Origin of the sequence: Pseudomonas sp. JR33AA (assembly GCF_021378985.1) — a bacterium.
Taxonomy (GTDB): domain Bacteria; phylum Pseudomonadota; class Gammaproteobacteria; order Pseudomonadales; family Pseudomonadaceae; genus Aquipseudomonas; species Aquipseudomonas alloputida.
The window spans coordinates 1-82,466 of sequence record NZ_JAJSAW010000019.1; the positions used below are offsets into that span (position 1 = coordinate 1).

The 82,466-nt window shown below is 60.1% G+C and carries 69 protein-coding genes, 1 tRNA gene and 1 pseudogene; 47 read left to right on the forward strand and 24 right to left on the reverse strand.

Going from position 1 to position 82,466, the window contains the following annotated elements; all coding sequences use genetic code 11:
• The 3 genes from LVS58_RS21865 to LVS58_RS21875 form a co-directional block, all read left to right on the forward strand.
• Positions 1–1,023 (forward strand): AAA family ATPase (locus LVS58_RS21865; RefSeq protein ID WP_233692779.1); only part of this gene is annotated, 1,023 nt, incomplete at its 5' end.
• 370 nt (positions 1,024–1,393) lie between these two features.
• Positions 1,394–5,461, forward strand: a complete 4,068-nt coding sequence (locus LVS58_RS21870) for an ATP-binding protein (protein ID WP_233692780.1) — start codon at positions 1,394–1,396, stop codon at positions 5,459–5,461.
• Between the two features lie 590 nt (positions 5,462–6,051).
• Positions 6,052–6,546 carry a hypothetical protein gene (locus LVS58_RS21875; RefSeq protein ID WP_233692781.1) on the forward strand — a complete coding sequence of 165 codons (495 nt, stop codon included), beginning with the start codon at positions 6,052–6,054 and terminating at the stop codon, positions 6,544–6,546.
• A 444-nt stretch (positions 6,547–6,990) separates the two neighbouring features.
• Here the strand turns inward: LVS58_RS21875 and LVS58_RS21880 are convergent, their stop codons facing one another.
• The 3 genes from LVS58_RS21880 to LVS58_RS21890 all read right to left on the reverse strand — a co-directional run bounded on the left by LVS58_RS21880 (position 6,991) and on the right by LVS58_RS21890 (position 13,712).
• The gene (locus LVS58_RS21880; protein ID WP_158091475.1) at positions 6,991–7,950 is read right to left on the reverse strand and encodes a DUF4365 domain-containing protein; all 960 of its coding nucleotides are present in this window, start codon (positions 7,948–7,950) and stop codon (positions 6,991–6,993) included.
• Between the two features lie 811 nt (positions 7,951–8,761).
• Entirely contained in the window at positions 8,762–12,262 is a 3,501-nt protein-coding gene (locus LVS58_RS21885) for a transporter substrate-binding domain-containing protein (RefSeq protein ID WP_233692782.1), read from the reverse strand.
• 256 nt (positions 12,263–12,518) lie between these two features.
• Complete coding sequence (locus LVS58_RS21890; protein WP_233692783.1) at positions 12,519–13,712, reverse strand: EAL domain-containing response regulator; 1,194 nt, start codon at positions 13,710–13,712, stop codon at positions 12,519–12,521.
• Between the two features lie 183 nt (positions 13,713–13,895).
• Between LVS58_RS21890 and LVS58_RS21895 the strand changes: the two genes are divergently transcribed.
• The 10 genes from LVS58_RS21895 (at position 13,896) to LVS58_RS25385 (ending at position 22,137) form a co-directional block, all read left to right on the forward strand.
• A complete protein-coding gene (locus tag LVS58_RS21895; RefSeq protein ID WP_176685564.1) occupies positions 13,896–14,522 on the forward strand; it encodes a response regulator transcription factor in 627 nt (208 codons plus the stop codon).
• Positions 14,523–14,726: 204 nt separating this feature from the next.
• The gene (locus tag LVS58_RS21900; protein WP_442796506.1) at positions 14,727–15,236 is read left to right on the forward strand and encodes a fimbrial protein; all 510 of its coding nucleotides are present in this window, start codon (positions 14,727–14,729) and stop codon (positions 15,234–15,236) included.
• Positions 15,237–15,307: 71 nt separating this feature from the next.
• Entirely contained in the window at positions 15,308–15,835 is a 528-nt protein-coding gene (locus LVS58_RS21905; RefSeq protein ID WP_233692785.1) for a fimbrial protein, read from the forward strand.
• A 41-nt stretch (positions 15,836–15,876) separates the two neighbouring features.
• Entirely contained in the window at positions 15,877–18,366 is a 2,490-nt protein-coding gene (locus LVS58_RS21910) for an outer membrane usher protein (protein ID WP_233692786.1), read from the forward strand.
• 22 nt (positions 18,367–18,388) lie between these two features.
• On the forward strand, positions 18,389–19,147 hold the full coding sequence (locus LVS58_RS21915; protein WP_233692787.1) for a fimbria/pilus periplasmic chaperone: 759 nt from the start codon (positions 18,389–18,391) through the stop codon (positions 19,145–19,147).
• Between the two features lie 35 nt (positions 19,148–19,182).
• Positions 19,183–19,758, forward strand: coding sequence for a fimbrial protein (locus tag LVS58_RS21920; protein ID WP_233692788.1), 576 nt, complete (start codon positions 19,183–19,185; stop codon positions 19,756–19,758).
• 10 nt (positions 19,759–19,768) lie between these two features.
• The gene (locus LVS58_RS21925) at positions 19,769–20,248 is read left to right on the forward strand and encodes a fimbrial protein (protein ID WP_233692789.1); all 480 of its coding nucleotides are present in this window, start codon (positions 19,769–19,771) and stop codon (positions 20,246–20,248) included.
• Positions 20,245–20,748 carry a fimbrial protein gene (locus tag LVS58_RS21930; RefSeq protein ID WP_233692790.1) on the forward strand — a complete coding sequence of 168 codons (504 nt, stop codon included), beginning with the start codon at positions 20,245–20,247 and terminating at the stop codon, positions 20,746–20,748. Before LVS58_RS21925 ends, LVS58_RS21930 begins: the two co-directional genes overlap by 4 nt.
• Before the next feature lie 8 nt (positions 20,749–20,756).
• Positions 20,757–21,290 carry a fimbrial protein gene (locus tag LVS58_RS21935; RefSeq protein ID WP_233692791.1) on the forward strand — a complete coding sequence of 178 codons (534 nt, stop codon included), beginning with the start codon at positions 20,757–20,759 and terminating at the stop codon, positions 21,288–21,290.
• A gap of 13 nt (positions 21,291–21,303) precedes the next feature.
• Positions 21,304–22,137, forward strand: a complete 834-nt coding sequence (locus LVS58_RS25385) for an MrpH family fimbial adhesin (RefSeq protein WP_442796507.1) — start codon at positions 21,304–21,306, stop codon at positions 22,135–22,137.
• A gap of 175 nt (positions 22,138–22,312) precedes the next feature.
• On the opposite strand, the pseudogene LVS58_RS21940 reads toward LVS58_RS25385, so the two are convergent.
• A pseudogene (locus tag LVS58_RS21940) lies at positions 22,313–22,530 on the reverse strand (IS66 family transposase); the annotation flags it as partial.
• 418 nt (positions 22,531–22,948) lie between these two features.
• Here LVS58_RS21940 and LVS58_RS21945 point away from each other — a divergent pair.
• From LVS58_RS21945 to LVS58_RS21955, 3 genes are all read left to right on the forward strand, one after another.
• Complete coding sequence (locus LVS58_RS21945; protein WP_233692825.1) at positions 22,949–24,265, forward strand: type II toxin-antitoxin system HipA family toxin; 1,317 nt, start codon at positions 22,949–22,951, stop codon at positions 24,263–24,265.
• Entirely contained in the window at positions 24,262–24,732 is a 471-nt protein-coding gene (locus LVS58_RS21950) for a helix-turn-helix domain-containing protein (protein WP_233692792.1), read from the forward strand. The genes LVS58_RS21945 and LVS58_RS21950 overlap by 4 nt, the downstream gene beginning before the upstream one ends.
• 1,073 nt (positions 24,733–25,805) lie before the next feature.
• On the forward strand, positions 25,806–26,735 hold the full coding sequence (locus tag LVS58_RS21955) for a malate dehydrogenase (protein WP_233692793.1): 930 nt from the start codon (positions 25,806–25,808) through the stop codon (positions 26,733–26,735).
• Between the two features lie 106 nt (positions 26,736–26,841).
• Here the strand turns inward: LVS58_RS21955 and LVS58_RS21960 are convergent, their stop codons facing one another.
• Both LVS58_RS21960 and LVS58_RS21965 read right to left on the reverse strand, forming a co-directional pair.
• Complete coding sequence (locus LVS58_RS21960; RefSeq protein ID WP_233692794.1) at positions 26,842–27,663, reverse strand: amino acid ABC transporter permease; 822 nt, start codon at positions 27,661–27,663, stop codon at positions 26,842–26,844.
• Positions 27,660–28,481 (reverse strand): ABC transporter substrate-binding protein, encoded by an 822-nt coding sequence (locus LVS58_RS21965; protein WP_233692795.1) that lies wholly within the window; start codon positions 28,479–28,481, stop codon positions 27,660–27,662. The genes LVS58_RS21960 and LVS58_RS21965 overlap by 4 nt, the downstream gene beginning before the upstream one ends.
• A 119-nt stretch (positions 28,482–28,600) precedes the next feature.
• Here LVS58_RS21965 and LVS58_RS21970 point away from each other — a divergent pair, with 119 nt between their 5' ends.
• The 9 genes from LVS58_RS21970 to LVS58_RS22010 all read left to right on the forward strand — a co-directional run bounded on the left by LVS58_RS21970 (position 28,601) and on the right by LVS58_RS22010 (position 38,314).
• The gene (locus tag LVS58_RS21970) at positions 28,601–29,485 is read left to right on the forward strand and encodes a homocysteine S-methyltransferase family protein (protein WP_233692796.1); all 885 of its coding nucleotides are present in this window, start codon (positions 28,601–28,603) and stop codon (positions 29,483–29,485) included.
• A gap of 167 nt (positions 29,486–29,652) precedes the next feature.
• Positions 29,653–30,918 carry a cystathionine gamma-synthase family protein gene (locus LVS58_RS21975; RefSeq protein ID WP_233692797.1) on the forward strand — a complete coding sequence of 422 codons (1,266 nt, stop codon included), beginning with the start codon at positions 29,653–29,655 and terminating at the stop codon, positions 30,916–30,918.
• A 142-nt stretch (positions 30,919–31,060) separates the two neighbouring features.
• Positions 31,061–32,500: an amino acid permease gene (locus LVS58_RS21980; protein WP_014755278.1), complete on the forward strand. Its 1,440-nt coding sequence runs from the start codon at positions 31,061–31,063 to the stop codon at positions 32,498–32,500.
• Between the two features lie 45 nt (positions 32,501–32,545).
• Positions 32,546–33,430 carry a LysR substrate-binding domain-containing protein gene (locus LVS58_RS21985; RefSeq protein WP_233692798.1) on the forward strand — a complete coding sequence of 295 codons (885 nt, stop codon included), beginning with the start codon at positions 32,546–32,548 and terminating at the stop codon, positions 33,428–33,430.
• 24 nt (positions 33,431–33,454) lie between these two features.
• Positions 33,455–34,843: a threonine synthase gene (locus LVS58_RS21990; protein WP_233692799.1), complete on the forward strand. Its 1,389-nt coding sequence runs from the start codon at positions 33,455–33,457 to the stop codon at positions 34,841–34,843.
• Positions 34,840–35,277, forward strand: coding sequence for an Lrp/AsnC family transcriptional regulator (locus LVS58_RS21995; RefSeq protein ID WP_233692800.1), 438 nt, complete (start codon positions 34,840–34,842; stop codon positions 35,275–35,277). The genes LVS58_RS21990 and LVS58_RS21995 overlap by 4 nt, the downstream gene beginning before the upstream one ends.
• 198 nt (positions 35,278–35,475) lie before the next feature.
• The gene (locus tag LVS58_RS22000) at positions 35,476–36,519 is read left to right on the forward strand and encodes a homoserine dehydrogenase (protein ID WP_233692801.1); all 1,044 of its coding nucleotides are present in this window, start codon (positions 35,476–35,478) and stop codon (positions 36,517–36,519) included.
• A 12-nt stretch (positions 36,520–36,531) separates the two neighbouring features.
• Positions 36,532–37,950 (forward strand): aldehyde dehydrogenase family protein, encoded by a 1,419-nt coding sequence (locus LVS58_RS22005; RefSeq protein WP_233692802.1) that lies wholly within the window; start codon positions 36,532–36,534, stop codon positions 37,948–37,950.
• A 16-nt stretch (positions 37,951–37,966) separates the two neighbouring features.
• Entirely contained in the window at positions 37,967–38,314 is a 348-nt protein-coding gene (locus tag LVS58_RS22010) for a RidA family protein (RefSeq protein WP_267954611.1), read from the forward strand.
• Between the two features lie 28 nt (positions 38,315–38,342).
• Here the strand turns inward: LVS58_RS22010 and LVS58_RS22015 are convergent, their stop codons facing one another.
• The 3 genes from LVS58_RS22015 to LVS58_RS22025 all read right to left on the reverse strand — a co-directional run bounded on the left by LVS58_RS22015 (position 38,343) and on the right by LVS58_RS22025 (position 44,752).
• A complete protein-coding gene (locus tag LVS58_RS22015; RefSeq protein WP_233692803.1) occupies positions 38,343–39,296 on the reverse strand; it encodes an arsenic resistance protein in 954 nt (317 codons plus the stop codon).
• Positions 39,297–39,417: 121 nt separating this feature from the next.
• The gene (glyA, locus tag LVS58_RS22020) at positions 39,418–40,671 is read right to left on the reverse strand and encodes a serine hydroxymethyltransferase (RefSeq protein WP_003247505.1); all 1,254 of its coding nucleotides are present in this window, start codon (positions 40,669–40,671) and stop codon (positions 39,418–39,420) included.
• 250 nt (positions 40,672–40,921) lie between these two features.
• Positions 40,922–44,752 carry a sensor domain-containing protein gene (locus tag LVS58_RS22025; RefSeq protein ID WP_233692804.1) on the reverse strand — a complete coding sequence of 1,277 codons (3,831 nt, stop codon included), beginning with the start codon at positions 44,750–44,752 and terminating at the stop codon, positions 40,922–40,924.
• Positions 44,753–45,000: 248 nt separating this feature from the next.
• On the opposite strand from LVS58_RS22025, the gene LVS58_RS22030 reads away from it, so the two are divergent.
• The 3 genes from LVS58_RS22030 to gdhA all read left to right on the forward strand — a co-directional run bounded on the left by LVS58_RS22030 (position 45,001) and on the right by gdhA (position 48,940).
• Entirely contained in the window at positions 45,001–45,405 is a 405-nt protein-coding gene (locus tag LVS58_RS22030) for a hypothetical protein (protein ID WP_233692805.1), read from the forward strand.
• A 304-nt stretch (positions 45,406–45,709) separates the two neighbouring features.
• Positions 45,710–47,377 (forward strand): energy-dependent translational throttle protein EttA, encoded by a 1,668-nt coding sequence (gene ettA, locus LVS58_RS22035; protein ID WP_233692806.1) that lies wholly within the window; start codon positions 45,710–45,712, stop codon positions 47,375–47,377.
• Between the two features lie 222 nt (positions 47,378–47,599).
• A complete protein-coding gene (gene gdhA / locus LVS58_RS22040) occupies positions 47,600–48,940 on the forward strand; it encodes an NADP-specific glutamate dehydrogenase (protein WP_233692807.1) in 1,341 nt (446 codons plus the stop codon).
• 127 nt (positions 48,941–49,067) lie between these two features.
• Here gdhA and LVS58_RS22045 read toward each other — a convergent pair whose 3' ends face one another.
• The 4 genes from LVS58_RS22045 to LVS58_RS22060 form a co-directional block, all read right to left on the reverse strand.
• The gene (locus LVS58_RS22045; protein WP_233692808.1) at positions 49,068–49,565 is read right to left on the reverse strand and encodes a GreA/GreB family elongation factor; all 498 of its coding nucleotides are present in this window, start codon (positions 49,563–49,565) and stop codon (positions 49,068–49,070) included.
• Between the two features lie 67 nt (positions 49,566–49,632).
• Positions 49,633–49,989: a hypothetical protein gene (locus tag LVS58_RS22050; protein ID WP_233692827.1), complete on the reverse strand. Its 357-nt coding sequence runs from the start codon at positions 49,987–49,989 to the stop codon at positions 49,633–49,635.
• A gap of 101 nt (positions 49,990–50,090) precedes the next feature.
• Positions 50,091–51,944, reverse strand: coding sequence for an Lnb N-terminal periplasmic domain-containing protein (locus LVS58_RS22055; protein WP_233692809.1), 1,854 nt, complete (start codon positions 51,942–51,944; stop codon positions 50,091–50,093).
• Between the two features lie 71 nt (positions 51,945–52,015).
• Positions 52,016–52,504, reverse strand: coding sequence for a DUF3015 domain-containing protein (locus LVS58_RS22060; RefSeq protein ID WP_003247492.1), 489 nt, complete (start codon positions 52,502–52,504; stop codon positions 52,016–52,018).
• A gap of 250 nt (positions 52,505–52,754) precedes the next feature.
• Here LVS58_RS22060 and LVS58_RS22065 point away from each other — a divergent pair, with 250 nt between their 5' ends.
• The 5 genes from LVS58_RS22065 to LVS58_RS22085 all read left to right on the forward strand — a co-directional run bounded on the left by LVS58_RS22065 (position 52,755) and on the right by LVS58_RS22085 (position 57,508).
• Positions 52,755–55,193, forward strand: a complete 2,439-nt coding sequence (locus tag LVS58_RS22065; protein WP_004575710.1) for a Lon protease family protein — start codon at positions 52,755–52,757, stop codon at positions 55,191–55,193.
• 162 nt (positions 55,194–55,355) lie between these two features.
• Positions 55,356–55,694: a PA4575 family protein gene (locus LVS58_RS22070; RefSeq protein ID WP_233692810.1), complete on the forward strand. Its 339-nt coding sequence runs from the start codon at positions 55,356–55,358 to the stop codon at positions 55,692–55,694.
• A 188-nt stretch (positions 55,695–55,882) separates the two neighbouring features.
• Positions 55,883–56,371: a TIGR00645 family protein gene (locus LVS58_RS22075; protein WP_003247486.1), complete on the forward strand. Its 489-nt coding sequence runs from the start codon at positions 55,883–55,885 to the stop codon at positions 56,369–56,371.
• A 128-nt stretch (positions 56,372–56,499) separates the two neighbouring features.
• Entirely contained in the window at positions 56,500–56,805 is a 306-nt protein-coding gene (locus LVS58_RS22080; protein ID WP_143999544.1) for a DUF6482 family protein, read from the forward strand.
• An 85-nt stretch (positions 56,806–56,890) separates the two neighbouring features.
• Positions 56,891–57,508, forward strand: coding sequence for an FKBP-type peptidyl-prolyl cis-trans isomerase (locus LVS58_RS22085; protein WP_003247482.1), 618 nt, complete (start codon positions 56,891–56,893; stop codon positions 57,506–57,508).
• 144 nt (positions 57,509–57,652) lie between these two features.
• Here the strand turns inward: LVS58_RS22085 and LVS58_RS22090 are convergent, their stop codons facing one another.
• The 3 genes from LVS58_RS22090 to LVS58_RS22100 all read right to left on the reverse strand — a co-directional run bounded on the left by LVS58_RS22090 (position 57,653) and on the right by LVS58_RS22100 (position 59,479).
• The gene (locus LVS58_RS22090; protein ID WP_233692811.1) at positions 57,653–57,898 is read right to left on the reverse strand and encodes a PA4570 family protein; all 246 of its coding nucleotides are present in this window, start codon (positions 57,896–57,898) and stop codon (positions 57,653–57,655) included.
• Between the two features lie 84 nt (positions 57,899–57,982).
• A complete protein-coding gene (locus tag LVS58_RS22095; protein WP_009686103.1) occupies positions 57,983–58,324 on the reverse strand; it encodes a zinc ribbon domain-containing protein YjdM in 342 nt (113 codons plus the stop codon).
• Between the two features lie 186 nt (positions 58,325–58,510).
• Entirely contained in the window at positions 58,511–59,479 is a 969-nt protein-coding gene (locus LVS58_RS22100) for a polyprenyl synthetase family protein (protein ID WP_003247469.1), read from the reverse strand.
• Between the two features lie 244 nt (positions 59,480–59,723).
• Between LVS58_RS22100 and rplU the strand changes: the two genes are divergently transcribed.
• The 5 genes from rplU to LVS58_RS22125 all read left to right on the forward strand — a co-directional run bounded on the left by rplU (position 59,724) and on the right by LVS58_RS22125 (position 63,411).
• Positions 59,724–60,038 (forward strand): 50S ribosomal protein L21, encoded by a 315-nt coding sequence (gene rplU / locus LVS58_RS22105; protein WP_003247466.1) that lies wholly within the window; start codon positions 59,724–59,726, stop codon positions 60,036–60,038.
• A 38-nt stretch (positions 60,039–60,076) separates the two neighbouring features.
• Positions 60,077–60,334 (forward strand): 50S ribosomal protein L27, encoded by a 258-nt coding sequence (gene rpmA, locus LVS58_RS22110; RefSeq protein WP_003247464.1) that lies wholly within the window; start codon positions 60,077–60,079, stop codon positions 60,332–60,334.
• Positions 60,335–60,522: 188 nt separating this feature from the next.
• The gene (gene cgtA / locus LVS58_RS22115) at positions 60,523–61,749 is read left to right on the forward strand and encodes an Obg family GTPase CgtA (protein ID WP_003247460.1); all 1,227 of its coding nucleotides are present in this window, start codon (positions 60,523–60,525) and stop codon (positions 61,747–61,749) included.
• 85 nt (positions 61,750–61,834) lie between these two features.
• Positions 61,835–62,953, forward strand: a complete 1,119-nt coding sequence (gene proB / locus LVS58_RS22120) for a glutamate 5-kinase (protein ID WP_003247458.1) — start codon at positions 61,835–61,837, stop codon at positions 62,951–62,953.
• The gene (locus LVS58_RS22125) at positions 62,950–63,411 is read left to right on the forward strand and encodes a CreA family protein (protein WP_233692812.1); all 462 of its coding nucleotides are present in this window, start codon (positions 62,950–62,952) and stop codon (positions 63,409–63,411) included. The genes proB and LVS58_RS22125 overlap by 4 nt, the downstream gene beginning before the upstream one ends.
• 384 nt (positions 63,412–63,795) lie before the next feature.
• On the opposite strand, the gene mksF is transcribed toward LVS58_RS22125, so the two are convergent.
• From mksF to mksB, 3 genes are read right to left on the reverse strand one after another with little or no spacing between them, the layout of a single operon-like run.
• Positions 63,796–66,627 (reverse strand): Mks condensin complex protein MksF, encoded by a 2,832-nt coding sequence (gene mksF, locus LVS58_RS22130; RefSeq protein WP_104960757.1) that lies wholly within the window; start codon positions 66,625–66,627, stop codon positions 63,796–63,798.
• Positions 66,624–67,331 carry an Mks condensin complex protein MksE gene (mksE, locus tag LVS58_RS22135; RefSeq protein ID WP_003247452.1) on the reverse strand — a complete coding sequence of 236 codons (708 nt, stop codon included), beginning with the start codon at positions 67,329–67,331 and terminating at the stop codon, positions 66,624–66,626. The genes mksF and mksE overlap by 4 nt, the downstream gene beginning before the upstream one ends.
• A complete protein-coding gene (gene mksB / locus LVS58_RS22140) occupies positions 67,321–68,610 on the reverse strand; it encodes an Mks condensin complex protein MksB (protein ID WP_003247449.1) in 1,290 nt (429 codons plus the stop codon). The genes mksE and mksB overlap by 11 nt, the downstream gene beginning before the upstream one ends.
• A 208-nt stretch (positions 68,611–68,818) precedes the next feature.
• On the opposite strand from mksB, the gene LVS58_RS22145 reads away from it, so the two are divergent.
• Genes LVS58_RS22145 through LVS58_RS22155 form a run of 3 tightly spaced genes read left to right on the forward strand, consistent with a single transcriptional unit; the run spans position 68,819 to position 70,688 of the window.
• On the forward strand, positions 68,819–69,604 hold the full coding sequence (locus LVS58_RS22145) for an energy transducer TonB (protein ID WP_233692813.1): 786 nt from the start codon (positions 68,819–68,821) through the stop codon (positions 69,602–69,604).
• Complete coding sequence (rimI, locus tag LVS58_RS22150; RefSeq protein ID WP_233692814.1) at positions 69,601–70,056, forward strand: ribosomal protein S18-alanine N-acetyltransferase; 456 nt, start codon at positions 69,601–69,603, stop codon at positions 70,054–70,056. Before LVS58_RS22145 ends, rimI begins: the two co-directional genes overlap by 4 nt.
• A 56-nt stretch (positions 70,057–70,112) precedes the next feature.
• A complete protein-coding gene (locus LVS58_RS22155) occupies positions 70,113–70,688 on the forward strand; it encodes a D-Ala-D-Ala carboxypeptidase family metallohydrolase (RefSeq protein ID WP_233692815.1) in 576 nt (191 codons plus the stop codon).
• Here LVS58_RS22155 and LVS58_RS22160 read toward each other — a convergent pair.
• Positions 70,628–71,545: a LysR substrate-binding domain-containing protein gene (locus LVS58_RS22160; protein ID WP_233692816.1), complete on the reverse strand. Its 918-nt coding sequence runs from the start codon at positions 71,543–71,545 to the stop codon at positions 70,628–70,630. The genes LVS58_RS22155 and LVS58_RS22160 overlap by 61 nt on opposite strands.
• A gap of 228 nt (positions 71,546–71,773) precedes the next feature.
• On the opposite strand from LVS58_RS22160, the gene LVS58_RS22165 reads away from it, so the two are divergent.
• Positions 71,774–72,388, forward strand: a complete 615-nt coding sequence (locus tag LVS58_RS22165) for a LysE family translocator (RefSeq protein WP_233692817.1) — start codon at positions 71,774–71,776, stop codon at positions 72,386–72,388.
• Positions 72,389–72,519: 131 nt separating this feature from the next.
• Here LVS58_RS22165 and LVS58_RS22170 read toward each other — a convergent pair.
• A tRNA-Met gene (locus tag LVS58_RS22170) sits at positions 72,520–72,596 on the reverse strand.
• Positions 72,597–72,691: 95 nt separating this feature from the next.
• Positions 72,692–73,615, reverse strand: coding sequence for a FecR family protein (locus tag LVS58_RS22175; RefSeq protein WP_233692828.1), 924 nt, complete (start codon positions 73,613–73,615; stop codon positions 72,692–72,694).
• A 192-nt stretch (positions 73,616–73,807) separates the two neighbouring features.
• Between LVS58_RS22175 and LVS58_RS22180 the strand changes: the two genes are divergently transcribed.
• Together LVS58_RS22180 and LVS58_RS22185 are read left to right on the forward strand one after the other, a co-directional pair.
• Complete coding sequence (locus LVS58_RS22180) at positions 73,808–75,022, forward strand: MFS transporter (protein WP_233692818.1); 1,215 nt, start codon at positions 73,808–73,810, stop codon at positions 75,020–75,022.
• Positions 75,023–75,346: 324 nt separating this feature from the next.
• Positions 75,347–76,504 (forward strand): MFS transporter, encoded by a 1,158-nt coding sequence (locus LVS58_RS22185; RefSeq protein WP_233692819.1) that lies wholly within the window; start codon positions 75,347–75,349, stop codon positions 76,502–76,504.
• Between the two features lie 7 nt (positions 76,505–76,511).
• Here the strand turns inward: LVS58_RS22185 and LVS58_RS22190 are convergent, their stop codons facing one another.
• Together LVS58_RS22190 and LVS58_RS22195 are read right to left on the reverse strand one after the other, a co-directional pair.
• Positions 76,512–77,468: a FecR domain-containing protein gene (locus LVS58_RS22190; RefSeq protein ID WP_233692820.1), complete on the reverse strand. Its 957-nt coding sequence runs from the start codon at positions 77,466–77,468 to the stop codon at positions 76,512–76,514.
• Complete coding sequence (locus tag LVS58_RS22195; protein WP_233692821.1) at positions 77,455–77,970, reverse strand: sigma-70 family RNA polymerase sigma factor; 516 nt, start codon at positions 77,968–77,970, stop codon at positions 77,455–77,457. Before LVS58_RS22195 ends, LVS58_RS22190 begins: the two co-directional genes overlap by 14 nt.
• 171 nt (positions 77,971–78,141) lie before the next feature.
• Between LVS58_RS22195 and LVS58_RS22200 the strand changes: the two genes are divergently transcribed.
• From LVS58_RS22200 to LVS58_RS22210, 3 genes are read left to right on the forward strand one after another with little or no spacing between them, the layout of a single operon-like run.
• Positions 78,142–78,768 (forward strand): DNA-3-methyladenine glycosylase family protein, encoded by a 627-nt coding sequence (locus LVS58_RS22200; RefSeq protein ID WP_233692822.1) that lies wholly within the window; start codon positions 78,142–78,144, stop codon positions 78,766–78,768.
• 47 nt (positions 78,769–78,815) lie between these two features.
• Positions 78,816–79,868 carry a bifunctional DNA-binding transcriptional regulator/O6-methylguanine-DNA methyltransferase Ada gene (gene ada, locus LVS58_RS22205; protein ID WP_233692823.1) on the forward strand — a complete coding sequence of 351 codons (1,053 nt, stop codon included), beginning with the start codon at positions 78,816–78,818 and terminating at the stop codon, positions 79,866–79,868.
• A 56-nt stretch (positions 79,869–79,924) separates the two neighbouring features.
• Positions 79,925–82,336: a DUF3772 domain-containing protein gene (locus LVS58_RS22210; protein ID WP_233692824.1), complete on the forward strand. Its 2,412-nt coding sequence runs from the start codon at positions 79,925–79,927 to the stop codon at positions 82,334–82,336.
• Positions 82,337–82,466 lie beyond the last annotated feature (130 nt).

An 82,466-nucleotide genomic window follows, 5' to 3' on the forward strand; every position in this document is an offset into this window, starting at 1 on the left:
GCACGAGTAAGGTTGGGCGAGGTTAAGGACGCTGTACTGGAGGCAATTGCTAAGCATGAGGCGTGTAGCAAACTTCAGGCATGCATTGAGGGTTTAGACGCACGCGCTATCTCCAGAAAATCTACCGACCTCTCGCGTACTACGGCTAGCCAGGAACTTGCGGACGCTCTGAACGAAGAGCTCAAGCGCCTTAAGGTGCATCAGCTTCAAGTCGTGATGAAGCCTGAGTCCCCTGGAGGCAAGACCCAGTTCAAGCTGATTTTGCAACTACCTGGAGGGGCTACCCCGGCAGCCATTCTTAGCGAGGGAGAGCAGCGCGCTATTGCCATTGCCTCTTTCCTTGCGGAGATCAGGCTTGGTAAGGGACGTGGTGGAATTGTGCTGGATGATCCGGTTTCATCGTTAGATCACCGTCGTCGTTGGGAGGTGGCGGAGCGTTTAGCTATTGAGTCGCTGACTCGACAAGTAATCGTCTTCACCCACGACATCTACTTCCTGTGCATTCTTGAGCAGAAGGTTGAGGAGTTTGGTGCTGCTCTGACTAAGAACTACATTCGTCGAACCGCGCAAGGTTATGGGGTGCACTCGCAGGACCTGCCGTTCGATGTGGTGGGTACCAAGGACCGCCTGGCCAGACTGCGGCAAGCGTTGGTTGATGTTCGCAGAGCACAGAAAGATGGGAACGACGATGAGCATCGTCGCCTGACCGCTGCAAGCTATGGTCGACTGCGCCTCGCTTGGGAGCGGTGTGTCGAGGAAGTTCTGTTGAACGGAGCTGTTCAGCGGTTCGGCGAGGGTGTATCAACGCAGCGTCTCAAGTCTGTTGTTGTGACCGACGAAGATTACCAAGAGATCAATATCGGCATGAGCAAATGCTCCAAGTTCGAGCATGACGCGGCAACGGCCGTCGGAAGGCTTCCGACACCAGAACCTGATGAACTAGAACAGGACATCGAAAGATTGGGGTCATGGAGAACTGCTTTAGAAAAACGCTTGAAAGATACAGCCAAAGCGAGGGGGTGAACTCAACCCTCTTCGAATGACCGTGGACAAATGACAGCTTTGGCCGATATCTGTCCTTCACCAATGGCTGTTTTGGGTGGAAAGCAGCCTTGTGCGAGTGACCGCTTTCGATCCAAAGCGGACCCTCGTCAGGGGCTGCATACGGCCAGAAGCTGCCCTTCGGAAGGAGGGCGGGGAGATTTAGTGTAGGGATCTCGAAGGACAAGAAACTTAGAATTGCTTGGTCATCAGGCACCTCTATATAGCTAAAATTCACGCCCCATTGGTGGTCGGCTTCGTTTAACCGCTACAATAAAATCCTTCAGAAGCATTGCTGAGAAAATTAGGGCAATGCACGATAACCCTATATAGATGGACCTCTCCGGCGAAAATGGACAAAGAGCAGCTATTCACCGCAGGCAGTGATGGACTCATCCCGCAGGCTGACACCGCCCGTCAAGCCGTGGACTCGCTACGAGGGTACGCCTATCAGGTGACTGCAGCGGCATTAGCATGGCTGGATGTTAGTGAGCAAGCTCGGATTTTTCTCGAGGTTGCAGAGGACTACGCTACTATGGCTAATAATGTTCTCAAAGCCGTGCAGGTTAAAGACACTCGCGCATCAACTACCGTAACTCTAAACACTAAGAGTGTCCGCGATGCGATTGCTAACTTTGTTCGGTTGAGTCATGAAAATCCTGCAATCGAAGTTCATCTCGAGTATTTCACGACTTCCGATATTGGCAAGGAGTCGGCTGGCTCTACTGTGTTTCCGTTAGGGGGGCGTGGATTAGTTTACTGGCGTTCAATCGCAAAAAGCGGAGACGTGACGTCACTGCGTAGCTTTCTTGAAAGCGAATCTCTCGCTGAGCAGGTTAGAGTGTTCGTGCGGGCGCGAGACGATGAGCAACTGAGAAATGATTTGCTGCGGAGGATTCACTGGAACTGCGGCCAGCCAGATCTTGCAGCATTGCGCAGAGAGTTCACACAGCGTCTTGTGGTAGTGGCAAGAGAGCGATTCCAGCTATCGGCTTCAGAAAGTGAAGGTATTGCAGACGGACTACTTTACCGTGTACTTGAAAAGAGTGTTGGGAAAGTCGCTTCAGAGCGCACGTTGACACGTGCTGACTTGATTGCAGCTATAGATGCATTTACTCGAATCTCGATTTCTAGGAAAGTGTTCGATAGACTAACAGCGCTGAATGGCGGACTCGGCAGCCTTGGAGGAGTTGGTACCCAATCAAGTGTTGTAACACTGACATTGCGATGGCTCATCGACGGTCGAGCACTTCCCAAACCCCGGGGATTTCTATCACGTCCGCTTGTGGAGAAAGGCATAGAGGGGGCCTTGAACGAGGCGGGTGCCTGTTTTATTACTGGCACTAGCGGAGTGGGGAAAACTCATGTAGTCCGAGCTGTTGCAGAGAAGATAAGTGACCGCTTTTTCTTGGTTGACTTTCGCGATGCAGATGCGGAGGAAGCAACGAACCGGCTCGATGTATTGCTTTCTCGCCTGGGCGGGCTACAAGCACAGCTCATCCTCTTAGAGGACCTGAACTGCTATGAAAATCCCCAGGTGGAATTGCTGCTAAGTCAAGTTCTTCAAGCTCTAGGGCGACGCGACGTAGGGGTAATGATTACCTGCTATAAAAAGCCTACTGGCCGGGAGCTCGCTAATCTTGGACTGACGCTCCACTGCGCTCGTGAATGTTTGTATTTCACAACAGAGGAGGTGGAGCAGTTAGTGCTGATCCACGGGGGTAATCCAACTGCCTGGGGGAAATTAGCTCATATCACAGGCGCTTTTGGACACCCTCAGTTGGTACATGCGTTCGTTGCAGGAATGGCAGCTAGAGACTGGCCGAGTTCTGAGTTATTTCAGCTACTATCGGCCGGCTTGTCATCTGGGGATATCGAAGAGGAGAGAAATAGTGCTCGCCGGAAAATTGTGGCCGCGCTTCCAGAACCAACAAGAGATCTCCTGTATCGCCTAAGTCTTTTGATTGGACACTTCAACCGGAATCTAGCTCTTACCGTCGCTGAAATACCTCCACCCGGGAGCACTCCGGGCGAAAATCTTGATGCGCTGATTGGCCCATGGGTGGAGACCATTGGAAGGGATAAATACCGTATCTCACCATTGGCGGCACGGTTTGGCAAAGAGATGCTTTCTCCCTCTCTTCAAACTCGCATACATAACAGAATCGCAGGGTATTTAATTTCCTCTTCAAACATAAATGCCGAAGATATTGACAGAATTATCACTCACGCCCTGACTGGTAAAAGCACCGGTACTTTGGCCGTGATGGCTGCGAAGCTATTGACCGTAGATGAATCTATCATTGTATACCTTAGCGAAAATTTTTCGTTGTTCCACGTATTTGAAACAAATTGTCTGATTTACCCACAAGACACACATGTTTCAGTAATGCTTCGTATGGTTCAGTTCAAAGTGCTCGCAACGGCTAAGTCAAAGCAGACGATACCCGCATGTGTAGAGGCATTGCGCAGAGAGATTTCGCGACTTCCAGTGGGGCCTGAGAGAGATGCGATTTACGTATCCGGCTTGCTCGTCGTATTAAACTTTTTAGGTGTCGCTAACTACCTAAGTGACTGGTTTTCGATTCTGCAGGAATATCAAAAATTCATACAAAGTAACTCTTTAGGGCTTGACCTGAATTCCGAAGCTATAGAGCAGAATATCGGTTCCCACGGCGGAGTTTCAGGGCTCTTCGCGGTCGGGGTCTCCGGGCTGGAAAGTGTTGCCGTGCTGGAGAATATTTTCAGTCAGTTGAACGTGCTTGAACCGAGTGACAGGGAAACGTACCTAGAATTTATTCAGGATGCAACGCCAGACTTCTCCGTTTTGGTAAATGGCCCTTGGGTCTCCCAGGATCGAACGATCTTGGATTATAAAGATGCGGCAGCGCGTTATTCTCGCATGGCAAACTACACACAGCATTGGGGTGTTCCTTCTCTCACCATTCAGTGTTGGATTGCTAGAGCAGTTATGTTCGATGAGCATGCAAATGATCAGCAAGCAGCTCTTGGCATACTCGATGAAGCAGTAGCTAGATGTGGTAATGATGTATTGTTAGCACGCGCACGCGCTAAAATCTACTGGCGCGCGCAGAAACATCCTGAGGCATTATTAATCCTGCGTGATATCGCTGATATTATTGGTAAGGATAACTTTATAGAGCGGGCTTTCGCTCTACGAGAGGCTGCCATCAGTGCAGCTAAGACCAACGATTGGCCCCAGGCGGAGCACTGGTTTCTGGAAGCCAGGGATTCGGCATCTAGTGTGGACCTCCATGACATGAAAGTTATGGGTATTGGACTCGGTGCTGACGCTGCCGTAGCAGCCTTCGAATCAGGAAGTGTGCAAAGATCGCTGATCTTGATTGGGCAAGCCCTGACAGAGCTAGAGAGTATCGACCCCCGAACCTCTTTGCGATCTATCTACTGCCACAATGTCGTCCGTCACACTTTACTCTGGCTTATGTCACGTATAGAAGATATACCCGTGGAAGTCGCGGGCAAACCTATACTGTTGGTCCCGGGCTGCTGCAGTAATCCTGAACCACCAGAAGCCATTGCGACGCATCCAATTGCTGCAATGGACATAGCCTGGTATATGCTCGCAAAATTAGACGTTTTGGCTCGTACTAATATTGGCTATGCGGCTCAAATCCGTGAAAGAATGGGTAAAAACGTCATACTCAGTTTAGAGTTTATTCTGCGCATGAGAGAGCTTGTAGTTAATATGGAAGACCTAAATCATGAGGAGTTCCCCGAGTGCGCTAAGCGCTTCGCAGAAAGTGCGTCTATTGTAGCTAGTCAAGGATCTCTATCTAATTTAGATATGCTAGACCCTGCTCGCGAACCTATTCCTACATTAAATCTCGCAGAGTTTGACGGTCGCTCTAACGGCTTCTTTATAGAGGCAATATTTTCATACGTAATTAAGTGCGCGAGCAAACATCGTTACGAATTAACCCAAAATCTCAAAAATGCTATGGTTTCCCAATTCGGTACAGAGGTAGTGGAGAATACTGTTTTTTCACGGATGGGGGGTGACGAAAGGTCTAATCCGCCGAAGAATTTTGAAGAAATATTTATCGATAGCTTATCAGTATTTCGCTCCACCGTTCACCCAAAACCTATAGACTATGCCTTAGCGGGCATTAGATCGTTGCAACTAGTCGCGCACTCGTTTCTTAAAAGTGATTTGATACCCTTGATTGCAATTTGGCAGCGCTCTGCTTGGGTAAGGATTTCTTCCACCGAAGTATTTAAACTTTATAACCCCGTGGATACGGTTCCTCCTTTGATAACAGCCTTAAAAAACTCCGTAAATGACGAAGGCTTTCTATGTCGACTGATGTTGTTAGCGGCAGATGCGACTAGATTGGATCTCGGAACAGACCTGCGAGCTGACTTTTTGTCGAAATCTTGAGAGTGACCTAGGGTCTGTGTGAAAAGTCTTGAGACGAAGGTCAGGCAAGGCGAAAACAGCCGAGGAAGCGGAGTTTACGGGTTGTAAATGAGCATTCCGAGGCTGTTTTCAACGCAGCATCACCGAGTATCCAGGCTTTTCACACAGACTCTAGCAATGGTAGTTTTCTTTTATGTCCTGCTAGCTTGGGATGTAGCGCTCGACTTAGCAGCAGACTGGTGCAGAGGCCGAAATTAATGCATAAAGTTACTTCAGGTCGACATATATTCGTTAAAAATTCGCCCAATCTCTACAGTCTATCAACAATAACGACATTAAGTGCCCGTCCAAAAATCTGCCACCAAGAAGGTATCAGTCCTCTTGAACTGCAAGATGTAACGTATGTGCCGGAGTGTCCCCTGATGCTTCTGCTTTGTCCCCAGAGTACGACGGCTCGGCTGAGCGCCGGCGTGCTCAATTTCCCGACTGGCCAATAGCGATCATCCGCGAAAGGCTGCTTGGGGTCGGCTGCAGCCTAGATCTTTCATTTGCGATCGGCCAAGAGCGGCCATTTTGCATTGAATCACCATAATTGCACAGTTGAGAGAAACATGAATTCCGCTGCTTTGAAATTAGTCGATGAAGCACTTCTAAACTTCCCAGTAATTACTCTGGGTGCAGGCCAGGTTCTCTATCATGGGGCGCGCTCAAGGCAAGCAATATCCAATATGAGGCCGAACGCAATGTTCACCTCAAGCTTATATTATGCAGCTGACTATGCCTTTATTAGAGATCAACACAAAACAAGCGAAGACGAGCCTGACCTATATAGGGCGTTATTCTGCTGCACGCTACAAAAGGATATAGACATAATCAAGATTACAGGCGTTGACTGGCCTGCTCTGTGCATGGAGATAAGCAAAGCAGATAACTCTATGCCGAAATACGATGGCTGGCTCCAACAGCACCTTACAAGTTACATAGCCATGAGATATGGCAGCAATACTGAAGGCGCGAAGCTTCTTTCTAGCTCTAATGGCTCTCTAGATGAATACATATTCAGGAATGCAAGCTCGATATTTTCAACGCACCGTAGAATTGACTAGTCTAGATGCTTAAAACTGCGGATATTTAACTCTGGGGGAATAGTAAACTTCTCCGTAATACCAATCAGCCGAATTTATTGTGGCTATGGGGGGGCTCCGGAAATGGAACCGGCCGGGCGTTTCTAGCATTATCGCGGGCGTTGGCTCCGAGTCATTCCTCTGGCAGTTTCCTCTAAGCTGCCGCTCGCGAATTGCAGCTATTAGCCGTTATTGCCTGTTGCCACTGGCAGCTATGGGTCGATAGCGGCCAGTCATGAACAGCCGCAATCGACCCAAGGCTGCCGGTCAGCACCGACAGGCATGGACCAGAAGCGGACTTTTATCTCACCTCGATTTTGAGGGGTAGGGGGCGTCCACGAAACCTGGGGCGATTCACGGGCGATGGTGTACGCGGCTGACACCTAACTCTCGGCACGGCGGCCGTAGGTCCGTTGCTGCCACTTGTTAGACGCATGGATCTACGTCTCCAGACCATTTTATATTTCGCTCAATTTCACCAACACGACAATAATTCGCGTCACTCCATTCGTACTCGAAAGTATCAATGAGGCAGTTATCTTTGCCTACTTCATTAAGCTCCAGACTCCTTTTCCTGAGTAGGAAGGGAACAAATTGAACTGTTAGCCCGCTTAGTTTGATTGGTTCAGGTATTTTTTCTAGGTGATGAAGTGTCTCAGAAATAAATGCTAGAAAAAAATTCTTGTACCCGTAGACCCTGCAGTTACTCTCGGCGTATTTCATCATTCCTTCAATTTCTTCAAGCGGGAATCCGTCCACATCCGCTGTTAAGTAATCAATCATGATGAAATCAGTGCCTGTTTGAGCTAGCATTGAAAGCCAGTGATAGTCTCTTGGTATCGAGAGATCACTAGCAAACTGAATCTTGTGTTGAAATCGCCATCCAAACCAATCTCTCAGTAGCAGTTCTATTAAGTCGCCCTTTCTGTATAGATTTGAAATACTAGTTAATAATTTTATTGATTGCCTTGAAAGAGGTTGAGATTTTGGAATCTTAATGCTCCAACCTTTTTCATGAAAATTTATATTTTGCATGTCAACATGCTGCCACCAGCAACACCCCAATTCGGGATCGCATAGTACTATAAGTACTGGTTCTGAGAGCTCAGTCCAATACCTGAGATGCTTGTAATTCCCTCTGTATATAAAGTGTTCTTCAGATTCTTCTTTTAAATAGCTTGGCCCGCATTTGATCTGTAATGATAGTCTTTTGCCGTGACTGGAGTTATCATCTAGCCTGGCTTCTATCTCACCATCTATTCCTAAGTCTGTAGACGAGAGCTCCCTAAATATCCACCTGAGATCTTGATGAACTTTCATGCCAACAAGATGGACACCTGTGCGCCCCATGATTTCTTCGTCTGGTGCAACTGGCCAATCTGACATCGACATTCCTTTCTCGTAATAAACCAGCTACCTAGCTAAAAGTAGACGGCGCAAGCGGGGAAACACTTCTTACCAATGTTGCCTGATAATGTCCCTGGTCCATGGGTAGCTCGTTCAGCCGCTTGCTCAGAGCGGTGGAAACGCGACATGAGGTGGTAAGAAAAAGCAACATGGCCTGCGCGGAGATTACGAAACCGCTAGCAGCGTGTCCATGGCCTGGTTTGGCCAGCTACTACTGTTGCTCGTAAGAAGTCATTAACCAGCATCCCCGAGGGACTGCTTTTGGTCGATAGCAGACATCTGAAAATGGCCGTAATGGGTCGTTTTCGCCGTTCCTCACGTAGCGTTTGAAGCGGGTGGGCGTAGCTCTCACTGGACCTCCGCAACTCCCGATTCGATTCCACTAAAAGCCATAACTAGCTGATCTGTTTATAGATACGCTATGAGGTACGACAAAAAATCCACAAAATTCCAGCCCCGCGAAAACCGTACCCTCACGGCCAACAACCGTCCGTCTGTCTCCGCACCAGAATCAGTTGGCCTATGGCGATTTCTCGCTACCTGGCACTAGAAGCCCGCCTTGTGCGGGCTTTTTTGTTCCCGCTTTTTTCCCACGAATCTGCGTGTTTCTGACTTTGTGGTTCGCAGTTTTCCACTTCGGGTTGCACGTATTTTTAGATAGTGGTTAGCTGTTGATCAGGTTTTGACCAGTGTTTACGGCGTGAGAACCGAAATTTTTCTAGATAATGGTTTTTCCGTTTAGAGATAATTTTGAGATGCCCCAGTTTTCCCATAGCCTGTGAGCGGCCCCTTATTCGACTGTTTCAAGGGCGCGCTCCAGGTCGTTTATGGCCTCCTCCACCTCCTGCACCGCCTGGTCCAGTTGGTCTGAAGACGTTAGTGGGGCAGTACAGGCAATTTCGAATCGCCGGCAGGCTTCGACCAGTTGCTCGCCTTTCACCACACGCGCGGCGCCTTTGATTCTATGAATCAGTTCACTTAACTTATCGGTCTCGCCTTCATCCAGCAGTGTCCTGAGTAACTGGCAATCCCTTCTGTTGTTGCGGATCAATTCGTCGAGGATCTTGCGAAACTTCATCGGGTCATTGTTAAGCAGCAACTTCAGCGGCCCGAGGTCAATCAGCTGCAGCGAGGCCGGTTCTGCGGGCACAGTCACCCGCGGGCACTCGCTGTCTGCTTCGTCATTGTGGGCCAGTGCCAGCAACCTCGCGTCCAGCTCGTCGAGGCTGATCGGCTTGATCAAACAATCGTTCATGCCGGCATTGATGCATTGTTCAACTTCTTCCGGCTGCGCGTCGGCGGTAAGGCCAATCAGCACTGTCGGTTCCAGTGCCTCCTCTCGTTCATGCCGGCGTATCGCACGTGCCAGGTCGACTCCATTCATCACTGGCATGTGGCAATCGGTGATGACGACATCGACGGGCTGTTCGCGCCAACGCTCAAAGGCACGTTGGCCGTCTTCAGCTTCGTAGACGTCATGCCCCAGGAATTTCAGCTGTTGATGCAATACCTGGCGATTGACCTGGTGATCATCCACCACCAGTACCTGTAAACAGTAACGCTGCTTGGAGGACGGCAGGACAGGTACTTGAGGGATGTAGACGCGGTCCAGTACTTGAAGGTGCAGCTCGACATCGATCAAGGTTCCACGGCCCACCGCGCTGCTCATGGTCACCTGGCCCCCCATCATTTCGCACAGCGAACGGCAGATCACAAGGCCCAGCCCTGTACCTTCGGTTCGCTGCTGGTTGCGCTGCACCTGCGCGAAGGGACGGAACAAGTGCTGCTGGTCGGCGGGGCTCATACCAACACCGGTGTCTTTCACGCTGAGGTGAACATTGAGCACACTGTTTTCGACCAGATGCCCGGAAATACTCACGGTTATCGAGCCTTCTTCCGTGAACTTGATGGCATTGCTGACCAGGTTGGACAAAATTTGCTTGAAGCGCAGCGCATCAACCAACACATCGCAGTTGATGCTCGAATCTATGTCCAGAATCAGACTCAGGCGTTTTTGCCTGGCCAACCCCTCGAACACCCTGGCCACCGATTCAACCAGCTCTCGTAGGTTTGCACGTTTGGGCGACAAACTTAAACGCCCGGACTCGATTCGTGCGATGTCCAGGATATCGCCAATCAGTTCCAGCAGGCTTCTTGCCGAGTTATGCGCAATCTCGATGCTCGAGCGATCAATCGGCTGGTTTTGCGCTCGTTTCAGTGCAAGTTCCAGGATGCCGATAACCGCATTCATAGGCGTGCGAATTTCGTGGCTCATGGTGGCCAGGAAGCTGGTTTTGGCCCGGCTGGCATCGTCAGCGCGTTTTTTCGCCTCTTGCAGTTGCTCCACCAGCTGGCGGTGGTCGGTGATATCCAGCCAGCCGCAAATGACCCCCTTGGTCTTGCCCGTGGAGTCCTGAAAAGGCTGCACCCAGTGGTTGATCCATGCCGCTTGGCCTTGCAGGGTAACGGCGTGGACCGATTCGATGGTCTGGCCGTCGCTCATGGCCTGTAGATAGTTTTGATGAAAGTCCGGCAGGCTCTCGAAGTTTTCTTTGGGTAACTCATGCACGGTTTTGTTCAGCACCTCTTCGGCGCTCAGGCCGACGCTTCTCAGGTAGCTGCGGTTGCACGACAGCATGCGGCCTTCAAGGTCCCGTACATACAGGGGGGGCGGCATGCTATCAGTCAACGTTTTTACAAACTGCAACTGGTCATTGAGCATGCGCTCGGCTTTGAGACGGGCCTTGACCTGCCGGCGTAGATAAACCACCCAGGCCAGGACGAACAACACCAGCAGCGAAGCACCCGAAATGATTTGGCTGATCATGCGTTCATAATCGATCCAGGTTTGGCCGCTCATGCCCGGGGGCGAGCGCCAACGGTTGGAGATTTCATTGAGCTCATTCGGTGCAGTGTTCTGCAGCATCGTGTCGATAATCGACTGCAGCTCGACGTCGCTGCGGCGCATGGCGAAATTGAGCGTTGCCGGCCCGACATCCAGCATCTGGTTGATAACCAGCTTTTCGCGAAACAGCCGTTCAATGTAGTAACGCGCGGCAGGCAAAGCCACCATAGCTGCCTCGGCCTTGCCCTGATACACCAGGTTCATTGCATCCAGCGAACTGCCGGCTTCGATGATGCTGGCTTTGAGATACTGCTTGCGCAATTGCTTGATTGCCACGTGGCCAGTAGGCACGGCAATACGCTTGTCGGCCAGATCACCTAGTTGGCCTTGTTGCTCGACGCTACTGAGCAACACGAACGGGCTATTGATTAATGGTCGGGTAAAGCGCAAGTATTCTTCCCGTTCGGGGCTTGCGGTCATCAGTGCCAGGTCCGCCTTTCCCTTTTGTACGGCTTCGATGATCTGTGGGAAGCCGCCGGGGCGCGAAATCACTTCGAAATGCAGGCCGGTACTGAGGGTGATCACTTCGAGGATGTCGGCAATCGCGCCGGAAAATGTGCCGTTCGAGTCGAAATAAGCGCCAGGTGCCAGGTCATCATTGATCACTAGCCGTGCCACCGGGTGCCGCTCGATCCAACGCTTTTGCTCAACGCTAAGGCCGATGGGGGCTTCACTGGGGATGAAACTGTTACCCACCCAGCGTTTGGCCAGATTGCGTAATTGATCTTCGCCAATGGCTTTGATAGCGGCGTTGACGAGCCGCTGCAATCGCGTATTGTCGGGCTGCATGGCATAGCTGTAGTCCTTCCCCCGCACCTTGGCGAAACGTTCAAAACGCACAAGGCTGTAAAATGAGCGGTTGATCAGGTAATAGGCGGTGTAGAGGTCGTCCAGGTACACATCAGCCTGGCCGAACGCGGCAGCAGCAATCGCCTTGTCATGGTCGGGGTAAACTTGCAGCATTGCGCGTGGATAATGTTGCTTGAGTTCGGCGCTGTGCTCCGCAGTGATTGCGACGCGCAGGCCTGCAAGGTCGCTAGGCGAATGTCGGCGTTCAGCGCTGCGCTTGAACACCGCCAGCCGGTCCGTGGCGTACGGCATACTCAGCAACAGGTCTGGCGTCAATGCGCTGCGGCGGTGGGTGCTGATCATGTCAACGCTACCTGCCTGCAAAGCCTTGCGGGCGTCCTGCTCACTGGCGAAAATCTCGACCTTAGCTTGCAAGCCCAGCAGTTGGGCAACCAAGGCGGTCACGTCTGCACTTATGCCTTCGTACTGGTAGCCTTCTGGAGTGACAGAGAAGGGCGCTGACTCACCGGCCGATACACCCACCCTGAGTTCGCCTTTATGTCGCAGCCAATGCCAATCCTCGGTAGAAATCGTCATGTCGTGACGATCGATATGCAATGGGCTGGACAGCACTTGCGGGGCCAGAGGTAACGATGCTGCTCCTACCGAAGTGCAACAGAAAATCAGCCCGACGAACAGGCAGAAAGGACGTAGAAACATGCGAGATAAAAGACCGAGTGTGCTTGAAGTACGGGAGTCCGTTAACTGACGGTTGTTCTTCAAGAGCCAGGGTGCCAGTAGAGCCGTCAGGGCTGGAGTGATGATAGTACAAAGTCGTGTCTGCCGTTGATGTTCACTTTCCCCGACCTTCTTGCGCTGCGAAGAAGTCGATAAAGTGAGCTTCTGGCATGGGCCGGGCAAAAAGAAAACCCTGTGCCAGGGTGACACCCAACTCGATCAAGCGAGCCTGTTGTTCAGTGGTTTCCACGCCTTCCACCACCAGCGAAACGCTCAGTGCCTGAGCCAGAGCAACCGAACAGCTGATGATTGCCGCGCTTTTGGGCTGGCTTTGCATCTTGTGGACGAACACCCGATCAAGTTTTATCTGGCTGAAAGGCAGTTCACTGAGGCGAGCCAGCGATGAATAGCCGGCACCGAAGTCATCCATGGCCAGGCCACATCCCAGCATCCGCAGTCGCACAAGGTTTTCCAGGCTGCTGGCCGGGGCACTGATAACCCCGCTTTCGGTGACTTCGAACGTTACGCTGGCCGCGGGTATCTGCGAACGCTTGAGCAGGGTGCTGATTTGCGCCGTCAGTTCGGCGCCGGCCAGTTGGGTGGGGTGCAGGTTGAACGCCAGGTTGATGGACCGGCCTGTTGCGGCCAGCCGTTGTTGTAGGGCCAGGCCTTGATCGAACAGCTGCCAGAACATTCTATCGATCAGGTCATGCGCCTCCATCACTGGCAAAAAATGCCCAGGTGGCAACACCCCCAACTGCGGATGTACCCAGCGCGCCAGTACCTCTGCTCCTGCTAGCTGTTGCCCGTCAAGCGTGATCTTGGGTTGGTAGTAAGCTTCGAACTCACCGTTGTCCAGGCCGCGCTGCATATCGCTCAGTGTCGGTAGCTCTGCCGGCGACAACCGCTTGGGCGTTGCGCTGCGGTGCTCTTGGTAGCGTTTGACCAGTTGGCGAAACCCGTCCAGTTTGAATGGCTTGCCCAAGTCGCCCAGAAACGTCAGCCCCAGGCATTGAATCATCGCCACGGTAGCGTGGCGCAGCAGCGGATCAAGCTCGCTGCACAGCACCACGGCACCGACTTTGCCACTGCCGCTGGCCTGGCGCAGGAACGCCAGGCCATCCATGCCGGCCATTTTCAGGTCGCAGAGCACGATGTCCACGGCATCACTGCTAGCCAGCACTGCAATGGCTTCTTCTCCGTCCGCCGCTTGCAGGATGGGGCTCGAAAGCGCTTTCTCCAACGCGGTCACAGTGACAAGGCGCTGAAAGGGCTCATCTTCCAGAACCAGAACAGTCAAGTCTTGCATTGCAGGTATTCACGCACGCAGTTAAAGGGTGGCCAGTCTGCAAGGGGGAATTCCTGTACATCCATCAGAGGTTTCTGATCGTGCCTAGGAAATTTCCCACAGTGGCATTACGCTATGCCTGTCGGGATAGCCAATAGTGCTAATCTGCCTCGTAATAAACGCTTTTCAAGGTAAAAACCCGTTATGCATAGCGTTCTGATTGTTGACGATCATCCGGTCATTCGACTCGCGGTCAGAGTCCTGCTGGAAAAGCACGGCATGCGCGTGGTGGGTGAAGCAGACAATGGGGTCGACGCTGTCCAGCTCGTACGCGAGCTGATGCCGCAAGTGGTTGTTCTCGATATTGGCATTCCTAAGATGGATGGCTACACGGTTATTTCCAGAATCAAAAGCCTGAAAGTACGCAGCGAGATTCTGATCCTGACGTCGCACCCGGCAGACTCTGTGTGCCGACGCTGTATCCAGCTGGGGGCTCGTGGCTTCGTCAACAAAGAAGAAGACCTGGGCAGCCTGGTTACCGCCATCAAGGCGGTCGATGCCGGTTATACCTTCTTTCCGCGCTTGGCTTTTGATAGTGTCAACTCGGCAGATCAACTGACGGAGCGGGAACAAATAAACTCTCTTACCGATCGTGAGTTGACAGTGTTGGGCTATTTAAGCCAAGGCTACTCAAACAAGCAGATTGGTGAAATGCTGTTACTCAGCAACAAGACGGTCAGCACCTACAAGACGCGCCTGCTGCAAAAGCTGGGTGCTGCTTCACTGGTCGATCTGGCGGAAATCGCCAAGCGAAATGCACTTATCTCCTAAGTATTTCAGAAAAGTCCTGTAGGAAATTTCCTAGGCCTGCGTCGGCAACGTCCTACTCATTTCTTCTCTACGCACTCCTACAATGGCTCTAGCTCAAGGGTACGGCGATACCCCGGCTAAGGCAGTTCAATTGTAATCCTCTTCTGGACTTCAAAATAAACGTAGGAGTGTCAAATGAAATTGAGTACGTTGGCTGGCGCAGTAATGGCCGTTACTTTGGCGGCAACTTCGGCTGCTAGCTTTGCCAAGGACCAAGGGCACGGTGTTATTACCTTCAAAGGTTCTATTATTGATGCGCCATGCTCCATTGCTCAAGAATCTCAGTACCAGACAGTCGACATGGATCAGATTGCCAACGTTGCCCTGAAAAACGGCGGCAAGTCCTACCCGACCAAGTTCAAGATCGAACTTCGCGGCTGTGAGATGGGTGCCCTGAAATCGGCTACTGCTACCTTCACCGGTTCCCCTGCCTCCAACCCAGACCTGCTGGCGCTCAAGGGGACTGCCAAAGGCGCTAGCCTGGCCATTGCAGACCACAAGGGCGATCTGATCAAGCTGGGCACTGCATCCCCAGCGCAGACCCTGTCCGATGGCGACACCTACCTGCAGTTCAGTGCATACCTGCAGGGCGACAGCGCGGCTGGTGGTGCTGCAACCGAAATCGAGCCGGGTGACTTCGAGACCTTCGCCAACTTCACCCTCGCGTATCAGTAACGTCATTCGTCACTGAGCTTCCCTACAGCGCATTTGGACTATGCGCTGTAGGGAAACCTGCGGAGGTTTGGATGATTCGCTCAAGCGCATTGCTGTTCCTGGTCCTTGGCCCTTTGGCAGTTCCCTGGTGTGCTGCCGATGCACTCAAAGGGCGTGTGCAATTGACCGGGAGCATCGTCGATAGTGGCTGTAACATTCGCGTCGGTAATAACAATCAGATAGTTTCCTTCAAGCCTCTGGCGGTGAGTGGTTTGTTAAGTGGTGACCCGTCCGTCCGGCAGGCCCTGACTATTTATATAAGCGATTGCATTACGCCAGAAAAAAACAGAAGCGGCCCTCCTGTTCAGGGTTTCATGTTGAAATTTGAAGGTCAGCGGCATGATGAAAATTTCGGTCTTCAGGGCGATGCAAAAGGGATCGCGTTGCAGATAAAGGACAGTCAAGGAAAATTGATCTCTCCCGGTATGACGCTTGAATACGGAGCACTCTCTACCGAGCGTTTGCTGCTCAACTATTCGCTGACGCTCGTCGGTAGCGGGCGTGTACTGGAGGCTGGCGATTATCACGCCACGATCAAGCTGAATATTCAGCACTTCTGAACTGCAGGCGTTACTGCAGCTTCGTTCAAGGATTTAGTCACGTGGATCATCGTAAAGTACTGGCTACTATGGCGTTGTGTTGTGTCGCGACGTTGGCAAGTGCAGCCGAGGAACTCCAATTCAACACTGACGTACTCGACGTCAAGGACCGTGAGAACCTTGATCTTGGGGTATTTGCGTCCGCGAACTTCATCATGCCCGGCCAATACAGCCTGATGGTGCACGTGAACAACGAGGCGTTGGCGGAATTTGCCGTCGATTATGTTCTGGCCGATGATGATCCAAAAAACAGCGTTGCCTGCCTTTCGCCGGCGTTAGTCAATGAGTTGGGTTTGAAAGAGCGGGTTGCCAAGGCGTTGGTCTGGTGGCACGACGGCGTTTGCCTGGATTTAAGCAGCGTTTCGGGTATGCAGGCACGGGGCAACCTCGCCACCGCGGCGCTCTACGTGAGTATCCCCCAGGACCAGCTGGAATATACCGCCGCGAACTGGGACCCGCCGTCCCGTTGGGATGAGGGTATTTCCGGGGTGCTGTTCGATTACAACCTCAACGTTCAATCTACCGAGCGCAAGCGCGGCCGGGGTCGTAATGACCACCTCAGTGGCAACGGTACTACCGGGGTAAACCTGGGGGCCTGGCGCTTGCGTGGAGATTGGCAGGCGCAAATGCAACACGACGCTGGCCAGCCCTCGAACAACCAGTTCGAATGGAGCCGTTTCTATGTGCTGCGGGCTGTGCCCTCGCTGCGTTCGAGCCTGATTGTCGGGGAAGACTACCTGGACTCGAACATGTTCGGCAGTTTCCGCTATACCGGTATTAACCTGAGCAGCAATGACAACATGCTGCCGCCCAATCTCCGAGGCTATGCCCCGGAAGTCACTGGTGTGGCCCGGACCAACGCGCGGGTAATCATTCGCCAGCAAGGCCGGGTGCTATACGAAACCCAGGTACCACAAGGTGCGTTCCGCATCCAGGACCTCAACGATGCAGTTTCTGGCCAACTCGATGTGCGCGTCGAGGAACAGGATGGCAGCGTTCAGGAGTTTCAGATAGACACCGCCAGCATCCCTTACCTCACCCGCCCGGGTGCAGTGCGCTACAAGCTGGCAACCGGCAAACCCTCCGATTGGGAGCACAAACTCGACGGCCCGGCGTTCGCTACCGGTGAGTTCTCCTGGGGTGTGAGCAACGGCTGGTCGCTGTATGGCGGCAGCCTGGGTGCTAAGGACTATGGCGCTTTAGCCGTGGGTGTGGGGCGAGACCTGATGGCGTTCGGTGCATTGTCGTTTGACGTCACTCAATCGCGGGCCACCGTGCCGCAGCGCGACACCTTGAGCGGCAAGTCCTACCGTGCCAGCTATTCCAAGCGATTCGATGAGCTCGACAGCCAGGTTACTTTCGCCGGTTACCGGTTCTCCGAGAAGAACTACCTGAGCATGAACGAATTCGTTGAAATCCAGCGCGGCGGCCAGCCGCTGAACCAGAGCAAGGAGCTGTATACCGCAACAGTGAGCAAACAGTTTCGCGATTCTTCGCTCAGCATGTACCTCAACTACAACCACCAGACATACTGGAACAGCCGGTCGAGCGACCGCTACAGCCTGTCGTTGTCGCGCTATTTCGACGTCGGTGGCTTGAGGAACCTCAGTTTGTCGCTGACGGCCTATCAGAACAAGGGTAATGGCACTACCGATGATGGCGCCTACCTGTCACTCAATATCCCTTGGGACAGCACCGGTTCGTTCAGCTACAGCTCGTCGGTCAACCGCGGCGACACCTCCCACAGCCTGAGCTATTACGACCGTATCGACGAGCGTAGCCACTACATGCTCAGCGCCGGCAAGGCTTCACGCGGGGAGAGCGTCAGCGGCTTCCTGTCCCATGACGGGGACCAGGCCCAGGTCGTGGCCACCGCCAGCTACCAGGCGGGTGAGTACACCTCGGCCGGCCTGAACGTGCAGGGCGGTGCCACCCTTACAGGGCAAGGCGCAGCACTGCACCGCAGCGGCGTCATGGGGGGCACGCGGCTGCTGCTTGATACACAAGGCGTCGCGGATGTTCCCGTGCGTGGCAACGGTGGGGTAACCCGTACCAACCGCTTCGGCAAGGCTGTGGTGTCTGACGTAAACAGCTATTACCGCAACCAGGCCAGCGTTGTTCTGGACCAGCTACCCGACGATATCGAAGCCACTCAGTCCGTCATCCAGGCCACCCTGACTGAAGGTGCAATCGGTTACCGCAGTTTCGATGTGATCGGTGGCCACAAGGCCATGGTCGTCATCCGCATGGCCAGCCGCAGCGCACCGCCGTTCGGTGCCACTGCCAAGAACGGCCGCGGCCAGGAGACCGGTATTGTCGGTGAAGAAGGGCTGACATACCTGAGCGGCATGAAGCCGGGTGAGACCATGTCGCTGCACTGGGATGGCCAGGCACGTTGCCACTTCACCTTGCCCGACCAGGTGGTCTCGCCGGAACGGCACCTAGAGATGGTGTGCCAGCCCGACAGCGATGTGGACGACGCCACCGCTTAACCTATCCGCAACAGGTACTTTTATGAATATTAGTTTCAAACGCAGCACGCTGACGCTGCTCACTCTGATCGGCACTTGTGTGGCACAAACCAGTCTGGCCGCGATTTCGCTGGACCGTACCCGGGTAATCTTTGTTGGCAGCGAGAAATCAATCAGTCTCAATGTCAGCAACCAGAACACCCAGTTGCCTTACCTGGCCCAGGCCTGGATTGAAAATGAACAGTCCGAGAAAATCACCAGCCCTATGGCAGTGGTGCCGCCCATTCAGCGCCTGGAGGCCGGGACCAACAGCCAGGTAAAGATTCAGGCCCTGCCTGAGCTGAGCAAACTGCCTCAGGACCGTGAGTCGCTGTTCTATTTCAACCTGCGTGAAATTCCGCCACGCAGCGATAAAGCCAATACCTTGCAGATTGCCCTGCAAACGCGGGTGAAGCTGTTCTATCGCCCTGCGTCGATTGCCGCTCGGGCCGGTATCAACACAGCCCCCTGGCAAGAAAAGCTGACTTTGACCCGCCAGGGTGACCGTTATTTGGTGAACAACCCGACCCCTTACTACGTCACGCTGATCGATGCCATGCCCAACCTCAAGGCTGAGGGTGCAACCGACTTTAAGCCGCTGATGATCGAACCCATGGGCCAACTCGACTTGGGCGTAACGAGCAAAGTGTTGGGCGACAAGCCGGTACTTACCTACGTCAATGACTATGGTGGCCGCCCGCAACTGCAGTTCAGCTGTGCAGCAACCACCTGCACCGCCAGCCCTGTTGCCAGCCAGCGCTGACGCTGGGCCATGATCCATTCACGTGAGGGCAATTGATGATGCCTGGACTCCGAGTCTGTTTCGCCGCCGTGCTCTGCAGTGCCACTGTTTCAATGGTGTCCCATGCCGCCGGCAACCCCCAGGTAGCTGAGTTTCAGGTGAGCGGGACGCTGCTTGAAAGCGCCTGCTTCCTGGACCCGAGCTCGGTTTATCAAAGCTTGTCGATGGGCGACCTGAGTACCGCCCAACTGGCACGAATGGGCGATCAGGGCGCCCCCTTGGCACTGCAGCTCAAGCTGCAGGGGTGTATACGCACCAGCGGTGGCCGCCAGGATGAGCAGCAAGGCACCTTGTTCTGGAGCGCCATCGAGCCGGTGGCTGCGCTGACCTTTACCGCCCTCGCCGATGCAGATACGCCGGAGCTGATCAAGGTGGTCGGTGCCGAGGGCTTCGGCTTGCGCCTACTGGATGTCCAGAGTAACGACGTGCGTCTGGGGCGTGCTGCATCAGCCTGGTTCGTCACGCCCGGCAACAACCAGCTGACCTATTACGTCCGCCCCGAGCGCACGGCTGCCCCGCTGCGCCCGGGCGCCTTCCGCGCCAGCATCAATGTGAACCTGGCGTATGACTGAGGCATCCGCAATGACCTTCGTACGTCCTGCACTGCTGACCATGCTATTTGGTTATGCATCCATGTCCCATGCTATCGACCAGGTGGTAAGGATCGAAGGCACCGTCTATGCGGCTATTCCGTGCGATATCAACAACGGGCAACCGATCATGGGACGCTTTGACGAGGTGCAGACCGCCCGCATCGATGGCAGCTACAAGACCATCGACCTGACCTACCAACTGGACTGCCGGCGTGCGACCACCAATGAGTTGCGCCTGCAGGTCCAGGCCGAACCTGCGTTCGACGCCACGCTGCTGAAGGTGCCTGGGCAGGACAACCTGGGTATTGCCATCAAAAAGGACGGCGCTCGCCTGCCAGTCAATAGCTGGGTCGATTTCAATAGTGGCAAGACTCCCAAGCTGCAAGCGGTGCTGGTCAAGCGAGCGAACAGCGAAATCAAGGCAGGCCCATTCAGGGCCGGCGCAACGCTGGTGGTGGATTATCGATGAACAGTCTGCACCGTAGCATGGCCATACTGGCGCTCGCAGCCTTGTCCCTGCCATCCGTTGGCGCGGAAAACATGCTGTTCACTGGCCAGCTGCTGGCGCCGCCCAGTTGTACCGTCAGCGACAAGGGGGGGCGTATCGACGTGCGCTTCGAGCGCAACATTGCGGTCAACCGTATCGATGGCGAGCGTTACCGCCAGACAATCCCCTACCAGATCGACTGCCCGGGGGCGAACGAGAGCGGTTTCACCTGGCACATGCGACTCACGCTCAAGGGCACCGACGCAGGTTTCGACCCTGCCGCGCTGCACACCTCGGAGAAAAACCTGGGCATCAAGGTACTGCTCGGTGGTACCCCATTGATCCCCAACAAGCCTCGCGAGATCAGTATCTACGAGGCGGCATTGCCGGTAATGGAAGCCGTCCCGGTAAAACTGGCCGGCGCGAAATTACCCAGCACGCAATTCACCGCTTCTGCGCTACTGATGGCTGAAATCTACTAGGAGGATGTATGGGCAAGTGGGCAATGACCCTGAACGCCTGGTTGGCCGCCAGCCTTTGGTTACCGGTAGTACATGCGGCAGAAGACAACCTGTACTTCTCCGGCACCTTGGTGAACGAGCCATGCGTGCTGGCCGAGGAAGACCAACTGGTCGAACTGGACTTTAAAACCGTGGTGGACAAAGACCTCTATCTAAACGGCAGAACCGTAGGCCGACCGATCGAACTGCACTTGCAGAACTGCGACCTGGGTACTGGCCAGCGTTCAGTCAGCATCACGTTCAACGGCAACGAAAGTAGTGATCCGGCAGGGCTTTTGCTGGTTCAAAGCGCCACGGTGAAAGGCCTGATGGTCGGGTTGGAAACACCTGCTGGCAAGGCTTTGCCATTGAACAAGACTCACCGTATGGGCGATCTGAGCAGTGGCAGTTACCAGATCAGTTTCAATGCCTACCTGCAAGGCAAAGCCGAGGTGCTCGCCAACCGCGCGCTCGGCCAGGGCGACTTTGACGCATCCCTGACGTTTGCCCTCACATATGAGTAACGTAATTATGAATATGTCGTATGCGGTTGTACTACGCAGCGTATTGCTATTGCTTTCGGGCGGCTTGGCAGCGCAAGTACAGGCCGTACCTTCGATTACCAGCACGTCAAGTCGTTATGAGGGCAGCGGGGTACGTTATTATTTTGTAGTCAATAACTGGACGGTCGATTCCAGGGACCCGAACCCGTGTGTAAGTACCGATCGAGCTGTCTCAACCTGTAACTTTTACTTGGTGATAAGAGATTCGAATTCCTGGGGTACATGGTCATATGGTAGATGGGAGATACCTATTCGCCGTACCTCCTACGGCTCGGGCGAACTGCTCTCGGACCTTCAAAAGCAGGGGGTCACCGTGCCCCTGAGCGGATCGATTCTAGTGCCGGCAGAGTATCCCTCTAGTCAGTTATGCTTCCGTTTTAACTGGTCCCACACCGGCCCTAACCTTGGGGGAGCGGTCAACGATTGGGGTTATTATTGTAACCGTGTCGTTGCGCCGCCGCTTTCCTGCTCTATCACGGGTAACTCCATCATTACTCACACGCCGGTATCTGACCGGGAAATCAACATGTCAACGGCTTCGACCGTGCTCAAAGTGCAGTGCTCTGGGCCATCTAGCGTCACGGTTACAGCATCCAGACCAGACTCTCGGGGAGTGCCACTCAGAGATAATGGCAGCTTGTTTTCAAGCATTACAGTCAATGGCGAGGACGCTACCTCGGGTGTCAATGTAAGGCTTCCTGACGGCCGAAATGGCTCGCTGAATATTCGTTCGAGACTGAGTAGCATTGGGACTGTCAAACCGGGTCCGTTCTCCGGCTCAACGGTGATTACAGTATCACCCCCTTAACGAACACGGGGGCGAAAGGTCACTACGGACCTGCGACGGGGCAAGCCCTGGTACTGAGACCATTCCACAAGCCCAGGGCCCCGAAAAAAGTAAGCGATCCATGAACCCCACCTAGCGCAAGGTGAGGCCATCGTTTACCGTGGCATTTCTAATGAACAGTTCCACGGCAACAGCGCTTCATAACTTGGACGCGGGTTTCATCGCAATGGATGACCGGGCTTTCCAGCAACCGGTCGCGCATCAGACTCAGCAGTGGTTGCAGGTGCTCACCACACTGAATCACCCAGCGCGCCAAGGTCTGACGCGGCGGCTCAGCACCGTTTCAAAACGGTGCAGCGGCAAGCCATCGACTTACTTGGTGGTCAACAGCATTGCCAGCACGCTCGGGCTCGCTGATTAAGCCAGGTCGATCAGCAAGGGCAGAGGTCAGAAAAAATGGGCACTCGAAGCACGTTAAGTAAGTGCTATTGGGGTCTGTCCCCCTTTTTTATTTTCGGGAGTGAACAAAAAGGGGGAGGACTCTAGTTCCCAAACCGCTAGGTCGTGCCTAGTCCTAGATCCGCGTTGCTCGTAGGAATCGTCTCGTTAGGCAAATAAACATGGTTCTATAACCCAAGGGCCGAATCACAGGCAGTGCCTGCTTCCCCAGGCGCAGCAACTATCTCTAGCACCATCCCGTGCGCTGTGGATACATAATCGGTAGTGTGGTACCGGTTTCTCTATTCTGAAGCATTTAATCGGCAAAATATTGCCGATTTAGGCTGTGCGCACTATATTAGTCAGCATTCAAATGCTGATTAATGGTGTCGTGATGCCGCTCAGACTAACGATCCAGGCTTTCTCCGATGGTGCATGGAGCGATGCAGCGACACTCACGGTTGAGAACCCCGAGCGTGTTGCTGATGGAAGGTGCCTTGTCGCATACGACGGCGACTACATCATCGCGAACGTTGATCGAATGGAAGATCGTTGCGAACTCGCCCTAAGCGTTAACCTTCCGTTGAACTGGGACCACCATGACGTCAAAGGGTATCCAGCATTCCTCTACGACATCATTCCCTCTGGTGCTGCCAAGGACTCTCTTCAATCCCGCTACGGGCGTCTCAAGCCCGAAGGTGTGGAAATGGGGCTGTACCTTCTGGAACGCTTCACGCCGGCGCCTATTGGGCACCTGCGCATCAAGGAATCGGTGGAAGGCCTTCAGGCGGATCGGAACGAGGCTTTTGAGCGTGCTGAGGTCGTGGACAGGACGAACGAATTTCTTGAGTACGCCTATGAAACCGGCGCGGCGTTGGGCGGTGCTACCGGTGCCAACGGGCAAGCCCCCAAGCTGGTCATGACCGAAGCCCACAACGGTGCTTTGTACGCTGATGCGATGCTCCCCGATGACCAGGCGTGCCGTCACTGGCTGATCAAATTCGCGCGTAATCGGGGCGGCGAGCGCGACCAAGACATCCTGCGAACAGAGTTTCATTACTACAAGGCGGTTGCTGCCCTCGGCCTTGATACGGTTCCCTCTGATGGTTTGTCGCTTGAAGAAGCAGTGAAGCCAAGTCTCTGGATGCCACGATTTGATCGCGGAGTAGTGGATGGCGTGGTGGAGCGGATACCGCTGGAGTCGGTGTACTCGATCTGCGGTATTACCGGGTACGCGCATCCGATGGCGCATGCCGAAGTGGTTCACCGACTGGTAGGTCTATGGATCGATAACGGCCAGCAGGATGAAGTGGACGACCTGGTGTTCGAGTACGTGCGGCGCGATCTGCTGAACCGCATTCTAGGGAACACCGATAACCACGGCCGCAACACCTCCATCATGCGTGTGGGTGGGAGGTTTCGTTTGGCGCCAATCTATGACCTCGCGCCAATGATCCTGGATGAAGAGGGCATCACACGGACGACGAAGTGGGCGGCGGAGCGCAAGGGGTCTTCTAATTGGCGCGACAACTGCGCTGAACTTGTTGGTTACACTGATCCCGATGTACTGCTGCAACGGTTGATGCATGCGGCTGAGGCATTCAGGGCGTTGCCCGATCTGCTGACCGATGCGCCTGAATCGATGCGCAATGCAGCCTCGCTACCCGTGAATAACCTGGATAAACGACTGGTGGAGTGGGGACTGCGATGAAAAAGCTACAGCCTGAAGAGCGCGCCCAGCTTGTAGAGGATATCGTCAAGCGCAACGCGGCGGGGCTCGATCCAATTGGCACGTCCATCCGCCGTCTGCGGCTTGAAGTCACCGGGCTTGACCAAGAGACCTTCGCGGCCATGTGCAAGATATCCACGAAAAGCCTGTACGAACTGGAAAGCGGGAAGTCGAATCCGAAGCTCAGCACTTTGGAGGCGGTGCTGCGTCTCTTTGGCGTACGGATGGGGATGGTGATGACTGCCAAAGATAAGCCCACTGCAACGCTGGTCGGCAACACTGTTGGTCAGTTGAAGGCTGGTGGGCCAGTCTCTGTGGCCGCGCCGCTGGCCAGTTCCAACGTGGTGGCCGGACCGAAACGAGGTAAAAGCCCTGCGGCAGCCAAAGCGAAGAAGGCACTGTCGAGGCCGGTATCGCCACGGATACGGAAAATCGGTCAGGAAAAGTGAGAGTGATGTGGGATGCAAATAAAGTCTCATCCCATCGTTCCTCTTGCTGATTGGTTGCGGCATTAAGTCTGGTAGCAGTTGATGAGCGGTGGGCCAAATGTCGGGGTTGCAGCTGGCTCCTTCTGTTGAAGGCCGATGCTGGGTGATTCCTGTCAGGCCGGGGTATGGGGCTGCTGCGCAGCCCATCGCAGGCAAGCCAGCTCCTACACGGACCGCACAAGGCCTGGCGTGTGTGCGTTACTTGTGGCGAGCAATTTCCTACGAAACGCGCAGTTCATTCGTACTCTCGAAAACTTGCGAAAACAGCCACCTAGGAATAAAGTCCCTCAGTCGCCGAAGCATCGGCGACGCGACCTTGGCCGGTCGGAATCGAAAGGCGCATCAGCGCCCAGTCTTCATCGCAGGCGCTTTTTTTGTGCCCGCGATGTCGTGTTATGGCGGTGGTGCGCGGGACACCTTCGGGTGTGCCGGGCTCCTTTCGTCCCGGTCGGCCAACCCGCGTACTGCTGCCACCTTAACTTGCTTGGAACACAACCCGCGTCTGAGTTTTCGCAACACGGCCGGTTCCATCAGGCGATCCGGATCATCAGCCGGTTGGCCAGTGAGCAGTGTGGGAAGGTAATGGAACGAAGCGAGCAGGGTCTGGAGCGTTAGGCCAGATCGTTGATCAAGGGTGGGGCCAGGTAGCAACAGCGGGGCTGGCCCTCAACTAACAGCCATCTAGTGCTTTTTGCCTGTGAAGCTGGCTGCGTGGTGGATGGCAAGGGCTTTGCCCGTGTTCGCGGGGCAAGGCCGCCGTCCCCACGGTGATGTCGCTAGCTTTTGAACTTTGTGCATGACAGTTGCTCCCGCAAGGCCGCTGGCAAATCCTGGTACTGAGACCATCCCACAAGCCCCGGGCCCCGGAAAAACACGGGGCTGGAATCTTTCCAGGCCGGCGCTAGCCTCAGAAGCCCCAGCGTCCTCTCAGCTACCAGCCATCAGCCTTCGGGTGGCCTTTTCGCAGTGGCGGTCAATACTTCTCTCTATACGCAGGCGTGTTCCTGGTGGCGCGCGCCGCTGGGAGGTGTCTGGTGAACAAATTAACGATTGTGGGTGCCGGCCTGGTCGGCGAGGCGGCGGCGCAGATCATCGCCCGGGACGAGTTGTGCCGTGAGCTGGTGTTGATGGACGTGCAGGGTGAACTGGCGCAGGGCAAGGCGCTGGACGTTTGGCAGGCCGCTGTAGATTCAGGTTCCGATACCCATGTTCATGGCGGGGCCAAAGCCGAGATGCTGGAGGGTTCCGAGCTGGTGGTGATCACGGCGGGCGTGCCGCGCAAGCCCGGCCAGTCGCGTCAGGATGTATTGAGCACCAACCTGCCAATCCTCGACAGCATCATGGCGGATATCAAGCACCACGCGCCGACAGCGACGGTGCTGGTGGTGTCCAACCCGGTCGATGTGCTCACCTACCGCGCCTGGAGCGTGAGCGGGCAGGGGCGCGACAAGGTGTTCGGGCAGGCGGGGGTGCTGGATACCGCGCGCATGAAGTGTTTCATCGCCGAGCAAACCGGGTTTTCTGCACGGGATATCACGGCGCTGGTGCTGGGCGGGCATGGCGACAGCATGGTGCCGTTGATGCGCTACTGCCAGATCGGCTCGGTGCCGCTGTCGCACTTCCTGTCCGATGAGCAGATCGAGCAGATTGTCGAGCGCACCCGTAAGGGCGGCGGCGAGATTCTGGGGTTGAAAAAGATGGGGAGCGCCTGCGATGCACCGGGCGTGGCCATTGCGCAGATGGTCGATGCGATCGCCAAGGGGCGGAACCGTATCTTGCCGGCGGTGGCGATTCTCGAGGGCGAATATGGGCGAACGGATATCGCCATGGGGGTACCCTGTGTACTGGCAGACAACGGGCTTGCGCGGATTATCGAGTTGCCGCTGGATGCGCAGGAACAGGCGATGTTCGACCACTCGGCAGACCAGGTGGCTCGGGATATTGCTGAAATGAAGGCGCTGTGACGTTGTGGGCGCTTTAGCCGCGAAGAATCCAACGCGGTGCATGGCACCGGCTGCGCCGGTGTTCGCGGCTAAAGCCGCTCCCACAGTGCCCCTGCCAGTTCAGCCCTCAGCGCTGATAAGCCTTGCCAAAATGCCGCTCCAGGCGCGCCTGCAGCAGCTCCAGCAGTATCGACAGCACCCAGTAGATCACCGCAGCGGTGGTGAGCATTTCCAGGTAGCGATAGCTCGAACGCCCATACGACTGCGCCAGAAACATCACCTCCCATACCCCCATCACGGATATCAGCGACGAGTCCTTGAGCATCGAGATGAACTGGTTGGCGGTGGGCGGAATGATCACCCGCATGGCCTGGGGCAGGATGACGTGGCAGAAGATCTGCGGCGTGCGCATGCCCAGCGCCAATGCTGCTTCACGTTGCCCACGGGCCACGCCGAGGATGCCGGCGCGGAAGATCTCGCTCAGGTAGGCCCCGTAGTTCAGCGACAAGGCAATGATGCCGGCGCTGATGGCGCCGGGTACCAGGCCCACCTGCGGTAGCCCCAGGTAGATCAGCAGAATCTGGATCAGCAGCGGCGTGCCACGGAAGAACGAGGTGTAGAAGCTGGCGACCCCCACCAGCACCGCGCTGGTGGATAACCGTGCCAGCGCGGCGGCAAAGCCGAGCAGCACGGATACCACCATCGAGCACAGGCACAGGAACAGGGTCAGTGCGGCGCCTTGCAGAAAACCATTGGGCCCCAGCTTGAAGCCGGCCAGGTTGGGAAACTTCTCCAGAATGATGGCGAACTTCAGGTCAAAGCTGAGGAAGAAGGCGACAAACAGCCCGAAAAGCGCCAGCCAGGTCAGCAGTAACCGGCTGCGAAAGCCGAACAGGCCGGCGCCCGCAGGCTTTGCCACGGGCTTGGGGGAGGGGGGGAAGGTGCTCATTTGCTGATGTCGGCGCCAATCCATTTCTGCGACAGCTTGGCCAGGGTGCCATCAGCCTTCAGCTCGGCGAACACCTGGCGTACCTTGGCATCCCACTCAGGGTCGCCTTTTTCGATGGCCACCGCGTTGGGCTCTTCATACAGCGGCGCGCCGGCCAGCTTGAAGCGCTTGTCCTGTTGCAGGCGCGGCTGCGCGGTCACCAGGTTGGTAATGATGGCGTCCAGGCGCACGCCAGTGCCCAGGCCCAGGTCCTGGAAGGCAACGTTTTCAGTGTCGTAGGGCGCAGCCTGTACGAAGTCGAACGGGTAATCGATCTTCTGCTCTTCCTTGCCTTCAATGACCAGGTTCTTGTTCAGGTAGCTTTCGTAGCTCGATGCGCTGATCGAACCCACTTTGCGGCCTTCCAGGTCTTTGGCGCCATGGATGCGCTCATCCGAGGCATTGACCACGATCACGGCGGGCGATGCGTAGTACTCCACGGGGAAGTCGAACACCTCGGCGCGTGCCTTGCTGGGGGTCATCGAGCAAATGCAGATGTCGTAGCGACCGCTCCAGCGGCCAGCGGCGATCACGTCCCAGGACGGTGTTTCCAGGCGCAGTTTGACGCCGAGCTTGTCGGCCACTGCCTTGGCCACGTCCACGTCGTAACCGTCGAGCTGGTTATGGTCATTGAGGAAGGAAAACGGCGGGTAGCTTTCCATCAGCACATTGACCATTTCCTTGCGCGATTCAACCCGCTCCAATGTGGCGCCGGCAAAGGCTTGGGTGGCAGTTGCGAGCAGTACAAGGCCCGCACCCAGCAGAGAAGAAAATCGCATGTACATACCTGATATGTTGGGCAAATGGGTGATAGGGTATTTAATAGTTATAACCGCCAATCCCCATAATGAATTTTATTCATAAGAACCTTCAGAGAAGTTATATGGCAGAGCGAACGATGGTAATTCTGGACGGCGGCATGGGCCGAGAGCTGCAGCGCAGTGGCGCACCGTTTCGCCAGCCCGAGTGGTCGGCGCTGGCGCTGAGCGAGGCGCCGGAGGCGGTCGTGGGCGTGCATGCAGCCTTCATCGAGGCGGGTGCGCAGGTCATCACCAGCAACAGCTATGCGGTAGTGCCGTTCCACATCGGTGAAGAACGCTTTGCCGCCGAGGGGCGACAGCTGGCCCATATCGCAGGCCAGCTTGCGCGGCACGCGGCCGATGCCGGCGCGCACCCGGTCAGGGTGGCCGGTTCGCTGCCGCCGCTGTTCGGCTCCTACCGCCCCGACCTGTTCCAGCCCGAGCGTGTGGCCGAGGTGTTGACCCCGCTGCTTCAGGGCCTGGCCCCGCATGTTGACCTGTGGCTGGCCGAAACCCAGAGTTCCGTGGCCGAAGTGCGGGCCATTCATAGCCATTTGCCGACAGACGGCAGGCCGTTTTGGGTGTCATTCACCCTGCAGGACGAGGACGTCGACGACGTTGCGCGCCTGCGTTCCGGTGAACCGGTGGCCGAAGCCATCGAAGCCGCAGTCAGCCTGGGGGTGGCGGCGGTGTTGTTCAACTGCAGCCAGCCTGAGGTGATCGGCGCCGCCATTGATACCGCGCGCGCGGTCATCGAGCGACACAACGCCGAGATCGCCATTGGTGCCTATGCCAACGCCTTCCCACCGCAGCCCAAAGAAGCCACTGCCAACGATGGCCTGGACGAACTGCGCGAAGACCTCGACCCGCCCGGTTACCTGGCATGGGCCAAGGACTGGCGTGCGCGGGGTGCCAGCATGGTCGGCGGTTGCTGTGGCATTGGCCCGGAGCATATCGCCGAGCTCAAGCGCAACCTGGCCTAAGCGCCCACGTGGCCGGGTGGCTTTTGCAGCGCCCGGCCCGCAGCCATTAAAAAAAACGCCAGTCAGACCCGGATTCCATCGTTTTTCAGGCCCCCGCCATCTCCCTATAGTCCGCTGAAGGCCGATGCTGCATCGGTGTACACAACTCAGCTGGGCGGGAACCGGATATGAACAACAACGAAAAATTCGAGGGTATTGCTGCGGCCGGTGTGGGTACGCGGGTAGTGTGGAGCGGGGAACAGGTACAGCACCCGTACAACGCCACGCAGACCCCGATCGTGGTCAGCGCCGCTTATGGCTACAACGATATCGATGCCTGGTACGACGTGGCGCAGGGCAAGCAGCCGGGCTTCATCTACAGCCGCATGAGCAACCCCACGGTCGCCACGCTGGAAGCAAAACTGGCCGAGCTGGAGCAAGCCGAGTCGGCAGTCGCGTTCAGCAGCGGCATGGCGGCCATCAGTGCCGTGCTGCATACCTTCCTGTCTAACGGCAAACGCGTGGTGTCGACCCGCGACAGCTATGGCGGCACCAACAAGATCTTCGAAGAGTTCCTGCCGCGCATGGGCGTGCAAGTGTGCCTGTGCGATACCTTGGACACCGAAGCGCTGGAGCGCGAGATTGCCACCGGTTGCGACCTGCTGTACCTGGAAACCCCCACCAACCCGACGCTGAAGGTGCTGGACATTCGTCGGCTGAGCGCCGCTGCGCACAAGGTGGGGGCGCTGGTGGTGGCCGACAACACCTTTGCCACGCCATTGAACCAGAACCCGCTGGCGCTGGGCGTGGATGTGGTGGTGCACAGCGCAACCAAGTTTCTGTCCGGGCATGGTGACGTGCTGGGTGGGGTGGTGTGCGGCGCGGAGGCGTTGATGGCCCAGGTGCGACACTACCGGGAAATCAACGGTGCGGCGCTGGACCCGTTCTCGGCCTACCTGATCATCCGTGGCATCAAGACCCTGGCAGTGCGCCTGCGCCAGCAGCAAGCCAGTGCCATGGCACTGGCCCGGTACCTGAGCACCGAGCCGCTGGTCGAGGCGGTGAACTACCCAGGTTTGCCGGAGCATGCCGGGCATGCCATTGCCAAGGCGCAAATGCGCGGTTTTGGCGCCATTGTCAGCTTTGTGCTGAAAGGCGGCATGCCGACCGTGGCCCGTTTGCTGCCGCGGCTGAAGTACGCCCACCGGGCCGGCAACCTCGGCGCGGTCGAAACCATCTATGGCCCGGCACGCACCACCAGCCATGTCGAGAACACCTTGGAAGAACGCCTGGCGCTGGGCATTTCCGAAGGGCTGGTGCGCATTTCAGTGGGCATCGAGGAAACCGATGACCTGCTGGCGGACCTGGCACAGGCCTGTGCATCGGTGCGTGAGGAACTGGCCGCAGCAAAGGAATTGCACGCAGACGCAGACGCCTGCCAGGTCCAGGCCTGAGGCAGGCGCGTAGCACTCACCCGTGCGGTGGGTGCCACTTCATGAAGTCGAACAAAAACAATATGCAAGGCAACTCGATTCGCTCTGCCAAGACGAGGTCGTTGCTACGTCCTTGCCCGCCAACTTTCATGAGTAACCCACAATGTCCGTGCAGACAACCACAACTAGAAATGCCTCGGCGCATACCTTCAAGCAGGATATGCAAACCCGCCACATCGTCATGCTGGCACTGGGCGGTGTGATAGGCACCGGCCTGTTTCTCACATCGGGCTACACCGTTAACCAGGCCGGCCCGTTGGGCGCGGTCATCGCTTACATACTCGGCGCAATCATGGTGTACCTGGTGATGATGTGCCTGGGCGAGCTGGCGGTACACATGCCGGAAGTCGGCTCGTTCAGCAGTTATGCCACGCGTTACCTCGGCCCGGGCACCGGTTACATGGTGGCCTGGATGTACTGGCTGACCTGGACGGTGGCCATCGGCTCCGAATTCACCGCCGCGGGCATCCTGATGGTGCGCTGGTTCCCCGACACGCCGGTATGGATGTGGAGTGCGCTGTTCGGCGCCGCGGTGTTCATCAGCAACATCATTTCGGTGCGGTCGTTCGCCGAAACCGAATTCTGGTTGTCACTGGTCAAGGTGTTGGCCGTCATCGCCTTTCTGGTGGTGGGCGGCGGGGCCATTCTGGGTGGCTTCGAGATCCAGCAGGCGCACAGTGCAGGGCTGGGCAATTTCACCCGTGAAGGCTTGTTCCCCACCGGCTTCTGGTCAATTGCCATGACCCTGCTGGCAGTGGCCTTCGCGTTCTCGGGCACCGAGCTGATCGGCATCGCGGCCGGCGAAACCAAAGACCCGGAAAAGAACGTCCCCAAAGCCATTCGCACCACGGTCCTGCGCCTGGCGCTGTTCTTCATCGGCACCATCTTTGTACTGGCCACCTTGCTGCCGCGTGAACAGGCTGGGGTTATTGAAAGCCCGTTCGTGATGGTCTTTGCGATGATTGGTATCCCGTATGCGGCCGATATCATGAACTTCGTCATCATCACCGCGCTGCTGTCTGCCGCAAACTCCGGCCTCTACGCCGCTTCGCGCATGCTCTGGACCCTCAGCGACCAAGGCAACATGCCCCGCCGTTACGCCACGCTGTCGCGCCGGGGCACACCGTTCAATGCGATCGTGCTGAGCATGGCTGGTGGCATGGCTTCGCTGTTGAGCAGTGTGTTTGCCCCCGACACCATCTACCTGGCGCTGGTGTCGATTTCAGGGTTGGCCGTGGTGGTGGTGTGGATCAGCATCGCGGCCAGCCAAATCGCATTCCGCCGTCATTACATCGCCAGCGGCGGCAAGCTCGAGGACCTCAAGTTCCGGGTGCGTGGCTACCCGTTCGTACCACTGGGGGCCATTTTCTGCTGCGTACTGGCCTGCGTCGGCATTGCCTTCGACCCAGCTCAGCGCGTTGCCTTGTACTTCGGCTTGCCCTTCATTGCCTGGTGCTACCTGGCCTATTGGCTGACGTGCAAGTACCGCAGCCGCCGTACGGGCCCGCTGGAAATCGTCGCCCCAGGTTCCGAGGCCGCCTGAGCAGGTGATACTAGGCCACCGGAACCTAGCCACGAGAAGCCGCCGATGACTCAGAAAACCTTGCCCCCCCTGAACTGGCTGAGAGCCTTCGAAGTGTCGGCGCGTTACTTGAACTTCACCCATGCGGCAGAAGAGCTGCACCTTACCCAAGGGGCCGTGAGCCAGCAGATTCGTCACCTGGAAAGCCAGTTGGGTGTGGCGCTGTTCAAGCGCCTGCCGCGTGGGTTGGGGCTGACCGAAGAAGGGCAGTCCTACCTGCCGGTGGTGCAGGACGCCATCAGCCGCCTTGCCGTCGGCACCAATGAAATCTTCGGGCAACGCCAGCGTCGGCCCCTGAAGGTAAGGGGCAGCCTGTCGTTCCTGCACTTCTGGCTGGCCCCGCGGCTAGCCGACTTTCGGCGTTCGCACCCGCAGGTGGATATCCGCTACATCAGCAACCTGTGGGTCAAGGAGCTGGATGCCGAAGATGATCTGGAAATCCGCTGGGGCAGCGGGCAGTGGGCCGGCGTTGAGGCGCAGCGCCTGACCCGCGATGTGCTGGTGCCGGTGTGCGCACCCGCGCTGCTGGCCGGTTGCCCGCTGCGCGATCCGCGCGACCTGGCCCGTGTGCCGTTGCTGCATGTGCTGGGTTACGAGGAGGGGTGGGGCTACTGGCTGGAGCGGGTCGGCGCCGATCAGGTCGATTCTTCCAGCGGCCTGCAGTTCGACACGCTGGTGTCGACCCTGCGCATGGCGGAGCTGGGGCTGGGCGTGGCGCTGGCACGCTCGTCGCTGGTCGAGGATCTGCTGCAGGAGGGGCGGCTGGTCGCTCCCTTTGCCCAGCGTATCGAGGCAAGCGAGTCGTTTTTCCTGGTACGCGGCCTGGGTGAAGCATTGTCCCCCGATGCCCAGGCGTTCAGCCATTGGCTGGTGGCCATGGCGCATCGTTAATTTACGTAGCTATCTGGAGCACCGATGCAGTACACATCCACGCGCGGCAACGAGACACGGGTCGATTTCCGCACGGCATTGCTTTCTGGCCTGGCCGACGATGGCGGGCTTTATGTGCCCATCTCGGTACCGGTGTTCAGCCCACAGGAAATTGCCAGCTGGTCGTGGTTGCCCTTCGACGAACTGGCCTGGCGGGTAATGGCGCCGTTTGTTGGCGATACCCTCGACGAGCCTACCCTCAGGGCGCTGGTCAGCGACAGCTATCGCGGGTTCCGCCACCGCGGCATTGCGCCGTTGCAGCAGCTTGGCCATAACGAATGGATCCTGCAGCTTTTCCATGGGCCTACCCGGTCCTCCAAGGACTTTGCCGCGCAGTTGCAGGCGCGCTTTGTCCGGCATTTTCTGGGGGCGGAGTGCGAGCGGGTCATGCTGGTCGGTGCCAGCAACGGCGATACCGCAGTAGCGGCTATCGAAGCGCTGCGGCATTGCCCTGCAGCAGGCTTGCTGGCGCTATACCCCAGCGCAGGCACACCCGCTGACCGCGCGGCAGTGATGCGCAGTGCCGCGTCCGACAGCGTAAGTTGCGTGGCTGTGGATGGCAGCTTTGACGATTGCCAGTCGCTGGTGTCGGCGCTGCTGCGCGACTGGCCCTGCCCCGGGCTGATTCCGGTCAGCTTCAACTCCACCAACTGGGTTGGTGTGCTGGCGCAGATCGTGTTCTATTTCCATGCCGCGCTGCAGCTCGGTGGCGGGATACGCCCGGTCGGGTTCAGTATCCCCACGGCCAGCTTTGCCGAGATCTACGCGGGGTTCATTGCCCAGAAAATGGGCCTGCCGATCAACCAGATCATCGTCTCCACCAACCGCAACGATGCCTTGCACCGGTTCATTCACTGCAACCGCTACAGCCGTGGCTCCACCAGCCAGACCTTGTCACCGGTCATGGACTTTTCGCTGTTCTCCAACCTGGAGCGCTTCGTCTGGGAACTGTATGACCGCGATGGCGGGGCAACCCGGGCACTGATGGAGCACTTTGAGGCGTGTGGCGAGCTGAGCATCGGCAACCGCCAGTGGTTGCATGCGCGCATGCTGTTCGACTCCTATGCCGTGGACGACGCGCTGATTCGCGACGAAATTGTCACGCTGTTCCACGAAACGGGCAGCGCAGTAGACCCTCATGCCGCGACAGGGGTATTCGCCGGGCGCCTGCACCGGCGCAACATCGGTGCGCCCATCGTCACGCTGGGGCAGTTTGCCCCCGAAAAGTCTGCCGGGCTGCTGGCGGAGCTGGGGGCCTGGCACGGTGAGGTGCCCGCCGGCGCGGTCGGCACAGCGGGCGATGGGCCGCTGTTGGCACCTGACGACCTGGCCGGTGTTCATGCCCTGTTGGCCCGGTTGCAGGCTGGGCGATGAAGCGCATCCTCGACCCCCTGGACGAGCGCATTCTCGCCGAGCTCACCGCCAATGCGCGTATCGCCCACGCCGAGCTGGGGTTGAAGGTGAACCTGTCGCGCAATGCGGTACGCCAGCGCATCGAGCGCCTGGAGCGCGACGGCGCCATTCAGGGCTACACCCTGCGCATCGGTGAGGGCAGGCGGCCGGCGTCGTTGATCAACGCGGTGATCTTCGTCTACCGCTATGACCGCATGCGCGGTGAGGCGGTACTCGATGCGCTGCGCCAGATCCCCGAGGTGATCCAGTGCGAAGTGCTCAGCGGCGAGTTCGACCTGATGGTGCGCGTCGAGGCCTCCAGCCCGGAGCGGGTGCACCATGTGTGGAAGGAAATCGCGGCCATGCCTGGGGTGGAGAACACGGTGACATCGTTCGTCCTGGCCGCGGTGGTCTGAACCACGTCTTCACACTGGCTACCGCAACGCCGCCTGGGTTCGCGCCCTGGCGGCGTTTTGCGTATTGCCCAGGCGCAGGCGTGCGCTTTGCACTGGCCAGATTGGCCAATAAATACAGCGGATTGCCATATTCAACTGGCAGTGCACGGCTCTTACGCTTGTCCTCATCGACCCACTGCCTGGACAGGACAGCAAACCATGACCGAATACAAAATTGCACTCGTTGGCTTTGGTGGCGTTAACCGCGCGCTTGCCCAACTGATCGCCGAACGCAATGCGCGCTGGCAGCAAGAGCTGGGCTTTGGCCTGAAAATCGTTGGTGTCACCGACTTGTTCCTGGGGTCGGTGATCGACCGCGACGGCCTGGATGCCGCCATGCTGGCCGCGCTGCCGGCCCAGAAGGGCGCGCTGGCGCAAATCCCTCAAGGTTCGGCCGAGGCGTTCAATGAGGCGGTGATCAAGCAATCAGGCGCCGACATCATCGCCGAGGCCACATTCACCAACCCCAAGGACGGTGAGCCGGCGGCAACCTTCTGCCGCTGGGCGCTGGAGGCGGGCAAGCACGTGGTCACTACCAACAAGGGGCCGATTGCCTTGCATGCCCAGGCGCTCAAGGCCTTGGCCAAGGCCAACAATGTGTCGTTCGAATACGAAGGCGCCGTGATGAGCGGCACACCGGTGCTGCGCATGGCGCGCCAGACCCTGGCCGGCGCGGGCCTGGTGGGTTTCGAGGGCATTCTCAACGGTACTTCGAACTATGTGCTCACGCGCATGGAGGAAGGGCTTGGTTTCAACGAGGCGGTGGCCCAGGCACAGGCGCTTGGCTTTGCCGAGGCTGACCCGACCGCCGATGTGGAAGGCCATGACGTACGCCTGAAGGTGGTGATCCTCGCCAATGAGTTGCTGGGCGCCTGTCTGCAGGTGGGGGATGTGGCCTGTAGCGGTATCAGTGCCATCGACAGTGCGGCTATCGAGCGGGCACAGGCGGCGGGCGAGCGCTGGAAGCTGATCGGCAGTGCCCGCCGTGAAGCCGATGGCTCGGTGCGAGCCAGCGTCCAGGCGAAGCTGTTGCCTGGCCATCACCCCTTGGCGGGTATTTCAGGCGCCACCAATGCGCTGGCGTTCGACACCGAGTTGCTGGGGGCTGTAACCGTGTCCGGCCCGGGGGCGGGGCGTATTGAAACGGCTTTTGCCCTGCTGTCGGACATTGTCGCCATTCACACGGCCGGCCATTCGGCCTGAGGAGCAACGTTCATGAGCCTGACTTCCATTTCCCGGGCGCTTGTTCAGCAACCCGCCTTGATCGATGTGTACAACCCCTTCGATGGCAGCCTGGTTGGCAGCGTCGATAACCTCGGTGCAGAAGCGGTGCCTGCCTTGCTCGCCCGCGCCCGTCAGGGTGTGCGTGAAAGTGCAGCGCTGCCCCGGCACCGCCGGGCCCGAATTCTGGAACACGCCGCTCAGCTCATTGAACGGGATGCGGCAGACTTTGCCGGCCTGATCGTGGATGAAGCGGGCAAGACTCTGCGCCAGGCCGAAAAAGAGGTCAAACGCTGCATCAACACGCTCAAGTTGTCTGCGGAAGAGGCGCGGCGCAACGCCGGTGAGGTGGTGCCTTTCGATGCCTATGAAGGCTCCGAATCGCGTCAGGGCTGGTTCACCCGCGAGCCGTTGGGGTTGATCCTGGCCATTACCCCGTACAACGACCCGCTCAACCTGGTGGCGCACAAGCTGGGGCCAGCCATTGCAGGGGGCAATGCGGTCATTCTGAAACCCTCGGAGCTGGCCCCGCTTTCTGCCCTGAAACTGGTGCAGTACCTGGTGGATGCAGGGTTGCCGGAGGCCGTCGTCACCGTAGCCACAGGGGGCGCCGAACTCGGCAAGGCGCTGGTGGCTGTGCGTGAGGTGCGCATGGTTTCCTTCACGGGCGGTTTCGCGACGGGCGAACAGATTGCGCACGGGGCTGGCTTGAAAAAGCTTGCCATGGACCTTGGCGGCAACGCCCCGGTGCTGGTGCTCAAGGACTGCGATTTGGAAGCCACTGTCGAGTCGTGTGTGTCGGGCGCGTTCTGGGCGGCCGGGCAGAACTGCATCGGCACCCAGCGCATTCTCGTAGATGCCTCGATCTACGAGGCGTTTCGTGCACGCTTCGTGGCATTGACCCAGGCGATGGTCTGGGGCGACCCGGGCCGGCGCGAAACCGATATGGGGCCGATGATCACCGAAGCGGCTGCACGGCAGATAGAAGAGCGCGTCAACCAGGCGCTTGAGGGCGGTGCCCGCCTGCTCTGCGGCCACCAGCGTCAGGGGGCGGTCTATGCGCCGACAGTGCTCGAAAGCGTTGACCACGTCAGCCGGCTGTGGCTTGAGGAGGTTTTTGCGCCGGTGGTGATGCTGGCGCCCTTCGAGACTGTCGAGCAGGCGATAGCGCTGGCCAATGCCCCGGAGTACAGCTTGCATGCCGGTGTGTTCACCCGCGACCTGTCGCTGGCGCTGAGCCTGGCCCGGCGTATCGAGGCCGGCGGTGTAATGATCAACGACTCTTCCGACTACCGCTTCGATGCCATGCCATTTGGTGGTGCCAAGTATGGGAGTCTTGGGCGTGAGGGGGTGCGGTTCGCCTACGAGGACATGACCCAACCCAAAGTCGTCTGCTTCAACCAGATGGGTTGAGGGGGAGGGCACCTCGATGATCACTCGCTACGGATCAAGCGCGCGGATGTCCCTGGCGGTCAGCTACAGGGGTCTGTTCGAAACGGCAGGCATCGTGGCCGATGACCTGCAACAGGATGTGCAGGGGCAGTTGCGTCAGGCGCTGAGCGTGATCGACGGCCTGATGGTGCAAGCCAACGTCGGCAAGGCGCAGCTGACGCGGGTTCAGTTGTGGCTTGCCGACTACCGCCACTTCGACCTGGTCAACGAAGTGTACGACGCCTGGTTGCAAGGCTGTGCAAAACCGGTGCGGGCCTGCGTGGGCGCTGACCTGGGGGATGGCTACCTGGTAGAGGTGCAGGTATTCGCCGTGTGCCCCGAATAGTCCTTTTCTCTATGACGAGTACCACGGGTCAACGCACAAACCGTGGTATCGCCCGTACATAGACCAGTTCACTCACCAGCTCTACCAAGGTTTGTGTGATCACCGCCGCTGCCGCCAACCCGCGCATCTCTTCTGGCAACGCCAGCGCCAGCGGCAGTACCACCAGTGAGTTGCGCGTGGCTGCGCTGAAGGTTACCGAGCGTGCCTCGCTGGCCGGCAGGCGCAGCAGGCGCGCACAGATGAAGCCAAGCACCGGCGCCAGCAGCATGAAGCCGATGTACACCGGAATGACCGGAAGCAAACGGTCGAAATCACGCAGTACCACGGCAATCTGCGATGCGATCACAACCATCAGCACCAACGCCATCGCCGGCACCGGCAACCACGCCCAGGCGTCGTTCCAGGTCGCGACGGCGCGCGAGCGTCGGGCACCGGCGCTGGTGAGTACCGCGAGGGCCATCGGCACCACGATCAACAGCACGAAGGCTTCCACGAACGGGGTGATGGAGATGGCCACCTGGCTGCTGCCACCCAGCATCAGGGCCAGATACACCGGCAGCAGCACCAGTTGCGCCAGCAATAACACGGGGGTTGCGGCCAGGGTCAGGCGTGAGTCGCCTTTGCCAATGTGGGTGAACACCACCACGTAGTCGATGCAGGGCGTAAGCAGCACCAGCAAGGCACCGACGAGGATCGCCGGGTGTTCCACCAGCCCACGGGTGATGGCCCAGACAAGCAGCGGAACGAGCATGAAGTTGGCCAGTAGCAGGGCCGTGATGAAGCGGCGGTTACCCAGGCCCTGGCGCAGGTCGAGGAAGGGTATTTGCAGGAACATCGCGTACATCAGCGCGGCGATGGCGGGGGTGATCAGGGCTTCAAGTTGGCGCGCAGCGTCGCTGGCCAGCAGGCCGAAGACGATAGCGGCCAGTACGGCGGCGAAGTAGATGGGGATCTGCCGGGTTTCGAGTTGCTCTCTGGTCAAGGTGCGGCCTTGTGCAAAGTGGAGGTATTGGGGCGCAGTCTTTGTGCGGGTGGCGGTGCGTCTTTATTAAACGAAAAAGCCCGGCACTGGGCCGGGCTCTTTCACTTCAGGCAAGCGCCAATCAGTTGCCGTAAACCGGCAGCTTCTTGCAGATGGCCTTGACCTTCTCACGCACGGCGTCGATTACCGCTTCGTTGTTCAGGTCGGCCAGGATGTCGCAGATCCAGCCGGCCAGTTCCTTGCACTCGGCTTCCTTGAAACCACGGGTGGTAACGGCAGGGGTGCCGAAACGCAGGCCCGAGGTGACGAACGGCGAACGTGGGTCGTTCGGTACCGAGTTCTTGTTGACGGTGATGAAAGCTTTGCCCAGGGCGGCGTCAGCGTCCTTGCCGGAGATTTCCTGCTTGATCAGCGACAGCAGGAACAGGTGGTTCTGGGTGCCACCGGAAACCACGTCGAAACCGCGCTCGATGAACACGCTGGCCATGGCCTGGGCGTTCTTCACGACCTGCTGCTGGTAAGCCTTGAACTCTGGCTGCAGGGCTTCCTTGAAGCAGATGGCCTTGGCCGCGATGACGTGCTCCAGCGGGCCGCCCTGGGCGCCCGGGAAGACGGCGGAGTTCAGCTTCTTCTCGATGTCGGCGTTGGCACGGGCCAGGATCAGGCCGCCGCGCGGGCCGCGCAGGGTCTTGTGGGTGGTGGTGGTGACCACGTCGGCGAACGGAACAGGGTTCGGGTACACGCCAGCGGCAACCAGGCCGGCAACGTGGGCCATGTCGACGAACAGGTAGGCACCGACCTTGTCGGCGATGGCGCGGAAGCGGGCGAAGTCCAGAACCTGCGAGTAGGCCGAGAAGCCGGCAACGATCATCTTGGGCTTGTGCTCGACAGCCAGGCGCTCGACTTCGTCGTAGTCGATCAGGCCATTGCCGTCGATGCCGTACTGGATGGCGTTGTACAGCTTGCCCGAGGAGCTTACCGAAGCACCGTGGGTCAGGTGGCCACCGTGGGCCAGGCTCATGCCCAGGATGGTGTCACCGGCCGACAGCAGGGCCAGGTAGACGGCAGCGTTGGCCTGGGAGCCAGCGTGCGGCTGTACGTTGGCGTAGTCGGCGCCGAACAGCTCCTTGGCACGGTCGATGGCCAGTTGCTCGACGACGTCGACGTACTCGCAACCGCCGTAGTAGCGCTTGCCTGGGTAGCCTTCGGCGTACTTGTTGGTCAGGACCGAGCCCTGGGCTTCCATGACTGCCGGGCTGGTGTAGTTTTCCGAAGCGATCAGCTCGATATGCTCTTCCTGGCGCAGAGCTTCTTGCTGCATGGCTTCGAAGAGCTCGGCGTCGTACTTGGCAATGGTCAAATCACGGCTGAACATGGCGGTCCTCAAGGATCGGGGTAATTTGGGTGTGCATTCTAACCGATTGATTCGCGGCTGGCATATGAAGTGGCGTCAAGTCGCAGACCAATGGGCTTCATCTTGCATCCCGCGCCGTTTCTGGGCTGGGCGGGGGCGGGAGTTGACCTGGAAGTCCGCTTTTTTATGCAGGAATGCGGGGCGGTGGATGGCACCGGCTTGGCCGGTATTCGCGGGTAAACCCGCTCCTACGGGGGCCTTGTGTGCGGGGTCACTGGAACATGAACAAGGTCTCGTTGGAGAATTGCGCCTCGAACTGATGCGCCGGCATCGGCCGCCCGAACAGATAGCCCTGCACCTCGTCGCAACCATGCTCGCGCAGGAACTCCAGCTGTTCGTGGGTTTCCACGCCCTCGGCGATCACTGCCAGGTTGAGGCTGTGGGCCATGGCGATGATCGCCCGGGCAATCTGCGCGTCCTGCTCGCCTTCGGGCAGGCCATCGACGAAGGTACGGTCGATCTTCAGTACATCGATGGGGAACTGCTTGAGGTAGTTGAGCGACGAGTAGCCGGTGCCGAAGTCGTCTACCGCAATGCTCAGGCCGAGGTTCTTCAGGCTGGCAAGAATCTGCAGCGCCTCGTTCACCTCACGCATCAGGATACTTTCGGTCAACTCCAGTTCCAGGCATGCCGGCGGCAGGCCGCTTTCTTCCAGGATGTTGGCAATCCGCGTGCCCAGCTGGCCGTCGGAGAACTGCCGCGCCGAAATATTCACTGACACTTTCGGCACCCGCACCTTGGCCTTGTGCCAGGCCTTGAGCTGGCGGCTGGCCTCGCGCAGCACCCAGTCGCCCACGTCCACCACCAGGCCCAGTTCTTCGATCACCGGGATGAAGTCGCCCGGCGGCACCAGGCCACGGGTCGGGTGACGCCAGCGCAGCAGCGCTTCGGCGCCCGTCAGGCGCTTGCCGTCGCCGCTGAATTGCGGCTGGTAGTAGAGGATGAACTCGTTCTGCTCCATGGCATGGCGCAGGTCGCTTTCCAGCTCCAGGCGCTCCAGGGCGCTGGCGTTCATTTCGGCCTGATAGAACTGGAAGTTGTTCTTGCCGCGCTCCTTGGCGTGGTACATGGCGGTGTCGGCGTTCTTCATCAGTTGGCTGAGCTCACTGCCATCCTGAGGGCTGAGGGCGATGCCGATGCTGGCGGTGACGAAGAATTCGCGGTTTTCCAGCACGAACGGCCGCACCAGGCTGCCAAGGATGTTTTCGGCTACGTGGATGGCGCGGTTCAGGGCCATTTCGCGGGTGGGGCGCGGCTGCAGCAGCAGGGTGAACTCATCGCCGCCCATGCGGGCCACCGTGTCATCGTCATCCACGCAGGCCAGCAGGCGCAGGGCCATGTCCTTGAGCATGCGGTCGCCGGCCGCATGGCCGAGGGAGTCGTTGATCGGTTTGAAGCGGTCGAGGTCGAGGAACATCAGCACCACCCAGGCCTTCTGCCGCTCGGCCTGTTGCAGGGCATTGTACAAACGGTCCTGGAACAGTGTGCGGTTGGGCAGGTGGGTCAGGGCGTCGTAGTAGGCCAGGCGGTGGATGCGCTGTTCGCTGGCCTTGCGTTCGCTGATGTCGGTGAAGAAGCACACGTAGCTGGCCAGGTCACCTTCGTCGTCCAGTACCGCGGTGATGCCGACCCAGGCCGGGTAATGGTCGCCGTCACGGCGCTTGAGCCACACCTCGCCTTCCCAGCTGCCGCGCTGGTGCAGTTGCTTGACCACATAGCGCAGGTGGCCTTCCTGCTGTTCGTCGACAGTGAGCATGCCCGGCAGTTGGTCGAGCACTTCACTGACGGCGTAACCGCTGACGCGGCTGAACGCTTCGTTGGCCTGAACGATATAGCCGGCCGGGTCGGTGATGAGGATCGCCGAGGTGGAGTGTTCGAATACGGTCGCGGCCATGCGCAGGTCTTTTTCGGCACGGCGTTGCTGGCTGATGTCGCGGCCCACCCCGAGTACGCCTTCGAAGCGCTGGTCATCGTCCCACACCAGCACCAGGCGCAGCTCGATCGGGATCTTGCGGCCATCGGCCCGCAGGCAGTCGAACAGGAACAGTTGGGTGGGTAACTGGCTGCACAGTTGCGCCATCTGCGCCGGATCGCCCATGGCCTTGCTGACACGTTCCATCAGGCTGTAGATGCCGGTGAGCTGGGCCGGGTTGGCGACGATCGACTGCCAGCCGTTGGCGAAGATCCAGTCGGCCTGGTAACCCAGCACGTTCTGTACCGAAGGGCTGACATAATTGAGCTTGAGCTGGTTGTCGGTGGAGAAGATCACGTCGCTGATGCTTTCGGCGAGCATGCGGTAGCGTTGCTCGCTGTCACGTAGCGACTGGCTGGCCTCGATCTGAACGGTTACATCCTTGCCCACACCGATGATGCGCGTCACCAGGCCTTCGGCGTTGCGGGTCAGCACCTGCTCGCGGATGTCGTAGCAGCGCCAGCTTCCGTCGCGGTGGCGGAAGCGCAGCTGGCAGTGCAGCGGTTGGTCATGACCACTGTCGCGCTGTTGCTGGCGCAGTGCCTGGTAATGGGCGGCGTCCTCGGGGTGCAGCAGCAGCTCCCAGAAGCGGTCGCCCATCTGTGCCAGCTCGGTGCGGTCGTAGCCCAGGGTCTGGCCGAGGTGACGGTTGCTGAAGATCATCCGCTGGCTGGGCACATCCTGCACGTACAACTGGTCGGGTACGGTGCGTACCACGTCCGACCAGAAGCTTTCGCGTTCCAGTAGCGACAGCTCCACCTGTTTGCGGCTGGTGATATCGCTGATGCTGAGGATCACCGCCTGATAATCACGGCGCTGCAGCGGCAGGCGCGCCATCAGCCACAGGTGCAGCTCGGCGCCCTGTGGTGTCGGCAGGCGCACTTCCAGCTCCAGCAACGGGCGTTGTTCGATCAGAGCGTCGATCAGTTGCATGCCGACGCTGTCTCGGCTGTCGCCAGTGCCGTCGATCAGCCGCTGCCAGGCACCTTCGTGGCACTCGATGTTCAGCAACTGGCGCGCCACTTGGTTGACCTCGGTGATCTTCAGCTCCAGCAGCAGCGAGCGGCGCAGGTTCGGGTCCAGCGCCAGGCTGTGCTTGAGCGCGGCCCGGTTACGCAGGTGGTAGCGATCGAGCTGGCCGGGCAGGCTGGACAGGTCGAGCACGCACAGGGCAACGCCGGTGCCTTCAAATATTTCCTGATAACGCCGGCGGTCTTCCTGTAGCGCCCGCTGGCGGCGCCGCATGTTGATCAGCGCCAGCACCGGCAGCAGGGCGCAGAACAGCACCAGCAGGCACTTGCCGAACAGCGCCGGCAATAATGTTTGCCGGGCCAGTTTGGCGTCGAACAGACCGCGTAGCTGCCAGGTGCTGTTTTCAATAAAGGCCAGCATCACGCTTTGCAGCGGCTCGTCGCTGGTGTCGGCTGCGGCATGGCGTTGCAGCACTTCGCCACTGCGGCTGTTCTCCAGCAGCCACTGCGGGTGGCCACTGCCGTCGAGGTGGAGGGTGAGTTCGCGGTAAAAGTCCGGTGACAGGCGCAGTAGCCAGTAGCCGCGATCCTGTTCGGGATCCTGGCGCAGCAACAGGTACAGGATGTGGTTGTCGGCCGAATTGGTGAAGAAGTACGGGCGTCCCTGGCTCAGCGCGAGCAATTCGTCAAGCGACTGGCGGTCGGGGCTGCCGGCCAGGCTGTCGGCGCGCAGCTGCCCGGTGTTGTCCAGCCAGGCCACGCTCTGCAGGGTGGGGAGCCGCTCGCGCAGGGTGCCGAGCAGGCTGGGCAGGGCGGCAGTTGTTGGTGCATCAAGGTAGGGTTGCACCACGTTCACGGCCTGTTGCGCCTTGAGCGCCATGTTCAGGCCCAGGTGGTCGGCCAGTTTCGCGGAGGCGTCCAGGCTCTGCTTGCGCAGTTCGGCCTGGGTATGGTTGAACTGGGCGAACAGCTGCCACAGCAGCAGGCCCAGCAGGATCAGGGCCAGTAGCGCCAGCGCACCCTTGATCGACCCACGCAGGATAGTAGCGGGTGCTTGTGGGGCGGAACGCAATGACGACGGATGAGTAAGGTTGGTCAAGCGTTGATCCTGCGATTGGGCTGGCGATGGCAGGGAATGATCGTGCACGGTGCGTGCCGGCGCCCGGCTTGTGCATCGCGGTGGCGCACTATAAGGCCGGATACCCGAAACCGGCTAGCATGCCTCGGATTATGGCAAAGTGCCAGCCGTGTTGACCGGTGGTGGCTGCCCGGTGGTTCGGCAAGCCCCTGTAACCTGTGCGAGAATAGCGCCCGCTTCACATGACAACGCATCGGAGATGTTCGGTTTTGGTTACTCACTTTTCCTCCAATGGCCTCGATTCCGCCTGCGGGCGCAGCAGTCAGACCCTTGTCAGCACTGCCGTGACCGAGGACGTATCCTGCAAGTCTTGCCAGCGTTCGCTGGGCAAACCCGAGGCGGCCGCTGCCGCCAAAAGCAAGGCCCCATCGCTGGCTGAACTGCGCAAGACCGCCAAGGTGGCAGCAGAGCCGGCTGTTGCAGTGGCGGCGGTCAAGCCGGCAGCCAAGGGGGTCGGCACTGCGCCTGCACCGGCCAAACCGGCCAAGGCGGCCGAGCAGCAACTTGCCCGCAGCGGCGCCTTCAGCGTGAAGTCCGCCTGGGCCGCGCGCCTGGCCGAGCAGGGCGACCGTTGCCGCCTGCCGCGGGGCAAGGCCAAACAGCGTCACGTCTGAGCCTTTTTGGCTGCTGTGCGGGCCCTTTCGCGGCTAAAGCCGCTCCTACAGATACTGCATTGCCCTTGAAGGCAGTGATCTCCCTGGTAGGAGCGGCTTTAGCCGCGAAGAGGCCAGTACAGGCTATAAATTCCCCCCAGGGGACCCCCGATCACACCCCACCACCGGCCCCTCCTATGCAACGCCGCGCGTTGGCGTAGAATGGTCGACTTTGTTCAACGACACCCCGTAAACACATCCCACCGGCCACCGCGTGCCGGGGCGATCGGTGATGTCTTTACCTATCTGATTAGAGGGCTTGGTTTTGGCTCAATACGTCTACACCATGCATCGGCTGAGCAAGGTCGTGCCGCCGAAGCGGGAAATTCTCAAGAACATTTCCCTGTCGTTCTTCCCAGGCGCCAAGATTGGCGTACTTGGCCTGAACGGCGCCGGTAAGTCGACCCTGCTGCGGATCATGGCGGGCGTCGACAAGGAATTTGACGGCGAAGCCCGTCCGATGCCCGACATCAACGTGGGTTACCTGCCACAGGAACCGCAACTGGACCCCACCAAGACCGTGCGTGAAGTGGTCGAGGAAGCGGTCAGCGTAATCAAGGACGCCCAGGCCCGCCTGGACGAGGTCTACGCGGCCTACGCCGAGCCGGATGCCGACTTTGACAAGCTGGCCGCCGAACAGGCCAAGCTGGAAGCCATCCTGCAGGCCGCCGATGGCCACAACCTGGAGCGCCAGCTGGACGTCGCTGCCGACGCCCTGCGCCTGCCTGCCTGGGATGCGCGCATCGAACACCTGTCCGGTGGTGAGAAGCGCCGTGTGGCCCTGTGCCGTCTGCTGCTGTCGGCACCCGACATGCTGCTGCTCGACGAACCCACCAACCACCTGGACGCCGACTCGGTGGCCTGGCTGGAGCGCTTCCTGCACGACTTCCCGGGCACCGTGGTAGCCATTACCCACGACCGTTACTTCCTCGACAACGTCGCCGGCTGGATCCTGGAGCTGGACCGCGGCGCCGGCATCCCGTACGAAGGCAACTACTCGGGCTGGCTGGAAGCCAAGTCGGAGCGTCTGGCGCAGGAATCCAAGCAGCAGAGCGCCCACGAGAAGGCCATGAAAGAGGAACTGGAATGGGTGCGCAAAGGCGCCAAGGCCCGCCAGTCCAAGTCCAAGGCCCGTCTGCAGCGCTTCGAGGAAATGCAGTCGCAGGAATTCCAGAAGCGCAGCGAAACCAACGAAATCTACATCCCGGCCGGCCCGCGCCTGGGCGACAAGGTCATCGAGTTCAAGAACGTCACCAAGGGCTACGGCGACCGTGTGCTGATCGACAACCTGTCGTTCTCCATGCCCAAAGGCGCCATTGTTGGCGTGATCGGTGGTAACGGTGCCGGTAAGTCGACCCTGTTCCGCATGTTGATGGGCAAGGAGCAGCCGGACTCGGGCAGCATCGAGATCGGTGAAACCGTGCAGCTGGCCTGTGTGGACCAGAGCCGCGAGGACCTGGACGGCACCAAGACCGTGTTCCAGCAGATCTCCGACGGTTCCGACCAGATCCGCATCGGCAACTACGAGATCCCTTCGCGTACCTACGTTGGCCGCTTCAACTTCAAAGGTGGCGATCAGCAGAAGTTCGTCAAGGACCTGTCCGGTGGTGAGCGTGGCCGCCTGCACCTGGCCCTGACCCTGAAGGAGGGCGGCAACGTCCTGCTGCTCGACGAACCGTCCAACGACCTCGACGTCGAAACCCTGCGTTCGCTGGAAGAAGCCCTGCTGGACTTCCCGGGCGCCGCGATCGTGATTTCCCACGACCGTTGGTTCCTGGACCGTGTGGCTACCCACATCCTGGCGTACGAAGACGACTCGAATGTGGTGTTCTTCGAAGGTAACTACACCGAGTACGAAGCCGACCGCAAGAAGCGTCTGGGTGATGCTGCAGCCCAGCCGCACCGTGTACGGCACAAGAAACTGGCCCAGTAAGCCGGTTATCTGATGCACGAGAATGGGGCCCCAAGGGGCCCCATTTTTGTGCCTGATGGACCGCTATTAACGGCGAAACGAAGGTCTGTTTTGTATACACTTACATAAAACGCACCAAATAATTTCAAAAAAACGACATTTCGCCCTATTCCGGTGCGATTGCTTCTTGGTACATTTCTGAAAAAAACCAATAAGTCCAATCCTCTTGGTGAGATGTCTACCATGATCGAATCTGTCGACAATTTCCTTGCACGCCTAAAGCAGCGTGACCCAGGCCAGCCGGAATTCCACCAGGCGGTGGAAGAGGTGCTTCGCACCCTGTGGCCGTTCCTTGAAGCCAACCCCCACTATCTGCAGTCCGGCATCCTCGAGCGCATGGTCGAGCCCGAGCGCGCCGTGCTGTTCCGCGTCTCCTGGGTCGATGACCAGGGCAAGGTGCAGGTCAACCGCGGCTACCGCATCCAGATGAGCAGCGCCATTGGCCCGTACAAGGGCGGCCTGCGCTTCCACCCGTCGGTGAACCTCAGCGTGCTGAAGTTCCTGGCGTTCGAGCAGGTGTTCAAGAACTCGCTGACCTCGCTGCCCATGGGCGGCGGCAAGGGCGGCTCGGACTTCGACCCGAAGGGCAAGAGCGATGCGGAAGTGATGCGCTTCTGCCAGGCATTCATGAGCGAGCTGTACCGCCACATTGGCGCTGACTGTGACGTACCGGCCGGTGACATCGGCGTGGGTGCCCGCGAAATCGGCTTCATGTTCGGCCAGTACAAGCGCCTGGCCAACCAGTTCACCTCGGTGTTGACCGGCAAGGGCATGACCTATGGCGGCAGCCTGATCCGCCCGGAAGCTACCGGCTATGGCTGCGTTTACTTCGCCGAAGAAATGCTCAAGCGTCAGGACAAGCGTATCGACGGCCGCCGTGTGGCGGTGTCTGGTTCGGGCAACGTTGCCCAGTATGCTGCGCGTAAGGTCATGGACCTGGGCGGCAAGGTGATCTCGCTGTCTGACTCTGAAGGTACCTTGTATGCGGAAGCCGGCCTGACCGACGCCCACTGGGACGCCTTGATGGAGCTGAAAAACGTCAAGCGTGGACGTATCAGCGAGCTGGCCGGGCAATTCGGCCTGGAGTTCCGCAAGGGCCAGACCCCGTGGAGCCTGCCGTGCGACATCGCCCTGCCATGCGCCACGCAGAACGAACTGGGCGCCGAAGATGCCCGCACCTTGCTGCGTAACGGCTGTATCTGTGTGGCCGAAGGCGCCAACATGCCGACTACCCTCGAGGCTGTCGATATCTTCCTGGACGCCGGCATTCTGTACGCCCCCGGCAAGGCCTCCAATGCCGGCGGCGTAGCCGTGTCGGGCCTGGAAATGTCGCAGAACGCCATGCGCCTGCTGTGGACGGCCGGTGAAGTGGACAGCAAGCTGCACAACATCATGCAGTCTATTCACCATGCCTGCGTGCACTACGGTGAAGAGGCTGATGGCCGTATCAACTACGTCAAAGGTGCGAACATCGCGGGCTTCGTGAAAGTGGCCGATGCGATGCTGGCTCAGGGCGTGGTCTGATCTGAGGCCTTCGGGGCCGCTTTGCGGCCCATCGCGACGCAAGGCCGCTCCCGCAGGGCCTGGACTGCTCGATCGCTTGTGGGAGCGGCCTTGCGTCGCGATGGGCTGCAAAGCAGCCCCAGGGCCCTCAACCCTCACCCAGGATCTCAACCACCTCTATCACCTGTTCCCCCACCGGCCGCCGCCAGACCACCTCATCCCCCGGCCCGGCCCCGAGCAACGCCCGCCCCAGCGGCGAACCCCAGTTGATCAACCCCCGCCCGGCATCTGCTTCATCCTCGCCCACCAGTTGCACCACCTGTTGCTGGTCATGCGCGTCGACAAACCGCACCCGGCTACCAATCTGTACCTTGCTATGCGAAGTCGCCGCCGGTACCACCTGGGCGCTTTGCACCCGCGCGCTGAAGTAGCGCAGGTCCCGCTCGGTATCGGCCAGCCGCTGCTTGTCACCCCGTTCGCCCTGCGCCTGCAGTTCGCTGCGCAAGGCATTCAGCTCGGCCACACGCGTTTGCAGCTGGCGCAGGCCGCTGGCCGTCACATAGTTGGGCTGGTCGCTGATGCGCCGCTCGACCGGCTGGTGGGCCTGGGCGGCGGCTTGGTCTTCATTGACGAATGCTCGGCTCATGCAGGGCCTCCTTGTGCATGAGACCATCATGGCAGGCCGGCGGTTTAAAGGAATGTCCGTTTGCGACTCAATTGTGGCGATAGGCCCTGGCAGCGCCGCGGTCCTTTTCCTGCTCCCACTCGCGGTCACGCTGGTCCCAGAAGCGCTCGTGGTATTGGCGCTGTTCTTCGCTGTTCTGCATGGCATGACACTGGCGAAAACCATCGTCCCAGCCGGTTTCGTACTGGCGCTCGTGCAGGTAGCGCGGTACGTTTTTGCGAAAGTTGCCCACCATCAGCCCGGCCGCCTGCCGACCACTGTCGCAACCGTCCTCAAAGCCATCGGCATAGGCAGGTGGGTAGCCGTGGCTGACCATCTGCTCGTGGGTGGTTTCGCAACCTGACAGCAACAGCGCAATGCACACACCGAACCAGTACCGCGACATAGCCACAAAGCTCTCCAGTTGATGGTGGAAAGTCTAGGCGGCGATTTGTCGGGTAGGTGTCAAAACAGTGTCAAAGAGTCGGATGTCCCCCACAATTCACGTCAATAGTGATACCACTTCAGCTCCAGCATCACCTCGTTTTGCGCCGTAGCCAGGTGGCTGAATTCACGCGAAGCGCTCAACCGCAGCCCAAGGTTCTGGCTGATTTCCCACTGCTGGTTCAGGCTTACACTGCGCCGCACCTCGCCGTTGGTGAAGTAATCGCCCTTGGCCTCCAGTGTCATGTTGCCCAGCCCATTACGCCACAGCAGCCCGCCATTGAACCCCGCCGCCGGGGCAATGAACTCGGCGAAGTCGTTGTGGTGCTCGACCCGCACCGTGCCCAGGGCAAAGCCCAGCAAGCCATCGGCCAGCTGCCAGGTGCCCCCGGCGCCGCCATTCACATGGCTCACCAGCACCTCATCATCATGCTTGCCTGGCACTCGCTCCAGCCCACCGGCCACTTGCCAGGACCAAGGCTTGAGCAGCGCGTTACGGGGCGTCAGTGAACGAATCGTGGCCAGGTCCAGGCGCTGCACCTGCCAATCGTTGCCTTCGTACTGGCGCAGCTTCAATTGCAGGATTTCGATCTGTGCGCCCAGGGGGAAGCCATAGGCGTTGTCATTCAGGTCATGGTAGGCCATGCGCAAGCCATATTCGGCGTAGGCGCGGTCTTCACGGGTGCCCACGCCCAGTTGCCAGGTGCGCGAGTCATGGCCATCCTCGGGCAGGCCTGGGCGCTCGATCTGCAGGGGCGGTGGCGGGTTGCTGTTGATCGCCCGCAGCAACTCGAAACTACGCTTGGCTTGCCCTGGGTCGCGTTCCTGGCCGTTGGCCCGATACCGCTCAAGACGATACGCGGCATCTTGCACCAACGCCTGGCGTTCGCGAGGCAGGGCCTGGAATTCAGGGCTTTGCAATTGCGCAGTGTCGGCGCTTACAGCCAGCACCTGGCGTTTTTCGTCGTGGTCGAGTGGCTCGGCCCTGGCCAGCAATTCACGTTCACGAGAGGGACGGTAAGTTTCGCTGGCGACCAGGCCGGACTGCTTCACGGCCTTCACCGTGTCGGTGGGAATGGCGGTCAGCGGGAACTGAGACGTCAGGTCCAGGCTCGGCCGCGCCACTTGCAGCAGCTCCAGCAGGCGATACGAGCAGTTTTCGTCGAAGAAGAAGTAGTCGAACTGGATCTGCTTCAGCTCCCACACATGCTCGACCATACGCCCGGTTTCTTCGGGGGTCAGGTCCAGCTGGTACTCCCACAGGTCGCGGTTTTCCAGGCTGCGGTATTCGGACAGTTTCTCCTGGTAGGGCATCAGCGCGAACAGCCCCGGGTAGCCCCCCATCAGGCCTTTCCAGGCGTACAGGATGCTGTTGTCGCTGCCTTCGATATAGGCACCGAAGTTGATGGCGTAGCTCAGCAGCGTGGTGTCGTCGCTGCGAGTGTTGGATTGGTCGATGCGCAGCAGGGTGTGCCCGAACATCGACGACGGGCTGTTCAGGTAGGCTGCCGGGAAAATCAACGCGGCGCTGTGCGGGTCGATCGACTGGTACCAGGTCTTGAACTCCTGGCAGTCCGGTTGTGGCAGGTCTTGCAGGTCGAGCTGTTCGCGCAGCCAGCGGGTGCGCGCGGGGAACACGCACTGGGCGTGCTTGTCACCGAGACTGGCCGGGGCATACAGCGCAGCGACCGTAGCCTTGAGTTCCTGGTCCGGATGGTGCGCGCCGTCTTCGGCAAGGAAGAACGCATCATCGTCCACATAGCTGCGCCAGCCGCCGAGCTTGGCGGTTTCGTAATGGCCAATGGCGAGCCAGTAAGGGGTATTGGCCAATTGCTGGAGACGGCCTGGATCCAGCATGGGGGCGGCATGAACAGGGGCGCAGGCACACAGCGCCAGGGCAGCGAGGCGTTTGAGCATATCGGGCAACTACTTCTTGACGATGCCGAAAAAGGCGAAACCCGCCCCGGGTGGGGCGGGCGCAGCTGTGTTTAGGCCTCGGTCGCGTATTTGGCCAGGCGGGGATCGCTCTTCAGAACGGCCAGGGTGTTGCTGTGGACAGTTTCAGCAGTGACGTCGGCGCTGCTGAAGATCTGGTTGAAGTGCTGGTGGGTGACCGAGTTGAAGTAGCTGCGGTCCTCCGGTGCTACGCCGAGAACGACGGCATAGGTGGTCAGTGCTTCGCCCTGGCCCATGGCCATGTCCTCGGAAAGCTCGTTCATCATGCCGTTCATGGCAAACCAGGACTTGCCGCCGTAGGTCAGCGAAGCCTTGGTCGAGCAGCCGTTGGTGCCGGAGGTCATGCCGAAGGTGGCGTTACCGGATGTGCCGTTGGTGGTAGAAGCCAGGAAGTGTGCGGGCGTGCCGCGCTGGCCTTCGAACAGCATGTTGCCCCAGCCGCAGTTCGGGCCGCCTGGCGCTTCGGCCATGGCGTTCAGCGAGACCACGGTGAACAGAGTACCCAGAAGAATCCGTTTCATAGCATTTGTTCTCTTTGTCTTAACCAAGGGTCAGGGTTTCTGGCAACTCGGTTGCCAGGTCGGGAAAGCTTTTCACCCACCCGCGCAGCTTGGAGTTTAGGCACGATCTAAAGGTTGCGTTGTTGATTGCGAAAAATTTGCTGTCACAACACTGCACCGGCTGCGACATAAAGTCCTGTGGAGCCTTGCAAGGCGCGCGCGGGCAGCGCCAGAATGCTGCGTATCTGCCCCGCCGAAGTAAGGAAACCCAATGCCCGATCCTGTCGCTGCGCGCCTGCGTCTTGCGCCTGAAGCCCTGACCCGGCGTTTCTCCCCCGAGCAGTTTGCTTTTACCCATACCGACGATCTGGAGCCGTTTCGCGGAGTTCTGGGCCAGGAACGTGCTGTCGAGGCCCTGCAGTTTGGCGTGGCCATGCCGCGTCCTGGTTACAATGTGTATGTGATGGGCGAGCCCGGCACCGGGCGCTTCTCGTTCGTCAAGCGCTACCTCAAGGCCGAGGGCAAGCGCCAGCAGACCCCGGCCGACTGGGTCTACGTCAACCACTTCGACGACACCCGTGAGCCACGCGCACTGGAGCTGCCGTCCGGCAGCGCCGCCGAGTTCATCAGCGACATGGGTGGATTGATCGACAACCTGCTGTCGACGTTCCCGGCGGTGTTCGAACACCCGTCCTACCAGCAGAAGAAGGGCGCCATCGACCGCGCTTTCAACCAGCGTTATGACCGCGCTCTGGATGTGATCGAGCGCGCGTCGCTGGAAAAGGACGTGGCCTTGTACCGCGATGCCAGCAACGTCGCCTTCACGCCGATGGCTGATGGCAAGGCGCTGGATGAAGCTGAATTTGCCCAATTGCCGGAGGAGGTGCGCGAGCAGTTCCACGAGGACATTGCCCTGCTTGAGGAGCGCCTTAACGAAGAGCTGGCCAGCCTGCCGCAATGGAAGCGCGAATCGAACAACCAGTTGCGCCAGCTCAACGAAGAAACCATCACGCTGGCGTTGCAGCCGCTGCTGGCGCCGCTATCGGAAAAGTACGCCGAAAACGCGGCGGTTTGCGCCTACCTGCAATCGGTGCAATTGAACCTGTTGCGTACGTTGGTCGAGCAACTGGTCGATGACAGCAAGTCCGACGCCGTGGCCCGTAAGCTGCTCGAAGAGCAGTACGCGCCCAGCCTGGTGGTGGGCCATCACGCTGATGGTGGTGCGCCGGTAGTGTTCGAGCCGCACCCGACCTACGACAACTTGTTTGGCCGTATCGAATACAGCACTGACCAAGGTGCGCTGTATACCTCCTATCGCCAACTGCGCCCAGGCGCGCTGCACCGTGCCAACGGCGGCTTCCTGATTCTGGAAGCCGAGAAAATGCTGGGCGAGCCCTTCGTATGGGACGCGCTCAAGCGCGCATTGCAGTCGCGCAAGCTGAAGATGGAGTCGCCGATCGGTGAGCTGGGCCGTGTTGCCACTGTCAGCCTGCAGCCGCAGGTGATTCCGCTGAACGTCAAGCTGGTGATCATCGGCTCGCGCCAGCTGTACTACGCACTGCAGGACCACGACCCGGACTTCCAGGAGATGTTCCGCGTGCTGGTGGACTTCGATGAAGACATGCCGATGGTCGACGAGAACCTGGAGCAGTTCGCCCAGCTGTTGCGCACCCGCACCAACGAAGAGGGCATGGCGCCGCTGACCAGTGACGCGGTGGCGCGTCTGGCCACCTACAGTGCTCGTCTGGCCGAAAACCAGTCGCGCCTGTCGGCGCGTATCGGCGACCTGTTCCAACTGGTCAGCGAGGCTGATTTCATTCGCCAGCTGGCCAGTGACGAAATGACCGATGCAGGCCACATCGAGCGTGCGCTCAAGGCCAAGGCCACCCGTACCGGCCGTGTGTCGCAACGGGTGCTGGACGACATGCTCGCCGGCATCATCCTGATCGACACGGAAGGCGCGGCCATTGGCAAGTGCAACGGGTTGACCGTGCTGGAAGTGGGGGACTCGGCGTTCGGCATGCCAGCGCGTATTTCGGCCACCGTCTACCCGGGCGGCAGCGGTATTGTCGATATCGAGCGTGAGGTCAACCTTGGCCAGCCGATCCACTCCAAAGGGGTGATGATCCTTACCGGTTACCTGGGCAGCCGCTATGCCCAGGAGTTCCCGCTGGCGATCTCCGCGAGCATCGCCCTGGAGCAGTCCTACGGCTACGTGGACGGCGACAGCGCATCGCTGGGCGAAGCCTGCACGCTGATCTCGGCCTTGTCGCGCACGCCGCTCAAGCAGTGCTTCGCCATCACAGGTTCCATCAACCAGTTTGGTGAAGTGCAGGCGGTGGGTGGGGTGAACGAGAAGATCGAGGGCTTCTTCCGCCTCTGCGAGGCGCGTGGCCTGACCGGCGAGCAGGGGGTGATCATTCCGCGAGCCAACGTCGCCACCTTGATGCTTGACGAGCGCGTGTTGCAGGCGGTGGAGAACGGCATGTTTCACGTCTACGCGGTCAGCCAGGCGGATGAGGCGCTGAGCCTGCTGGTGGGCGAGGAGGCCGGGGTGCTCGACGACAAGGGGCTGTTCACCGAGGGCAGCGTCAATGCCCGGGTGGTGGAGCGCCTGCGTGAAATTGCCGAGATGATCAGCGAGGAAGACATCGAGAAGGCAGAAAAGGAACGCCTGGAAGAGGTGATTGCCCAGGCTAAACCGGCCTGAGTCAATAAACTGGCGCTGGCGGCGATGTGCTACCGTTCAGCGCCAGTTTTCCATCTTTCTGAACGGTTCCTCTATGCTGGAACTTAAGGATGGTACAGCGTTCAGGATGGAAACAGCCTGAGGGTTTCGGGCTGAACAAGGCTCATTGGAGGGGACGCGGCCATGCGCAACCTCAGCCTCACACGCCAGTGCCTGGGCCTGGTGACCCGTATCGAATGCAGCATTCGCCCGCTGGCCGGTGACAACGGCATGTGGACGTTGCTGTTCGCCGCCGGCATGGCCGGTGAACAACCCTCCGCGATCAAGGCGCAGGGCCCGTTTCATGGGCCATTGGTGGCCGAATCGGTGCTCACTGCCATTGTCGACAGCCTGACCCTGCATGGGTACCAGGTTGCCGAGGATCCGCAGATCTGGTGTTTGCATTTGCAGGCGCAGTTGCGCCGGATCAATGGTGAGCGGTGTCGTAACCTGGGGGATTACCAGTTTCATCCTGAGACCTGAAGAATGCCGAGCCGCTTGGCGGCCCGATCGCGACACAAGGCCGCTCCCACAGATACAGCATTGCTTGCTGTTGTAGCGGCGTTGTGTCGCGATCAGGCTGCGCAGCAGCCCCCGGGCTTTTGCTGTAACAGGTGGCTGGCTATACTCGCCGTCGTTTTTCAGTCACCTGACGAGTCTCAAAACCCTCCATGGAACGTATCCTCGAAAACGCGATGTACGCCTCGCGCTGGCTGCTCGCCCCGATCTACTTCGGTCTGTCCCTCGGCCTGCTGGCCCTGGCGCTGAAATTCTTCCAGGAAGTGGTCCACGTCCTGCCCAACGTCTTTGCCCTCAGCGAAGCCGACCTGATCCTGGTGATCCTGTCGCTGATCGACATGTCGCTGGTCGGTGGCTTGCTGGTGATGGTGATGATTTCCGGTTACGAAAACTTCGTCTCGCAGCTGGACATCGATGAAAGCAAGGAAAAGCTCAACTGGCTGGGCAAGATGGACTCCTCCTCGCTGAAGATGAAGGTTGCCGCGTCGATCGTGGCGATTTCGTCCATTCACCTGCTGCGGGTGTTCATGGATGCGCAGAACATCTCCACCGATTACCTGATGTGGTACGTGATCATCCACATGACCTTCGTGGTCTCGGCGTTCTGCATGGGTTACCTGGACAAGCTGACCAAGCACTGAGTCCGCTTGCTGCTTACACCGCCCGGCCGTTGCCAAACGGACGGGCGGCGTCGTTTCTGGCTTGTGCTTTTAGCCGGTCTGTACAAAAAATGAGCTCTCATGCGTGGTTCCCATCGCGAGGTGCTCTCATGAACCTGCATCAGCTCAATACCGAGGCCAGGGCTGGCCATGTCGACGAACTGAACCTGATCGCCATCGAAGGCGGTGACTACCTGCTCGAGGCCCGGGTCAAAGGCCATGCTCACCCCCTGTCCGATACCCGCGGTGAACGCTTGCGCGTGCACTCGGTGGAAGATGCGCGCAAGTTGCTGCAAACCATCCCCTTGCTCTCGATGAACCTGGTGCACTGGTCGGTGCAGGACGAAATGTGCGGCATGGGTACGCACCCGGAAGAAGACCTGAAGGTGCCGATTTCCCAGCGTTCGGCCTGGTAGCTGCTCGCAGCGCCCCAGTGTGCTAGGCTGCTCGCCCTTTTTATCAAGGGCGCGGCTGCATTGCGCCCTGCAGTGGAGCACGACAATGTCCGAACTCAACCTGTCTACCGACGAAACGCGCGTCAGCTACGGTATCGGCCGTCAGCTGGGCGGCCAGCTGCGCGACAACCCGCCACCAGGCGTCAGCCTGGAAGCCATCCTGGCCGGCCTGACCGACGCCTTCAACGGTGCCGACAGCCGCGTCAGCGAAGCCGACCTGTCGGCCAGCTTCAAGGTCATCCGCGAGGTGATGCAAGCCGAAGCGGCAGCCAAGGCCGAAGCCGCCGCCGCTGCTGGCAAGGAGTTCCTGGTCGAGAACGCCAAGCGTGAAGGCATCACCACGCTGGCTTCGGGCCTGCAGTTCGAAGTGCTGACCGCTGGCGAAGGCGCCAAGCCGACCCGCGAAGACAACGTGCGTACGCATTACCACGGCACCCTGATCGACGGCACCGTGTTCGACAGCTCCTACGAGCGTGGCCAGCCGGCTGAATTCCCGGTAGGCGGCGTGATTGCTGGCTGGACCGAAGCCCTGCAGCTGATGAACGCTGGCAGCAAATGGCGCCTGTACGTGCCAAGCGAGCTGGCTTACGGCGCCCAAGGCGTTGGCAGCATCCCGCCGCACAGCGTACTGGTGTTCGACGTCGAGCTGCTCGACGTTCTGTAATACCGCTGGGGCCGCTTTGCGGCCCATTCGCGGCACAAGGCCGCTCCTACAGGGGTACGCATGCCCATGGGGAAATGCGTTCCCTGTAGGAGCGGCCTTGTGTCGCGATCGAGGGCGAAGCCCTCGCCAGGGCCCTCAGGGCCATCAGTTCCAGTCTGTTCCCATCGGGCGCAATGCCCGCGCATAACAGAACAGAAATAGGTTCCGCACCAACTCCTTCAGTACCCCAGGTTCACTCGAATTGAGCCCGCTCATGTCCAGGTCACCCTGGTCACGCAGTTCGTCGAGAGCTTCTTCTTCAAGCACCGCGCACACTTCGCCGGTTTCCCGATGAAGAATGCGCAGGTAGGGGTGAGGGCGTTCCAGCCAGGCGTCGATCAGATAAGTCATGGCTATTCTCCTTGGATAGCAGTTCCAATGAGAATAATTCCTATTATCAGAATAGCAAGTGCCAATTGGCGGTTTTTTGCCTGATCAGACTTTGCGAACGAACTCGGACTTCAGCTTCATGGCGCCGATGCCATCGATCTTGCAGTCGATGTCGTGGTCGCCGTCACACAGGCGGATGTTCTTGACCTTGGTGCCGACCTTGACCACCAGGGACGACCCCTTGACCTTGAGGTCCTTGATCACGGTGACGGTGTCACCGTCCTGCAGGATGTTGCCGACCGAATCCTTTTTCACCACCTCGTCGCTGGCCGCCTCGGCATCGCCGCTGGCCGACCACTCGTGGGCGCATTCAGGGCAGATCAGCTGAGTGCCATCCTCATAGGTGTATTCGGAGTTGCATTTTGGGCAGGGTGGCAGAGTGCTCACTTCGGTTCCTCAAACAAACAGACGGGCGGTTAAAAGCCCACATTGTAAAAGGTATTTTCCCGGAAGTGATTATGTCCGGACAAAAGCATCGCGGGCTTGCCCGCTCTCACAGGGATAGCATCACCCTCGAAGGCAGTGCTTATCCTGTGGGAGCGGGCAAGCCCGCGAAGAAGACGACCCGGTCTATCAGTGAGTCCGCGCGACCGCAAACTCGCTCAGTTCAACCAGCGCATCCCGGTATTCACTGGCAGGCAGCACTTCGAGGCAGGCGATGGCACGCTTCACGTAATCGCGCGCCAGCTCTGCGGTGTACTGCAGCGCGCCCGATTCCTCGACCGCGACACGAATCTGTTCCAGATCCTCCAGGCCACCTTTCTGGATCGCCTGGCGTACCAGCGCCGCCTGCTCGGCAGTGCCTTCGCGCATGGTGTAGATCAGTGGCAGGGTAGGTTTGCCCTCGGCCAGGTCGTCACCGACGTTCTTGCCCAGGGTCTGCGAGTCACCCTTGTAGTCCAGCAGGTCGTCGACCAGCTGGAAGGCCACGCCCAGATGGTCGCCAAAGGTGCGCAGGGCTTCGCGCTGCTCGTCGGTGGCCTGGGCCAGTGCTGCAGCACTGTGGGTAGACGCTTCGAACAGCATCGCTGTCTTGCCGCGAATGACCTCCATGTAGACTTCCTCGGTGGTGCTGGCGTCGCGTACGCGCGACAGTTGCAGCACTTCACCTTCGGCAATCACCCGGGTGGCCTTGGACAGGATCTGCATGACCGGCATCGAGCCCAGTTCGACCATCATTTCGAACGAGCGCGAATAAAGGAAGTCGCCCACCAGTACGCTCGGCGCGTTGCCCCACAGGGCATTGGCGGTAGAGCGGCCACGGCGCATGCCGGACATGTCGACCACGTCGTCGTGCAGCAGGGTGGCGGTGTGCAGGAACTCGATGGTGGCAGCCAGCAGCCGCAGGTCGTCGCCTTCGCGGCCCAGGGCCTTGCCACACAGCAGTACCAGCAGGGGACGCAGGCGCTTGCCACCGGCGGACGTGATATAGTCGCCGATCTTCGATACCAGCGGCACGCGCGAGGTCAGCTGCTTCTTGATGATCTCGTCGACGGCGCTGAAATCATCAGCCACCGCGCGGTAGAAGGTTTGGGGTTGCATCGGCTGCTCCAGTGAGGTTGCGCGGCATGCTAGGTCGCAGGTCCCGGTGTGTCAAGGCGCGGTGCCCGCTGGCCGGGGGCAGCACTTGCAAGCAAAACCCCGGTTGCGTACAATCGCGCACCCTAACTTCCTGGGCAGCACCTGCCTTACGCAATTGCGCCGGGCCGTTCCAGCCCTGTGCAGCCATGCCAGCCAATACTCATCATATAAAGCGCTGGGTGAGCAGGATTATCGGAGAAATACCATGTCTTACGCAGTAATCGTTACCGGCGGCAAGCAGTACAAAGTCGCTGAAGGTGAATTCCTCAAGATCGAAAAACTGGAAGTCGCCACTGGCGAATCCGTGACCTTCGATCGCGTTCTGCTGGTCGCCAACGGTGAAGAAGTCACCATCGGTGCTCCAGTTGTTGCTGGCGCTAAAGTAGTGGCCGAAGTCGTTTCGCAAGGCCGCCACGACAAGGTTCGCATCATCAAGTTCCGTCGTCGTAAGCACCACATGAAGCGTATGGGCCACCGCCAGTGGTTCACCGAGATCAAAATCACCGGCATCCAGGCTTAATCCCCTAGATCCCCTGAATTTATTTGGAGAATTGAACCATGGCTCACAAGAAGGCTGGTGGTAGTACTCGTAACGGTCGCGACTCAGAATCTAAACGCCTTGGCGTGAAGATGTATGGCGGCCAGGTTATCAAGCCAGGCAACATCATCGTCCGTCAGCGCGGCACCGAATTCCACGCTGGCTACGGCGTTGGCATGGGCAAGGACCACACCTTGTTCGCCAAGATCGAAGGCGTGATCAAGTTCGAGAAGAAAGGCGAGTTCATGCGCCGTTACGTGAGCATCGTCGCCGCTTAATCGCGACGTCGCTCCAGAAGCCCCGTCATGCGACGGGGCTTTTTCGTTTGTGGTGAGCCTCTTGCAAAGCTGTTTGTCTGGGTTGCCGGCGTTGGTTTCTACGGTCGTACGGGGCCGCCGCGCTCATTTTTGCAAGAGCCTCATGTTTTTGAGTCATTCAGCTCGTCTGCCGACGAGAGGCGGTTTTAATGAAGTTTGTTGACGAAGTATCCATTCGGGTCAAAGCCGGTGACGGTGGCAACGGTTGCATGAGCTTCCGTCGCGAGAAGTTCATCGAGAACGGCGGCCCTAACGGCGGTGACGGCGGTGACGGCGGCTCGGTGTACATGATTGCCGACGAAAACCTGAACACCCTGGTCGACTACCGCTACACCCGTCACCATGAAGCCCAGCGTGGCTCCAACGGCGGTAGCACCGACTGCACCGGCAAGAAGGGTGAAGACCTGTTCCTGCGCGTGCCGGTCGGCACCACCGTGATCGATGCTTCCACGCAGGAAGTGATCGGTGACCTGGTCACCCCCGGCCAGAAGCTGATGGTCGCGCAAGGTGGCTGGCACGGGCTGGGCAACACCCGTTTCAAGTCGAGCACCAACCGTGCGCCGCGCCAGACCACCCCAGGCAAGCCGGGTGAGCAGCGTGACCTGAAAATGGAAATGAAGGTATTGGCCGACGTCGGCCTGTTGGGCTTGCCGAACGCCGGCAAGAGTACCTTCATCCGTTCGGTCTCGGCCGCTAAGCCGAAAGTCGCCGACTACCCGTTCACCACCCTGGTGCCAAACCTGGGCGTGGTCAGCGTCGACCGCTGGAAAAGCTTCGTCATCGCCGACATCCCCGGCTTGATCGAAGGCGCCTCTGAAGGTGCCGGCCTGGGTATCCGCTTCCTCAAGCACCTGGCGCGTACCCGCGTGCTGTTGCACCTGGTGGACATCGCGCCGCTGGACGAAAGCAGCCCGGCCGATGCCGCCGAAGTCATCGTCAACGAGCTGACCCGCTTCAGCCCGTCGCTGGCCGAGCGTGAGCGCTGGCTGGTGTTGAACAAGGCCGATATGGTCATGGACGACGAGCGCGACGAACGTGTGCAGGAAGTGATCGACCGCCTGGAGTGGGAAGGCCCGGTCTACGTGATCTCGGCCATTTCCAAGCAGGGCACCGACAAGCTCAGCCACGACCTGATGCGCTACCTCGAAGACCGCGCCGACCGCCTGGCCAACGACCCGGCCTACGCCGAAGAGCTGGCCGACCTCGACCAGCGCATCGAAGACGAAGCCCGTGCCCAGCTGCAGGCCCTGGACGACGCCCGTACCCTGCGCCGTACCGGCGTCAAGAGCGTGCACGACATCGGCGACGATGACGGTTGGGACGATGATTTCGAGGACGACGAAGACGGTCCGGAAATCATTTACGTGCGCGACTGATCGGTTGCAGTACACTAAACGCCGCTCTCTGGAGCGGCGTTTTTGTATCCACGGTATCTACAGATTCGACATAGGTTGGAAGAAGATGCGAAGCAAGGTGACGGGCGCCAAGCGCTGGGTCGTTAAGATTGGCAGTGCTCTGCTGACCGCCGATGGCAAGGGCCTCGACCGCGGTGCAATGGCCGTTTGGGTCGAGCAGATGGTCGCGCTGCGTGAGGCAGGCGTGGAGTTGGTACTGGTCTCCTCCGGGGCCGTGGCTGCCGGCATGAGCCAGCTGGGCTGGACCAAGCGACCGAGTGCGATGAACGAGCTGCAGGCGGCTGCCTCGCTTGGCCAGATGCGCCTGGTGCAGGCCTGGGAGTCGAGCTTCGGGGAGCACGGGAAGCACACCGCGCAGATCCTGCTGACCCATGACGACCTGTCCGACCGCAAGCGTTACCTGAATGCCCGCAGCACCCTGCGCACCCTGGTCGATCTGGGCGTGGTGCCGGTGATCAACGAAAACGACACCGTGGTCACCGACGAGATCCGCTTTGGCGACAACGACACCCTGGCGGCGCTGGTGGCCAACCTGGTCGAGGCCGACCTGCTGGTGATCCTCACCGACCGCGATGGTATGTTCGATGCCGACCCGCGCAACAACCCCGAAGCGCAGTTGATCTACGAAGCCCGTGCCGACGACCCCTCACTGGATGCCGTGGCGGGCGGTACCGGTGGTGCCCTGGGCCGTGGCGGCATGCAGACCAAGCTGCGTGCGGCGCGCCTGGCTGCCCGTTCGGGTGCCCACACCATCATTATCGGTGGCCGTATCGAGCGCGTACTGGACCGCCTGAAGGCGGGCGAGCGCCTGGGCACCTTGCTGTCCCCTGAGCGCGGCATGCTCGCTGCGCGCAAGCAGTGGTTGGCCGGTCACCTGCAAACCCGTGGCACCCTGGTGCTGGATGCCGGTGCCGTGCAAGCGCTGCGTCAGGCCAACAAGAGCTTGCTGCCGGTTGGCGTGAAGACCGTGCAGGGCAGCTTCCGTCGTGGCGAGATGGTGGTGTGCGTCGGCCCGGACGGTGTTGAAGTGGCTCGCGGCCTGGCCAACTACAGCGCCCTGGAGGCGCAGAAGATCATTGGTCAGTCGTCCGAAGCCATCGAGTCGATCCTTGGCTACAGCGCCGAGCCGGAACTTGTACACCGCGACAACCTGGTGCTGGTATGAGCCTGCTGAAGAACGTAATCGCTGTGGCGGTGTGTGTGCTGCCGATGTTGGCTGGCGCCGAAGAGGTCGGCCAGGTGTCCACCGTGTTCAAGTTCCTCGGGCCGAACGACCGCATTGTGGTCGAGGCGTTCGATGACCCTAAGGTAGAGGGCGTGACGTGCTATCTGTCACGTGCCAAGACTGGCGGGGTGAAGGGGGGCTTGGGGCTGGCCGAGGACCGGGCGGAGGCATCGATTGCCTGTCGTCAGGTCGGGCCCATCAACTTCAAGGGTGAGCTCAAGGATGGCGAGGAAGTGTTCAAGGAACGCACCTCGCTGGTGTTCAAGACCATGCAGGTGGTGCGCTTTCTCGACAAGAAGCGCAATACGCTGGTGTACCTGGTGTATAGCGACCGCATGATCGAAGGCAGCCCGCAGAACGCGGTGACTGCCATTCCGATCCTGCCCTGGGCTCATTGATAGCCCGCCAGGCCTCCATTCGCGGGTTACAAGACCTGTAGGAGCGGGTTTACCCGCGAATGGGCCGGCCCTGCTGGCCAATTTCCACCCGGCGTTCACCGTCGCCGCCGCTACCGTATTCGCGGGTAAACCCGCTCCTACAGTGATCGGTGGTGGACACGCTTCGGGGGCAGGTCACAGACCGCCGTGTAGGAGCGGGTTTACCCGCGAATGGGCCGGCCCTGCTGGCCAATTTCCACCCGGCGTTCACCGTTGCCGCCGCTACCGTATTCGCGGGTAAACCCGCTCCTACAGTGATCGGTGGTGGACACGCTTCGGGGGCAGGGCGCAGGCCGCCGTAGGAGCGGGTTTACCCGCGAATGGGCCGCAAAGCGGCCCCCTCCCTCAGGCCAATTCCTCGGCCTGATCCTCACGCACAACCGCCTTCACTTCATCCAGGCGGCTGATGAACTTCCAGTCCGCCTCGTCGATGTAGATGCCGTTCGGCCCGCTGCCACCTTCCAGGTCGATCGCAACGTGCGCCGATACCTGGGGTTTCACACTCGCCAGGATCGGCACGAAGCCCAGTTGCTGGCTGGTCTCCAGCAGTGCCGCCTGGTTGCGTTCGTCGATGTCTGCCGCTTCGTCCAGGTAGTACGGCAGGCGAATGCGCCCGGCCAGGTCACGGTCCATCAGGTGCAGCAACAGGTACATGTTGGTCAGCGCCTTGATGGTCATGGTGGTGCCGTTGGACGCCGCACCGTCGATGTCGGCGTGGATGATCGGCTGGCCATTGACCTTGGTGATCTCGAACGCCAGCTCGAACAGGTCCTTCAGGCCCAGCTGGTTGTGGTTGGCCGCCACCAGCCGTGCCAGGTACTCCTTGGCCTCTTCGTTCTTGTTGTCCTGATCGGCACTCTGGGTCAGGTCGAAGACCGACAGGGTTTCGCCTTCTTCGTACTGGCCGGCACTGTGGATAATCTGGTCGATGTGCTTGAGCGCTTCCTTGTTCGGCGCCAGTACCACGCGGAAGCTTTCCAGGTTGGACACCTGGCGCTTGTTGATCTCGCGGTTGAACAGGGCCAGCTGGTGCTCGAGGCTGTCGTAGTCGCTGCGGATATTGCGCAGGGTTCGGGCGATGTCGGTGACCGCGGCGCGGCGTGCCTTGGCCAAGGTCAGGGCTTCGTCGGTACGGTGCGCATAGGCGTTCACCAGCAGTTGCAGGCGGCGTTCCATGTCGTCTTCGCTGTCGAACTTGGCAACGCCTTTCAGGCGTACCTGGGCGTACAGCGCCTCGATCTGGTTGTCCACCCGCTGCAGGCCTTGCCAGCTGTCCTGGTAGTCATTGAGCAGCGGCAGCAGGTTGTCCATGGAGTCGTCGATGGCTTCCATGTAGGGCGTGCCGTAGGGCAGGTCGGCCGGCAGCAGCTGGCGACGGCGCAGGGCGTCTTCCAGGGTGCGTTGCTTGGACTCGAGATCGCCGAGCTGACGGCCGACCAGTTGCAACTTGGCTGACAGCTGCTGGACGCGCTCGGTGAAGGCGTCGCTGGAGCGCTTGAGTTCGTCCTGGGCCGCTTCCAGCTGCGAGAGCTGTTCCAGCTTCTCGGGCTCTTCGGCGGCGAGGGTTTGGCTACGGCGGAAGTCTTCCAGCGCCTTCTGCGCGTCCAGCACTTCCTGGTACAGGGTTTCGGTCTGCGCTTTGGAGGCGGAGCGGTCGGCGGCCACGGCCTGCTGGGTCTTGAGCTGCTTGAGTTCTTTTTCCAGGCGCTCTTTCTGGTCGCGCAGGGCGGCGCGGTCGGCCAGGGCCTGCAGGGCCGGCGGGTCGATGTGGGTCAGGTCAATGGCCAGGCCTGGGGCCTCGAAGCGCTCGCCCTTGAAGCCGTCGAGCACCGCTTCCAGCGACTTCACCCACAAGTCGCTGTCGTCCAGCTCGATGCCGCGGTCGCCCAGCGGCAGGCTGAACAGCGCACCGTTGAACAGGCGCATCAGACGGTCGACGTCCTGCTGCGAGAACTCTTCGCGCAGGCGGGCATAGCTGTTGTTGTCAGCGTGATCCAGCTGCTGCTTGACCTGCTTCAGGCGTTTTTCCAGGTCGCGTACGCGCTCGTCGAGGTCTTCGGCACTGAACTGTCGCGACTGGGCCAGGGCGCCGGCCAGCTCGTCGTGGGCGTCCTTGGCCGCCAGCAGTTGCTGTTCCAGCACCTTGACGTCATCGACCAGCGCAAAGCGGTGCTTGAGCACCGACAGCTCGCCCAGCCAGCGCTGGATACCGGTAATTTCACGCTCCAGGCGCATCAGCTCCTGAGTGCCGCCACGCTGGTCGTTCTGCAGCCGGTCCTGCTCGCCACGGTAGTGCTCGGACTGGATGACCAGCTCTTCCTTGCGCGCCATGGCGTATTCCTGCCAGGTGCCCAGCAGGGTGTCGAGCACAGGCGAAATGCGGTGCAGCTTGCCACGCAGGATGTCGCGCTGGGCCACGCCACCGGCCAGGGCCTCGACCAACGGGCCGGCAGCGACCAGGGCGTTGTAGTCCTGCTCCATGCGGCGTACGTCGCGGAAGGCTTCCTCGCACGCAGCGATGTAGTCGACGCTGCCCGAGCGCAGGCTGTGCTCGAAGGCGTCGAGGAACAGCTGCTTGAGCTTGGCGGCGGTGATTTCACGCATGTGCAGCAGGTTGATGAACAGCGCGCGGAAGGTTTTCAGGCTTTGCTCGCTGGTGGAGCGCAGCGGAATCATGGTCAGGTCCAGCGGCACCGAAGTGTGTCCGCCCACCAGCAGCCGGCGCAGTTCGTCCGGCTTCAGTTCGTAAGCCTTGATCCCCAGGCGTTCAAGGTTGGTGAACAGCTCTTTCTGACGCAGGCAGGTGTCGTTCTTCTGGTAGTGGGCCAGGTCCAGTTCGCCCTTGTAGGCGAAGAACTGGTGGCCGAAACCGCCACCCGGGCCGCGCCCGACCACACCGATCACGTGCGGGCCGTGGGGCAGGCTCAGTTCGCAAAGAATGTACGACGTGTCGCTGGCGAAGTAGAAACGGCGCGACTGCTCAAGGCTGTACTTGCCGAAACTCATGTCCGACATACGTGCCAGGATCGGGAACTGCAGGGCGTTGATCGATGCCGATTTACCCAGGTTGTTGGCGCCGTATACCGACAGCGGGTGCTCCAGCGGGAACAGGCCAAGGCTGTAGCCGGCGGTGTTGAGCAATGCGAAGCGGCGGATGCCGTAGCGTTCCTGGCTCATGCGTCAATCTCCTGTTGCTCTTCGCGGATGGCCCGGGCCAGGGCGTCCTCTTCGCTTTCCTCGCCTTGGAAAGGCGTGAGGTCGAGCGGGTCGTCGGTACGGTTGAGTTCTTCGGCGCTTTCTTCCTCGACCAGAACCGGGGTGGGCAGCGGCAGGGCGCTGTGCAGGGTGGCGGCCAGGTCGCGGTCCTGCTGCACCGAAAGGCACACATCGAGGAAGCGATGCATGGGCGGCAGGAAGCGGTAGATGCCGCCTTCCTCATGGGCGAAACCGAGCTGGGTCATGCGGCGCAGGATTTTTTCTTCCAGCTCGTCCACGGTCTGCACTTCGGCCTGCAGGAACAGGTCGCGGTACTTGTCCAGCAGCGAGGGCAGTTCGTCGCGGCCGATGCTGCCGCCATCGAGCACGGCCATCGGGTCGCGGCCCTGGTCGGCAAGGTGCTCGACCAGGATGAAGGTGAACAGCGACAGGCGCTGCGCGGTCTTGTTGACCTGCGCGGCGGTCATGTCCGGCACGAAGTAGTAGAAGCCACGGGTATCGCACACCAGTTCGAAGCCCAGGGCCTTGAACAGGGTGCGGTACTGGTCCTGGAAGTTCGACAGCTGGGCGTACAGCTCAGGGTCGCGCCGGCTGACATGGAAGCCTTTGAACAGCTCGCGGAAGATCGGCGCGAGCTGGGACAGTTCGGAAAGATCAAGATGCATGGGCTGGGCTCGCGTTGGGTTCGGTAGGCGCGCTAGGGGCGTCTTCGCGGCTGGAGGTCAGGGCGAACGAATGCAGGCTGACCAAATGTTCCTGAGTGGTGTATTCGCGGCGGTCGAGGCGTTCGCGCTTGAAGCGCTTTTCCCGCGACAGGCGCGAGAACCAGTACAGCAGCTCGTCGGTGGCGCCTTCGGGCTCCTGCTCCAGCAGCCAGACCATCAAGTCGGGCAGTGGCAGGGCCTGTTCGCAGCGTTCGGCCATTTCCTTGACCGTGCGCGGAGCACGGGGCAAGGCGCCGGACTGGGTCTTGTGGGCTTTGGGGAAGCGCGCCGGCTTGGGCTCGAAGCGGGCCAGGGCGTATACGTAGGCCTCGACCTGGCTGGCGCTGCCAAGGAAGGTGCTTTGCGGGCGGGTAAACATCGGCATGGCCGCCTGCGGCACGGCGTCGATGCCCTTGCGCCGGATCACCGACAGGGCCAGTGCGGCGCCGCGGGTCACGGCGTTGTGCCGGCGGGCTTCTTCGCGCAGCGGCAGCAGCAGTTCGCGCGCGTGGCGCAGGGTCAACTGGGCGCTGGTCTGCATTTCCAGGATGCGCGCGTGGGTGCGCAGCAGCATGTCGTCGTCGACCAGATGGCCCAGACGTGCTTGTTCGCCCAGCAGTTTCAGCAGCACGGTCTCGACCTTGCGCACGCCCTGCTCGAAGGCGCCGTCGGCGTTGACCAGCTGGATCATCGGCTCGACGTATTCGTCCCAGGTGGCCAGTACTTCGGCATAACGCTGGCGCAGCGGAATCTGGCGGTTGCTGGTCTTGGCCCGTTCGGCCACGGCCACCAGTGCCTGCTCGTCGTTGTCGAGCTTTTTCAGCACATCGCGCACGCGCATGTCGAGCAGGCGCAACTGGCGCGCCAGGTCGTCGCTGTCACGGTTGTCGAAGGCATCCTGGATATGCCCGGCCAGGCGCTCCAGGTGGCGCAGGTAGGCTTCGATCTCCAGGCACAGGCCCAGCCGGTGTTCGCGGCGCAGGTAGGCTAGGAAGTCATGGATCTGCGCGTTGAGCTCGAAACGGTTCGGGCTCTTGGCCACCGGGACCAGGATATCCAGGCGGATCCACACGTCGAGTAGCTGGGTGATGTCCTGCGGGGTGCTTTCGAGCTGCTGGCGGGCCACATGCTGGCGCAGTTCGACCAGGCTCAGGGTGCCCTGGTCGAAACGCTCGCACAGCGGCTCGATTAGAGCCCAGTGTTCGGCTAGGGCGCGCAGGACGCGCTTGGGTTCGATCATTGGCTTCGACTCGTTGCCAAGAAAAAGGGGGCGATTGTACTGCATTCGGGAGGGTGGTTTTTACCCCTTGGTCTGTAATGAGAGATAACCTTCAGTTTTGTGGGTGTATGTCGTTGTTCTAGTGGCGCTCGGTCTGATAGGCGCTGCAAAAAACACGGCGTCCACGTTAGAATGCCCAATTGCCTTCACCCCCTCGGATACCCGCCCCTTGCTGACCGAACCCCGTCGCCGCGCCTACCTTTCCGCCATGCAAGTGGTGCACTGGCTGCCGCGCGCCGAGCTGCCGTTCGCCGCACCGTCGCGGCCCGAGTTGCTGCTGCCAGTTGAGCCGGTCGAGGACATCGATTTCGAGGTCAGGCCGGCATCGGTAACCAACGAAGCGCCCGTCACCCCCCAGGCGCGCTCCGGCGAGCGGCCAAAAATCGAGATCCCGCGCCCGGGCAGTGTGCCAAAACCTGCCGTCAAGCCCGCCGAGGCACAAGAGCAGCCCGCTGCTCCGCGCCCGGCGCCGGTGCCGCCACCGCGCTTCTCGCTGCAGTTGTTGCGCGCCGGCAGTTGCCTGCTGCTGGTAGAGCTGGCTACCGGTCAGCCGTTCCAGAGCCGCGACCCCTCCTATCTGCTGCTCAAGGACATGCTGCGTGCCGCCGGCCTGCCTGACGCCCCGCAGATCATCGGCGAGCCGGTACGCTGGCCACTGCTGGTGCGCGGCAACATGGACCAGGGGCCGGAGGCTGCGCGCGATTTCGTCCAGGGCTTCGTTCAGGCGCGCCTGGAAGACGCCCCGTGTTCCTGTCTGTGGCTGGTCGGCCTGCCGGCACTGCGTTTTGCCGCCAATGTCGACGCCGACGCCTATTACCAAACCCTAACGCTCGACAGCCTGGGCGACGCCTGGGCATTGCCGGGCCTTGAACTGTTGATGGACGAGCCGCAACGCAAGGCGGACGTCTGGAAAGCCATGCGCCAGCTGATGGCGCGCTGGAAGAGCGTTGAATGAGTGACTCGATCAGCTTCCGCCCGATGACCGAGGCGGATCTGGATGCCGTACTTAAAATCGAATATGCCGCATTCAGTCATCCCTGGACCCGCGGGATCTTTCAGGATGCGCTCAAATCGTACGAAGTCTGGCTGATGTTCGATGGCCAGCAGCAAGTGGGCCATGGCGTGATCAACGTGATCATCGACGAAGCGCACCTGCTCAACATCACCGTAAAACCGGAAAACCAAGGCCGCGGCCTGGGCCTGCGCCTGCTCGAGCACCTCATGGCCCGGGCCTATCAGCTCAATGGCCGCGAATGCTTTCTGGAGGTGCGCGCCAGCAACCAGTCGGCCTATCGTTTATACGAACGGTACGGTTTCAACGAAATTGGCCGCCGCCGCGACTATTATCCGATCGCCGGCGGCCGCGAGGACGCCCTGGTGATGGCCTGTACCCTGTTCGGGGACTGACTTTGCAAGGCGTACCCGGGCGCGCAGGCTTTGTTCTCGGCAGGGACGGATAAAGAATGAGAAAACTGCTTTTGGCAGCAGGCCTGTGTATAGCGAGCGCTGCCCATGCTGACGAGCGCGACGTGTGGATGTTCGCCCAGTGGGCGGGAGATCATCAAACCCGCCCCTTCCGTGAAATGCTGGTAGATGCCCGGCTTTACGGTGTAGTGCCAATTCACCAGTTGCTACGCTCGGCATCGGACTGGAAATTGTGCCACGCATCGCCTTTCGCCGTACCGCCCCCTGGCAATTGGGCGGCTGTACGCTCGACCCTCGCGTTGATCAAGGCACTCGACGATCAAGGCATCCTGCGCCAGTTCGAGGTGGTTTCGGCTTACCGTGAGCCGCGCCTGAACGCCTGTGCAGGCGGGGCGGCCAACAGTGCGCATACCCGCGCTTTCGCCGTCGATGTACTGCTGCCGGCCTGGGCCGATCCCAATCCGCTGTGCCATTTCTGGCAGCAGCACGGCCAAGCCTGGAACATGGGCCTGGGCCGTTACCCATCAGGCCGTATTCATGTGGATACCGCCGGCTATCGCACTTGGGGTGGCGATGGCAGTGCGGGGTCGTCGTTCTGCATCAAGCCCAAATGAACCAGGCAACCCTGGCATTCGTTCATTACCCAATCGGCGAAGCGCTGGCGCTTGCCGCTGTCGGCCAGAGGCTGTGGGCTAAGCAGGTGGTAGGCCGAGCCATCGCGCACAAAACCGTATGGCGCCTGCAACTGCCCGCTGTCGAGTTCGTCACACACCATCAGGGCTGAGGCCATGGCCAGGCCCAGGCCGGCGTTGGCGGCCTGAATCGACAGGTAGAAATGTTCGTAGTCGCTGCGTTCACTGTGTCGCGCCTGCTGGCCGCTCAGGCGCAGCCAGGTGGGCCAGGCGGCGGGGCGGGTGGTGCTGTGCAGGAGCCGTTGGCCGTCAAGGAGGGCAGGGGAGGCGGAGTGGCAAACCGGGCCGATCCATTCGTCGCAGATTTTCTGGCTGTACAGCTGGTTGTCCCAGTGGAAGTCGTCGCGGCGAATTGCCAGGTCGACACCGCTGCGGGCGAAGTCCAGCGGGCCGCCTGCGGCTACCAGGTGCAACTGAAGGTCGGGGTGGGCAGCATGGAATCGCGGTAAGCGCGGGATCAGCCAGCGAATGGCAATGGTCGGCTCGCAAGACAGCACCAGCACATTGTCGCGCGCTTGTTGCTGCAGGCGCTGCACGGCGCCTTCGAGTTGTTCGAAGATCGCATGGGTGGTGCCTTGCAGGGCACGGCCGGCGGGGGTGAGGAAAATGGCCCTGTTGCGGCGTTCGAACAGCTCCACGCCAAGGCTTTCTTCAAGCAGGCGTATTTGGCGGCTGACCGCGCCGTGAGTGACATGCAAGTGCTCGGCTGCGCGCACGAAGCTCTCGGTCTGGGCGGCAGTGTCGAAGTAGCGGAAGGCGTTGAGTGGCGGCAGTTTCATGAGAGCCCTGTTCAGGTGTGCCGGCCTCTTCGCGGGTAAACCCGCTCCTACAGGGCCATATATTTCCCCTGTAGGAGCGGGTTCACCCGCGAAGAGGCCAAGGCAGGCTGTACATATCTGTGAATAAAACTATCAGATTCATACCAGCATAAATCGATTTTTCGGCGCCCGTAAGCGCTCGATAATTGGCGATCTGTGCATTCCCATCGCCTATCGAGAGCCCTCAACATGACCGAACTCATCGCCGTCGCCCTGTTCACCTTGCTTGCCGTCATCAGCCCTGGCGCTGATTTCGCCATGGTCACCCGCAGCAGTTATGCACAGGGCCGCAAGGCCGGGCTGGCTGCCGCCGTAGGTATCGCCCTGGGGGTGCAGGTGCATGTGTTGTACACGGTAATGGGCATTGCCGTAATCATCAGCCAGAGCCCGGCGCTGTTCTTCGTCATGAAGGTGCTGGGGGCGGGCTACCTGATTTACCTGGGGTACAAGTCATTGACCAACACCCGACGCATCAGCCTGGACGGGGTTGGCCAGTCCTCTGCCGGCGTAGTGCAAGCGCTGCGCACGGGCTTTTTGACCAACGCCCTCAACCCCAAGACCATGTTGTTTGTCATCAGTGCCTTCACCCAGGTGGTACAGGCTGGCAGCCCGCTGGCTCTGAACTTCGCCTACGGAGCGTTCATGTCCGTTGCCCATTGGTTATGGTTCAGCCTGGTGGCGGTATTTTTCTCCAGCACGGCCTTGCGCAAGGCGATGGTCGAGCGGCAAGTGCTGGTGGACCGAGCCATTGGTCTGGCATTGATAGGGCTGGGCCTGGCTGTGGCGGTGACCGGGATGCGTTGAGGCGAGGACAGCAGCGCCGAAGCCTTTCATCCGGCGCCCGGCTGCTGCTGAATTGGTTGGTACTGGCACCCGCAACTTTTTTCGCAGGCAATGAAAAAGGGCTTACCTTGCGGTAAGCCCTTCGTCTTGTTTGGTGGCTACACAGGGACTTGAACCCCGGACCCCAGCATTATGAATGCTATGCTCTAACCAACTGAGCTATGTAGCCGATGGCGCGCATTATTCTCTTGAACGCCCCCTCTGTCAACACTCATTTCAAAAAAAATTTGCACGCTTTCAAAAACTTAGCGGCCAGCCCCGGTTTCAGCGCACCACAAGCCAGTGCCCGAGCACGCCCAGCAACTGCAGCTGCTGGGCTGCAGCCAGGGATTGCAGGCTTTGGTCAGGCCGGTCGAGGTTGAAATCGTCGCTCACACGGCGATGAGCCACGTGTTCATCCATCATCCACACACGCTGCCCTTGGTAACCGGCAAGGCGCTCCAGCACCTGCTTCAACGGCATGTCGGTGGCTTTCAGGCGGCCGTAGCGCCAACTGTCAGCGGTTTTCAGATCAGCCTTACGCACCGGGTCGATGCGTGTGCCATCGAAGGTTACCCGCTCACCCGCCGAGACCATCCGCTGCTCACCGCCTTGGGTGAGCATGGCCTTGCCACTGAATACCACGAGTTCGTCACGCCCCGCATGGCGGGCTACCTGCAAGCGAGTGCCGTATACCTGGATGCGTGCGTTGCCCACTTCCACGTCCATGGCCCGCCCGTCGAGCACGACTTCCAGCTGCACCTGGCCCTGCACCAGGTGTAGTTGACGGGTGCGGCCGCGCAGGTCGACGTTCATCGCGCTGGCGCTGTCCAGGTTCAATGTCGTGCCATCCGCCAAGCGTATGCTGCGGCGCTCTCCCACATCGGTGTGCAGCTCGCTGGCCAGGCGCTGCATCAGCGGCCAGTACAAGTAGGCAGCAGCACCCAACCCTAGCAAAAACGCAAGCGCCAACCATTTACCCAGGTGACTGCGGCGGACCGTGATAGGCCGTGGGCGAGGGCGGGCAGGTGCGGGTTGCAGCTGTTGCCAGAACGTCTCCAGCTCGGCGTAGGCGTGGGCGTTCTCTTGTACCTGGCACCAGGCCGCGAATGCCTGGCGCTGGGTTTCGTCGCAACCGGGCTGGCGCAGCAGCGAGAACCACGCCAGCGCTTCCTGCTCTGGGTCGGGCTGCACCTGCTTGGCGGACATCGGGTTCATGGGGGCGGTCTGCTCGCGATAGGGGCCGTTTGGCCTAACGATGACAGGAGTCATTGGCAGAGGATGCTAATTATATTGATAACCATTTTCAAGTGTGCAACGACAGGGGGATAAAAAAGGTAGCTAAGTATCTATTTGATTCCGATAATCGGATCCCAAACCTGAGGACGGAGATTTAGGCAAATGGCCACCAGTAGTGCCTCCACCGCATCCCCCAAGGCAGCGGCAAGCCAAGCCTCACCGATGGTGATGCGTATCATCGGCTTCTGCGCCTTGGCGCATTTGATCAACGACCTGATCCAGTCGGTGCTGCCGGCGATCTACCCGATGCTCAAGGCCAACTACGACCTGAGCTTTGCCCAGATCGGCATGATCACACTCACGTTCCAGATCACCGCCTCGCTGTTGCAGCCTTGGGTCGGCTTCTTCACCGACCGCCGGCCCACGCCAAATCTGTTGCCGCTAGGCACCCTGTGCACGTTGGTGGGGATCGTGATGCTGGCCTTTGTTGGCAGTTTCCCGATGATCCTGCTGGCGTCGGCGCTGGTGGGCATCGGCTCGTCGACCTTCCACCCGGAAACTTCGCGTATTGCACGGCTGGCCTCGGGCGGGCGCTTCGGCCTGGCCCAGTCGAGCTTCCAGGTCGGTGGCAACACCGGCTCCGCTTTGGGACCACTGCTGGCAGCGGCCATCGTCATTCCTTTCGGCCAGACCCATGTGGCCTGGTTCGGCCTGGCCGGGCTGTTCTTCCTCGGCGTTACCCTGATGCTGCGCGGCTGGTACAAGGAGCACCTCAATCAGGCCAAGGCGCGCAAGGCGGTTCAGGCCACCCACGGCATTTCGCGCAATCGGGTCATTGCGGCGCTGATCGTGCTGGGTTTGCTGGTGTTCTCCAAGTACTTCTACATGGCCAGCTTCACCAGCTACTTTACGTTTTACCTGATCGAAAAGTTCGGTGTGTCGGTGGCCAGCTCGCAGCTGCACCTGTTCCTGTTCCTCGGCGCGGTGGCGGCGGGCACCTTCTTTGGCGGGCCGATCGGTGACCGCATCGGGCGCAAGGCGGTGATATGGTTCTCGATCCTGGGCGTGACGCCATTCACCCTGGCGCTGCCGTATGCCGACCTGTTCTGGACCACGGTACTGAGCGTGGTGATCGGCTTCATCCTGGCTTCTGCGTTTTCCGCGATCGTGGTGTATGCGCAGGAACTGGTGCCGGGCAGCGTAGGCATGATTGCCGGGATCTTCTTCGGTCTGATGTTTGGTTTTGGCGGCATTGGCGCTGCGCTGTTGGGGTACGTAGCGGACCTGCGTGGTATCGAATATGTGTATGGGGTGTGCTCGTTCCTGCCATTGTTCGGCTTGTTGGCGGTATTCCTGCCAAGTACAGGTAAGCGCTGAAAGCGCCGGGGGCCTGACAGGGGCCCCCGGGCAATTGACTAGCCCCCCGGAGGTGGCTAGAGTGCCGCCTCTTTTTTCAATCACCTGCGTAGTAGCCAAAGCAATGCGCCGTACCCAGTGCCTCCCACACGTCCGCCAGCCTGCCCTTCAGGCGCTGCGTCGTGCATGGCCGAGTGACACGGTGCTCAAGCGCCGCCGCAGCGTGCTGTTTGCCTTCACCTTCTCGCCACACTTCGCATGAACTGATTTGCGCTTTCGCGTCGCTCGCCGTTCCGGCGTGCGCGCCTGTTTCTGCACGTCTTTTCGGTTTGCCAGGAGTGGTACATGAACATGCGTTTGTTGGCGGGCCTGTTGTTCGCCGTTTCTGTCGTGGGTTTCAGTTTGGGGGCCAGCTTGCCGCTGGTGTCGTTGCGCCTGCATGAAGCGGGGGCGAGCACACTGGAAATCGGCATCATCTCGGCCATCCCTGCCGCCGGGATGATGCTCTCTGCTTTTCTGGTCGACGTCTGCTGCCGCCATCTCACCCGGCGCACTATCTATCTGCTGTGTTTCAGCCTGTGCACGGTCAGCATCGCCTTGCTCGAGTCCGCGTTCGGCTCGTTATGGCTGCTGGCGTTGCTGCGCCTGGGCCTAGGGCTTGGCATGGGGATCGCCATCATCCTTGGCGAGTCGTGGGTCAACGAATTGTGCCCCGAACATAACCGCGGCAAGATCATGGCCTTGTACGCCACCAGCTTCACGGGCTTTCAGGTACTGGGCCCGGCCATGCTGGCAGTGTTGGGCGCCGATAGCCCGTGGATCACGGGGGGCGTCACGGTCTGTTATGGGCTGGCGTTGCTGTGCATCGTGCTGACTGTGCCCAACGACCATGTCGAGCACGAAGAAGGCGAAAAAAGCTTCGGCCTGGCCGGGTTCTTCCGTGTGGCACCGGCGTTGTGCATGGCGGTGCTGTTCTTCTCGTTCTTTGATGCGGTGGTGCTGTCGCTGCTGCCGGTGTATGCCACCAGCCATGGCTTTGCTGTTGGCATGGCGGCGTTGATGGTGACGGTGGTGTTTGCCGGCGACATGCTTTTCCAGCTGCCGCTGGGCTGGTTGGCCGATCGGGTTGAGCGCACAGGGCTGCACCTGGCGTGCGGGCTGGTGGCGATGGTGATCGGCATCGGTTTGCCTTGGCTGCTGAATCTCACCTGGCTGCTGTGGCCGCTGCTGGTGGTGCTGGGCGCGGTGGCGGGGGGGATCTATACCTTGGCACTGGTGCTGATCGGGCAGCGCTTCAAGGGCCAGGACCTGGTCACTGCCAACGCCAGTGTGGGCTTGCTGTGGGGCGTAGGCAGCCTGGTCGGGCCGCTGGTCAGTGGGGCGGCCATGAACGTTGCACCGCATGGTTTGCCCATGGCGCTGGCACTGATGGCCGGGCTGTTCGTGTGCTTTGCCAGGCAGTCATACCGGCGCCGTGAGCGGATGCGGGCTGTGGCGCAGTAATAGCCCTTTACGCTGCGCCGATGCTTACCCAATAGCGCGTCCTGTACTCGACCCGCACGGGCAGGCTGCGGGTGAGCAGTTGCAGGATTTGCCCGGTATCAGCCAGCTGATAGGTGCCTGAAACCTTCAAACCCGCCACTTCGGGAGCGCAGCGCAACAGGCCCGGTCGATAGCGGCCGAGTTCGCTGACAAACTCGGCAAGCGGCATCTGCTGCACGCTGAGTACACCTTCGGTCCAGCCCCAAGGGTCGTTGTGCAGTGTTCTGGCCTGAATGCTGCCGTCGGCGCTGACTTGCAAGGTTTCACCTGGCAGCACCTGCCTCGCTGAGGCCGAGGCATGGAACAGCGTGACTTCACCACGACGCACCGACAGCAGCAGGCCCTGGCTGTTTTCGCGTAGCAACAGCCGGCCATCGAAGGTGGTCAGCGGGCCGACACGGGTAGCGACGTGGAACGGGCGGTTGTCGTTGGGGTTGCTGTCCAGGCTGACCTCGCCATGGATCAGTTTCAGCTGGCGTTGCTCCGCGCTGTAGTGCAAGTCGATGGCACTGGCGGTGTTGAGCTGGAGACGGCTGCCGTCACTGCCTTGCCATTGGCGCCGTTCGCCTGTGGCGGTGCGGGTGTCGGCCAGCAGTTGTGGCAGGCCTAGCGGTTCGCGCGCGGCCCAGCCCAGGCTGCCGCCCACGGCCAACAGCCCCAGTAACTTAAGGTGGTCCCTGCGGCTGGCTTTGGGGTGCTGGCTAGCGTCCATGGTGCGCCGGCTCAGGTCCTTGGGCAGCCCGGCCAGTTCATCGCCCAGATTACTGACCCGCTGCCAGGCCAGGCGGTTGTGTGGGTGGCTGGCCAGCCAGTGCTGAAACTGCTGCTCGGTGCGCGGGCTGGGGGTGTCGAAACGCAGCTTTACCAGCCAGTCGATGGCCTGATCGACCTGCGCCTGTGCGGGCGTACCATCAGGCATCGGCATAGCGCAACCGGTAGCATACGCCCAGGGCCTTGGCCAGGTCGCGCTCAACGGTGGCCCTGGACACCTCCAGACGCTGGGCAACCTGCACGATGCTCAAACCGTCCAACTGAGCCAGCAGGAACGCTTGGCGCACGCGTGGTTTCAAGGAGTGCAAGGCGCGGTCGAGGCGTTCCAGTCTATCGAGGATGACAAGCTTATCCTCTTCGCTGGGCACTTCTGCTTCGGGCAGGTGAGCCAGGCTTTCCTGGTAGGCCCGCTCCAGCGCGCGGCGGCGGAACTGGTCGATCATCAAGCCACGGGCGATGCTGCTGAGGTAGGCGCGCGGTTCTTTGAGCGGCGACACCTGGCGCGCGCGCAACAACCGCACGAAGGTATCCTGGGCCAGGTCTGCGGCATGTTCACTGCAACCGACCCGGCTGCGTAACCAGCCACGCAACCAGGCATGGTGAGACTGGTAGAGCAGAGCGACCTCGGTGGGCTTGAGCGTGTCGTTGATCTGCATCGTAGAGAAGGCCCAGTTCAGTGATGTGTACGATTGTGAATGGTTCTCAATTCTATGCGGGGAAGACGGCGCGGAGCAATGGCATGCCAAGGATTAGCTGCGCAAGAACCGGCGTTTGCCCGATAAACGGCTGCGCTAAGCTGGACCTGCAATCGACTTGATGGAGGTGCCATGATGCTGGCCGACCTTTCGCCTGAGGCCTATCACGAGGCCACGCAACACCTGGCGGCACTTGACCCGGACTGGTCGCGGCATATTGCAGCGATCGGGCCCTGCCTGCACCAGGCTACGCCGGGACGTGAGCCTTACGAGGCATTGGTGCGGGCGATTGCCTACCAGCAACTGCACGCCCGCGCCGCCGAGGCGATCCTGGGGCGTTTGCTGGCGCTGTTCCCGGCAGACGATTTTCCGCAGCCAGAGCAGTTGCTGGCGATAACCCCGGAAACCCTGCGTGCCTGCGGCTTTTCGGCGAGCAAGCTGGTGACGGTCCAGGGCATTGCTCAAGCCACCCTGGAGGGCTTGGTACCGACGCGGGAGCAGGCGTTAACCATGGCTGACGAGGCGTTGATCGAACGCCTGGTGGCGCTGCGTGGGGTAGGGCGGTGGACGGTGGAGATGCTGCTGATCTATAGCCTGGGGCGGTCTGACATTCTACCGGTGGACGATTTTGGCGTGCGCGAGGGGTATCGGCGGCTGAAAGGGTTGGAGACCGCGCCGACACCGGCGCAAATGCGTTCGCTGGGCGGCGCCTGGCGGCCGTTTCGAACCGTGGCGGCCTGGTACCTGTGGCGGGCCTGACGTTTTTGCATCGCCCGCTCAGGCAACAACATATCCGGGAAACAAAGATGAACCTCTACACCACCCCCGACCAACGCTGGCAAGCCGTAGAGAGCCGCGACACTGCCGCCACAGGCCACTTTGTCTATGCCGTGCGTACCACCGGCGTCTACTGCCACCCCGGCTGCAAATCACGCCAGGCCAAGCGCATGAACGTCGAGTTCTACGACACTGCCGCTGCCGCCGAGGCTGCCGGCTACCGTGCTTGCAAACGCTGTATCAGCAAGGGCAGCGCCACCCGCCACAGCCAACTGGTTACCCACGCCTGCCGCTTGATCGAAACCAGCGACCCCGCGCCAAGCCTCGACCAACTCAGTGCGCGGCTGGCCGTCAGCCCTTTCCATCTGCATCGGCTGTTCAAGGCTGAAACCGGGGTTACCCCCAAAGCCTACGCCACGGCCTTCCGTGCCAGGCGCCTGCGTGCGCACCTGGAAGACGGCCAGCGCTCAGTTACCGATGCTATCTACGACGCCGGCTACACCTCCAACAGCCGCTTTTACGAAAGCGCCGACTTGCGCCTGGGCATGCGCCCCCGGCAATACCGCGCCGGCGGTGCCGGGGCAACCATTCACTTCGCCCTTGGGCAATGCTCGCTGGGTGCAATACTGGTCGCCCAGAGCGACAAGGGCATCTGCGCGATTCTGCTGGGCGACGACCCTGAGGGCTTGTTGCACGAGCTACAGGATCAGTTCCCCAAGGCCCACCTGATTGGTGGCGACAGCGCCTACGAACAAATGGTCGCCGAAGTGATCGGCTTCGTCGAAGCGCCAGCCTTGGGCCTGGCCCTGCCGCTGGATGTGCAAGGCACCGCGTTTCAGGAGCGGGTGTGGCAGGCGCTGCGTGAGGTGCCGGCCGGCAGCCGGGTCAGCTACACCGACATTGCCGAGCGCATTGGCGCCCCCAAGGCCGTGCGGGCGGTCGCCATGGCCTGCGCGGCCAACCGTATTGCCGTGGCCATCCCTTGTCACCGCGTGGTGCGCCGCGATGGCGACATCAGCGGTTACCGCTGGGGCGTGGAGCGCAAACAGCAATTGCTGAAGCGAGAAACGGCACTCTCCTGACGGCCCGAAGCCGCGTAGAATCCCCCGCCAAATCGAATTGCAAAGAGGAATATTCGATGAGGCGTGTCAGCCTTGCCCGTTATTGCCCAGGTCTGATTGCCCTGCTGGCCCTGATGCTGTTGCTTGTCAGCCCGGCCTGGTCGGCCCCGGCCACGCCATTGTCCAACCTGGCGGCTGCCGAAGCGCCCGCACTGGACGAAAACGCCAGCCTCGAACAGCTGAGTGACCGCTTGGACCTCATCCGCCAAGGCGTCACCAGCGAGGCCAACGATGACGTGCTGTCGCAACTGCGCCTGGGTGCGATGCAGGTTCAGCGTCAAGCTGATGCATTGAGTGCACAGCGCACTGCCGATGTGGGAAAACTCGATGACCAGCTGAAGGTGATCGGCCCGGCCCAGCCGGACGAGGCCGCTACCCTGACGCAGCAGCGCAAAGCGCTGGAGGCCGAGAAAAAGGCGCTGGTAGCCCAGCAGGATCAGGCCACCAAGCTGACCCAGTCGGCCCGTGACCTGTCCACGCAAATCGTCAACCTGCGCCGCAGCCAGTTCAACTCGCAAATCACCAGCCGTGCAGCCTCGCCACTGAGCCCGGCGTTCTGGCAGAGCATCATCCGCCCAACCCAGGACGACGTGGCGCGCCTGCGTGACCTGCGCGGCGAGGCGGCCGATGCCATCAGCAGCGCCTTCAGCGCCGAAAACCGCTGGCTGTTCGTTGCCAGCCTGGTGGCGGCGATTCTGGTGTGGACGTTGGTGCGGCGCGTGCTTGAACGCTTGCTGGCCAGTGCCATGGTCCACTGGCTGCCTGAGGGCCGCCTGCGCCGCAGCGCCTTGGCGCTGGGCGTTAGCCTGGCAACCCTGGGCACCATCGCCGGCTCGGTTTCGTTGCTGCGTTGGGGGCTGGAAAGCAACGCACGCTTGGGTTCGGATATCGCCAGCCTGACCAATCACATTCTCACCCTGGTGGTGTTCAGTGCCTTCATCACAGGCCTGGGCCGCGCCATGCTGATGCTGCAGCGTCCGTCCTGGCGGTTGCCGGCGATCCACGACGAAGTCGCCAGTGCGCTGGGCTGGTTCCCGAAGGTGCTGGCATTGGCCCTGATGGTCATGATGACCATGGAGCGCATGAACAGCGTGATCGGCGCCAGCCTGGCGCTGACGGTGGCCGTCAACGGGCTGACCGCGCTGGTGGTGGCGCTCACCTTTGCAGGCGCGCTGCTGTGTTACCGCCGCACCTTGCGCAAGCACGGCCTGGAGCGCCCGACGGGCCTGGCCGGGCTGATCCCGTTCGTGATGGTCATCTGGCTGACGTTGATCCTGCTGGCACTGCTCACCGGCTACCTGACGCTCGCCTACTTCCTCACCGCCAAGCTGTTGTGGGTCAGCCTGGTGGTCACCTGTGCCTACTTGCTGACCACCTTCTTCGGCGACCTGTGCGAAACCCTGTTGTCGCCCCGCCAGCCCGGTGGCCTGGCACTGGCCTCCACCCTGGGCCTGGCGCCTCGCCACCAGGCGCAGGCCAGCACCATACTGGCCGGCATCGGCCGCACGGTCGTGTTGTTCCTGGCACTGTTGCTGGTGTTGATGCCGTCGGGCACCAGCCCCAGCGAATTGCTGTTGAGTCTGGGCGACTGGGATGGGACCGGCGGCAAGGTGCTTGGCAACCTGAACATCGTGCCGCAGGACATCCTGCTGGCCTTGGCGATCTTCCTCGGCGGCCTGTTCGCCATCCGTGTGGTCAAGCGTTGGCTGAGCGACCGTCTGCTGCCGGAAACCGAAATGGACGCCGGCATGCGGGCCTCGCTGGTGACCCTGGTGGGCTACCTGGGTTTCCTGTTCCTGGCCATGCTGGTGATGTCGACCTTGCGTATCAACCTCACCAGCCTGACCTGGGTGGTCAGTGCCCTGTCGGTCGGTATCGGTTTCGGTTTGCAGCAGATCGTGCAGAACTTCATTTCCGGCCTGATCCTGCTGACCGAGCGCCCGGTGAAGGTGGGCGACTGGGTCAGCCTGGCGGGTGTCGAGGGGGATATCCGCCGCATCAATGTACGCGCCACCGAGATCCAGATGTCTGACCGTTCCACGGTGATCGTGCCCAACTCGCAGTTCATCTCGCAGAACGTGCGCAACGTGACCATGGGCAACGCGCTGGGTGTGGTCAGCATTACCCTGACACTGCCGCTGGAGACCGATGCCAACCGTGTGCGTGAGCTGCTGCTGGCGGCTTACCATGAGCATGAGGCGATTCTGGATGCACCAGCTACTTCGGTGTCGTTCAAGGACCTGACGGCCAGCGGTATGGTAATTGGTGTGAGTGGCTATGTGGCAGGGCCGCGGCAGGTATCGGGCACCCGCAGCGACCTTTTGTTCACCATTCTTGGCCGGTTGCGTGATGAAGGCATTCCACTGTCTTCGCCGCAGAGCATGGTGCTGGTGCAGGAAGGTGCGCGGCCGGCGGACGAGTCGGTGTAGGCATCGGGGCGGGGGCGGTCCAGCTGGTAGGCGCGGGTTTACCCGCGAAAGGGCCGGCCCTGCTGGCCAATTACCCCCGCCGTTCACCGTTGCCCGCGCTACCGTATTCGCGGGTAAACCCGCTCCTACA

What these genes read in the sequence shown, in the direction of transcription:
- LVS58_RS22090 (WP_233692811.1), bottom strand. Translation starts at nt 57,898, where the DNA reads ATGACTTATCTGATCGACGCCTGGCTGGAACGCCCTCACCCCTACCTG.
- LVS58_RS22160 (WP_233692816.1), bottom strand. Translation starts at nt 71,545, where the DNA reads ATGAAACTGCCGCCACTCAACGCCTTCCGCTACTTCGACACTGCCGCC.
- proB (WP_003247458.1), top strand. Translation starts at nt 61,835, where the DNA reads ATGCGAAGCAAGGTGACGGGCGCCAAGCGCTGGGTCGTTAAGATTGGC.
- LVS58_RS21920 (WP_233692788.1), top strand. Translation starts at nt 19,183, where the DNA reads ATGATGCCTGGACTCCGAGTCTGTTTCGCCGCCGTGCTCTGCAGTGCC.
- LVS58_RS21905 (WP_233692785.1), top strand. Translation starts at nt 15,308, where the DNA reads ATGATTCGCTCAAGCGCATTGCTGTTCCTGGTCCTTGGCCCTTTGGCA.
- LVS58_RS22065 (WP_004575710.1), top strand. Translation starts at nt 52,755, where the DNA reads ATGCCCGATCCTGTCGCTGCGCGCCTGCGTCTTGCGCCTGAAGCCCTG.
- mksB (WP_003247449.1), bottom strand. Translation starts at nt 68,610, where the DNA reads ATGATCGAACCCAAGCGCGTCCTGCGCGCCCTAGCCGAACACTGGGCT.
- LVS58_RS22165 (WP_233692817.1), top strand. Translation starts at nt 71,774, where the DNA reads ATGACCGAACTCATCGCCGTCGCCCTGTTCACCTTGCTTGCCGTCATC.
- LVS58_RS22155 (WP_233692815.1), top strand. Translation starts at nt 70,113, where the DNA reads ATGAGAAAACTGCTTTTGGCAGCAGGCCTGTGTATAGCGAGCGCTGCC.
- LVS58_RS21870 (WP_233692780.1), top strand. Translation starts at nt 1,394, where the DNA reads ATGGACAAAGAGCAGCTATTCACCGCAGGCAGTGATGGACTCATCCCG.
- cgtA (WP_003247460.1), top strand. Translation starts at nt 60,523, where the DNA reads ATGAAGTTTGTTGACGAAGTATCCATTCGGGTCAAAGCCGGTGACGGT.
- LVS58_RS22100 (WP_003247469.1), bottom strand. Translation starts at nt 59,479, where the DNA reads ATGCAACCCCAAACCTTCTACCGCGCGGTGGCTGATGATTTCAGCGCC.
- LVS58_RS22085 (WP_003247482.1), top strand. Translation starts at nt 56,891, where the DNA reads ATGTCCGAACTCAACCTGTCTACCGACGAAACGCGCGTCAGCTACGGT.
- LVS58_RS22210 (WP_233692824.1), top strand. Translation starts at nt 79,925, where the DNA reads ATGAGGCGTGTCAGCCTTGCCCGTTATTGCCCAGGTCTGATTGCCCTG.
- LVS58_RS21875 (WP_233692781.1), top strand. Translation starts at nt 6,052, where the DNA reads ATGAATTCCGCTGCTTTGAAATTAGTCGATGAAGCACTTCTAAACTTC.
- LVS58_RS22005 (WP_233692802.1), top strand. Translation starts at nt 36,532, where the DNA reads ATGAGCCTGACTTCCATTTCCCGGGCGCTTGTTCAGCAACCCGCCTTG.
- LVS58_RS21915 (WP_233692787.1), top strand. Translation starts at nt 18,389, where the DNA reads ATGAATATTAGTTTCAAACGCAGCACGCTGACGCTGCTCACTCTGATC.
- LVS58_RS22190 (WP_233692820.1), bottom strand. Translation starts at nt 77,468, where the DNA reads ATGCCGATGCCTGATGGTACGCCCGCACAGGCGCAGGTCGATCAGGCC.
- rplU (WP_003247466.1), top strand. Translation starts at nt 59,724, where the DNA reads ATGTCTTACGCAGTAATCGTTACCGGCGGCAAGCAGTACAAAGTCGCT.
- LVS58_RS22080 (WP_143999544.1), top strand. Translation starts at nt 56,500, where the DNA reads ATGAACCTGCATCAGCTCAATACCGAGGCCAGGGCTGGCCATGTCGAC.
- ada (WP_233692823.1), top strand. Translation starts at nt 78,816, where the DNA reads ATGAACCTCTACACCACCCCCGACCAACGCTGGCAAGCCGTAGAGAGC.
- LVS58_RS22075 (WP_003247486.1), top strand. Translation starts at nt 55,883, where the DNA reads ATGGAACGTATCCTCGAAAACGCGATGTACGCCTCGCGCTGGCTGCTC.
- LVS58_RS21995 (WP_233692800.1), top strand. Translation starts at nt 34,840, where the DNA reads ATGAAGCGCATCCTCGACCCCCTGGACGAGCGCATTCTCGCCGAGCTC.
- LVS58_RS22180 (WP_233692818.1), top strand. Translation starts at nt 73,808, where the DNA reads ATGGCCACCAGTAGTGCCTCCACCGCATCCCCCAAGGCAGCGGCAAGC.
- LVS58_RS21980 (WP_014755278.1), top strand. Translation starts at nt 31,061, where the DNA reads ATGTCCGTGCAGACAACCACAACTAGAAATGCCTCGGCGCATACCTTC.
- LVS58_RS21935 (WP_233692791.1), top strand. Translation starts at nt 20,757, where the DNA reads ATGGGCAAGTGGGCAATGACCCTGAACGCCTGGTTGGCCGCCAGCCTT.
- LVS58_RS21970 (WP_233692796.1), top strand. Translation starts at nt 28,601, where the DNA reads ATGGTAATTCTGGACGGCGGCATGGGCCGAGAGCTGCAGCGCAGTGGC.
- LVS58_RS21990 (WP_233692799.1), top strand. Translation starts at nt 33,455, where the DNA reads ATGCAGTACACATCCACGCGCGGCAACGAGACACGGGTCGATTTCCGC.
- LVS58_RS22000 (WP_233692801.1), top strand. Translation starts at nt 35,476, where the DNA reads ATGACCGAATACAAAATTGCACTCGTTGGCTTTGGTGGCGTTAACCGC.
- LVS58_RS22045 (WP_233692808.1), bottom strand. Translation starts at nt 49,565, where the DNA reads ATGAGCCGAGCATTCGTCAATGAAGACCAAGCCGCCGCCCAGGCCCAC.
- LVS58_RS21960 (WP_233692794.1), bottom strand. Translation starts at nt 27,663, where the DNA reads ATGAGCACCTTCCCCCCCTCCCCCAAGCCCGTGGCAAAGCCTGCGGGC.
- LVS58_RS21965 (WP_233692795.1), bottom strand. Translation starts at nt 28,481, where the DNA reads ATGCGATTTTCTTCTCTGCTGGGTGCGGGCCTTGTACTGCTCGCAACT.
- mksE (WP_003247452.1), bottom strand. Translation starts at nt 67,331, where the DNA reads ATGCATCTTGATCTTTCCGAACTGTCCCAGCTCGCGCCGATCTTCCGC.
- LVS58_RS22185 (WP_233692819.1), top strand. Translation starts at nt 75,347, where the DNA reads ATGAACATGCGTTTGTTGGCGGGCCTGTTGTTCGCCGTTTCTGTCGTG.
- LVS58_RS22175 (WP_233692828.1), bottom strand. Translation starts at nt 73,615, where the DNA reads ATGTCCGCCAAGCAGGTGCAGCCCGACCCAGAGCAGGAAGCGCTGGCG.
- gdhA (WP_233692807.1), top strand. Translation starts at nt 47,600, where the DNA reads ATGATCGAATCTGTCGACAATTTCCTTGCACGCCTAAAGCAGCGTGAC.
- LVS58_RS22055 (WP_233692809.1), bottom strand. Translation starts at nt 51,944, where the DNA reads ATGCTCAAACGCCTCGCTGCCCTGGCGCTGTGTGCCTGCGCCCCTGTT.
- rimI (WP_233692814.1), top strand. Translation starts at nt 69,601, where the DNA reads ATGAGTGACTCGATCAGCTTCCGCCCGATGACCGAGGCGGATCTGGAT.
- LVS58_RS21900 (WP_442796506.1), top strand. Translation starts at nt 14,727, where the DNA reads ATGGCCGTTACTTTGGCGGCAACTTCGGCTGCTAGCTTTGCCAAGGAC.
- LVS58_RS21950 (WP_233692792.1), top strand. Translation starts at nt 24,262, where the DNA reads ATGAAAAAGCTACAGCCTGAAGAGCGCGCCCAGCTTGTAGAGGATATC.
- LVS58_RS22050 (WP_233692827.1), bottom strand. Translation starts at nt 49,989, where the DNA reads ATGTCGCGGTACTGGTTCGGTGTGTGCATTGCGCTGTTGCTGTCAGGT.
- LVS58_RS22195 (WP_233692821.1), bottom strand. Translation starts at nt 77,970, where the DNA reads ATGCAGATCAACGACACGCTCAAGCCCACCGAGGTCGCTCTGCTCTAC.
- glyA (WP_003247505.1), bottom strand. Translation starts at nt 40,671, where the DNA reads ATGTTCAGCCGTGATTTGACCATTGCCAAGTACGACGCCGAGCTCTTC.
- LVS58_RS22060 (WP_003247492.1), bottom strand. Translation starts at nt 52,504, where the DNA reads ATGAAACGGATTCTTCTGGGTACTCTGTTCACCGTGGTCTCGCTGAAC.
- LVS58_RS22200 (WP_233692822.1), top strand. Translation starts at nt 78,142, where the DNA reads ATGATGCTGGCCGACCTTTCGCCTGAGGCCTATCACGAGGCCACGCAA.
- LVS58_RS21945 (WP_233692825.1), top strand. Translation starts at nt 22,949, where the DNA reads ATGCCGCTCAGACTAACGATCCAGGCTTTCTCCGATGGTGCATGGAGC.
- LVS58_RS22125 (WP_233692812.1), top strand. Translation starts at nt 62,950, where the DNA reads ATGAGCCTGCTGAAGAACGTAATCGCTGTGGCGGTGTGTGTGCTGCCG.
- LVS58_RS21985 (WP_233692798.1), top strand. Translation starts at nt 32,546, where the DNA reads ATGACTCAGAAAACCTTGCCCCCCCTGAACTGGCTGAGAGCCTTCGAA.
- LVS58_RS21880 (WP_158091475.1), bottom strand. Translation starts at nt 7,950, where the DNA reads ATGTCAGATTGGCCAGTTGCACCAGACGAAGAAATCATGGGGCGCACA.
- LVS58_RS21890 (WP_233692783.1), bottom strand. Translation starts at nt 13,712, where the DNA reads ATGCAAGACTTGACTGTTCTGGTTCTGGAAGATGAGCCCTTTCAGCGC.
- LVS58_RS22010 (WP_267954611.1), top strand. Translation starts at nt 37,967, where the DNA reads ATGATCACTCGCTACGGATCAAGCGCGCGGATGTCCCTGGCGGTCAGC.
- LVS58_RS21930 (WP_233692790.1), top strand. Translation starts at nt 20,245, where the DNA reads ATGAACAGTCTGCACCGTAGCATGGCCATACTGGCGCTCGCAGCCTTG.
- LVS58_RS21925 (WP_233692789.1), top strand. Translation starts at nt 19,769, where the DNA reads ATGACCTTCGTACGTCCTGCACTGCTGACCATGCTATTTGGTTATGCA.
- LVS58_RS25385 (WP_442796507.1), top strand. Translation starts at nt 21,304, where the DNA reads ATGTCGTATGCGGTTGTACTACGCAGCGTATTGCTATTGCTTTCGGGC.
- LVS58_RS21895 (WP_176685564.1), top strand. Translation starts at nt 13,896, where the DNA reads ATGCATAGCGTTCTGATTGTTGACGATCATCCGGTCATTCGACTCGCG.
- LVS58_RS22070 (WP_233692810.1), top strand. Translation starts at nt 55,356, where the DNA reads ATGCGCAACCTCAGCCTCACACGCCAGTGCCTGGGCCTGGTGACCCGT.
- mksF (WP_104960757.1), bottom strand. Translation starts at nt 66,627, where the DNA reads ATGAGCCAGGAACGCTACGGCATCCGCCGCTTCGCATTGCTCAACACC.
- LVS58_RS21885 (WP_233692782.1), bottom strand. Translation starts at nt 12,262, where the DNA reads ATGACGATTTCTACCGAGGATTGGCATTGGCTGCGACATAAAGGCGAA.
- LVS58_RS21975 (WP_233692797.1), top strand. Translation starts at nt 29,653, where the DNA reads ATGAACAACAACGAAAAATTCGAGGGTATTGCTGCGGCCGGTGTGGGT.
- rpmA (WP_003247464.1), top strand. Translation starts at nt 60,077, where the DNA reads ATGGCTCACAAGAAGGCTGGTGGTAGTACTCGTAACGGTCGCGACTCA.